Genomic DNA, 115,343 nt, shown 5'->3' with positions numbered 1-115,343 from the left:
AACAATCCGAGTAATCACTACATTAGCAATTCCCGGATGGACATCTTATCTAGTTGCGTTATTTCTCATAATTATCATACAATTTATTATGTTATCGATATTTTTTATATTCACAATTTTAAGTGGCAGGAATAGTTCTAGTTTTATTCCGAAGCGGGATTATCACTACTTCGTTTTGGGCGTTCAACAAGTTTTTCCTCAATTATGAAAAATCAAGTTTATGTAGGTTCAGAGCTTGAGTTATTTAGTCAGGCTTATCACTGGAAAGCTTACTACAGTAAGATAATCCAACGTTACTTAGGTAGCAATGTCCTAGAAGTAGGAGCAGGAATTGGCGGAACAACCCGCTGCCTTTGTAGAGGAAAGTCAAGTCAATGGATTTGTCTTGAACCCGATTCAATGTTAGCGGATAAAATACAGGCATCTATTATTAGAGGGGAGCTACCAAAATGTTGTGAAGTTAGACTAGGAACTTTAGCAGATTTAAGTCTACATGAAACTTTTGATACTATTATCTATATAGATGTCCTAGAACATATTAAAGATGACGTAGCGGAAGTAAAGCTCATAGATAAGCACCTGAGATATGGTGCAAATTTGATTGTGTTGGCTCCAGCTTACCAATGGCTGTTTACTCCTTTTGATCGCGCCATAGGTCATCATCGTAGATATAACAAAAATTCATTATCAGCCGTAATTCCCAAAAACTTCAAATGCATTAGGATGAGCTATCTAGACAGCGTTGGATTAATTGCTTCTTTAGGAAACCGTTTTGTTCTCAAGAGCAAAATGCCAAGCAAAAAACAAATCCGGGTCTGGGATAAAGTTATGGTTCCTCTTTCTAAGATGATAGATCCATTAATTGGATATTCAATTGGCAAGTCAATAATTGGCATATGGAAGAAATATTAAGTCAAAATTAGTTATGAGATTAACTCTAGTTTTAAGTAGTAAAAAATGAAATTGTCTTTTCTTAAACCAAAATTATTACATCCGCTTTTTTTATTGCTAATAATTAGCCCTTCTTTTATCATAGGAACATTAATTCTGGAAAATGCTGTTAATATCCCTTATTGGGATCAGTGGGAAGTTGTTACTGTCTTGGAAAATTTTTACAAAAGTCAACTTTCTTTTCAAAATTTAATTTATCAACAGAATGAAAGCAGGCTGTTCTTTCCAAGACTAATTTTTCTTGGTTTAGCGCAACTGACACGTTGGGATGTTAGATATGAAATGCTAGTGAGTTTCTTGCTAGCCTGTCTGACCTCTTTTAACATTTATCGCTTAAATCGATGGACACTCAGAGGAAGCAAGATAAAAGGATTATTAATATTTTTTCTATCAAATCTGCTAATTTTTGCCCCTATTCAGCATGAAAACTGGCTTTGGGGAATACAGCTTATTGTTTTTGTTCCTATTGAATGTGTCACAACATGTATAGTAGTTTCTTACTCAAAGCTTAGTTCAATTGCTAAATTTATTATCTGTGCATTTCTATGTACTATTAGTACCTTTTCCTATGCCAACGGAATAGTAGCTTGGGTAATCGTTTTTCCGGTTTTGGCTATTTCTAAATCATGGAAATGGAAGGATTTATTTAATCAAAAACTATTATTAGCAGGATGGATTGCCTGTTTCATTGGCAATTTCGTACTTTACTTCCACAATTATCAAAAACCTACCCATCATCCTAGCTTTATATATGCAGCAGAACATCCGTTAAAAGCATTGAATTTCTTTACTTCCTTTATTGGTTCTCCATTTAGATTTGGTATCCAGAAAGGGGACTTGCTTCTTGCTACTACTGTCGGTTTAATTTTACTAGTTTTGTTTATAGCTTCTAATATTTACATATTCCTTTTAACAAGGACTAACCTTGTTTATGAAACGATTGGATGGCAAGTCATTGGATCTTATACAGGAATTAGTGCTTTAATAACTACCCTGGGAAGAGTTGGGTTTGGTGTTGAACAGTCTCTTGCTTCAAGATATACAACTTTTTCTCTATACATGACTATTTCAGTAGCGCACTTAATAGCAATTATTCTGAATGATATTAACAACAGAGGCGCTTTAAAAGAACAAAGATTGTGGATTGACAGGGCGCTATCGGCTTTATTGGGAATATTTCTCCTGATGCATCTAATAACCTCTGTTTTGTCAGCCCAACACATGAATGCTATCAAACAAGAGCGTTTAAGAGCCAAAGCCTGCTTATTATTGATGAACGTTGCACCAGCGGAGTGCTTGACAACAAAAGTTTATCCCAGCCTGGAAGAACTGAAGCGTCGGGCAACTTTTCTCAACAGTATAGGGTTTCTCCAGCCTAGCTTAGTCGAGGAAAATAAGATTGACGATATTGGAATTGCTCAAGTCAATTCTAAATACGGATGGTTTGATACCCTTAGCCAAGCCAATGGAAATGTATATTCTGCTGCGGGTTGGGCAATTTTACCGGATAGAGGAGAGTCTGCTGATGCAGTAATTCTAACCTATGAAAATAAAGAGGGAGAATCGCTCTCCTTTACACTGGGTGAGCTAGAAAAGCCAAGACCTGATGTGGCGAAAGCTTTTAAAAAAGATGCCTACGTTAATTCAGGTTGGCAAAAAGATTTTTCTAGGGAAGGGTTAGTCGGTCAATCGATTAAAATCAATGCCTGGGCATTCGACTCCAGAAAGGGAAAAGCTTTTAAGCTTAATGGAACTCATTCAGTCCAAGAATAAATTTTTCCCTAGAACATCAGCCCAGTAACCAGAATGCTGAGGGGGGCGTCGAGACGCCCCCCTATTATTAACTACACAAAACTTAGTACAATATTGGATGCGGAGAGCAAGATAGCCGCCGCAGAGTCTGCCACCACAGCAAGTCTATCGCCCTGGAAGAGAATTTCGGTATCGAGGCGAGGTCTGCACTTCCAGCCCCAATGTCACCGATTCGGAGACCGTATTGATTCACATTTCTACTAACTTGAATGGTATCCTCTCCAAATACCCAATCTGTATTGAACTGATGTGATTTATCTCCTTACTGTTAATTACTATTCAACCTACCTGATTGCTCGATTAATTAAATCAATTCCTGCAACTCAAGACATTCCTCATCAAATTATTGTTGTTAATAACTCTGCTGATGATAAGAAGCTTAAAAACATTCACACCAAATCCCTGCAAATTTTAAACGCCGAAACAAACCTGGGCTTCGGTAATGCCTGCAATCTAGGATTGAACTGGATCTACGACCGAAATCCCAATGCTATCGTCTGGATTATCAATCCCGATACTTATCTGCCAGAAAACACTCTAGAAAAAGTTCCTTCCTTGTTTAATGTCCATCCAGAACTCTCGATTATTGGTACCTTGATCTGTACACTTGCTGGTGATATCTGGTTCGCTGGCGGTCACTTTATCCCTCAACTCGGTGCTATCCTCTCCACAGACCTACTTTCCTCTCATCCAGAAGCCACCTATATCCCCTGTGACTGGGTTAGTGGCTGTAGCTTACTCCTTAACCTGCACCACTTCCAAACTTGCCCCCAGTTCGACCCAGCTTACTTCCTCTACTACGAAGACTTCGACTTTTGTCGCCGTTACGCGATGGAGGGTCATCAGATTGCAATTACCAGTCAGCTCGCGGTAATTCACCAACCCTCCTCTATTACAAATAGAAATATCACTCAAAAATTCAAGCACAGCACCTATAGCTACTTACTCACCCTAGAACGATACACCAGTCAAGCAGTCTTATTCTTGCGATTTTGGCGACTCTTTCTCCACGCCCTCATCTTACTGATGATAAAACCTCAAACTGCTCTTGGTAAACTGGCTGGCATATCCAGTTATCTCAGACGAGCCATTTGAAATTGTCCAATTCCCTTTTAATCAACCTCTCCATTCTTTTCTCTCAACCCACCGGCATCGCCACCTATGCCGCCAATCTCTTCCCCTACCTAAAGCCTCTCAACCCCACCCTCCTGATTTCACCCACCGCCTCAAAATGCTACCCCCTCGCCTCTGACTTTACCGACTACCCCATCCCTGCTAACTTAACCCCCGCCCAAGGAACTAAAGGCCACCTCCGTCGCCTCCTGTGGACTCAACTCCAACTCTCCCGCATTTACCAGAACCTCAACTCATCCCTCCTCTTCTCCCCGATTCCCGAAGCCCCTCTCTACACCAACTGCCGCTACGTGGTGATGGTTCACGACCTCATCCCCCTGCGCTTTCCCAGACGTTACTCTCCTCTCACCCCCTACTTTCGCTATTACATTCCCCAAGTTCTCAACCAAGCCCAACATATCCTTTGTCATGCCACCACTACCGCCAGAGATATTACTGACTTCTTTAATATTCCAGCCACCAAAACTACTCCTATCCCCCTCGCTTGTGATACCAGCCACTTTCGGTGTCTACCCAATCGGGAGGAATCTACCTTAGAAGCCGACCTAACCCCCCCTACCCCCGAGTTAGACTCCCTTCTCCTAGCAGGAGAGGGGCTAGGGGAGAGGTTAACCAAACCCTATTGGCAGCAGGATATACCTTACTTCCTCTACATTGGACGCCATGACCCCCATAAAAACCTGCACCGCCTAATTGATGCCTTCGCCACCCTCCCCAATTGCCGCGACTACCAACTCTGGATTACTGGTTCCTCCGACCCCCGCTATACCCCCATTCTCCAAGCGAAAGCTGATCAACTTGGTCTCAGCCATCAAGTAAAATTCCTCGACTACGTTCCCTACAACCAGTTACCTTTAATCATTAACCGAGCGATCGCTCTTGTCTTCCCCAGCCTCTGGGAAGGCTTTGGTATCCCTGTTCTAGAAGCCATGGCGTGCGGCACTCCTGTCATTACCTCTAATATTTCCTCCCTTCCTGAAGTGGCTGGAGATGCAGCTATCTTAGTTGACCCCTACAACACCAGCGAAATTGCCGATGCCATGCAATCTATAGTTACCGACTCAAACTTGCGATCGCACCTGCACACCCTCGGACTCCACCGCGCCAGTCAATTTAGTTGGGCAAAAACCGGAAAAGCTACCGTCGAAGTCCTCCAACAATATCTCTAAAACCGTTTACCGCTGCCAAAGCACTAGCATCACTCCACAAATAATAAAGCCTAAACCCGCGAGGCGACTCACGGGAATCGTCTCCTGAAACGCGAAGTAACCCAGCAGCACTGAAAACACGTATATTAACGCCGCTGAAGGACCAACCACACTCAGCTTGACACGAGTCAGCAATAAAATATAAGCGATCGCGCCCAGTCCATAACAGACTAAACCCGCGATCAACTCCGGCGTCATCGCGATACCCAACACATGACTAAATAAATTGCCAGTATTTACCCTTCCTAACTTCAAGGCTCCTAGCTTTAGCAAAAATTGTCCTGATACACTAACCAAAATTGAAATCAGCAACAAACCAAATTCTGGTGGAGTCAAAACTAAAAATCCTTATACTAAGTCACTCTATATGAATTATGAATTATGAATTATGAGAGGATTCATCACACTCAGCCCTCAACACTGAACACTTACAATTTCTTTACTCAGCCTCGCTACAATAAAAGATTGGAGCATTAAACACCCTATCAGTTAGGGGTATAGCGATTATGGTCTTGCCAATTGTTGCAGTAATAGGACGCCCGAATGTGGGCAAATCAACCCTTGTCAATCGTTTGGCAAGCGTCACCGATGCGATTGTTCACGACGAACCGGGAGTAACCCGCGATCGCACTTATCGTTCTGCCTTCTGGCAAGACCGCGAATACTCAGTCGTCGATACCGGTGGCTTGCTCTTCGACGACGATACCGAATTCTTTCCCCTGATTCGGGAACAGGCAATGGCAGCCCTCGCTGAAGCCAGCGCCGCTATACTGGTCGTCGATGGTCAGGCAGGTCCGACAGCCTCTGATGAAGCGATCGCTAATTGGTTACGGCAACAATCTGTCCCCGTTGTCCTCGCCGTCAATAAATGCGAGTCACCCCAGCAGGGACTTATCCAATCATCCCAGTTTTGGGAATTAGGTTTAGGCGAACCCTTCCCTGTCTCCGCCATTCACGGTGGTGGTACAGGCGAACTCCTTGACGAACTCATTACCCACCTACCCGTCGTCGATGCCATCCCCGAAACCCCAGAAATTAAAGTTGCTATTGTGGGACGTCCCAACGTTGGTAAGTCGAGCTTGTTGAACATCCTTACTGGCGAAAAGCGCTCCATTGTCAGCCCCATCTCCGGCACTACCCGTGATGCCATTGATATGGTTGTAGAACGACCAGGCGACCCAGAAAAAGGTACTGAGGGCAAAACCTATCGCCTAATCGACACCGCCGGTATTCGCAAAAAGAAAAACGTGGACTACGGTCCAGAATTCTTTGGCATTAACCGCGCCTTCAAAGCCATTCGCCGTTCCGATGTCGTTTTGCTTGTTATTGATGCCCTTGATGGCGTCACCGAACAAGACCAAAAACTGGCAGGACGCATTGCCGAAGAAGGACGCGCCGCTGTCATCGTCGTTAATAAATGGGATGCGGTAGAAAAAGACTCCTACACCATTTACGAATACGAACAAATCGCCAAAAACCGCCTGCATTTTATTGAATGGGCTGAACTGGTTTTTGTCAGCGCCTTAACGGGCAAACGGATTGAAAATATTCTGGATTTAGTTGATACGGCTGCCGCACAGCACCAGCGCCGCGTTACCACTTCCGTGATTAATGAAGTCCTCGAAGAAGCCGTTGGCTGGCACTCACCTCCCACTAATCGCCAGGGGCGGCAGGGTAAAATTTACTACGGCACCCAAGTCAAAAGCCATCCACCCACTATTGCCCTATTCGTCAACGAACCCAAACGCTTCAACGAAAACTACCGCCGCTACATCGAACGTCAGTTCCGCCAGCAGTTAGGTTTTACGGGTACTCCCTTACGCCTGTTGTGGCGCGGCAAAAAAGTTCGCGAGGTTGAGAGCAATAGTGCCAATCGTGCTATTCGAGTTTAATTGTTTTGGTTCTTTGTCAATTGTCATTTGTCCTTTGTAACATCAAGAGGCTAATGAGATCGGGAATACAATTTTTTAACGCAGAGGTGCGCAGAGGATAACGCAGAGGTTTTGGAGGTACTGTGTTATTTAATCGGATGTAAGCGGAAGCGATATAACGAATGACCAATGACAAAGGACTAATGACCAAACATGGATTTACTGCGATCGCTCCCCCTAGGGCTATACCTGGAACAACCTATCACTTGGCTGCATTATCTAGACTCCAGAGTGAAGTTCATCTGGCTAATGAGCTTTCTAGCGGCTCCCCTGCTGGCAAATCCTTTCAGCCGTCTGGCTCTGGTGGTGCTGTTAATTCTACTTACCCTCTCAGCCAGAATCCCGTTGCGTGTCTGGCGTCAGCAGATGGGTTGGCTCCTAACTCTGTCCTTTTTCGTCTTCGTTCTCACTGCGATCGCTCCAGACGGACTCGCCCTTAACCACCAATCACGACTTCCCCCGAACGAACTCACCTTTTCCGAACAATCTCCCACCCAAACTGCTCCAGCTCCTAATCCCTGGTACAATCCCTTTGGTTGGCGATCGCACTCTTCCGACTCTTCCCTAACCCAGCCACCCAGTCTTAGACCTCAACCCACCGATTATCGCTATGTACTGTTCAGTGCTGGACCCGTTACCATCACTCGTCGGTCCTTAGATCTTGCCGTTCGCGTCAGCACTGTCCTCTTTACCCTGATTTACAGCACCAATCTATTCTTACTCACTACCGCTCCCGAAGAAATCACGGCTGGGTTAGAAAGTTTGATGCGCCCCTTGCGGCGTTTGAAGGTTCCTGTTACTGAAATTACCCTCACCTTGACCCTATCACTGCGGTTCATTCCCCTAGTTCTAGAAGAAGTACAAAATTTATTTCGTTCAGTACGCACTCGCGCTATTAACTGGAAAAAGTTAGGGGTTCGCAGAAGCTTACAAGTCTGGCTGATCGTTTCAGAACGGCTGTTAGAAAATCTCCTCCTCAGAGCCGAGCAAATTGCTAAAGCCATGACCGTGCGAGGCTTTACCAGTCCAAACGAACATCGGGTACAGTGGCATCAGCTACGCCTACGTCGATGTGATTGGCTAGCGATAGCCAGTTTGATTGTATTCTGGGGAGCTAGACTGGCTTGGGGATGATGAAGCTTAATTGATAGTTCAGACTCTATAAAAATACCAATTTACGTTGTTTCAGCCCAATTTGACAGCAGAGGGATGGACTAACCCCTGTAATAGTTGAATCAGTTTTTGCCAGATTGAGGGCTTCTGAGTTCCCAAAACTTGGTTATAGGTAGTGTAGGCATATTTGTAGCGACCTAGATGATGTAACGCCAGTCCTTTGAAGAGTAATGCCGTTTTGTCATCCGGTTGAATTTTCAGGGCTTTTTCAAAACTGGTAAGCGCTTGGGGGTAACAATTGAGATGAGTCAGCGCGCTTCCTCGCAAGACCCAAGCGGTGTAATGGTCAGGTTGAATCGTTAAAGTTTCGTTACATTTGGCAAGGGCTTCTTCGTAGCAACCTAAGTTAAAGAGTATTTCGGCTTGGGAATACCAGCTCTTGGGGTTGTCAAGTTCATTTTCTATGTAGTTCTTCACGGTGAGACTCTCCTAATAACTGTTAATATTTGTATGTATAACGCACCATAATGGAAGTATGTTAAACTTTTAATATAATTTAACTTGATGCAACCAATCAACATAACTAGTGTGTGGTTTAGGTAAGTTCTATGGACATTGACGTAGCATTGAAACTGGTTGATGCCACTGCTATGGCTAGGGCAGCAAGACACCTGAGCGCTCCCGAAGAGAGAATACTTCAGGGAACCTGGCAAGGTATGACCTATGAGCAGATGGCTGACACGTCTGAATACAGCACCAATTACCTCATGCGAGATATTGGTCCCAAGTTATGGAAATTGCTGTCAGAAGCCTTGGGCGAGGAGGTTAGTAAAACGAATTTTCGGGTTGTACTGGAACGGAGATTTCCTGAACCCTTATCTGAGATACAGCGACATCAAGAAGCTGTGTTATTTGATCCAGGAAGACACAGAAACCTTAAAGAAAGCCAGCCCTGTTCAGATTTGGTTGAAGCTCCCGATATATCGGGTTTCTTGGGTCGTACCGCAGAGTTAGCCACGCTCAAGCAATGGATTGTGGAACAAGGTTGCCGACTAGTCGTGCTACGGGGTATGAGAGGTATTGGCAAAACGGTTCTGTGTAAAAAACTGGTAGAACTGATTCAAGAGGACTTTGACTATGTGATTTGGCGATCGCTCACTCAAGCTCCACCCCTCACAGAACTGTTAGGAAAACTGCTAACGAGCTGGCGCAACTCACGCTGTCTGATAGTCCTAGATGGTGCAGATGCTATTCTCCAAAATGATCAATTAAGCGGACGTTATCGAGAAGGTTATAAGCATTATGGTGAGTTTTTTCGGCGTATGGGTGAAGAATCCCATGATAGCTGTGTGATCATAACGAGTCGGGAAAATCCGCGAGAAGTGACGTTACTATCGGGTGAAACCACACCGGTGCGCTCATTCATCTTATCTGGCTTAAAGGAGGACGAGGCACAGGAAATTTTAGAGACAGAGGGACTGATTGGTCAAGAAAGGTGGTCTGAATTAATAACCCTGTATCGGGGTCATCCATCGGCTCTCAAAATGGTTGCCAAAATTATTCGAGAGTTGTTCCATGGTAATGTTGCGGAGTTTCTGGAGCAAGAAACCCTGGTTTTCGGGGAGATCGATGAGTTGTTAGGGCAATCGTTTAACCGTTTATCAGATTTAGAAAAGGAAGTACTCTACTGGCTGGCAATTGAAAACAAACCCGTTGACTTCTCAACTCTACAGACGAGTCTAAATTTATCCTTGTCTCAAGCCGAACTTTTAGAAATTCTGGCATCTCTAAGACAGCGATCGCTCCTTGAAACCACTGAAGCAGGCGCTAAGTCGTACTTCGCTCTCCAGCCAATGATGATGGAGTACATCACCAACCAACTCGTTGCCCAAATTAGCGGCAATGTTTCAACCGCAGAATCACCCCATTACCCATTGCCAGAGATTGAAGAATCGATTGAGTTAACACCCTCAACGAAATTGCCTGTTAACCTCAGCCAATGGTTTGATAACAACATTGAGACAGGTTGGCAACCTGTAGAAGTTCTCTTAGGTGCCAAACCTCAAAAATCATCCCCAAGACTGCGAAGTACTTACCATCTCAGACAAGAAGGTTTGGTGAAACGGTTTAAACCGATTCAGATAGGAAAACGATTTCAGAATCAAGTTGTGGCTTTGTTAGTGGCAATTGCAGCAGAGGCTGACCAAAAAGTTGGGATTCGTGTTCAGGTTCAACCCATGGGAGAAGAAACCTCCCTACCTGCTAACCTGAAGCTGGGTTTACTCAATGAGTCAGGGCAAATCTTACGGGAAGTACAATCCCAAACTCAGGATAACTTCATTCAACTGCCCCGCTTCCGAGGTGAGCGAACAGAGCATTTTACTATCCAGGTCGCTTTTGATGCGTTTAGCATGACAGAAGAGTTTGTGATCTGATTGCCCCTCGGCAGACAGCTATGAAACGAGTCATCTTAAAACTAGGCAGTGGGAATTTAGGAAGCGGCTGTCATTCGATCGCCGCTCAACTTTATGATGTCGATGGACGTTTACAGGGACAACGACAAGGCGGTTTAACTGCAAACCCCCAGTTAAAAGAACTTCACCAAAACTGGCAATCACTCTACAGGAACCGCTCCAAAGACTTAGGTTTGTCTGAACGCATTCAAATCTTAGACTCAGAGGAGTGTGAAAGTCGATTTTCTGAAGTTAATTTCTGGAACACTTGCCAGCAACTCCCAAAACAACTGAATGACTGGTTAGACTCTAACTCCTTTCGTCCCATTGAGCGGTTTTTGCGGACGCACCTTCATCCCTCCGAAGAAATACAGGTGATTGTTGAAACTGAAGATACACAACTGCGACAACTCCCCTGGCATCTTTGGAGTTTCTTTGAAGATTACCGTCAAGCTGAAGTCTCGTTAAGTATCCCAGAATGGCAAGTAGAACGGCACTCTTCTACTCCCCCTGGTCAAGTTAGAATTTTAGCTGTTCTGGGGAATAGTGATGGGATTGATATCGAGGCAGATCGCCAATTACTCGAAACGTTACCCAGTGTTAATCTGGTCTTGCTAGAACAGCCAAAACGTCAGGATTTAAATGAGTGCCTTTGGGACGAAAAAGGTTGGGACATTCTATTTTTTGCAGGTCACAGTCAAACCCAGGGAGAAACGGGGCTTTTTCAGATCAACCCCAGTGAAAGTTTAACGATTTTCCAGTTAGAGAATGCCCTGAAATATGCGATCGCAGGAGGGTTGCAGGTAGCTATTTTTAACTCCTGTGATGGGTTAGGATTAGCACGGCAGCTAGCGGCTTTACAGATTCCCCAAATTATTGTCATGCGGGAATCCGTATCAGACCAGGTAGCACAGGAATTTCTCAAATATTTTCTGCGGTCATTTGCCGATGGCGAGTCGTTCTATAAAGCGGTTCGGAAAGCACGAGAACGGCTAGAAAGTTTAGAAGACGAATTTCCCTGTGCTAGATGGTTGCCAGTCATTTGTCAGAATCCAACCGCAATCCCTCCCAGATGGCAAGAGTTGCTCAAAACACCAGAACGGCAAACAGACTCCACCCAGTCGCCAGAAAAGAAATTAACTCCAACTCGACGGTGGTGGCGTGGTTGGCAGAGTGTGTTGCTGTCAAGTTTTGCCGTTACTAGTTTGGTGATGGGAGGGCGATTATTGGGTTTGTTGCAGTCATGGGAACTCAAAGCCTATGACCAGTTAATGCAACTGCGACCCAATGAAGAACGAGATGAGCGCTTGTTAATCGTTAAAGTCACCAAAGAGGATATTGAACAGTTGGCGGATGACTATCCCTTAACTGACGCGATGCTCCTGAGGCTGTTGAAAAAGCTAGATGAGTATAAACCCCAAGGTATTGGGTTAGATATTTATCGAGATATTCCAGAAGGAAAGGGTAGAGCTGATTTAATTCAATACTTGCAACAAAATCAGCATATAATTCCGATTTGTCTCCACAGTAGTGCTAAAAATCCTGGCATTCAAACTCCTCCTGGTGTCTCAGGAAAGCATATTGGTTTTACGGATGTGGTTAAAGACCCCGATGGCATTATTCGTCGTCATCTGTTGGCATTAGAGCCAGCCGATAATTCTCCCTGTTCTGCACACTATGCCCTCAGTTCTCAACTGGCACTCAATTACTTAGAGTCTAAAGATTACTCTGTTAATTTTCCGACGACAGACTCCTGGGAAATTAGTCCGATTGAATTTAAAATATTGAAAGTTCACAGAGGATTTTATCAACAACCAGAACTCATTAATGGACATCAAATACTGCTAAATTATCGTTCTTATAGCTCCCTTGCAGATATTGCGAAACAAGTCACCCTCAAAGAAGTGATGACGAATCAAGTGGATGCTTCCCTAGTCAAAAATCGCATTATTATAATTGGAGTCACCGACCCAACTCTCGCTAAAGATGATTTAACTACGCCGTATAACCAGGAAATACGAGGCTTACTACTTCATGCTCAACTGGTGAGCCAATTCGTCAGTGCTATTGAAGATCAACGCCTTATTTTGAAGTTCTGGTCGCTTTGGGGTGATACAGTTTGGGTTGGAAGTTGGTCTTTGGTGGGAGGTATACTGATCTGGCGATTTAGATCACGACTAAATCGAGGACTAGTGGTGGTCGCCTTACTTATTTTTCTTTATGGAAGTTGCTTTATTTTGTTATTAAAAAAAGGTGTTGTGGTACCGCTTATTCCATCAGGATTAGCTTTAGTGATGACTAGCTCGATAGTGGCAAAAGATACTACATTTAGACGCGATAAAGATAGAGCTAAATTATGATTCATTTGAAGCCGACTTTTCCAGTAATGGCATTAGTTGTGCTGGTTAATATGACTAGTTATCTGATACCAGCACAGGCACAGTTAAACCCCAGCAGAACCATTATTTCTGACCGACCTAACCCACCACCAAAACCGCCGCCTGAAGGACGAGAACCAGCAGGCACCCGTGGTTCGTGTGAGAATACGGAGATTCCTTTTACACCCTTATTGCCTCTTACTGACTCGGGTTTTTCTGGATTTACACTGACTGGACATCCAACGTTTTGGTTTTATATTCCCTATAAAACCAGTACGATTAGCTCCGTAAAATTTTCCCTAGAAGATTCACAGAAGCAATTTGTCTATGAAACTCGTTTTCAGCTTTCTGAAACACCCAGTTTCGTTAGCGTTAGTATTCCAAGCGCTGCTGAACCTCTAGAGAAAAACAAGCAGTATCGCTGGACTTTTATGCTGTATTGTGACTCTCAAGAATCATTAGAACCTGATCGCATTTGGCATCAAGGATTGATACAACGAGTAGATAGAGCTGGTCTAGAAACCCAGTTACAGGCAGCGACATTTGATGAGAAACTCAGACTTTATGTTAATAATGAAATTTGGTACGATGCCTCAACTGATTTAGCCCAGATTCGTTCTCGACCTGAAGCTTGGGCTAACCTATTAAAAGCAATGGGTTTAGAAGAGCTTGAGCAAGAGTAAATAACGGGTTCAGTTGTACCGATGGCAGAGTAAGCGGAGGAGCGGGGGAGACTTCTTCCTCCCCATTACCCCAGCTCCCTCAGCTCACCAGGGACTACCAATCATCGTAAAACCAGCCCAGTAATAAGGATGAGACAAATCTTGATTAACCCGTGCGGCCATTTCTGGCGGTAAGGGAATACTGCTGAGTTGACCTAGCCCTTTGAGTTGACCTTCTTCCAGACGCACTTGTCCTTTCAGCATCGCCACTTGTGCTCGTCGTAGCGCCTCAGCTTTAATTTTCACGTCCGGTTGACTCAGTTGTCGATAAAACTCACTCATCAGCGCCAGTGTCCCTTCGTCGTTGACATACAATAAACTAGCCAAGACTGATTTCACTCCGGTTTGCACGGCTAATCCGGCAAATCCCAACTCATTTTCTACATCGCCTACAGCAGTGCGACAAGCACTTAATACTAATAACTCCACGGGCGGGTCATGCCAACCGAGCTGTCGCAGTTGAGCAAGGGGCAGCTTGGTGTCCCATAATTGGATGTAAGAGTTACTCGGTTGAGCGGGGACAAATTCCCCATGAGTAGCGAGATGAATAATGCCAAAAGACTTTTTAGTGCGAGCTTGCTTGAGATTATCTAGGGTGAAACTCTCGTTAAGAAAAGATTTGCCTGACCGAAGCTGGTTTGTAATGATAGACAACTCCAATGGCACAGCAGGTAAGGCTTTTTGCTCCCGAAATTGAGAGACTCCCATCGCCAAGACGGGTAAATTCTTTACGTCTACATAACGATTATCCGTAAGGCTGAGGCTAGGCATTAACCCAACACTATAGTTTTCGACGATAAACTGTTGTCCATCATGAAGTGCAGCCAAGGGAATTGAGCGCAGACCTTTGTCTAAAATGAAGGTAAGATTATTGATTTCTTTGGCTTGTAAAGCATCTTCTAAGGGAGACACAAGCCATTGATAAAGCTGCTGGGAAGTTGGCAAGTAACCCTGAGAGTCTCCGACATCAGTAACATCACTGCGGAATTGTTGAGCGACTTGGAGAACTTGTTGGCGTGTCACTCCAACCCGCTGTCGAATGGGTTGACCTTGGGAGGTAATAAGCAACAATTCTAATTGGTCGTTGCCTAGATTCGGTCGATTTTTCTCGAATAGTGTGGACTTCTGTGTGGAGGTTAATTCTTGAGAAGTGAACTCCCAACTAGTAGTAGAGGATTGCTGTTTATCCGGTTCAGGTAGGGCGGCAGAATTGTCTGAGTTCTCCTCTGGAGGAAAGGTTGTTGGCACAAAAAAGGCATAAATGATTGCAGGTTTAACCCCAATGGCTTGTTCAATCTCTTGGTTTAGAGTAGTGCGGACTTGTTCGAGGGTGACGATAGAGGTATCGCTGATGCCGAGAGCGTTTTCAAATAGACTGGTGAAGAATTCCTCAAGTTGGTCGAAGGTGTAAGGTTGCTGGGTAGCGATTTCTATAAAATTTGGAGGTGCAGGGCGATGTTCTGAGGGTTGGCTCAGATCAAGAGAATTGATCAATGGCTCAGTGGCAGGAGTGGCTAGATCAACATTAATCCTGGTAGGAATTTTTGGGTCAACAGAATAAGTGGGAATCGGTTTTGGGGGTTGGTTGATAGGAACAGGAACAGAATCAGAAATGGGTTTGGGCGAATTAATCGGTGGTTCAACACTGACTATCTGAATCGTCCCTTCTCTGTGGGTAAAGGGAAAGGATTGGAATGGGGCAATACTGAAATTTCCATTGGTGATACTTCCCACTGTTCCATTCGTCGTGGCATCTCCCACATCAAAGGGAATGACGCCCTTGCCCCCATGTTGGATGGTGATGTCACCCCCCCTAGTGTTGCCTATTGCGGAAATGCTAGTCGTTAAGCCATTGGCAGCGGTGAAGGTGTCAGTAGCTTGGAAAAAACCTTCAGTTATGATATCCACACTACCGCCAGTCCTTATGCCTTCAGTGTTAATCCAACTCACTTGGATATCCCCGTTAGATTCAAGGGTGATATTGCCGCCATTACCGTTGCTAGAACTAGAGTCAATTGCCCCAGTTGTAATTCCTTGGTGGGCTGAAATCGTTATAGTTCCACCATCACCGTTTGTAGAGCTAGTGTCAACTGTACCTACACTCGTATCAATTTGACCGAGTTGACTGGTTAGGGTAATCTCCCCACCTGAATTGATAATGTTGCCAGTGGTAATGTTTTGGTTGGCGAGTAGGGTAATGGAGGCGTTGTCTGCTCCGGTAAGGTTAAACCCGCTGGTGTTGATTGAGCCTAAACCGAAGGGCGATCGCAAAGTAACTGGGTCATTGAAAATGATATCGCCAGTTAGAGTAATGGCACCACTGCCGTTTTCGCCGCCGATGAAGATGTGTTCAAACCCATTGGTTAACCAATTAAGTTCGCTGCTATCCAGATTCAACTGATTATCGTCGGTAGCGCCACCGATAGTGATACCCACACTAGAGTCAAGGGGCTGTAACTGGAGGATACCTGTGCCGCTGATTTGCGGGGTGTGAGAAAATTCTGAGTCATCTGTAACATTAATTTCATCGGCTTTGAGGGTAATCGTGCCACTGCCTACCCCTGTAGGATTAATCAAGCCGTCTCGCAAATTAATCCCTGCTGCACCATTAGCACCAGTACCCTCAAGGGTAATTGTCCCAGTGCCAAGTGCTTCCACCGCACCCCCTTTAAAAAGCTCAATGCCATAGTTTTCGCTGCCGATTCCGTCACCGATGCCCATCAGCCGGATATCGCCATCCCTGGAACTGACGCGAGAGTTTTTATCTCGAATCCTAATCCCGTGATTCTGATCCCTATCCCCGCCAGCAATACCCTCAATACGAATACTCCCTGTTCCGGTTGCTTCTACTACCCCGCCACCAATCAGCTCAACACCATGATTGAACGTGTCAGGCTCAGTTCCCCCCCTACCCATCAGGTGGATATCCCCATTGACAGAACTCACCCTTGAGCCGTTTCTGTCAATTCGTATCCCCTGACTTCCTCTATTGGTATTCTCTCCTCCAGATCCGCCGATACCTGTCAGGGTAATCAGCCCTGTTCCAGTTGACTCCACAACCCCACCCCGGAACAGGAAAATGCCATGGTTTGATCCCTCCGCCCCAGATCCGCCGTTGCCTTCCAGAGAAATCGTTCCCATTCCAGTAGTTTTTACTATGCCACCGTTGAAAAGCTGAATGCCATCGTTACCAATTCCAGATCCAGCCCCGCCAGTTCCCTTCAGATTGACATTGCCATCAAATGAAGACACGCTTGCGTTATCAATTCTTATCCCCTCATTTTCATCAGTTCCGATTCCGCCAGTGCCATCTATAGTAATGCTCCCCTTTCCGGTTGCTTCTACAGCACTATTGTCAAAAAGCGAAATACCCTGACTCTTGATTCCAGTTCCAGCGCTTGTGCCAATCAGGATGATAGTTCCATCCACTGCAAAAATGCCGGAGCCTTCGCCCACAACCCTTATACCATCCTGGTCACTTCTCCCAGCACCGCCACTACCTGTTAGGATAATCGTCCCTATTCCAGTCGATTCCACTACACCACCTTCAAGAAGCGAAATGCCGTTATTCAACGTTCCACTCCCGATCACGGCTCTGCTCGTGCCTGTCAGACTGATATTTCCATTCACCGAAGAAATTAGGGAGCCTTGACCCTGAATCCTTATCCCATCGTTGTCTCTTGTTGTCCCAAAACCGCTGATCCCTTCTAAGGTTATGGTTCCATTGCCGATCGCTTCCACCACACTACCATTGCGAACCAAAATGCCAGGATTGCTGTTACTACCTACGCCTCCCGTACCTCTAATCTGAATATTGCCCGTACCAGAATTAATAGTCGCTCCATCTAAACGCACCTCTCCAACTCCATTGCCACCAAATATTCCAGGCTCAATTGTCACGTTACCGCCGTTGGTGACAATCTGTGAACCGGGAGTCATTACAAACTGGGCGGTTCCGGGTTCTCGTTGAAGTGCGATCGCATTCTCATCATTAATCTTGGCACTAAAGTTGCCACCGTCTAGTTCAATAGTGCCATTGAGGATAATACTCCGACCTGCCAAAAATTCTAGGCCATCAATGTTCTCAGAAACAATATTGTCATTAACCGTGATGTCATTATTGGCTTGCAAAGCTATCTTGCCATTGATATTGGCATCCAATAGTCCAACGACTTTCCCAAAAATATTGACATTAGCCTCAATTAATTGATTTGGGATTGAAGCCTTAATAGATCCCGAAACAATAGCTGTTCCTGCCTCATTTGATAGAGTTGTACCCGAGTTAGCGAGCTGCACAATGTTATCAGGATTGGAAATTAATCCAGTCTCCACAGTTCCCACAGTTCCCGTTAGCAAACCGGGTAAATCTAGAGGCGTAACTGGCAGGAGCTGCCCCTCGTTGTCCCTTGGCAGTTCAATTTCCAGACTTAGTAAATTTCCAGGTTGATTAATCCGCACCAACGTTTCACCAGGTACAGCAGCAAGCAGGATATTCCCTCCTGGGGCGCTCAATTGTCCAGTATTAATAACATTGCCACCCAGTAAGGTTAAATTCTGCCCTTGGGATACCGCGAGATTACCGGCATTGATAATGCTTCCTACTTGAGCTACATCAAAAGCAAACTGAGTGGGAGTGCCGAGTAAGTTTTGATAATCATTCTCACCCAAGGCATTGAACCAATGATTATCGCCAAAACCAATACCCGTGGCAGTCGTAGCCATAAAAGAAGCAGGCACATTGAGTTGGGCATTAGAGCCAAAGACGATGCCTGCTGGGTTGAGTAAAAATAAGTTAGAGTTACCCCCAGTAACTTGTATGAGACCATCAATAATGGAGGGGCTACCCCCAACAACCCGTCCCAGAATATTGCGAACTTGAGGATTTGAGATAAAATTGGCAATCTGACCTGAATTTAGTCCAAATTGCTCAAAACTGTGAAAAAGATTAGCCGCGTCTCCAGACAGGGTGTCACCATTGATGTCGTAGCGGTTGCCATCAGCGGTGATAGTCGTACCAGCACCATCGGATGCAGGTATAATCAGTTGTGCTTGCAGAGGCTTTGAGGTAATGGTGACGATGCAGCCAATAGCGACCAGTGATTGAGTAACTTTTTTCACGTTAAATCCTAGCGATTGAGCTGAAGCGTTATATTTCCCTTTTGCTTATCCTCATACAGTTTTGGCACGAATTTTGAGGTGTGCCATTCTATTAAACTATGACAAAGCTGCAACCGTGGCATTGGCGATCGCTTCCCCTAGAAAATCGCACGGGTTCTGAGATATTTGAAAAGCTATTTTTGAATTCTGGCGCGATCGCGACTCTGCTCGAAAGTCCCTATCCAACACCTCAAGATCAACCCCAACTCGCTCAATACTCTATCTGTGCTGGAATGCCCCGCCTTCTCCAGGGACACCCTCGGATTTGGACACCACCCGTGGGCAAAATTATGCCTCTATTGCGCCGTCTCCTTTCTTCTCAAGCCGATCAAGAGCCGTTGAACCCACCCCTTCACCTGCCATTCACGGGAGGTTGGCTGGGTTGGCTAGGCTACGATTTAGCGTGGGAGATCGAGCGGTTGCCTTACACTAAACCCGATCCCCTACCCTTCCCCGTCGCCTTCTGGTACGAACCCGCAGCCTTTGCCGTCCTCGATCACTGCCAGCAAGTCTTGTGGTTAGCCGCTACTAGCGACGCTCAACTCAACCAACTTCACCAACATCTAGAAGCTCCATCCCCTTCTTTTCATCTCCCCAGCGTTCGACTGAGCGTCTCCGCCCTGAGCTTGCCGAAGGGTCACGCCGAAGTCTCCCCCTCTCCCCATCCCCCTCTCACATTCCTTACCTCCCAAGCTGACTACGAAGCTGCCGTTGTCCAAGCTAAAAAGTATATTCAAGCTGGCGATATTTTTCAAGCAAATCTTTCCTTGAGGTTTGAAGCCACTACCTCAGCGAATAGTTGGGCGATTTACCGCACGTTGCAACAAATTAATCCCTCTCCCTTTGCCAGTTACTGGCATACCCCTTGGGGTGATGTAATAAGCTGTTCTCCCGAACGACTAGTACAGCTACAAGGGCGCACGGCGCAAACCCGACCGATTGCTGGGACGCGATCGCGCAGTGCTACCCCTGAAACCGACAGGCAACTGGCGCAAGACTTGCTGGCTAATGCCAAGGAAAGAGCCGAACATATCATGCTCGTCGATTTAGAGCGCAACGACTTAGGACGGGTATGCGAGTGGGGATCAGTTCGTGTTAGCGAACTGTTGGCGATCGAGCGCTACAGTCATGTTATGCACCTAGTCAGCAACATTACTGGCACCCTGCGTGCTGAGTGTGATGCCGTTGAGCTAATTCGCGCCCTGTTTCCTGGTGGCACGATTACAGGTTGCCCGAAGGTGCGCTGTTTAGAGATTATTGAAGAACTTGAACCTATGCGTCGCAGCTTGTTCTACGGCTCCTGCGGCTATCTTGACTGGCGCGGCAACTTGGACTTGAATATTTTAATTCGCACCCTCTTGTTTAAAATAGATGAGGCAGTCCTAAACAGCCGCAATCACCCCCTCAACAGTTCCCCGTCAGCGATCAATAGTGTGTGGGGACAAGTGGGGGCAGGCATTGTTGCCGACAGCGAACCTGAAAAGGAATGGTATGAGTCTCTCTATAAAGCTCAAGCTCAGTTAGCTGCAATTCAAGCTGTGAGTTATTGAAACTCCCCGCTCTTGCATAGACGGGGGTTCTTTCATGATGGGGAGGGCTACCACACCTAATGGTATTCTTACCTAAATCAGGATTTATCATACATTCCGACTTGTAATCAGTCGTTTAACAAGTTGCTTAACAACTCTAGTGCAGGGTTTTAATGGAAACCTACCTGAATCACCCAACATTTGGTCTGCTTTTTCGAGTTTGCATGGTTGAAGAGAGCCGGGAATTGTTCACTACCCTTTATGCTCAACGCCTGTTTTTTCTGGTGACAACGGGTTCCAATGGACTCGCCTTTGAACCAATTACTCGTTCAGATGCTCGCCATTTAGTAGAAAATCGCCTCCGCTTGCTCCGTCGTATGGGTTTATCCAAAGACTACGAGCAGCTTCAGCTTATTCATCGGCAAACCTTCCAATGACCCTTCGCACTAGCAATGTGGGAAGATATCTCTTAAAGCAGGACACTTGTGATAATGGGTAATGGGGAATGAGCTAAAATCAGAAATCTAAAATCTAACCTCCCATGACTGGCTCTATTGCAGAACGCATTGCCACTATTTACCAACAGCTTCCACCACAAGTCCGGTTGATTGCCGTTACCAAACGGGTATCGGTGGGTGCTATGCGTGAAGCTTATGCGGCTGGCATTCGAGATTTTGGCGAGAGTCAAGTTCAAGAAGCGGCAGCGAAAGTTGCCCAACTCCAAGATTTGCCAGATATCAACTGGCATTTTATCGGGCATCTCCAGAGCAATAAAGCGAAAAAAATCCTAGAACTATTTCGGTGGATTCATGCTTGTGACAACTTAAAACTAGCCCAAAGGCTGAATAGATTGGCGACAGAGCTATCCTTCAAGCCGCAAGTTTGCCTGCAAGTGAAAGTCTTGCCAGATCCCAACAAATACGGTTGGACAGTATCAGAACTGCTAGCGGATTTATCCGAAGTCAATCAGTGTGAAGCGCTGGGCATTCGGGGATTGATGACCATTTTGCCCCTTGGACTGTCAGAATCACAGAGTCTGGCTGCTTTTGAGCAAACTCGCAACCTAGCCCTAAAAATAGGGCAGCAAAACTGGTCAAATCTCCAAATGCAGGAACTTTCAATGGGTATGTCTGGCGATTACCCCTTCGCTGTACAAGCGGGTGCTACTATGGTGCGGCTGGGGCAAATTATTTTCGGCGAACGAATGCCTTCAGCTCTCATTTCACCAGTGCAACAGGAATAGGGAACAATCGGATAAGTAGGGAAAGTCTTGCTCCCTTGCTCCCCTAACCCCCCTCTTGTTTAGTCAGACCATGGGCTAATATATTGCCAAGACAACTTTACACTGAGGGTATTGTTTTCTTTTGCCTCCCCATCCCTACCAGGAACGGGGTTTCCAGTGAGTTTTTCTAGGACTACCTGTTTTGAGGATACTAATGTATACTTTAAGGCTTACTTTTGAGAGGCTCTAGCCCTAATGTTAGGGAATTGAGGATAAGCTAACCCTATTTATAGTTTTTGCTGTCCTAAACCAAAATCCCTTAAAGACAGGTGCCTCAAACAGGGTCGATTAGTCAATTATTAGATTTCTCATGTCAAACTAAAGTTGTGATGGAGAGTTCACTATGAATAACCTGTTCAATAAGCTACGAGATTTTGTTGGTCTTAACGATCCACCCGAATACGAATATGAGTACGAGGATATGGATGGAGACGCTTACCAAAATCTCTATCAGCAAGAGCAGCCAGTTCAAGCATCCCCGGAAGAAGAACGTCCTACTCGACGCCGCGTCCGGGAAAGACCCGTTGTAGGAGCAGAAACAGGAATGGGACCGACTTCAATAAATAACGTGATTGGAATGCCTGGTGTTAACGGTATTTCAGAAGTAGCTGTGATTGAGCCGCGTTCGTTTGAAGAAATGCCACAGGTTATTCAGGCACTGCGAGAGCGCAAATCGGTGGTCTTAAATCTGACCATTATGGACCCCGACCAAGCCCAACGAGCCGTAGACTTTGTAGCGGGTGGCACCTACGCCATTGATGGTCATCAAGAACGAATTGGCGAAAGCATCTTCTTGTTTACACCAAGCTGCGTTCAAGTGAGCACTCAGTCCGGTGTGGTTCATGAAATACCAACATCTCAAGCCCGGACTGCCCGTCCATCTACGCCACCTCCGGTTTGGGGGACTGAACCAGAACGGATGGTTCAGTAAGGATTTTAGATTCGAGATTTTGGACAGTTGACTCGGTCTAAAATCCAAGATCTCAGATCGAAGGTTCCATCAAAGAGGAAGCTGGAGTGTCTGTCAAGGTTGGTATGATTGGTGGTGGGGTAATGGGAGAAGCCATTTTATCCCGCCTAGTTGCCCAGCAGCTCTATCGCGCTGATCACATCCTCGTTAGCGAACCCAACTCGCACCGACGAGAGGTTTTAACTCAAAAGTATGGGGTTAATGTTACTTTCGATAACCGAGCCGCAGCATCGGCATCGGAAATTTTATTGTTGGCAATAAAACCTCAGGTGTTTGAGACAGTGGCGACAGAGTTGGTGCCAAAGCAGGACATTGCTGACCAAGCACCAGAAGAACTAGCTGTGGTGGTTTCGATTTTAGCGGGTGTATCCTTAGGTCAACTAGAAGCCGTTTTTGGATGTCAACCCGTAATTCGGGCGATGCCCAACACTCCGGCAACAGTAGGGGCAGGAATCACAGCCCTAGCACCAAGCCAAAACGTCACAGCCAGTCAGATGGAGCGGGTAACGGCACTCTTTAGCGCTGTGGGCGACGTGGTAGAAGTGCCGGACTCCCTAATGGATGCCGTGACCGGTCTATCCGGCTCTGGACCGGCATACGTGGCAATTTTGATTGAAGCTCTTGCCGATGGTGGCGTAGCGGCGGGATTACCGAGAGCGATCGCTTCTAAGTTAGCTCTCTCTACAGTCTGGGGTACAGCTCAACTGTTGCAGGAGACGCAACTGCATCCGGCTCAACTCAAAGATCGTGTAACTAGCCCTGGCGGTACTACAATTGCTGGAATTGCCGAGTTAGAGCGTGCTGGTTTCCGTTCAGCACTAATTGAAGCCGTGCAAGCGGCTTACCGACGCTCTCAAGAGCTAGGTCAATAATGAATTAGGGGACAAGGAGACTGGGACGCTAGAAGAAGCGCCTTGTTTCCTAATTACTCTCGATTTCTTGCTGTAGAGGTTGCCCTAGCTGCGGTTCAGTTCCAGTAAGCAACCGCTGAATGTTGCTGCTATGACGCAGTATGACATACAAGCCAGCAGTTCCAGCGAACAACAGGTAGGGCAGGGGTTGATCAAAGAGTACCATCAGGGCAGAAACAGCGATCGCACTCGCAATGGAACCGAGGGAGACAATGCGGGAAATCGCCAGCACGGTGACAAAGACTCCTAGAGTCCCCAACCCAACCGGAAAGCACATGGCGAATAAAATCCCACAGCCCGTAGCAGCGGATTTACCGCCACTAAAGTTAATCCAGATAGATTTACTATGCCCTAATATGGCAGCCAAGGCGACGACAGCCACTAACCAGGGTTGCCAAGCCTCCGGCATAACGGATGCTCCCGTTAGAGCATAGAATTCCTTGACGAGAGCGATCGCACCAACCCCTTTGGCAGCATCAATGAGCAAAACTGCCAGTGCTGGTCCTTTTCCTAGAGTTCTCAACACGTTAGTGGCACCGATTGAACCTGATCCTTGTTCACGAATGTCAATACCCTTCAGCAGACGTCCTGCCAAATAACCCGTGGGGATCGAGCCTAGCAAATAACCAACAGTAATTAGCAACCCACACCAAATTAACTCAAGCATCATAAGTTTTTGACTCCTCAATTCGTTCTGAACGATTAGCTTGAGCGCTCAGGGGGTTTTGGGGGCTTGTTACTTAGACTCGCTAACTCCCACAAGTCAGATCTCGCTAATCATTAATACTGATAGGTAGACATTTGCTGGGGATCGGCAGCAAAAGCCAACCAGAGGGGAAATTGCAGAATTGACAGACTGATCTGATCTTCTGTCTCATCAATAATAATTAAAGGTAACTGCTTTTGAGTGATTAAACGATCCGCTTTTTGGACTAGGGGTGCTGCCTCCTCAAACAAAACCACACCCCGTTCCGGTCCAAAATCGCTGCGAGAGATGCCCAGACAATCCTGCAAACCCCTCCGCCATTCTCCCAATCGTTCGGGGGTATTAGCAAGTACTAGGGGGCGTAAGCGATCGCCATAGAGCATACGCAATACAGAAATAACTGCCGAGCCTACTAATATATTTTGTAAGCGGCTGCCCATTGTACGGACAGCACCCCGACCGCCTTGGGTAAAAAACCAGGTGGAAACTCGTTCGGCGTGAATCGGCTCAAATGTGCGACGTAATTGCCAGGGCGGACCGTAATAATCTGGCATCTTACGGTATTGGTCGAGAATGCTGCGAATTTGCCGGATTTGTTCTTGAAATGCTTGTTCGGCAAATTTGGGTGTAGTCGGTGTTTCCGGTGGCTGGGAGTTCTCCACGATTAGGGGAGATTCATCGGTTGGGGATAGTTCGAGTTCTTCTGCGGCAGCAACCAAGTCTTGCAAACTTCCCACCAAATAATCCTTAAAACCCTGCACTCGAATTGCCAACTCTTGGGAAACTCCGGCAAATGTGGTGCGCATTTCCGTCCGGATGCGTTCCCGGCGGCGTTCAAGTTGCTCAACAGAAATTAAGAGCGCCTGTTTTCGTTGTTCTAGCTCGCTCAAACCCTCTTGTATCATGGTGCCGATCGCAGCTTGGGTTTGGGATAACTGATCAGATAGCCGCTGAGTCTGGGTGGTTTGCAAATTAGCAATTTTCTGCCTCAACTCCTTTTCCTGATGCTCAAGATCTGCGATAGTTCGAGCTAATTCGGCAATTCTCTGTTCTGGGTCTGGCGGTTGAAACACTGCCAATTTTGGATGGGATTCTTCTAGACGGTTTGAGTCCTCTGTTTGTTGGGGTTCCGCAGACATCCCTGTCATTGCTTCTGGTTTCTCTAAGGGTTGTTCGTCCCCTGCCTCAATAGCTGGCTGTTGTTCTTGCTCGGGTTTCTGGATTTGCGATTCGTCTGAATTCATCGAGTAACTAAACTAAAAATTAACAACTAACAAAGATTCAGCAATAGTTGAGCCGATGGCACCCAATTCTGATTAGGAGTTCAGGTCAATTGCCACGCTCAACAACTGACCTCTAACACTGTCAAGCTGCCACTAGATTTAAAGTCTGGGGCAGTATTGTTCCAGAGAAATTTTTAGCTGCTTTGGGTCAAACAGAATCGGGAGAAAGTGAATGCTATTGACTTCTTTGAAATAAAACAGAATTGGTACCGAATACCAATAAATATGCCAATTTTGCCAGTCTTGATAGGGAAAGCGCCGGATTAGACTCTGAGAGCGGTAAACATCCAGTGCTGTTTCTGTAAATTTTAGGCGGATTGTTGCTGCTTGAACCATTAAAAATAACCCGAAAAGAGCGATTGCCAAGCTTACCCAAATTTGGATCAGCAATATCGGTAGAGCAATAAGAAGCAAAGCTAACGGCAGGGTATAGCTTGGAGAAAGCTCAACGATTTGCGTCGATGTAGAAGAAGAGGCAGCAGAAGTCACTTTATTTAAATCCCTTTATTATCAACGCCAACAAATATACTTTAATGATAAGGTGTCTCTACACCACGCTCCCCAGTCAACCCCTCAAGGTTCTGCAGGTTGCCCGTATCCTCAAATCACGGCACTGCCAGTCCCTTGGAACATCAACAAAGATAAGAAAAAGTTGACAATAAAGATTGCCAGTAGAGCTGTAACAACAGCGGTGGTAGTTGATTGACCCACTCCTTTGGCTCCACCGGTGGTTGTTAATCCCCAGCTACAACCGATAACCGCGATCAGCATACCAAAGCAAGCCGCTTTAATAGCTGCACTGCACAAGTCCCAGACTCCTAAGAACTTGCGAGCTGAATCGAGAAATACCGAATGAGGAATATTGTACATATTCTCGGCAATCAGCATTCCTCCAGTCATGCCGAGAATAATTGCTAGAATCGTTAACAGTGGCAGCATGAGACAGCAAGCCAAGACGCGAGGAATCACCAGGTAATCAATGGGGTCTGTTTTAAGCATATAAAGTGCGTCAATTTGCTCAGTCACTCGCATCGTGCCGATTTCAGCGGCGAAAGCCGAACCCACTCTCCCCGCCAAAATCACTGCTGTCAGTACGGGCGCAAGTTCTCGGCTCAATGCTAGTGCTAAAACACCTCCAATTGCACTCGTGGCACCAAAATTGATAAACTCCCGTGTCACCTGTATTGTAAAAACTGCCCCTATAAAACCAGCAGTAATCATGGCGATAGTGAGCGATTCAGGTCCCACCGCTGCCATTTGATCGAGGGTGTTGCGTCGGTGGATTTTTCCAGCCAGTAGGTGCAAGACCACTTGTCCTCCCAAGAACATCGCTGCCAGCAAGCGTTCGAGCCACGACCTCAAGCTGGAATTGGAATTTGTCATGTGTCCTTTGTCATTTGTCCTTTGTTTTTAGAATTAAGCTACCGTACTAATGACCAATGACTAGTGACTAATGACCAATGACCCTATCTGCTATCATTGGATTCTACACGAAAGCGTTCCACAGAGGTTAGTAGGTCTCGCGCCACACCAACAAGGTTTTGCAACGCACTGGATACTCGCTGGGCTTCTTGGGAGGTTTCTTGAGCCGTTAGCTCTACCGATTGCATGACTTGGGCAACGGCACGAGAGGTTTCTGTTTGCTCCACGGTATCGGCTTTAATTGAGCGCACAAGGGCGTCAATGCGATTGGAGACTTGAATGATATCTTCCAGTGCTCGCTTGGCTTGTTCTGCCCGTTTGGTGCCATCAATGACCTGCTGGGTTCCTTCTTCCATAGCAGTCATGACTGAACCGGTTTCGCTCTGAATTTGCATCACGATTTGTTCGATTTCTTTCAGAGCTTTTGCCGCTCGGTCGGCTAACTGTCGCACTTCATCAGCAACCACCGCAAAGCCTCGACCCGCTTCTCCGGCTCTTGCCGCCTCAATACTGGCATTGAGAGCCAATAAGTTGGTACGGGAAGCAATGGTAGAAATCACTGCCACGATTTTAGAGATTTCCTGGGATGATTCGGCAAGACGCTTGACTTTTCGGGTCGTTTCTGCTACTGTTTCTCGGATTTGCAAAATCCCTGCCACGGTGCGTTCTACAGCTTCACCGCCTCGCTGCGCCGTCTCCGATGCTGAATGAGCCACTTCCTCAGCTTCTCGCGCTGCCTCAGCTACCCGCTGAATCGAGTCGGTCATCACTTGCACGGAGTTGAGGGTAACGGCTAGTTCCTCAGCTTGGCGCAAGGCATCGGAAGAGAGGGCGCGGGCAAAGGATTCACTATCTGTAGAACCCTTCGTCACCTTACGTGCTGCGTCCTTCACCTGTTGGACAATTTCCCGCAGGTTTTGAATGGTCAGGTTAAAGGAGTCGGCAACAGCACCCAAAACGTCGGCAGTCACTTCAGCTTGCACAGTCAGATCGCCGCGTGCGGCTCCTTCTACGTCATCCAGCAACCGAATCACCTGGCGTTGCAAATCTTCTTTTGCCTGTTCTTGCTCTTCCGCCTTCCGTTGCGCTTCGCTGGTGGTAGTCAAGATCACCCGTGCCATCTGGTTGAAACCCGATGCAAGCTGACCGAGTTCGCCTTCTGAGTAAACGGGGACGCTGACGTTAAGATTGCCTTGAGCAACTGCATCAAACTGGCTTTGCAGGTCAGCAGTCACCCGTTGAATCTGGCGGGTTGTGAGTCGCGTTAGAAAAAGAGTGGTTGCAAAACTGCCAATTCCCGCCGCTAGGGTCATGAAACCGCCTGTCTTGCGCAGATGGTTGACGACACTCGGTTTTTCGTCTGTTGCCGTACTCGCGGCTACGAAGCTCACCACCGCCACCATAACCATCGAAACTACGCCAGCAGCAAGAGCCGTAATCCACTGTTTTTGTTTGAGAGAAGCATTTTCAAAGGGAGCTAACCAACCCTGTTCAACGCTGACGATCGGTTCATGATCGGTTTCTTTCGGTTGGTTGAATACGGGAACTTGCTCTAAAGAGTTCCCAGTGATACTAAAGACTTCTTCATCGTTACTGGTGTTTGAAGGATAGCTCTGAGTGGCAGCTGGGCGATCGCCATTTTCACTTAATCCAATGGCACCAGTCGAACCCGCGACCATCCCACTATTGCTCAACACATCGAAATCCGATTCACTCGCACCTGGGTGAGACATCTCTTCTCGTTCCTCAAGGGAGAAATCAGGAATAGAACCGAGATCGTCGTCAAAGACATCAAACGCATCCAAAAAACCCTCTGTGGCGCTGCGATCGCCCTCCATTCCCGAATAGCTGGCGGTATCGGCTTCAGCTACTTCGTCCATGGCAAAGGAATCGCTGCCAAAGGTATCGTCAAAGTTATCAAAGTCAAAGTGTTCCTGAGAATTAAACCCATTGCGATCAAAGCTTTGATCCTCTTGGGTATAATCACCTTCAGGAAATGATTCCCTTGAAACTTCCGGTTCTTCACCGCTATAGTCAAAGTCCTCGGTATCAGTTGGAAAGCTTTCTTCAAGCTCCCCTGAACTCATTAACAGTGTTTCGTCCTCAAAAACAGGGTAGCCTGAATCGTAAGACTCGCCTTCTAAGTCTTCCTCGAAGCCAACCGTCCCTGTTCCTGGTTCTGATAAATCATCATCTAATGGGAAGGCTGAGTCAAATGGCTCTGAGTCTTCTTCATAGACTGCTTCCAGTTCAAAGTCTTCGCTGGTAGAAGGCATCATAAAGGTAGCGGCTGTCGGCTCATCTGACACATTTGGGAAGAAATTGCCTGTTGCATCATCTAGAGCGGCATTCTCAAAATTGTCAGCATCCAGATCGAATTCAGTGGATGTTTCCTCCAAGATATAAGGCTCGTCACCCTCTGCCTCCTCTGTCAAGGCAAAGGGATATATATCATCTTCAGATAAGCCATCGACAGTCTGCTCCGTCGTCTCTTGCTCGAAGTCTGAATCGCCAAAGGGATCGGCAAAGGGTTGATCTGCCGTTTGGGGAAAATCATCTCCCATCGCGTCATCGAAATCCAGAGCACCCAAGTCAAAAGCGTCTGACTGATCTGAGGTGTCCAACTCTTGCCAGGTTTCAAATGTTGGAGTATCACTCAGATCATCGGTTTTGCCAATATCCGGATAACTTTCATCAAATTCTTGGGTTGATGCTGCCGAATCTGCGGTATCTGCTTGATGCGGTAAATGATTGGCATCTTCTAGACCTCTATTGGCATATTCGATAAAATCGGGTTCAGACGTTAGGTTAAGTACCAACTCATACTGTTCCCTCGCTACATCGTATTGCTGCAATCCATAGCAATAGATATGACCTCGCAATAAAAGCGCACTAGGATCGTCTGGAAAATCTTCGATTAACCGATTGACGATCTCGGCAGCTTCTTCATAACTGCCTTGCATATAGGCTTTTTGCGCTTGTCCGTATTCCTGCACGTAATCTGTACTTGATGCCATTTGCCTCCTCCCGCTGCTCATCAGGAAAAAGTAATTGATTATTGGTTGTTAGTTAGGGTTTATCTGTTACCAGACTCATCCCACGCTGAACAAAAAATTACCAATCTCAATCTTTTCCCTTTTACCTTAGTTTTGTGTTCATGCTGCCCACCGTGCCGATCGTAGAATTGCCACCTGATTTAAAAGTCGTAACACTTTATTAGACCCTGGGTCTAACAACCACTCTCCGTGCAAAAAAGGAGCCATAGTATCCGGCACGTTCGTCGGCATCTGCAACTGCTCAATATCGAGCCAGTCCATATCCACAATCCGATCAACCGCTAAACCCACCATTGTGTCTTGGTCTTCGACAGCAATGACCGGAATTTCTGGACGGTCTGTATTGATAGGGGTCGCGTCTCCTAGAAACTGACCCAAATCAGATACCCAAATGACTCGCCCTCGCATATTAAGCGTCCCTAACAGTAAGGAAGAAGCATTGGGAATGGTTGTGATTTGGTTAGGTGATGGTTCAAGCACTTCTCTAATACCCGTAGCAGGTAGGGCAAATTCATTACCAGACGGTACATAAAATCGCAAATATAGCTCACCTTCAGGACTTTCTAGTTCCTGAAATTCCGGGGATTGATCTTGACCAGTGGCAGTTAAAAAATCCGGATTGCCAATCATTATCTTTAATAAATACCTCTATAACTTATCCCCTCAGTAGTTGTTTCACCGTGCCAATCAACTCAGTAGGCTGAAAGGGCTTGGCAATGTAAGCATCTGCACCTTGTTTCATACCCCAATAGCGATCAAATTCTTCACCTTTTGAAGAACACATCACAACTGGCACATTCTGCGTTTTCGGGTCAGCTTTCAGACGACGGCACACTTCATAACCGTTCATGCGAGGCATAACGATATCTAACACCACGACATCTGGACAAGACTGCAAAATATGCTCTAACGCTTCCACGCCATCACTTGCCACAGTGACCGTCAACCCACTTCCTTTAAGGAGGTCTGAGATCATCTGCCGTTGTGCCAGACTATCTTCTACAACCAGAACTGTACTCATAACTCCCTACCTGACTCACCAACGATCCGGTGAACTCCGAACATGACCAAGACTTTACACTTAAACATAAACTCAGTAATGATTAAAGTATCACTCATGATGGCTCGATCGCGATTGACCCCTCCTCCATAATTTGGCAAGCTGGAGCGCCGATTGATGCAGCATGGATGGGTATAGAAGTTCCCTGAGGTGATTGTAACGCGAACAATCCCCTCTACTCTCTCTTGCTTGGAGTCAAGCTGGATTTAGGTTCAATTCCTACAAGTATACGTCCGGCTTTTGTCCCAGTTCTGTTAGGCAACGGTAGCCCTGCCCTTCAAGCCGAGGCTGGCTTAGTGATATCAGCGTCTTCTGTGTCTTGATCTAATCCTTCAGTAGAAGAATTATCTAAGCTAGTTTTTTCTTGATTGCCTAGACCGACATATTTCTCTAATAACATCAACAGCTCACTTGCTCCAAAGGGCTTGGTCAAGTAGTCTGTTGCCCCTACCATGCGAGCTCTCACTCGGTCGATAAAGCCATCTTTACCCGTCAGCATGATAATGGGGGTCTGTCGAAACGCCGTGGACTGTCGCAGCATTCCGCACAGTTCGTATCCATCCAGCTTTGGCATAACTAAATCGCACAGGATAAGATTAGGTTTGAGCTGAAAAACCAGGCTCAGTGCTTTTAAAGGATTCTGTATAGCTCTGACTTCATACCCTTGAGCTTGCAGTATATACTCCACCGTTTTGCCAACTGCCAGATCATCATCCACGCAAATGACACGAGGCGCATGGGTCGCACTGGCGAATTCCCATTGCTGTTGCATCGGGGGTATCTCGTGGGCTGTTGAAACCAGTAATTGAATCCAATTTTGTTGAATATAGGGGTATATTGCCCTAGCTACCGTTAGAATATCGCGATTTAAATAGCGAGCCATCTGGCGCAGAGATGTTTTGCCATCTGCCCAACGCTCTAGGGTTCTAAAGGCTTTTTCCGGCAGCACTGCCCCTAACTGGTGCTTATCGGCAATCATCGGACATTGATTAGGGGATTGAATATGAGGATGAAATTGCTTCCACTCCTGCACTTGTTTCATTATTTTTGTCACCAGTGGGGCAATTTCGAGAGTTGTCAGTTGGGGGGCTAGTGCAGGACCCAGCTCAAAGACAAAGTACCCATTGTGGAGGCTTAACAGGTCAAAGAGGGTTTCATGTACCATGCTTTGCAGAATGCTGCGTCCTTGGGCTGGTGTGATAATATGCTTTTCAAGCAATGCCCACAAATAAGCGTATTCTGGTGCATTCGTTGCCTCAAGTGACGGACGTTCCAACTCATCCAGAGCCGCATCTGCTTTATAGCGGCGCAAATAATCGTGCAGGCGCGATAGGCTACCATCACTGTTGGCAGCGTAGGCAATTTGTCCGTTGAGGAAGAAAACAAACCAAAACGGTCCCGGTTTTCGAGCGTTGGTTTCTGAGTAGGGACGACCAAAGGTGAAACCTTTGCTATTGACATCGTTACCCGTACTACTGGCATGGGAACTGTGCGCCTCCACCAAAAGTTCGCCTGTTCGCTGACCTAATTCGATCAGTTGCAGGATGCTACGGATATCAATTTCATTTAACGATCCCTGCATTTATCTTTAAATGTACTCCTAAAAACCTGGTCGATGCTGAAACTTAACTACAACCACCCATCGCTGCTTCCAGAGTGTCCGCAAGGGTTACAACATGTGAAGCCTGTCCCTACTACTGTGTCCCATCAATGAAGCTCTCTCTCCCTCCTGCCTCTCGGCTTAGAGCATCTATCTGCACCCTTGCTGTTCAACTGGGACTGGCGCAGATGGGCTCTTTCTAGACAATTAAACTCTACATCAGTAAAAAAATGCAGTTGGACAATTCTTCGTTTTGGGCTGGCTTGGAATGCACTAGCAAAAAAAAGCCAGGATTTTACGGCTGCATTACAGCATTACAACAGAGTAATGCTATCCTGGAATTCTAACTAAATTCAATAGTTCAATTGAAATTTCCAGGCTTTGAGTTGGAAAAATTGTGAGCAAATGCCCCGAAAGCCCTCACCCTTGGGGAGAGGGAACAACAGGAATACCAGGAACCTCCCACGAAAACGGTAATAAAGCTTGAATCTGATAGGGAAGCAGCTCTATGATAAAGGAGCTGTTTTTGACATCGCTTCTTTGTACCACCGAGTACGGCTATAAGGGAAGACTGGTTTCCGTCAAAATCCAAAAATTATAATTTTTTTTTGTAGCAAATTATAATTAATTGTAATACTGCCAGAGTGGTAACTAGAGAGTTGCTTCGTGACATGGGAATAGTTCTGGTCAAGGGGTTTACCCAAACAGGGTTAACCGCAGCCGTCTAAGAGTCTTAGCGAATTTTTACCTTAGGCTGATAAATTCTATGAAGATCTCAAATAGCAAACAAAACTGCTCGATCTACAGGTTTCGGTCGGTCATGATGACCTAAGAACAGCTTCGCTCAGATTGACTAAGCTTCAGTTCGCGTTAGCCTGGTCAAGGATTGGGCACAAGATTATGTAAAGAGGACGATCGGTGTGCTGTATCTAGCAGAAGTAAAAAAGCAGAAAACGGGACCCTTTGGCAGTAAGACCGAACTCAAACTGCTGGCTTGTCAGCGGAATGATCAGAGTTGGAGTGCCGTACCGGGTGAAGAAACGATTCCTGGTGACGAAGCCAGTAGTTTGGGTGATGGTGCTTTGGTAATCCTCAACCTGGGTAGCAGCCGACAGATACAGGGAGAGGTAGAAGCAGCAGGACTGCGATTAGCGGGGATCTTGCAAAATTTTTCTCGCCTGTTGGAAAAGTCGAAAAGCCAGGAAGAAGAAATCGAACAGTGGAAGCAGTCTTTGACTTATCAAAGTCAGGAACTGAATCGCCGCGAGATGGAAATCGAAGCTCGGGCTGAACAAGTGCAAGCCTTGGAAGAAGAAATTGAACAAATCGATCAGCAACGCCAAGAGGTTGAAACTTCTAAGGCAGAAGCAGAAAGACTCAGAGAGGAGTTTGAACGCAATCGTCAGGAGTTGGAGGGAGCATGGGAACACCTGCGGGGCGAACAGCGGCGTTTCGAGGAACAGGAAGCTGAACGGGGCGGTGCAGTTGGCTTAGACGAAGAGCAAGCTGCCGTCATTCAGGAATTGCTCGATCGCCTATCGGGAGCTGTTGCTCCCACCGATGAGGTACGGGAACAATTGAATCGGGCATTTGAAGTAGTTGAGCGCCAGCAATCAGCGCTGGAGCAGGATTGGCAACAGCTCGAACAAGAACAACAACAAGCTCAACAACAACATACCGACGTCGATGCTCAAGGCGAAGAGATTCAAAACCGCAAGCAGGAGTTGCAGCAAGTCCAAAGCTCTGTTGAGCAAGCTAAGGGTGAATTGAAGGTACAGCAAAATGCTCTGGAAATGAAGCAAGAGTCGGTGCATATGCTCAGCCTCCAGCTACGAACTCAGCAGGAATTACATCAGCAATTAGCTCGTTTGGCAACGACATCAGCCGATGTCAAAATCAGCCAGCAAGTGGATATCGAAGCGCTGGAAAATATGCCCCTCGGTGAGCTTCAGAACGTCGTGCAAAACCTAGAACAGGATTTGGAAAAAGTCAAGCGTTTTGTTAACGATCAGGAAGAGGAGCTGACGTTCCAACGCCAAACGATAGAGGAAGTACAAGTCAAGATTAATCAAGCGAGTGAATATGACCGTATTACTCTAGGGGATGAACTAATCGACGAACAAGACCGTTACCAATTGCTTGATGAATCGTTGGTGGGTTCGCGCCGAAATCTGCGGGAACGAGAAGAGATTCTTAACCAGCACCAGCGGGTATTGCGGCGTCGGCAAGGAGTTGTAACGGATAATGGTGCAGACGGTCAGAAAATTGATTTAGGGCCGGTTTTGAATCAATTAGAAGCCCAGCGAAATCAACAGGAAGCCGAACTCCAAAAACTGGAAAGCCAAGTTGAGCAAATGCGCCAGAGCCTCAGTCAAGCTGAAGAGATGGTTGCTCAACAAGCTCGGGAACAAGAGGTAAAACAAGCTGAACTCCAAAACTTGGAGGAATACTGGCAGTCTCTGAAAGTTTCGCTAGCACAGATTGAGAGTCAAGTCAAGTTTTACCAAGAGACATTACAACCAAGACAGGAGGCTCTTAACGAAATCCGGCAGACGCTAGAGGCGATCGCAACTGCACTCAATCAAATTCAGGAAGTTGGTGATTACCAACTGCAAGCGATCGCTCAAATGCAGCAAACGATTGATAACTTACTCGATTCACCAGAACTAGCCGCTTCATGAGAGGTTAATTTGGAGTTGTCCGAAAGATAATCCAATTCCTTTCGACTTGGGCAACTGCGCCTCCAGGAAAAGAGGATGTTCGAGAGCGGTTAGGGGCGTTAATGAGGGCGGTAATGGCTTCAATTTGCTCGAAGCTCGGAGCCGTGGGTTGGGCAGTGACGAGAAACTGTCGGATCGCACGGCGTTGCAATGCCAGAGGTGCCTGCCGCAATACGAGGCGATTCAGCTTGAGTAGGGTATCCGGATCATCTTTACTGACGGATGCCATAGCTTGCTGTCGTAGCTGTTGGGCAGCACTTTCCAAATAATCAACCTCTGCCCGCAGGAGTTCGGCTGTATGAGCTAAAGCCCTTTCAACTTGAGGATTGAAATGAGTTTTGAGGTAGGGCAGTAACTCTTGGCGGATGCGGTTGCGGGTATAGTTAAGGTCTTGATTGTAGGCATCTTCCCAAATTGGTAGGTGCTGCTGCTGGCAAAATTGAAATGTTTCAGCACGAGTGACGTTCAATAGGGGACGCACAAGCTGTACTCCAGGTGCCAAGGGACGTTGCCAGGTGAGGGATTGTAAACCGTCACCCCCCGTTCCCCGAATCAGGTTGTAGAGAACCGTTTCGGCGCGATCGCTCTGGGTATGTCCTGTTACCACATCCGGGTAGCCTTGCGATAGAGCAACCTCACTGAGTGCTTGATAGCGCCACTGCCGCGCCGCCGATTCACTCTGAGTCACCTCAGGAGCAGTTTCCAGATAAAAAGGAACACTCCAGCCCTGAGCCAGTTGTTGAACATGAAAGGCAAGTCCGGTATCTTTGGGCCAGCGATGATCGCAGTGAGCGATCGCTAAGTGCCATTCCCACTTCGGTTGCAAATCCAGCAGCAGTTTCATCAAGCACAGGGAATCTTGTCCACCAGATACAGCCACCAAGACGCGCCGATGCCGATTCAATAACCGCCTCTGGCGTAAGGTTTGGTGAAGCCGTGCGTGAAGATACGTCCAGCTCGGGTTTTCAGCCATTTTCGCGGGGTGGCTTGATTATAGTGTTGCTCTAGAAAACCTGACTCAAAAAGTATGAAGTGTGAAGAATAAAGAATTAAAAAACAAATTTATTTATGAAATTTTACTTCAGACTTCATACTTTAGTCTTAATTTAACCTACTCATTATTCTGCCAACTGCTCTGATTCATATCTTGCCAAACATCATCAAGAAGCGAATCCGTTTCGTCTTCTTCTAACTCATTATCCGAGGCAAAGTCTCCAAATTGAAATTCATCCTCATTGCTTTCGGGCATTTCGTCAAAATCTAAGTCGTCCTCATTCTCTACAGAAATCTCGCCCAGATCGATAAATTCATCCTCACTGGTCGTTGGAGCTTCTTCTTGCTCTAACTCTTGCTCAATACTTTGGGAAATTTCATCAAATTCGTCATCTAGACTAATTGAAATCTCATCCCTATCTATTTCAGCGTCTTCAAACGTTACCGATTCTTCCTCCATCTCGTCATACATTGCCGCCAGCTCTTCGGACTGCTCCCCTGGCAGCCTATCACTAACTGGTGAGGTGCCTAGCTCAAATTCGTAGTCATCCATGGTAGTGAACGACTCATCCATGTCCACCTCATCCTCCATCACAGTGGAAGGTTCGCCAAACTCTAGCTCCTCCTCAGTCTCTGGTTCTGCTAGTACTAACTCGTCCTCTGTACTAGCAGATGCCCCATTATCTTCATCCTCAAATTCCTGAGGACAAAATTCCAAATTAATTCTGACCTTGCCTTTCTGCCAGCCACGGGAACTAAATCTCAACACTTCGCAGGGGATGCCCTCTGCACTAAACCAAGCATTCTTTTCTGGAGACCATCCACCTAGCCCATATTCAAGCTGCATCCGGATAGCCTCTGCAAATTCGCCGACTCTAAAGGTGCAGTGTCCAATTAAAATTTGATCCGATTCGTCAACGGATAAGACTTCACCGGTAGCAAGCGGCTCGAACTGATTATCCACGCCCATTTTCCCCGATTAACCGTATAGTTTTCTTTTTGATCATGGCTTCTGACTGGGTCAATAGCTGGTGTAAGTAGAAGCAATGCTTTTGAGGCTTGCTCCCACAACAATCTTCGTTTATTGAAGGCTTAGAAGAACCAGCCGTAGGAATGCAATCCTTTACCCAGTAGATTCACCCCAAGATAGCAAATCCAGACCACAATAAATCCAGTTGCAGCCAAAATTGCGGGTCGGCGTCCCTGCCAGCCGCGAGTAATGCGAGCATGAAGGTATGCTGCAAAAACTAGCCAGGTGATTAACGCCCAGGTTTCTTTCGGGTCCCAACTCCAGTAAGAACCCCACGCCTCATTCGCCCAAACTGCTCCCGCAATAATACCAATTGTCAGCAAGGGGAACCCCAATCCGATAATCCGATAGCTAATGTTATCGAGGGTGTCAGCAAGGCTCAGGCGCTGAGGTGAGAGGGTTTTGGAACTGGACAATTCCGATACAGAGGTGACTGGGGGGGTGAGAAGGGCAGTATTAGCAGAACCATTATTCTCAAGTACGCTAACTGTAGTTACGGAATTACCGGGTGCCCCTTGAGGCTGTAACTGAGATTCTTCGCCGTTTCGCAGCAGCCGATAGGAGGAATTCGCTGTAAACCCATTCTGGCTACGATATCCACCAGTCCCGACTGAACTCCCCCGTAGTTCGATGTTTTGCCCACGAGTGACGACTAAAAACGCGATCGCCAACAGCGCACCCACCATCAGTGCCGAATAACTCAGCATCATCACGCTAACGTGCATCATCAACCAATTCGATTTCAGGGCAGGAACCAACGGTTCCGATTGCTGCATCTCTGCTGGCAGTGAAAGAGCTGCAAATGCCGTAATTCCCATTGCTACAGGTGCTGTGACAGTACCCACCAATCGGCTACGGCTCATGTTTTCGGCAACTAGATGAATGGTCGTTATTCCCCAAGTTAGAAAGAATAGAGATTCATAGAGATTGCTCAAGGGAAAGTAACCAGCATTTAACCATCTGGCACCGAGCAAAGCGGCAATGCAGAGGTTAGCGATCGCCATGCCTGCTGTTCCTAAGGCTGGCAGGTAGGGAATGCTTTTGAAAGCAGCTCCTATCCAGTAAAGCAGCATGGTCGCAAAAAGGACAGCAAAGGAAATATTATCCAAGCTGTTTTGGAGTGCAACTAAATCCATAAAGTTTTTTCTCTACTCAATTTTTGAAGCTTCAACTTATATTGGCTTAGATATACTCCAAGCTTGTTTCAAGCCGATGCAGTACCCCTAATAAGGCTATCGTATGCCAATATATCAGCTTAACTCCATTCATAATCATTCTAGGATTGAGCAACGCTGTAGAGGCAGCGCTCAGGGTGATGGACTGGGAGAAATTTCAATTTCAGAGGGGCTAGGAGAGGGGCTTGCTTCAGCGCCCTTAGGAGTTTCAGAGACGCTGGGGGTCAGCGTTTTTTTGAGCTGAACGAACAAATCAAAGCGAGTGCTGCGTTCGTCGTTAATTGCCGCAGTCACTCCAATGGTACGAATCGCCTTGAGCCACATTTTCCAGGTTGGGGAAAGTTGCAGATTCAGATTACCCTGGTTGATGGTACGCTCGACATCCAGGAAAAACTGACCATTATTGGGTTTGGGTTGAGTGGGTACGGTTTGCTGGAAGAGCGGGGTTTGGGTTAGTGTCCCTTGGGGTTGGGGTACGATCGCATCAGCAATCGGCGCTCCAAAGGTGAGAAAGGCAACATTGCCCTCTAGCCAACCGTGGGTAGCGCTTACCCCTCCTAAGGGCGATATCCAGTTAACAACGGTTTGATTGTTGAGCTGGGTTGCTTCTACCCCAAATTGATAGCGACTTTCGATCATATGATCGAGTTGCTCAAAGGATTTTTCAGCAGAGGTGCGATCGCTCGAAAGCACCATCAATACCACACCTGCTCCTAAGGTTGGTGCTGGTTGACTTTCTGGCAGTGCCAGCAAATCCTTTGATGCAGGCATCAGTGCTAAGGCAAATTCGCCTTCCATCCAGGGCAATAAATTTTCTTCCACGTCCAAACCTGAAATTGCCTGCAAACCAGCACTGAGATTGGCGGGTGAAAGCAGGGTTGAGTTCAGCAGATTTGTTTCGGCTCCTCGGGCATAATCACGCCATAACTGAGCTAAATTGCCTCCCGATATTGCCAATAACGTATTAGCAGGCAGGCGTCTGGGTAAGCGGCTCGTTGGGTTTTGAACTCGGTACTTTTGCTCACTATTGGGTTTGAGCCAAGAAATCGATTCAAAACGGAGTCCTTCCGGTTCTAGAATGACCGTTGTGGCAATGCCCTGCCGTTGTTGTTTGGCTGCCAAGTCTTCGGGAGAACGCGATCGCTTCGAGTGGGTGGCAGCGACTGCCGCGACAACTGGCACGTTTAGATAGACTCGAGCGAAGGGGTTTGAAGCATTAATTTTGCCCAACTTCTCAACATAGCCGGGCGTGGCGGCAACGGATGCCTCGCCCTTGTAGGTATCAATTACCTGCTCTATGGTTTTGGGATTGTTGGTGATGACAAAGAAATTACCCAATACGGTAGCAGAATAATTCTGACCTTCACTTTTTTGAGTTTCGCGAATCTGAATTCCCTTGTAGGTTCTTTCGGCAAACTGTGTTACTTTTTGAGATTCAGTTTTTTCTAATAGTTCCTTTGCCTGTTCTGAGTTCTCAATGGGTAGCACGAGCAAGTCTGGCAGCTTCCAAAAGGGTAGCTCTGAAGAGGATTTTTTCTCCTGAGTTGCTCCTGTTGTCAATTGTCCCGATTGTAGATAGGCAACCGTCACAGTTTCGCCCAACCACGGCTGGATATCTTCCTCATAGTCGTAGCCATTATCACTTAAGAGTTCTTCGTACAGTTGGGCAAGCTGTTTATTCAAAGCCGCTTTCGTTTCTGGTGTCCCGTACTGGCGCAACTGCTTCCACTGGGCTGAATTTGTGGAGATTGACGCCGTTACTAAGGCGTCTTGTGGCACCAGTTGAGTCCCCACTGGGGCATTTCCGGGGACAGGGCGGCGCTGTATCAGTAGCGCGTAAGCGGCTATACCACCGCCAATCACCAATACAGCCGCTCCCAAGGCTAGCAGCCGGAAGGATTTGTTTTTCTTAGGCATGAAGTAGAAAGGGAGTAGGGAGACAAGGGGACAAGGGGACAAGGGGATTTTTGAGGTGTTACTCCTCTCGCGATCACTCTATACCCCCTACCACACGGCAGTTAACAAGCCAGGGGTTTAAACTGGCTAAAAGCTCAAGTCGTCTAAAGACGACTGGATAAGACTTCAAGTCCATTTTAATGGACTTGATCTATTAGCCCGGAGTTTGAACTCCGGGCTGGTTTTTGGGCTTATTGAGAGGGGTTTGCAGATGTTGATACAGTGTATCTCGCTGCTGATAGGGACGCCCTAGAGAAGTGATTGCTCCCTGCAACGTCTCTACTTCCATACAAGTGCCGCCTTTAGCCCCTGCCATTGTGGTGATGTGTTCCTCCATCAAGGTGCCACCAATGTCGTTACAGCCCCATCTGAGAGCTTCTGTGGCACCGTCTAAACCCAGTTTTACCCAGCTTGGTTGGTGATTGGGAATCCAATTGCCCAGGAAAATTCGCGCTACGGCTGTGAGCAAAAGGGCGTCTTCCAAGACGGGTTGATCGTGTCCGACGCGACGGCGTAGAGGTTTGGGGGCATCTTGACCGATGAAGGGCAGTAGGATAAATTCGGTGATGTAACCTGGGTATCCCCGATCAAGAGCCGTTTGTTGGAGCGATCGCAATTTTTCCAAATGCCCCATCTGTTGCTCTGGGGTTTCAATATGCCCCGATAGCATTGTGCTAGTCGTTGGCATTCCCAGTTGATGTGCCGTTTCCACAATTTCTAACCACGTTGCCGTATTTGTTTTTTCCGGACAGAGAATTCGCCGCACATTATCATCTAAGACTTCTGCTGCTGTTCCCGGCATTGAACCAACGCCAGTATCCCGTAAAGCGACAATTACATCGGCATAACTCTGTCCGTCTTGTTGGGCAATAAACTGCACTTCTTGGGGAGAGAAGGCATGGAGGTGAAGCTGGGGAAATTCCTGTTTTATCGTTTTTACTAATTGCAGGTAATAGGGTAGAGCCCCACCGTTAAGTTTTGCTTCTGGGTTAAGTCCCCCCTGCATACAAATTTCCGTAGCCCTTCGTTGTACCGCGTCCGCTGTTTTTTCTACAATTTGCCCCCAATCCAGCCAGTAGGCACCCTCTGTACCCGCATCGCGGCGAAAGGCACAAAAACTACAGTGCTGCTCACAGATATTAGTAAAGTTTATATTGCGGTTAATAATATAGGTTACGGTGTCGCCAGCTTGTTTGTGGCGCAGTTGGTCGGCTGTTTCTTGAATGGCTGCTACAGCAGCAGGTTCAGTTTGCGTGAGGAGAGTAACACCGTCTTCTGGGGAAATGTCTTTACCCGCAAGGGCGCGGTTGAGAATGGTATTAACGGAGCTAAGAATCACAGGGCGAAAATCAGGGACTACTCATCCTGATGGTACTATGCTAAGTCACTGGTTAGTAAACTTTGCCAGATATTTCATCGCTGATTTTTATAAAATTTCAGGTGGCTATCAAATCCACCCACTTCGGCTAATGTGTAAAGCGGTCTGCCTTTTACTTCTTCATAAATTCGCCCAATGTATTCACCTAATATACCGATGCTAATAAGCTGCACTGAACCTAGAAAGAAAATAGCCATCGCAATCGTTGCAAATCCTGTTAAGGGGGAATCCGGTTCAGTCAAGCGCCAATACAATACTAACACCGACATAAATAACGCTAATGCAGCCGATAGCAACCCAATATAAGTGGAAAGTCGTAACGGTACTTTCGAGAACGAGACTAAACTGTTCACCGCTAATCCTAAGGATTTGCCGAATGTGTACTTTACTTCTCCCGCAAAGCGCGAGTCACGTTCAAATCGAATAGCTGTCTGCTGAAAGCCAACCCATGACCGCAGTCCTCGAATATAGCGGTTACACTCTGGCATGGAGTTAAGCACATCAACCACTTGCCGATCCATTAAACAAAAATCCCCTGTATCTGTGGGAATGTCCACCTCAGCTAGGTACTTGAGGATGCGATAAAATGAATAGGCAGTGAAGCGCTTGAACCAACTCTCTTTCCGACGTTTGATTCGCTGCGCATAGACCACTTGATACCCTTGCCGCCACTTTTCAACCATATCTGGGATTAACTCCGGTGGATCTTGTAAATCGGCATCAAGGACGACAATAACCTGACCCCGCACAAAATTTAGACCCGCCGTCACAGCAATTTGATGACCAAAGTTGCGTGCAAAACTGAGGTAGCACACTCGCTGATCCTGCTGATGAAATTCTCGGATTATTTTTAAAGATTGGTCTTGACTACCATCATTGATTAAAATAATTTCGACTAAATCATCCATGCGATCCGCTATAGCACTGACCCGACGATACAGTTCAAGGAGTGTTTCTTCTTCGTTGTAGATGGGAATGATAAAGGAATATTTTGGCTGCATAATTGATCGGTTGCAAGATGTCAGCTAACATTACTCTCTGAGGTGATCGCTCAATTGCACAAATAACATCATAGCCTTGACGCTATTTTGTTGTAAGTAGTCCAAAACACCGCTCATACTACTTAACATCCTCACCAGAATTTGAAGAACGCGATCGCTCAATTTCTTCTAAAGCCTTCTGAGGAGACTGGCGGTGGCGTCGATACCAGGTAGCGCCGCCAACTAGCATTCCCGTCAACGCCAAAGCGAACATTAAAGGCATAACATCACCGCTTTTGAGTGCCTGTAACCCCGAACCCATCATGACAAAGGGCAGGATTCCCGGAACAGTGCCGAGAAGCGTACCCACTAGGTAATCTCGGAAACGAATCGAAGTCAAACCCGCTGCAAAATTGACGATTCCATAGGGAATAATCGGCAGCAGACGGATGGCAAACATATAAAATAAGCCCCCCTGACGCATCTCGGCATCAATGGCTTCCCAGCGTCCGGCTAATTTTCTCGCCATCACCTCCCGTCCCACCGTGCGGGTAAAGGCAAATGCTACTATCGCGGCAATTACCGCAGCAATACTCGTCCAAAGCGTCCCCCACCCAGCACCAAAAATTGCACCACCGCTGAGGTTGAGTGGCGTTGAAGGCAATATTAATATTGTTCCTACTGTATAGAGGACGATATAAATAATGGGTGCCCAGATACCCGCTTGTTTCAGCCAAACTTGCAATTGTTCTTGGTCGATACCTCCTAACAGGTAAACTCCTATACCTGTGGCAATAATACAGATAATGGTGAGAAGAAAAATACCATTTTTAAAATTGAACACTAAGCAAGTCTCCTAGCTTTAAAATAGGGAATGGGGGAAGTAGAGTTTTACGTTTCCTCATCAGCCGGCTGCTTCTTCTCAAAACCGTAGTAATCTCGAACTAAATAAAGAGGTCGTCCCTTAACTTCCTCATAGACACGACCCAAATATTCCCCAATAATACCCAAAGTTAGAAGCTGAATCCCTCCCAAAAAGAGAACAGCCACCATAATAGAGGCATAACCAGGAACATCAATCCCTGAAATCAGCGTGCGAATGACTAAAAAAGTGGCATAAATTAAGGAAAATAACGATATTATAATGCCAACGTAACCCCAAATTTTCAGCGGGACAAAGCTAAAGGAGGTAATTCCATCAATCGCAAAATTCCAAAGCTTCCAATAGTTCCACGCCGTCACCCCTTTGAGGCGGGGTTCCCGGTCAAAGAGAATAGACGTTTGATTGAAACCCACCCAAGCAAACATCCCCTTCATAAACCGCGTCCGTTCTGGCATTTGCTTGAGGACTTCCACTACACGGCGGTCTAGCAAGCGAAAGTCACCAGTATCGCGGGGAATGGGTACGCGACTCATCTGACCGATAGTGCGGTAGAAGGCGTTCGCTGTCCAGCGTTTGAACCAACTTTCACCTTGGCGCGATCGCCTTGTACCATAAACCACATCATAGCCTTCGCGCCATTTTGCCACCAATTCCTTGATTAATTCTGGCGGGTCTTGGAGGTCAGCATCAATAGGGATGACAGCAGCCCCCCTAGCGTAGTCAATTCCAGCAGTCAGGGCAACTTCCTTGCCAAAGTTGCGGGACAAGTTGACGACCTTAATCGCTGGGTTACGATGATGGTATTCAACTAAACGCTGTAGTGTGTTGTCTTTAGAGCCATCATTGACACAAACAATCTCGTAACTGATGTTCATTCCATCCAGCACGGAAAGGAGTCGCTCAAACAGGTAATCAATGTTGAGTTCCTCATTGTAAAGTGGTACAACTACCGAGAGTTCTACAGGATTTAAATCAATGGGCATCGTCAAACGTCTATATTGAGTTACTAATCCTCTTTCTGAGATAGGGTACTCCCTCAAGGTGTTTTCTTTTTAAAACGTTTCACCAGACCATGACAATCAAATCATACAGCCTTCCTTTAATTGTTATCTTGTGTGGTGTTTTATTTTCTTTATATTTACAAGGGCAAATTCCCGATGGAGTTTTCTTTAGTGGTGATGCCGGTCTGAAAGCCTTATTAGCCCAACAGTTGAGTAGTGGTCAGTTTCGAGTTGACTTAGTTCCACCTCCCCAAAGTTGGGTGCGTAGCCTTTGGGAAAATGGCTTGTACCCTTTTGAAGAACCCTTTGTCTATCACTTAGAAAATCGACATTACATAACGTTTCCTTATACATTTCCTTTGATTACTGCACCATTTCATGCCCTTTTTGGCTACCGAGGTCTTTATATCATTCCTCTGGTTTCTACCTGGGCAATTTGGTTAAATTTTTTCTTCGCGTGTCGCCGTTTAAAATTCTCCCCAATTAGTACATCACTTGCTCTATTTATTCTCATCTTTGCTTCACCCTTGTCGATGTACAGTGCCATGTATTGGGAACACACTTTAGCCGTAGCACTTTCGTTCTATGGGCTATCGCTACTGCTAATTCCCAAACAGTCAGAGGGTTTATCAAAAAGAGAGGCTGTATTCAGTGGAGTTTCAATTGGGTTGTCTGTTTGGTTGCGACCTGAGTTTCTTTGTCTGAGTGCAATTGTCTTTGTAATCGTTGCTGGTATAGCTTTAGCCAATACTCCTCAATTCAATTGGGCAGACAAACCCCTTCATTTAAATCAGTTAACTTTTTTGGCTAACCATAAGTTCATTTTTCTAGCTAGCCTAATTGTAACGGTTGTACTATTTTTTGTATCTAATCAAGTTATTTATAGTCATCCTCTAGGAATTCATGCTATTCAAATCGTCGAAGATTTATCCTTAATTGATAAATTAAAAGATGCTTGGGAAAACTTTAAAGGATTAGGTTATGCATTTTTTGAGTATTTTCAAGTTGCCTTTTTCCCGGTTTTATATTTAGGGCTAGCTCTAGTGATGAGAACGGTAAAATTAACACCAAGACTCATCCTCATTTATCTCATCTGTTTAGTTTTTGTTGTGGGTGTCTCTGTGATCGTTCCAGTTGGTACAGCGGGTCTGATTGCTGGTGGAAAGCAATGGGGAGCGAGATTCTTGTTAATCCTCATTCCAATTGTTGTCTTGATGAGTGTTAACGAGTTGCAATTAATCTGGCAAACTCAGCGCTCTAGTTTAAAATATGGAACTCTAGGTGTTCTGTCTATGTTGTTGATTCTTGTAACTTACAAAAACACCTATGCTGGAACCGTTTACTTACAGCAAAATCACCAAGGGATTTTACCTGCTATCCAATTCTTGCAAAAGCAGCCCGTTAATACAATTGCTATGTCTCATCAATTTGTGGCTCAGGCTTTAGAACCTGGGTTGAGCCAAAATAAGGTATTCTTTTTAGCAGAAAACAGTCAGGATTTGGTTAAATTAGGTACAGCTTTAATAGAACAGGGGCAGCCAAAGTTTATTTACGTGTGCTATCCCTATCGTAAGTGCCAACCTCCTGAAGAAGGTGTGGAAACACGAAAATTTAATCGTGGCAATCAACAATTCCAAATTGAGTTATTAAAATTAGGGGAGTATGGCAAATATCCTATTTATGAAGCCTCGATAAATAAGGGAGCTTAAGTGTACTGCCATACCAAATCTTGACAGAACCCAACTAAATCTCTCCCTACATAGTTTTTGTCAAGATTGGTGTAGCTCTGTCCAGTTCTCTGCGAGCGATCGATTAAACTGACAAAGAAACTTTTAAAGCCTTTCCCATGAGCCGGAGTTTCCCGATCTCGAAACTATCCCTGCGCTTTTCTTCAGTACTGTTGATTGTGATTGCGATCGCAGTTCTGTTAAGAGTTGTTAACTTAAGTCGCCGGGAATTTTGGTACGACGAAGTTTTGTCCCTTCTGTTGATTACCGGTCAAAAAACAGCCTATGAAACTCCTCAAGATACACCCGTCGTCTTAGCCAACTACACGCCGTTGCTGAGTTTACCCCTTGAAAAGGGGATCGACGATATTTTAGACACCGTGCAAAATATGCTCAGGGGTTTGGCTGGAGAACCCCATCCCCCCCTATTTTTTCTGAGTCAACATTTGTGGCTGCGGCTTTTCGGCAATGGACAGGCAGCAATGCGCGGTTTGGGAGCCTTATTGAGTATTGGAACCATTGGCAGTGCGTTTGGTTTGGGTCGTCGTCTGCTAGGCTATCGCGGTGGCTTGTTACTCGCTGCCCTGTTGGGAACGAATGCCTACTATCTGTTCCACTCGTTAAACGTGCGGATGTACGGACTGCTCGTGCTTTGGGTAATTCTGAGTGCTTGGGCGTTGCTAGAACTAATTGATGCTCCAAAACTGGGACTCAAAGAGGCAGAGGTTCCTAGCAAAATGACTCGACTTCTTTGGAGTCTCATTTTTATTGGATCGGTGGCAGCAGGGCTGCTAACGTTTTATTACTATGCCTATTTTCTACTGGCTTTAGTCATCCTGGTGTTGTGGTTAGACAGGCAGCGATGGTGGCAACATGGACTGCGCTTTGGTGCGGGAGTATTGCTAACGGTTCCTTGGGTACTGTGGGGAACTAGGCAGCAACTGCGGAATGCTGACTTCGAGAGGTTTGGAGCGTCTGATAGCTTAATTGAAACGGCATTGAAGCACGTAGAAGGTGTAACCCAAACCCTAGGTATTCATTTGGTAGTGGGGGACTGGGTTAGCCGTTTACCTCCTGTAAGTGTAACGGTAGCCGGTATCGCTGCGATCGCTCTACTGGTTGCCTGTAGTATTAATCTGTGGCGTCAGAATCGGCGTCAAATTTTAGGCATAGCACTGCTGTTAGGAATTTTTCCCCTGTTAGTGGCGTTAACTTTAGATGTTGTCAAAGGTCAGTTTACCGTCGGCTTTGGTTGGGGACGGTCAATGATTTTTATTTTACCCGGATGCCTGCTCCTGATTGCCGCTTGCCTCGAACGAGCAACATCAGTATGGCGACCTACAGCCGCTGCTGTTTTGTTGCTGTTGTATTTGAGCATTAGCGTCGCGGACTTTAGCACTCGTCCTCGCTGGATGTTTCACCGAGTGGCAGCCATCCTTCAGCAGGAACCGACAACGCCGACTTTAATCGCTATTAGCTCCAATGCTTGGGGTCATGTGCTGCGTTTGGCTTACTACATTCCTCCCCAATTACCCATAATGTTACTGGCTCAAAAATCGGCTCAACTGGCACCCGCTTTAGAAAAAACCCTGGCATCTGAACCTACTCAGTATCAGCGCATTCTCTGGCTAGATAGCGCTCGACCCGTCTGGGGTTCTGCCGCTACACCCAGCGAACGAGAGCAAGTTCGGCAAATCCTAGAACCTCAGTTCCAGTTAGAGGCAAAGCAGCAACTGTCGGGAACGATGGAGTTAGACCAGTTCACCGCCTACCTTTATAAGCGTTCCGCTTCTACCCCTTAGGAAAAGCCCATGAGTTTAATTCAACCGAATTCCCTTTTACCCATTCCTTCAGGGACTTTAGACATTCCTAATTTACCCACCGATGAGCCTCCCCTCCGTTTTTCCCTAGTCATTCCCACCTACAAAGAGGCACAGAACATCCCCAAGATTGTCCAGCAACTCAGCCAGCTATTGGATGCCGAGATACCGGGAGAATACGAACTGATTGTAGTAGATGACAACAGCCCCGATGGAACTTGGAAAATCGCCCAGGAACTCATGTGCGACTATCCTCAACTACGGGTCATGCGGCGGGTTGAGGAACGGGGACTCTCTACCGCAGTAATTCGCGGCTGGCAAGCAGCGCGGGGAGAGGTATTGGGCGTGATTGATGCCGACCTCCAACACCCTCCAGAGTTGCTATTAAAATTGTGGGGTGAAATCCGGCGGGGGGCAGATTTGGCAGCCGCTAGTCGCCATGTAGAAGGTGGTGGTGTTAGTGACTGGAGTGTGGTGCGCCGATTTTTATCCCGTGGTGCTCAACTTGTCGGGTTAGTTTTACTGCCAGGGGTGATTGGTCGCGTCTCTGACCCTATGAGTGGATATTTTATGGTACGCCGCGAATGTCTGGTGGGTCGCCCTCTGAGTCCTCTGGGGTACAAAATCCTTATTGAAGTCCTCGCTCGGGGAAAAGTAGCCTGGATTGGCGAAGTGGGCTATGTCTTTCAAGAGCGTATTGAGGGTGAGAGTAAGGTTACTTGGAAGCAGTATGTGGAGTACTTACAGCACTTGCTTCGCTTGCGCCTCTCATTGGGACACATCGGGCGGTTGCTCCGGTTTGGTATCGTGGGTTTGACAGGTGTCGTAGTGGATATGGGAATGCTTTACCTGCTCAGTGACCCCAACACCCTAGGTTTGCCGCTAACTCGCAGTAAAATCATTGCCTCAGAGTTAGCGATTATCAACAACTTCTTGTGGAATGATTGTTGGACATTTGGAGATATTGCCCGTAGGCAGCCAGGACTACGCCAGCGCTTGAAACGCCTGCTAAAGTTCAATACAATCTGTCTGGCTGGATTAGTCCTGAATGTTTTGCTGTTGAATTTGCTCTTTAATGTTTTTGGCATTAACCGATACGTCGCCAACTTGATTGCGATCGCGGCTGTCACCTTATGGAACTTCTGGCTCAACTTGAAACTAAGCTGGCGAGTGACAGATGTGCAGGGGTGAGATTCTCTTTCATCAAAGTAGAGACGTAGTATGGGACGTCTCTACTAATGACTCCCCAACTTATCATTTTTGGAAAAATCGCACGCTTAAATCCCATTTACGAGTTGGCGGTGAAGGAAATAACTCAGGCATATCTGGAATTTTTGCATACCGAGTGACAGTCTTATAAAGACAGGTTAAACTCATAGTTAAACCCCTGATTGACTGACAAAAGTCTAGCGCCCTCACCCCAAGGAAGTGATACGGCATAGTATCTCGTATCTGTATTCGTTATCAGCCAGTGGCGTGAATTTAAGGAGAGAGCGATCGCTCGACTTCAGCTCACGATTCAATGAGTGGGAGAGTTATTCCCCAGAGGAAGATGAAAGGCATGAGTGCGATCGACTTTACTGTCGCGATTTGTACCTATAACGGCGCGAATCGTTTATCAGAGGTTCTGGATAAGTTGCGATCGCAGGAAGGGACAGAGGATATTTCTTGGGAAATTATTATCGTTGATAATAATAGCACTGACGATACGGCTCAGGTCGTTAAGGAGTACCAAGGGAACTGGTCTGAACCTTATCCCATTCATTATTACTTTGAACCTCAACAAGGATTAGCATTTGCTAGGCGATGTGCCATTCGAGAAGCCAAGGGGTATTTAATTGGTTTTCTGGATGACGATAATTTACCCGACTCGAATTGGGTGGAACAAGCCTATCATTTTGGACAATCTCATCCGCAAGCGGGGGCTTATGGAGGACAAATCCATGGCAAATTTGAAGTAGAACCCCCGCCAGGATTTGAGAGAATTGCTCGGTATTTTGCTATTCTAGAAGGAACGAAAACGTATTGTTACAACACAAGGTATAACAATACACGGAAGAAATTGTTTCCGCCTGGAGCTGGAGTCGTTATTCGCAAGGAAGCTTGGCTAAAAAGTGTTCCCGAACGTCAGAGTATTAGTGGGGTATCTGGAACTTCTCTATCAACAAAATGTGAAGATGTAGAGATGTTATCTTATCTTTTTTATGATGGTTGGGAACTTTGGTTCAATAAGGATATGCATATTTATCATAAAATTCCTCAATCTCGTTTTGAGAAAGATTATTTAATCCGTTTCTTCAGAGGAGTTGGTTTAAGTCGGTATCAGACGCGGATGATCGCCTACAAACCTTGGCAAAAAAACTTGATTATTCCCGTTTATATGATAAACGATATACGGAAAATTATCGGTCACTTCATTAAGTATCGAAGCGTCCTTAAAACTGATATAGTTGTTGCGGGAGAGATGGAATTACTTGTTAGCATTTTATTGAGTCATTTTAATTTCTATAAATAATATTCGCAATGCTTATTTTTAACTGTTTCAATTGTCTTCCCACAAAATCAGTTTAAAAATCATGTTTATTTGTACAAAATAGGTGATCTTTTAAGTTTTTTCGTATCAAAAAAAAGTTAATGATTAAAGTTGCAGCACTCACTTCTGGTCAGCTAGTACCATCAACTCGCTTTCGTGTGCGTCAGTACATCAACCCCTTGCAAAGTATTGGGATTCAAGTGCAGGAATATATTCCTAACATCGATAAAAATAAATTGATCCCGGATTTTGGAAAAGGGTTAGCTTCTCAATACCAAAAACCGTTAAGGGCTATGATGATAGGGGCAAAGTTAGCTAGTCGGATACCTGGAATTCTAGGTAGCTGGAATAGTCAAATTACTTGGATAGGGCGTGAATTAGTTCCTGGGCGTTGTCTTCTTGAACCCCTACTCAAAAAACCCTTAGTTTTTGACATAGATGATGCTATCTGGCTAGCAAGTGCCTCAGAATACTCTTCGGAAAGGTTATACGCAAAACGTGTATCTCAATCCATTAGTTCAATCGCAAAGCTGGCTGAAGTAGTTATTGCTGGCAACCGTTACTTAGCAGATTGGTTTGCAGATTATGCCCGCGATATCCGCATAATCCCTACAGCAATTGACACAGAAAGATTCCATCCCGAATTAACAGAAGTAAGACAGAAATCAACCCGGTTTGTGATTGGTTGGACTGGAAGCGCCGGAAATCTTAGATACTTGAAAACTATTGAAGCCCCCTTACGGGAGTTTATGAATAAATTTGCTGAATCAGAGCTTTTAATTATGGCGGATAAACCACCATTTTTTAAATCTTTACCTAGTGATAGAGTCCGATATATCCCTTGGTTTCCAGCTACAGAAGCGGACGTCGTAAAACAAATGGATGTGGGTCTAATGCCTTTGCCAGATAACGAATGGACTAAGGGAAAATGCAGTTTCAAAATGCTTCAATATATGGCGTGTGGTATACCCGTTATTGTTTCTCCTGTGGGTATGAATGCAGAAGTACTTGCTTTAGGAAACTTAGGGATAGAGGCGATGAACAACTCGGATTGGTATGAAGCTCTTGTCCTGTTTTTTAAAAATAGAGAATTAGCTGATGAATACGGCAAACAAGGACGAACTGTTGCAGAGAAATATTTTAGTCAGAGAGTGGTCGTAGAGGAAATTGCAAAAGTATTTAGAGAATTGAGTTAAAATCATGTATAAATGTTTAAGATATATTCATTTATTTTGCTCATGCAATTAATGCATCCGGGACTCAAAGACCTTCTTCTAATTGACCAATACGTTAAAAACAAAACTATCGGTTTTTTGTCTATCGAAACTCCTATACCACCTTTAGTAAAAAAAGTTACCCAATCAATTCAAAATTACTCAATAGGACTCCAGCTACGACGCGAGTATCGCCACATTTCTATGGGGGTAAGAGCCTTTAAATTAAAAGACATTGATATGATTTTTGTATTTGAAATATATAACCAGCATCTATTTAGTGTTTTGCCTTTACTAGCATTATGTGGTAAAGAGGTATTGATTAGCTTACATGGCAATCAACAATTTGCAATGAACAGCCGAATAAAATTTTGGGGTTTACTCTATTTAAAAAAATATTTGCGGTTTTTCAGTAAATTAAAAGTTATTCTATTTGAAATCGATGATGATGTGATTCCAGAAAAATTTAGACTACCTGATTCATCAAAAGTAATCATCCCTCATCCAATCATCAGCGAAGCAACTCCTAAGCTCATGCCAGGAGAAAGATTAACAACAACCGCCAAAACTAAAATAGGTGTAGTGGGCATGATCCGACAGGATAAACCCATATCCAAACTGATTGAAAAATTACAAGATTACATCGCCTCAAATAAAGACAGATGCGAGCTAATCATTGGCACTCCTTTTGGACAAAAACCTGATTACTTAGACAAACTGGGAGTAAAACTCTACGACACGACGAAGGAAGATGATTATATTAACGTCTTAAGGAAAATCGATATTTTAGTAATTCACTATGACAAAGACCGTTATTACTACCGAACCAGTGGTGTCATTAGTGATGCTGGGTCTTGTGGATGCTATATAATTGCCTCTGACTATCCAGTTATCAACCATCAAGTAAATTGCCCCATCCCAATTGGTGCAACCTTTTCAACATTTGACGAAATCGGCTCTCTCATTGACCAAGGTGTCACTCACATCCGCGACAAGGGACAGGATAATCACTGGATTTGGCGAGAACAACGAACCGCAGAAGCGATCGCAAAACTCATTTTTCCAGAAAATTAAGAATCAAAGCTTTAAGTAGGTAGGAACAATTAAACTTAACGGTTGAGCTCATCATTGGCTCGTTAAAAAAAACAGCCAATTCTAACATCATTCTTAAATTGCTCTAGTCTTGCTTCAAGTTCATGGGTGAGACGTTCAACGATTAACTCATCGCTTAAAAAGGGTTGTGCCGTTTTTGCAATATCCATAAGTTGTCTGGCAACTCGCTGGTTTGGATCACCTCCAATTTTATTAAACACATTTAATTGCTCCTGTTTTAACCAATCTATCCAATAATTAATTTCTGGGCGAATACGCAAGCGAGTCGAAGGAGCTTCAGGAAACACTGGATAGAAATCCCAGAGGGGCATAACATATCGAGGTTGGTATTCAATTCCTAGAGAAAGACACCAATCCTGCCATTTAAAGGAGTTAATATTGGCACTGGTTTTGATCGGAATCCAAGGCACTCTCAAAGCATCTGCAATGATAGCACCATGCATGGCTTCAGCAATTAATATCTCGGTTTCGCTAATCGCTGATAAAACTTTTTCGATTGACCAACACGGATCAATATATGCGAATCCGAGTTGTTCACAAATGGAAGCCCAGGCTGAACTTGCAGAAATGGCGTGCTTAAAATGAGGCATGAAAGCAAACTGCTGGGTTTTAGAATAATTAGCCGGAAATAATCGCCTTACGAGTAAGCCCGCATCTGTAACAGCTAAGTCTTCTGGAACACCGAGCGCTTGAGCAGAAAGGGGTCCCCTGACACAGTATATAGTCCAAGAATCATTAATTTTAGGTACAGTTCCATACCCATATCCCACACCTGTGCCAAATACAACGGTTTTCTCTGCTTTGGGTAATTTTCTGTTGAGTAAAGTTCCAATACCCACAAACAGGGTTCGTTTATCTTCATCCAAAATGTGGGGAATGAGTTGTTTCCAGATCCAAGGGTTGAGTTCATCACCAAAATTGGCGTGTTTATCAAATTTGTAGTAGTAGAGCTTCATTTTTATGCCGATAGTCTGCACACCTGTGTCACACTAAAACTCCTCTTCCTCCTCATTTGCATCATCCGCCAAATTCTGACGTAATCCTCCCGGTAAAGCGGCAATAATCGCATCCAGAACCCTCGAAACCGGAATCACCTCAATATCCATATCCGGTAACACTTGACCTTTTGGAACAATTGCCCGCTTAAATCCTAACTTGGCGGCTTCCTTCAACCGTAGCTCCATCTGGGACACCAGACGCACCTGTCCCCCTAATCCCACTTCGCCAATCATCACCGTGCGTGGATCAACCATGCGATCGCGAAATGAAGCCACCACCGCAATGGCAATCCCCAAATCAGCCGCTGGTTCTTCGACTCCCAATCCACCTGCCGTTGCCACATAAGCATCTAATTTCGACAGGGGAATCCCCACCCGTTTTTCCAATACCGCCAAAATTTGCTGTAATCGACTGTAATCTACACCCGTAGTTGAGCGACGCGGCGCACCATAGCTGGCGGGGGAAACCAATGCCTGTAACTCGACTAAAATCGGACGAGTCCCCTCACAAGCCACCACCGTAGCCGTACCGGGGCCCATTTCATCCCGGTTGCCCAAAAACAGCTCAGATGGATTCAAGACTTCCTGCAAGCCCTTGTCTACCATTTCAAAAATGCCGATTTCGTGGGTAGCACCGAAACGGTTTTTCACAGAGCGCAGCAAGCGGTGGGAGGCAAAGCGATCGCCTTCAAAGTACAATACCGTATCCACCAAATGTTCCAGCACCCTGGGTCCGGCGATCGCCCCTTCTTTGGTGACATGCCCTACGATGAACAAGGTAATATTTGCCCGTTTTGCCACCTGCATCAGGGCTGAGGTACATTCCCGTACCTGCGCAACTGAACCCGGAGCCGAAGTCAACGCGGCAAAATAAAGGGTTTGGATACTGTCAATAACTGCTACTTGGGGTTTGAGAGACTCCAACTCCCGCAATACCTCTTCTAGATCTGTCTCTGCCAGCACGTAAAGGTTTGGTTCCTTAGCAGAAAGCCTTTTACTCCCATTGTCTGTTTTCGAGTCTGAGGACTTCCGGTGCTTTTTTGCCGTACCATTGTTAGGGGCATCCTCAACTGGCACCTCGCCCACACCCAAGCGAGCTGCCCGCAATTTCACCTGTTGTCCCGACTCTTCGGCACTAACATAGAGAATGCGGTAGTTTTGAGCCAGTTGGTTGGCAACCTGCAACAGCAGGGTTGATTTGCCAATCCCCGGATCGCCACCAATGAGTACCAAAGAACCCGGAACGATTCCACCTCCCAATACCCGGTCGAGTTCACCATAACCTGAAGCAAACCGTTCTTGGGCGTTGTTGGAAATTTCTGAGAACTTAAGTGAAGTTCTCGGTTGAGCTGCTCCAGTAGGAGCTGACTGAGGAGAGGAGCGGGTATTTGATTGCCAACCCCCTCGGCTTAAGTTGGTAGAGCTTTGCAGAACGCTCTCTTCGAGAGAGTTGTAGGTGCCGCAGGACGCACACCTGCCAAACCACTGTGGAAACTCTGCCGCACATTCGTTACAAACATAGATAGACTTAGACTTTGGCATCCCAATATCGAGAGTGTTAACAATTTTCAATAATTAAATCGATGTTAAAAACCTGTAAGGGATGGCGAGACCGAACCTTTACGCCTTAAAAAACCTTTGTATAACGTTATATCTTAGAGATAAGCTACTGATAAATTAACAATTCAGTGACCGCATTTCAGGAGTATTCAGTCAATTGGAAACCCATAAGGAAAAAATTCTGGTTGTCGATGATGAAGCAAGTATCCGCCGCATCTTGGAAACTCGTCTTTCCATGATTGGCTACGATGTCGTCACCGCTGCCGATGGAGAAGAAGCCCTAGAAACCTTTCGCAGTGCTGAACCCGACTTGGTGGTGCTAGATGTAATGATGCCCAAGCTTGATGGCTACGGCGTCTGTCAAGAACTGCGCAAGGAGTCGGACATTCCCATCATCATGCTAACTGCCTTGGGTGACGTTGCTGACAGAATTACTGGACTGGAGTTGGGTGCAGATGACTATGTTGTCAAGCCTTTTTCTCCCAAAGAGCTGGAAGCCCGCATTCGCTCGGTACTACGACGAGTTGACAAAGTTGGCGCTTCGGGCATTCCCAGTTCTGGCGTTATCCACGTTAGCAGTATCAAAATCGACACCAACAAGCGGCAAGTCTACAAAGGAGACGAACGTATCCGGCTCACGGGTATGGAGTTCAGTCTCCTAGAGCTATTAGTCAGCCGTTCTGGTGAACCCTTCTCCCGTTCGGAGATTTTGCAGGAGGTGTGGGGCTACACCCCAGAGCGTCACGTCGATACTCGCGTGGTGGATGTTCACATCTCCCGCTTAAGAGCCAAGTTGGAAGACGATCCTAGCAATCCAGAGTTGATTCTGACAGCACGGGGAACGGGCTATTTATTCCAACGGATTATCGAACCTGGGGAGGAGTAATCGTTAGTCCTACCTTTCGGGAAGCCGCTTGCGCGTCTATGTCATTAGTCCTTTGTTCTTTGCTAACCACTAATAACCAATGACTAAATAACCCATGACAAATGACCAAAACTACGTGCTGCGGCAGCTACCATTTGTTGTTGGGGGATTAGGCGGTACGCTGCTGTTGGTGAACCGCTTGCTAACACCTCAGCTCACTGCTTCTCAAGCTCGTTCTGATGCACTGGGGGTGATTCTGAGTGCGATGTTGATTTTGACGGGTTTGCTATGGCAGCAAGTGCAATCGCGATCGCCTGATGCAGTAGAGTTGGTTGGGGAAGAGGGTTTTGAACTCGCACCCGAACTACCGGATGAAGTGAAAACAGAACTGGCTTGGGCATCGCACTTATTGCTAACTAATACGGTAACGCGATCGCTCGTAGTTTTCTATCAAGGTCAAGTCCTGCTGCGTCGGGGGATTTTGGTCAACAACTCAGAGGTAAAGCCGGGACCTATATTAACGCGGGTACTGGAGAAGCAAAAAGCGATTTATCTGGTTAACTTGAAGCTATATCCAGGGCGAATTGAGTTTGACTACTTGCCAGAAAATACCCAAGGGCTAATCTGTCAACCCCTTGACGCTCAGGGTGCCTTAATTTTGGCAGCCAATGCCCCGCGCAGTTACACCAAACAGGATGAAAATTGGATTGAGGGGATTGCCCAAAAACTAGCAAATACCCTGAGTCACCATCAAGCAAAAACAAAAAAATGATTGCATCGACTAAGTTGTAAATGTCTTTAACTCTTCTCTACTGGATACTCATCGCTGTCATGGCAGTTGGCGTCGTCGGCTCTGTCGTTCCTGCTATGCCCGGTTCTAGTTTAATTTTGGCGGCAATTTTCATTTGGGGATTAGTCAACGGTTTGAATACGGTTAGCTGGGCATTGATTGTTGCCGTTTTAGTCTTGCTTGCCAGTGTAGGCATTGATTTTTTAGCCGCTTCTTGGGGGGCAAAACGTGCAGGTGCTAGTAAATGGGGGCAGATTGGTGCGATTGTGGGTTTAGTGCTGGGAATTGTAGGACTGCTGCCAGCTTTACCCGTGGGGGGTCCTTTATTAGGAATCTTATTGGGTCCCTTCGCGGGAGCATTTATCGGTGAGTTTCTTTATCGGCAGGAATTGGCGCTAGAACCCCGATTGAAGTTGGCGTTGAAAGCGAGTCTAGGGATTGTGGTGGGTTCGTTGATCGGAAATTTAATTCAAGGATTGCTGTCAGTGGCAGCGGTTATCGTTTTTCTGGTTACGACTTGGCATCTAGTAGCTGCGGGCTAGAAAAACAAGATATGACAAAGTTTTCTGACTAGCCGATCAAATTCCTAGAACTTTGATCTGTCATTTTCAGTCGTTTCTAACCTAAATGTATCTCGTTTGAAAGTTGCGCAAGTTCTAATCTTGTGTTAATAAAACAGTTTAAAGATGTGGTGGAAAGTGAGGTATTGAGGCTATGAGTTACACTGACGCTCAACCTGCATCCCCATTAGACCAAGCCCTTGCTCTCTATGCCGCTAGGATAAGCCAGCTCGAATCAGCAGCTCTAGAACCCTCCTGTGAGCAAATTGTGGAAGTGCTAGTTGCTCGCGATGCCGTTGAACAAAATAGAGTGGCAGACCCGAATCCAGCCGTAACTAGTATCGTTAGGCTCATCCAATTAGATAGCCGATTAAAAGGACAGGCGCAAGCGATCGCTAATGATGATCGCTTAGTGGAATGGAAAGAGACGTTGAACATTCCAGAAAAATACTGGTGGTGGCATCTCGAATACCCCTTACCACCATTACCGAAGCAGGCGATCGCTCGTTACGAGCAAGCTTTGGTTGCTATTGAGGCTGCTGAGGGGAAGCCAACATCGGCACAGGTGCAAGAAGTCCTGCTGGCTCGCAATGCCATTGAAGTTATCCGGAATAATAAGCCGTTTCTAGAACGGATGGCTAAAGCTCTAATCGAGTTGGATGAGCGATTAAAGGCACAGGCAAAAGCGATCATCAGCGGCGATCGCTTGGAGGGTTGGAGAACCAGTTTGAATCCCCCAGCAACTTCTTGGTGGTGGCATCTAACCTATCCCTTATCGTTCAATCAAGGGATTCAGGACTATAGGAGAGCCCTAGGGGAAATAGAAAAATCAACTCCCAGTCCCTCTGCTAATGTTGTGCTGGAGCTGCTGTTAGTTCGTGATGCGGTTGAGAGAGTGCGGACGGCGCAAAAGTATCCTTCACCAGAGGGGATCTCTCAAATGCTTGAGTTAGACAAGTGCTGGCGGACTCAAGCTAGTGCGATCGCCAATAATGATAATCTGCACGAGAGCCTGCAAGAATGGAAAGATAATTTCAACCCTCTACCAACCTATTGGTGGTGGAGAACGCTGGAAGAGTCCTGCTATCCGACCCATAAAATCAAGCGCAACGAGCAAGCCTTAAAGCAATACGAGCAAGCCTTAGATAAGATAAAAAGCCACTCAGACCCGTCTTCAGAGCAAGTTCGAGAATTGCTTCGGACTCGCGATAGGGTGGAGAAAGCTATCAGCAATCAGGCTTTACCAGAGTCGGTCTGTAAACAGCTCATCGATTTAGATAGCCGCTTGAAGGAAAAGCGGTTAGCACTCGCAAAAGGCAACCAATTAGCGGACTGGAAAAAGAGTTTGAATCCACCCGAAACTCATTGGTGGTGGAATTTTAAACCGACCTTCCTGGGTGCGGAAGACGAATTCATGTCGTGGTCGGATCGGCTGTGGACGGGTGGAGCTGTACTATGTTTGGGTCTTGCGGCTGGGTTCGTGGTTAGTACAAGTCAGACGTTCCAGACCTTTGGCACCAAAGAAGGCAGTACTGGGTCAGATACTTTGCAAAACCTGCTCGTGATTGCTCAGGCTGGGGGGCTACTGAGCCTGACAGTCGGTGCTGCGACTCAGAAAGGACAAAAAGCCCTCGAAGACATACTCACCAGTATTCCGTTTATTCGCCCAAATTGGCAAGCTCCGGCAACCTTTGGGCTATCGGCGATCGCTCTGGGAGTTGCTTGGACTATCAACGAGTCCTTACCCCAACTGGGGACATGGTACTACGATAGGGGTCAACAGTTGGCACAAGAAGGTCAACTGTTTCAAGCCCAGGATAAATTTCTTCAGGGGAAGAAACTCATCCAGGATGCAGAACAACAAGCCAAACTCAGTCTCAGTCTAGGTGATGTTTACGAACGCCAAGGCAACCTTGAAGATGCTATCACAGCCTATCAAACGGGTTTGGCAACGGATAATCCCGCAGTTTTCAGTGCTTTGGGTAGGGCACAGCTATTGCAGGAATGGCAAAAGGGGGGATGGACAAAGCCAATTGCTGATCAAGAGAAGCTCCAACAACCTGAGATTAACTTCCAGCTTGCTACCAGTCAGATGAAAGACGGGCAAAAGACCGGACAGAACCAGATACACTCCCAACAACTCCTTAAGAACATTTATATTAACCAAGGTCTTTGGAATTGGAGTCAAGTGGACTTGATGAAACCCCCAGATGAAAATAAGGGCTTGTTAACGGAGGCTAAAGAAAAATTTAACGACGCCTATAAGCTAGAGGAAAAATTACCCACAACCCTAAGGGGACGGCTTGCTCGCTGTTACTCACAATTAGCTGAGGCACTCATCAATCGGCAAATTAAGCCGACCTACTGCGAACAAATCCTTAATAAAGGCATAGATGATAATTATGATGCCGCCATCATTCGAGCCAGATTGGATACAATTCAATGATGGAAAAATTTTAAAACCGACAGGGATATCTTCAAAGATATAGGAGTAGCTAATGCAACAGATAACGTGGATCAGGAAACTCCCACTAATTCCCAAAATTGCAAAACTCTTTAGAAAAATTAGAGGACAACTTCACCAACTTTCTAAATCAGAATCGGGTAGATTATTACAAGAGAGATTATTAATTTTCACTCTGGTGACAGTACTAGGAGTTGCGGGATGGGTTCAGTATAACTATGTTTCCCTCACTAGTAAGAAGGTGGTTGTGCCAATTACTCCGAACACTGTTTCAGATATTCAAGAAAACCTTGATATTGAAGTCATGCATCATTCTGGTGAAGTTATTTCTGTCGCCTATAGCAACTATAGCGATATATTTGCTAGTGCCAGTGTGAATGGGATTATTAAGCTATGGGAGTTGAATGACTCGAAAAAAACTTACGCTCACAAGCAAACCCTGAATATCGGTGATAAACAAGTTAAGGCTATGGCATTTGGCTCCTATGAGGGTGATACTTCCTATGATGGTTATACTATAGCTGTTGGTAGGGAGGATGGGACAATTGAACTGTGGAATATCTCTTCGGAAGGTGAAGCTCACTCTATGACGCGCCCTCTCACAAGTCAGACAAAGGAAGTGACTTCTATTGCCTTTCACCCCACAACGAAGATCTTAGCTAGTGCCAGTAAGGACAAGACAATTAAGCTGTGGAAGATTGAGGATGGCAAAGAAATTAAAACCCTTAAAAATGATGAAGGTGAGATTAGTTCTGTCGCATTTAACCCTAGGGGAAATATTTTAGCAATTGGTACTGGTAGTACTAATAACGGTAAAATCAAGCTATGGAGTTTGAATCCAGAGAAGCCAGCAGATTTGAAAGACTCCCCTGATCAAACTCTAGAGCATGGCAGTCCAGTTAAATGTATTGCCTTTAACCCAGTAGGGTTTTCCTCTAACCTACTTAAGTATATATTAGGTCAAGATCAGTTAGCTAGTGGTGGTACTGACGGCAACATTAAGCTGTGGACAATCGAGAATAACCTTAAAAAAATGAATACAGATCTGATGAGAAGCCTAGCGCCTCATGATCAAATTTTGTCCCTTGCCTTTAGCGGTGATGGTAAAATTTTAGCCAGTGGGGGTGCAGACGGCACTATCAAGCTCTGGAGCATCTCTAACGGTAAAGAACTTCGTATTCTCAAAAGTCATCCCTACGCTGTTAATTCTCTAGCTTTTAATTCTCTTGAGAGTGATACTCCCGAAAGTGATACTTTAGCCACTGGCAGTTGGGATGAAACTATCAAACTGTGGCAGGTTACTGATAAACTCCGTATCGGTTGGGAATCTCCACCCTTGATCGGCTTTTAATCAACTTTGAAATTAGTGTTATACAAAGAACACTTAATAATTCTTCTCTTTTATCGAAACAATGCAGAATAAACCACAATCCCCACAGATACTATCCCTACTAGAAAAACACTTATCTCTACAAGCAAACGCTGAATCCAATACAGTTTTCTTATTTTTTCAATAGCATTCATGAGGTGTTTAATATCATTGCTTTCTGTCTCAATAATTCGTCGAAAAGACTTAGCAGCTCTAGCTGTAAAACGACTTATGAAGAAATACAAAACTGCATTAAAAATATGAAAACCTTTGTAGAACCATTGAGGATTTTCATCTGGATCGAAAGCAAAGGTTATCATCAAAGGTATCACCAACCAGAGTAAAAATCTGCTAACCCAGAGCATCTTATTTGCTAGCTCTTGAAATAGTAGATTCTGCTGATCATTAAATTCATATTGAGTCCGTTCTAGTACAGTCAGTTGTGATTCATCCATATTTTCTAATTGCATTTTCTTCTTTGTTAAATTGGATGTTAACTAATTTAAAAATATAGTAATTATACCTCTATAAGTGAAAATTAACAATAGCATTAGCCAGATAACGTTCACCTGAGTTCGACAGCTATCAATTCAGTCTATTGGTTGCTCCCCTGCGATGAAAGCGAGTGCCAATTATTTCTCAGAGATTTACTTTTAGTAAAAATTATCAATATTGACTTAGTTATGTGTAATATCATTTTGTCGAGATGTTACACATGGACAGGTTATACTAAAGATCTTTGTGTTTATTGGATAACATGACCAACGCCAAAATTACCTTTGCCAAAGGAATTGGGTTCAGAAAAGAACTGAATCGCAGAGTTGCTGCTTACTTTGAATCTGAAAACATTTCCCCACGAGATAATCCGGCGATGTACCTGAAAACAACTATTCTATTGGGCTGGATTGTGTCGGCTTGGATGTTGGTTGTTTTTGCCCCGTTGTCCGGGTGGATGAGATTAGTAGGTTGTGTATTCCTAGCCTTTGGGATGGCTGGATTTGTCTTTAATGTCGGACATGATGCTAATCATGGAGGTTATTCCAATCATAACTATATCAATCGTGTATTGGGTTTGACTTACGACTTCATGGGACTTTCTAGTTACTTATGGCGATATCGTCATAACGTTTTGCATCATACCTATACCAATATCTCAGGTCATGATGTTGAAATTGATGGGGATGGCTGGTTGAGAATGTATCCTCATCAAGACTATCATTGGTATCACCGTTTTCAGCATCTTTATATTTGGTTCGTCTACTGTTTTGTCCCCCTCTACTGGTCTTATTGCGATGTTGATTTGGTGTTAAGAAAGGGTAAATATCACGAACATAATATCCCAAAACTCAACCGTTTAGAAAAGATAACCCTGTTCGGATTTAAGCTCGTGTGGGTTGGCTATGTCATTGGTATCCCGTTAGCCATTGGCTTTACCCCATTACAGGTACTCCTAGGAGTTTTAGTTACCTTTATGACTTACGGGTTGGTCATCAATGTCGTCTTTATGATGGCTCATGTGGTAGATTCAGCCGAGTTTTTAACTCCTACGACTCAAACAGAAAGAATTGAGGATGAATGGGCGATTTGGCAAGTCCGAAGCACTGTTGACTTTGCTCCAACCAATCAGTTTATCAACTGGTATGTTGGGGGGTTAAATTACCAAGTTATTCACCATCTTTTTCCCCAGGTTTGTCATATTCATTACCCAAAAATGGCAAAAGTTGTGGCAGAGGTTTGCCAAGAATTTGGGGTGGAGTACAAGGTATACGGAACCTTTGCAGACGTACTTAGTGCGAACTATTACTGGTTGAAAACCTTGGGACGTGCGCCTGAGCCGGTTAAGCTGGCTAGAAGCTAGCACTGATGTAGAGACGCGATATATCGCGTCTCTACACGTTTAGATGAGAGGCTTAAGGCGAATGTCACTGAAATAAGTTCCATTGGTTAGCTTTGTAGGTTGGGTTTCGACTTCGCTCAACCCAACACAAGGATGGATTTGTTGGGTTTCGCTATCTCTTAACCCAACCTACGGTTTCCTTAAGTCAGTGCCATTCGGCTCAAGGCTCGACCCTATACTCAGACGGAATCGCTTCTGCCTTCCCTGCTTCAACCAATGCTTGATAAATCAAAGCGGCAACCTCTGCGCGAGTGGCATCCTGATTCGGATTGAGGGACTGAGCATTGGGGTAATTAATAACAATCCCTGCATCTGTGGCAGCCGCAACCTTTTGGGTGGCGTAGTTCGGAATTTGCTCGGCATCTTGGTAGGCTTGCAGTACTTCCGGAACCGATGAAGGAGTTTCTAAGCCCAATCCACTTGCTAGGGCTACTAAAACTTGCACTTTAGGAATTGGTTGCTCCGGTCGAAAGGTTTTATCAGGATACCCTCGTAAAAAGTTAGTTTTGGTTGTTTCTTGAATAGCCGACCATCCCCAAAAATCAGATGTTATATCCTGAAAGTTTGGGGTCTGCAAGGTTGGTTCTTGGTCGAATGCTTTCCTCAATAAGGCAGCAAATTCTGCCCGATTGATCGTGCTGTTGGGTCTGAAGGTGCCATCAGTATAGCCACTCATGATATCCCGCCTCACCAAAGCAGCAATGTAGGAACTCGCCCAAAACTCTTCGGGCACATCTGTAAAGTTTACGGTTTCAGCCGGCGTCTCAGTGGGTGTTGCTGGTGTTTCTGCACGAGGAGTTAAGGGAACGGGAACGAGGGGGAGTATTCTCGCTTGTTCGGGTTCTTCTGTAGGTAAAGGCTGCTCAGGCGGTAATAGGGTGGAAGGAGATGCAGGTGTTTGGCGCACCCTTACCCTTGGTTGGCGAACAGGTGTTTCTTCGGGTAAGGGTAAGGGAGTTGCCTCTTTTACTGCCTCTGATGTGCTATCAGGAGCTGATCCTATCCATCGTCTCAAGTTAAAGCCCCTATCCCTGTACATTAACGTCCCAATCAGGATAGTACCGATAGTGGTGAAGGCAACAATTATAGCGATCCATTCATCAAGCCCGAGTCGAGATGAGTTGGGATCGGACGGCGGTAAATTTCTCATTTGCACCTCACCTTACTAGCAATGATGCTCTCTCAACTGCATCCAGAATCGGAGAACGTTGAGTATTGGATGGCTCCAGTACTCTTTGTTGCTTTCTCCTCAATCCTTAAATTTTCCCGTTAGACGCAGAGAGTCGAGCTTTACGTTCTTCTGGTTTTAGTTTAGCGGCAAAGTGCTTCTCTACTAACATCGACATCTTGTTAGGGTCAACTCGGGTATAACGAGCTTTGTCTGGCATTACGACCATACACGGTCCTTGCTTGCACTGTTTCATGCAACCCGTTTCCTTAATAGCCACTTGATCGTCTAAGCCACGATCACGCAACGCTCCAGTGGCAGCTTGACAAACCTCAGCCGCACCTCGCTTGCGACAAGAGGATTTTTGACAAACCATAATACTGGCTTTAGTTCTAGGAGCTACACCGGGAGGGGGTAAGACTGGCGGTTGTTCATGCCGCTGTGGGGAAGTCTTAAGTTTCACACGTTGAGCTTTTAGCTTCAGTTCCCCAGTTTTGGGCTTATACTTCTGCTTGCCAGATATCTCTATCCAATCTCCGGGTTGAAGTACTTCTCGTAATGGACTACGTAGCTCTTTTGAGAGTTTAAGGTAGCGATCGCCTTCAGCGGTGTCAATCCATAGGAGTTTTGGTTTTTCCTCAACTTTTCCTAGAAAACCAACGAACCGCCCTTCCAGAGTGAAAGTTGAGACTTTGGCTTCCTTATACGATTTACCCACGCCTTTCCTCCTGCGTATCTACACTTTAACAATAACTCTAATTGACAAAGAGTTGCATCTATCGGAGTTCGTAAAAGTCTACAGGGGCGGGAATCATGCTTTTTGTAATTGTCTGGTTTTACTTCTCGGTCGCTTTGATAGGCAGTTTCGCTATGGCTTCGAGTTGTTGTTCTACCCCTTTTAGTCGTTGTTTGAGTGCGGGTAATCCTTCCATTGTCAGGGAATAGCGGCAGGAGCGATCGCGAATTTCATTTAACTTGCGCTGTAGCTGTTCGGCTAGATTCAGCGCTTCTTGACTGAGCCGTTCCAACTTTTGGCGTTGATAAAATTTCAAGGCAACACCCCGCAGCACCTGAAGCGTTGCCTCTTCGCCGTAAGTACCCGGCATGACTCGCAAACGCAGTAATAGGCATTCTTGTCGGTAAACTCTTTCAATTTCTACCTGTTGGGGCTGGTTCACGGGCAGCAGAGGGAAGGTAACAACCTGCTTGAGTTCGATAATGACGCTTTCAAAGACTGACAAGCTCAATCTTTCTAAGATGGATTGTAAAACACCATCTTGACTCCAAAGGATACGACCAGCATCTGACTGTCGCTCGAAATAAAGCCGCCCAATGCCACGCTCTAAAACTCGACCTAACAACTCTTGCAATAGCTCCTGAGGGGCTAGGGTGGCGATAAATTCAATGGGATGATCCCGATAAAGAGCTTCTACCTCTAGGGGTGCTGGACTCTCACCTAAGGGTAACGGTTTCGAGAAGGGGGGTGCTTTATCGGCTGGTGTGTCCTGGCTGCTTGAATGGGAGGAAACGAACGGCAAGTTCTTTGGCAATGGCAGTGGTGGCTTTGGTATGGCAGTCGAGGGTGTTGTGGTGTTGGATGAACTGGGGGGGGGATTTAAATTTTCGTCTGCTAGGGATGGCTCCTCTAAAATAAAAGTCGGTTGTTCAGACCGAGGCGTATTATTTTTGGGATTTTTTTTTAGGGAGGGTGACTCTTCAGCAGAGGACGTGGTGTGGACGTGATTTAAGTACGCCGAAAGCATCGACTGATGAGTCTTTGCCGCAATCCGTTCGGTCTTGAATGAGCAGTGTAGGTAAGCTAAGATGTGACGCACGTAGTCGAGGGCAGAGGCGTCTTGAGGATCTACTATACCCAACTTGAGGTATTTGCCTTCCAGAGCTAAGGGCAGAAATTGATAGTACAAGCAAGCTTCAAACGGCAAAATTGTGTCAATCAACCGAAACATTTGCTCAGTATCCACCTCACTGAGCTCGGATGCTTGTGAGGGAGAGGGCGTAGACTGAGCAGAGGTGTCGGCTCGTTCGGGGTCCCTGGGCGAGGGCAACATAGAAATTTCTCCAACCTGAGTATCGACTGATCGAGATGCCCCAGGAGTCTAATGGCTTGAATTTTTCAGTTCGGGAAAAGAGATGAACTCTTAACTCCCCTTTACTTAATTTTGAGTGACAGCTCCGGGGAGAGCAACTGAAAAGTTACCTGACCATCCAGCCCCGGTTTATGACGATCCGCGTATCGCTTGAGCTTCCAAATACAGTTTGCTCCATTCGCCCACTGCTTGGTTGTATTTCAAGTTTAAGTCTTTGGCGATGGATTCCAATGCTCTACCGGTTTTCAACTGTTCGATTAATTGCTGCTGCTGGGGGGTGAGGTTTTGCCAGTATTCCTGCCACTGCATCGGGGTTAGCCCCAAATTATGCTCGTGTAAGGAGATTTCTAGCCAAGTCGTCACTAATTCCGGTTTGGCTTTAATCGAAAAAATCCGAATGGCATGGTAGCTGATTTTTTCTCGCAATCGATAGACTTTCTGGATCGGCAACCCTAAGGCGCTAGCGATCGCTTCTTGGGACTGCCCTTGGAGATAAAGCCGCAGCCATTGGGCAGCTTCAGAACCCAAGTTTTCTTCCAGATAGGCTTCAAACTCCCGCCGTACAGACACGCGCAATGTCTGTTGCTCCTCCCAGATTTGGGCATCTTGATAATCGGCAATGGCTTGGCGATCTAAGAGGCTAACAGAGGTTTCCACATCCTCTGGGGTAACAGACTCTGAAACCAGCCGTACCATCTCACCTTCAGGAACGTGAGTCATACCCCCCCGTCCTGATCGTCGCAGATAGTTGACAAATCGATAGACAAGCAGAGGCTGGTTGCGAATCGGGCGCAAACAATACTCCTCAATTGTCGTGAGCAAGAGGGAATTGCGCAGGTGGGTATCTGAAGTACATTGGGCAATCCGGGCGATTTGCTTTTGAATATAGCGATCGCTGTTTAATAATTCCTGAATGACTTCTTGCAGAACATCGACAACTGCACGCTGGCGATCGCGACTCAGGGACACCCAAGTACGGATTTTGTTGCGCAATATCACCAAACTCCCTAGCCTCGTTGTTAGATTACGGTAGGCTTGTTCTGGACCTACTCCTAGGTAACGCTGTTGTAAAATCCGATAGCGATAATCCATCGCTTGGCGTGCAATCCCTAGCTGGTTGGGTAGGAGAGTGTCATAGCGCTCAACGTTATCTCCCAGCAACCAGCGGGTAATGCTGTTTCGGGTCGCTATACTCTGATGGGGGCAGTCATTCAACAGACGCGATTGCCACTTTTGCTCCAGTTGGTCTGCCACCTTGTCCATGAGATTGCACTCCTCAAACCCCAGTTTGAATGTTTGCATGACAACCCTCTTCCTCTTGCTGCACTGACACTACCGACTATTTCCTATTTGACCATTTCTATCATTGGGAAGAAGCGATCGCTGTCCTATAACCCTTATGACACAGTTAGGCTGGCAGTTTGATGTCTAACACGTCCTAACTGAGATTCCGATCTGAACCCGACGTGTTCTAGATCACAGAAACTAGGGTATTTCCTCACCTCCAGCGATTGTTACATTTTGTAAACTACCGGGAGTAGCAGTTATGCAGTTGCTTATTGACGATCAACTTCACTCTTGCCAATGACCACTGACCCGTGACTGTTAATGATGAAATCCATCCACTCTGAGCCAATTGAGCAACGTCTACAGCAGTTAAAGGAGGAGCAACAACTAATTTTCAACCAGGTGGATAATGCGATCGCCCTGTTTAATTCGTCTCACCAGTTGGTGTTATTCAATCAAAGATTTACCCAAGTTTGGGAGGTTTCAGTCGATTGGTTACAGGAACAACCCCCTTTACAAGACGTTTGGGAGCGGGTTGTTGCCCGAGGCTACTGGTCGGCTGCCCAAGCAGAACATCTTCTTTCGTCCTTACCCACTGCGCCTGCCGAAACCGTTTCGTTCCCCTTGGAACAAGCGGATGGAATCCATCTTAACGTTAAAGTCACGCTCACTTCAGACGGCGGATATTTATTTACATTTCACGATATCACCGCCAAAGCACAAGCCCAACGGGAGGCTATCTTAATGCAGACGAGTTTGAATTCTGAAGTCAAGCGTCTGAGATTTTTGCAGGGTTTGACAGAACGACTGCAACCGGCTGGAGAGTTGTGGGAAATTGGTCAATTTGCCCTCACTTACCTGGTACAAACCACAGGAGCAGCCTTTGGGGATGTCAAGGTGATCGCAGGTGAAGGAAAAGAGGCTCGTGCGGGTGTAGTCACCAATAAAGTTTCTACTCAGTTCATTGCCACCTATGGCACGATGGCAGTGAGCGAGATGGAAGCCGTTCTCAAGCAAGGAATTCCCTACGGACAGGGGTTGCTCTGGCAGGTTGTGGAAACCGGAGAACCCTTATTTGTTGAAGATTATAAAAACCACCCTCAGGCAGTCGCCGCCTTTCGTCACGCGGGTGTCTCTCAATTAGGAATCTTTCCTATTCCCGGTGCAACGGGCAAGATTATCGGTGTCTTAACGTTGGAATCCCGAGATGGGAAAACCCTTCAGGAACTTCCCCAACAAGATATGCTATTAGCTGCTTGTCGCACCCTAGGCGTTGCCATCGAACGCGCCCAAGCTCAGGAACGGCTACGTCAAGCGAATGAAGATTTAGAACGAGCGTCTCAGCTCAAATCCGAATTTTTGGCATCGATGTCCCATGAACTGCGTACCCCCCTGAACAGCATTCTGGGTTTTTCTGACTTGCTACAGCGGCAAACGGGCGGTTCGATGACATCTCGCCAACTGAGTCACGTTCAGGCGATTAAGAGCAGTGGCGAACACCTACTGGCACTCATTAACGATATTCTCGATTTGTCGAAGATTGAAGCGGGTAAAGTTGACTTAGAACTAACACCCGTCTCTATTCCAGCCTTGTGCAACCACTGTCTGAAAATGATTCAGCCCCGTGCTGACAAAAAACGGCTGGCACTATTACTAGAACTTGATTATCGGTTGCAAGAGGTATTTTTAGATGAGCGTCGCGTTCGTCAAATCTTGGTGAATCTTCTCTCCAATGCCGTCAAGTTTACACCAGAGGCAGGAACGGTTAAACTTACGGGACGGCTAGCATACGGTTGCGAACTGCAACAGGCATTTCGTCCGGATCACAGTCCAGTCAATTGCAGTACTCCATACCTATGCCTGGAGATCATAGACAGTGGCATCGGCATTCCTGATAACAAGCTAAACTTGCTGTTTCGACCGTTCCAACAGGTAGATTCTTCCCTAACCAGGCGGCATGAAGGCACTGGTTTGGGTTTGGCTCTTACAAAGCGGCTGGCAGAACTTCACGGCGGTACTGTTTCTGTGGAATCGAAAGAAAACCAGGGGAGTACCTTTCGCGTCTGGTTGCCCCTGACAGAAATGCGATCAAGTCTAGCGGCAAAGAATACGGTATCTGATTCTGAATCGTCAAGACGTTCCTTTCTCAAGAATGAATTACCCGTCGGAGACTCTAAACGCATCTTAGTCGTTGAAGATCAACCGTTGAACCAAGCGCTCATTTTGGAGGTACTGGAACTGGAAGGGCATTTGGTAGAACTACTCTACGATGGTCAAACTATGTTGGAGACGCTACACTCTCCTCTAGTCAAACCGCAGTCGCTGCCGCATTTGATTTTAATGGATATTCAACTTCCTCAGGTCGATGGCTTTGAATTGATTCGCCAACTGAAAGCTCATCCAACCTGGCAGAATGTACCTGTGATTGCACTGACGGCGATGGCTATGGCAGGCGATCGCGATCGCTGTCTGGAAGCGGGTGCTGATGACTACTTGAGTAAGCCGTTAGACTTAGAAAAAGTAATTACTACCGTGCGATCGTGGCTCGATACTTCAACTGAGGCTCCTAGAATCACGAACTGAGTACTTTAGCTCTTATTTTTTGTTTAAGTTCGGTTAGCCTGCACTTTAATTCAGGGCGGATTTTGCCAAGGCAACTTGACAAGGCAACTTGACAAGCCATGTGGCAGATGGTAGATTGTCACGCCTACCCCCACGAAACGACTTGAGAGCGGATAGAACAGAGAGTAGACAGTTGTGTATGTCATACTCAACCGACTAGACAAACTTAGTCATCAGTGGTAATAGGAGGGTCAAAATCTATGCTGAGGTTATTTAGAAGTCCAGCTTTCATCGGTTTGCTAGCAGCCCTGAGTGCTACGCCAGTGTTAGCCCGAGATGCAAATTTTGGGCAAGTGACGCTATCACCGGGTTTCCCCAGAGGGGCAGGGATGGTAGCAGGCAATACAGGGGGTTCTTATTCCTTGCCGTCCCTAGTCAACCGCGATCGCAATAATACCCCATGTCTCGGTTATGGTGACGAAACCCCCGATCATATTATGGTCTTGCAGGACGACTTCTCCCAGCTCAACATCAGAGTTGATAGTGGTGGAAAAGATACAACCTTAGTGATTAAAGGACCCGATAATTTTGCACTCTGTGGCGATGATACGGGTTCAAGCAAAGATGCTAGCGTAGAAGCATCGAATTTGAAACCAGGAGAGTACAGCATTTGGGTGGGTTCCCTAGAACCCAATAAAAACTGGCAATACACTCTCCGTGTCCAAGAGTAACGAGGAACGATAAGATAGTCAGTGAGTTGTTTACCGTTCATTGGGTAACTCGCCTGTGCTATCTACCTTTATTACTGATTTCCGCATCATCTTCGAGCGCGATCCAGCCGCCCGTAACTGGTTGGAAGTTTTATTCTGCTACCCCGGTTTACAGGCACTGCTCTTTCACCGCTTTTCTCATTGGCTCCACAATGTAGGCATTCCTTTCATTCCCCGCTTACTTTCCCAGTTTTCTCGCTTTGTGACGGGTATTGAAATCCATCCCGGTGCCACGATTGGAAAGGGCGTCTTTATTGACCACGGCATGGGTGTTGTCGTCGGAGAGACTGCCATTGTGGGAGACTACTGCCTCATCTATCAAGGCGTCACCCTCGGCGGTACAGGTAAGGAGTGCGGCAAGCGGCACCCAACCCTTGGCGAAAATGCTGTTATTGGTGCTGGTGCCAAAGTTTTAGGTAATATCCAAATCGGCAACAACGTCCGCATCGGTGCTGGGTCAGTTGTGTTGCGCGATGTTCCCTCCGATTGTACGGTAGTGGGCGTTCCCGGTCGGGTTGTCTACCGTTCTGGCGTTAGAGTTAACCCATTAGAACACGCGAGTCTGCCCGATTCAGAAGCAACCGTAATTCGGGCATTAGTAGACCGGATTGAATCACTCGAGCAACAAGTGCAAGATTTATCCAATCAGCAGTCTTCCACCCACTCTCTGGTTCATGCTATCTCTTCAGAATGCGATTCCCTAGAGGCTGCTGCTTTCCCAAGCAAAAGTTGCCGCATTCGAGATAAAGATATTCAGCAATTTTTAGATGGCGCTGGTATTTAGGGGGGAGATGGGGAAGATGGAGAGATGAGTAACACTTCAAAAATTCCCTGTGTCTCCGCGTCCCCATTCCCCACTCCCTATTCCCCATTCCCTCTCTTCTCTACGGATTAACAGCTTGCTTCAACCATTCCCCATTACTCTTTTGGGAATAAAGCCATCGGTCTTGGGGATTGCCGCGCAATTGTAGATGATCAACTTGTATCGGTTTGAGTAATAATAGACAAAAATTCGGTAAGGGTTGTTTTGGGTCTGGTAGGGGTGGCGAAAAACCATCTTGGTCTTCTGTTCTCACTTCTCCTGGATGAGGTTGCCAAGCGAATTGCAAACGAGCTGAGTCAGAAAGGTCTTGCCAAGCAGTTTGACGGGCGTTTTTGAGTTCCGGTTCGGGATAATCTGCTCGGACAAGGGTTAGCTCACCCGCGAGACGAAATTGTTCGCGGCTTTTGGGGAAGTACCAGCAAGCTTCTCCCCAAGACTGGTGTTCGATTTGGTTAACTTTCTGGCTTCGGGCATCGGTGATGATTTTCAGTTGGTTGGTATCGCCGAAAAATCCGCGAAAAACAACGGTACGGTTTGCCGGACGCCCATCTGAGCGAACGGTTGCCAGTTGGAAGTAACGCGCATAAGGTAGGCTGCTGTTTTGGTGAAGGGCGCGAGATAGAAGCGATCGCCAAGGAGTAAGAACCATTGAATTTTAGCTCTTTAAAGCCCTATATTTAGCGCAACCGCTTTAATTTTTCAAGATTTGCCACTACATCTCAATCGAGGAATCGCGTATAGTGAAGGTTTGTCATAATCCAACAGACTTTATCTATGGTTCGAGAACTTGAGCGAAAACACCTCAACGGCGATTTTCCAGAAACAGCACCAGCCGCCAATCCAGTATTTTTCAGAACCTACAGCCGCAGAACAACAACGGGTCGTGAGAGTTGGGCAGAGGTCTGCGATCGCACCAGCCGTGGCTTTGTTGCTGCGGTTTTTTTTGAATCTGCACAGTAACCACCTAGATTTCTATTAGACTAGAGGGTTTTGTCCCGTCAATTACCAGTAGAAAGCCCGAATCCAGCAGAAGATCCAGCCGAACTCAGGCACATAAAGTAGACTTCCATCATTGCATATGTTGGCTTTAATGCCACAGCAGAAACTATATATTGGGTCTTGTGCTGGATTTTGGTCTTCATCAGCCCCTAATCCCAAGATGTATGAAAAATAAAAACATTCTTCAAGACCATAGCGGTCGCGATTTGAGCCATGAAGATCTAAGTCACTGTAATCTAAGAGGTATTAGATTTAATGGCTGCAATTTGAGCCACACTAAGCTAAATGGAGCTAAATTGCAGGAGGCTCAACTATATGGAGCCAACCTAAAAGAAGCTAAGTTATGTGGCACTCAGTTGCCAAATTCCCAATTAAGTGGTGCTGACTTAAGCGGTGCTGACTTAAGCGGTGCTGACTTAAGCGGTGCTGACTTGCGTAGAGCGGATTTGAGGAACGCGAACTTAAGCGGAACCAACTTGAGTAGTGCAAATGTGCAAGGTTCTCAATTTGAAGGTTCTACGGGACTCTCACGAGATACCAGACGTGACCTGAAAAAACGAGGCGCAATCTTTAAGGGTTCAACGTTGGAGTTTCCGAATATCCGATGGTGGATACAGTATGTAATCGTACCGCTCACGATTGCTACTCTAGGGGGGAGTGGCATCGTCATTGTTATCAATGTCCTACAGCTACACAATGAAGATCCTTCACCGCAAATACCTGCACCTGCTACTCAACAATCTCCGACTCCATAGGCTCTATCACCAAAATCCATGCCCTCGTCTCAACAAATGCCTAAGTAACTAAGCAATTAATAGGGATTCCCAAAATTCCAGTGACTAAGGGTTAGACACCTCTGGAGAATAGATCTCTAGAGATGTTTATTATAGTTGTGATCACGGGAACATCTGGTTAATTACTTGATTACAGTTCCCTCTAGACCCCCCACACATTACCTGAAGAAAATTTCAGAGGGCTTACAAACGAATCTCGTGGGAGGTCTGAGAGGGTGATCGCCAAGGAGCAAGAACCATTGAATTTTAGCTCTTTAAAGCCCTATATTTAGCGCAACTGCTTTAATGTTTCAAGATTTGCCACTACATCTCAATCGAGGAATCGCGTATAGTGAAGGTTTGTCATAATCCAACAGACTTTATCTATGGTTCGAGAACTTGAGCGAAAACACCTCAACGGCGATTTTCCAGAAACTGCACCAGCCGCCAATCCAGTATTTTTCAGAACCTACAGCCGCAGAACAACAACGGGTCGTGAGAGTTGGGCAGAGGTCTGCGATCGCACAATTCGCGGCTTGAGCGAACTGGGTAAGCTAACACCGGAAGAAACTGCCCTACTTGACCAAATGATGCGCCAACTTAAAAGTTTACCCTCCGGTCGCTGGATGTGGGTAGGCGGTACAGACTGGATTGAACGCCCAGAAAACTTCTCCGGGGCATACAATTGCACCTCTACCAACGTTGTAGACTGGCGTTCCTTCGGTCTGATGATGGATTTGGCGATGATGGGGTGCGGTACAGGAGCTGTCCTCGAACCGAAATATATCAACCAATTACCCTCCATTCGCAATCGCCTCAATGTAGTGGTGCAAGGTGAGCTTGGCTCAACTCCACCCGAAAACCGTCGTGAAAAAACCGAAGTTAAGATAGAGGGCAATCAAGTCACGATTTATGTAGGAGACTCTCGCCAAGGCTGGGTCAAATCTTATCAAACCCTACTAGAATTATCCACTAACGAGCATTTCTCTGGAGAGGTTCAAGTCTCGGTAGACATTAACGATGTCCGCGCTGCGGGAGAACCGTTAAAAGGTTTTGGGGGTGTTGCTAATCCTGTTAAGTTGCCGGAACTTTATCAGAATTGTGCTGCTATTTTGAATAAAGCCGTAGGGCGGCAATTAAATTCTGTTGAATGTTGCATATTAATTGATGAAGCAGCCGTAGTGGTTGTAGCAGGCAACGTGCGTCGTTCTGCAGGGATGCGTCAGGGTACTAGTAGCGATGAAGTATTTGCTAATGCCAAAGACAATCTATGGCAGCAAAATGAAGCGGGTAACTGGCGCATCGATCCCGAACGCGATGCTCTCAGAATGGCAAATCATACCCGAGTTTTTCACCACAAACCCTCCCTGCAAGATTGTATTGATGCAGTACGCAAGCAATACTACTCTGGAGAAGGTGCAATTCAATGGGCTGGAGAAGCTATAGCTAGAGCCAATTACGATCTGCTACCCACTTTAGAGTTGAAACGTGACTTTTTAAAAGCTTATGAGCAAAAAAATGCTAAAGAGTGGTTACACCTCCATTATCCTAACCTTCCTACTGATGAGCTAGATCATCGGTTAGCTCGTTTAGGTTTAAATCCCTGCGTGACTGGTGATACTTGGGTACATACGGAGTTTGGTCCGCGTCAAGTCAAAGACTTAATCGGTCAGCAACATGGAACCTACGTCAACGGCGAACTCTTTAGCACAACGGCTGAAGGCTTTTTTTACACAGGCGATCGCCCTGTTTTCACCCTATCAACAAAAGAAGGTTTCTCGCTACGTTTGACCGGAAACCATCAAATTTTACGAGTCAGCGCTCAAACCCAAAAGCATCAATACACCGAATGGGTAGCGGCTGAACATTTGAAACCGGGCGATCGCATTTGCTTGCACAATCACCGAGAAATTCAGCCTTGGCATGGTGTGGGAACCTTTGAAGAAGGGTGGCTACTCGGCAGTCTTGTCGGTGACGGGACTCTAGCGGAAACGGCATGGAAAGACCAGACAATATTGCGATTTTGGGGTTGCTGGTGCCCGGAGTTTACCTCCGGGCAAGGAAGCAACCCGAAGGGTGACTCTCAAACAGAGATAGCTGAGTATGCAATAGCGACTCTCCAGAAAAATGTAAGTTGCGGCGCTAATTTAGGAGGTCACTATCATCGCCAACACAATTTACATCAAGTTGCTTCCAGTGGGCTGGCAAAACTAGCAGCACAGTTCAATATTCATCGCGGTCAAAAAGTAGTTACACCCGAAGTTGAGCAAGCCAGCTATGAGTTTTATCGCGGATTATTACAAGGTTTGTTCGATGCTGATGGTAGCGTGCAAGGAACGCAGAATAAAGGCATTAGTGTGCGTCTAGCCCAAAGTAATCTCGAATTACTGCAAGCTGTTCAGCGGATGCTGCTTCGCTTAGGAATTGTTTCGACGGTTTATCAAAATCGTCGGATGGCAGGCTATCGTTTGATGCCTGATACCAATCGCGATATGGCTCCTTACTTCTGTAAAGCGCAGCACGAATTGGTCATTGCTAACGATAATTTGACCTACTTCCGGGATATCGTTGATTTCCGTCAGCCTGAGAAACACCAAAAGTTAGGCAATTTATTAAATGGATACAAACGTAAGCTCAACCGTGAACGTTTTGTTGTAACAGTTCAGTCTGTTTCACCTGGTAGTATCGAATCCGTTTACGATTGCACGGTTCCTGGTCCATCTCGCTTCGATGCGAATGGCATTGTGGCGCACAACTGCGGTGAAATTATTGGCTCAGATTTTCATTGCAATTTAGCAGAAATCCACCTCAACCAAATCGATCCACACAATTACCAAGAACAAGAAAACGCCTTCAGTGCCGGAGCGCTTTCTGTAGCCGCACTGCTCAACCATAAATTTCTTGAGCCTCGCTACCAGTACAGCCGCGAACTTGATCCAATTGTTGGCGTATCCTTTACAGGTTTATTTGACTTTTTTGTTAATGCCTTTGGCGTTGATTGGTTGCGTTGGTGGGAAGAGGGACGCCCTGAAACTTTACAGGGATTGCAGTTTAAGGAACAGGAGAAAGACTACCTGACTCGTTGGCGAGACATTGTGCATCGAGTCGTGTGGGAGTATTGCGATCGCCAAGGTATCAAACGTCCCAACCGTTGTACAACCGTTCAACCCTCGGGTACAAAATCCCTCCTTACTAGTGCATCTCCCGGATGGCATCCCCCGAAAGCCCAACGGTTTATCCGGCGGATCACCTTCAGAAAAAATGATCCGGTTGCCCTCGCTTGTCTCGACTACGGTTACAACGTCACTCCTTCTCAATCCGATAAGGATGAAAACGGACATCTTTTGAATGATCCCTTTTTAGAGGCTTGTTCAGAATGGCTGGTGGAAATCCCTGTTGCCGTACCTTGGGCGGACTTACCAGGAGCGGATGAGATTGATATCAGCCAGTTTTCGGCGTTAGCACAAATGGACTTTTCGCTGCAAGTTCAGCGCTGGTATGTCACTCACAATACCTCCTCAACTTGGGAATTGCGATCGCATGAAGTCGAACCTTTGGCTCAACGTATCTACGAAGCTATTCAGAATGACGAAGGATACATCTCAGCCGCTCTGTTAGCTCGGTTTGATGATCATCAATCCTTCCCACGTTTGCCCTTTGAGCCCGTCGATAAACTTACCTACGAGCAACTCATGCAAGACGTTCAAGTCCGGCGCAAAACGGAGGATTTTCGTGCAGCACTGAGTAAATATGACTCTGGTGAATTGATAGAGGCAGGTCCATCTGGCTGTGATTCTGACAAATGTATGCTTCCAGAGCAGCAACCCACCTCCTAGCTGAGTTTTCACAAGAAGTCTTGGTAGGGGAGCAGAGGAGCTGGGGAGACAAGGTAGTAATTTTTCTTCCTCATTTTCCTCATCTTCCCCACCTCGATTGAGCCAGAAAAGTAAGACCTCTTGGGAAGTAAAATTGCCGATTGGGTTAACAGACACGCTACGATCCCAGAGTAAGCAGCTCACAGATCCTTCAAAAGCACTAAGGAGATTGTCCGATGTTCCTCGATGAACTAACTCCCGTTTTCAAAGAACTCCTCCAACAGCCTGTGGCTTTTCTTGGTGGATTTTGCTCTGGGGCGTTTCGACTCAATCTCTCGGACGATCCAGTAAAAAGTTGGCTGGAGCAGCAAAGTGGCTCTACTGTCTACCCAACCACTAGTTTTGACAGTGACAACGGCAAAACAGGCGGTCCCCAATCCATTTCGATCGAATAAACCCAATTAACTCTGTACTCAAAGGCACACTGCGAGCGCGGTGTGCCTCTTTGTTGACTGGAAGTATTTCTAATGGATGGTTGTTAGCTTTAGCCTGACTTATCTTTTTTTATGATATAGGGTCTGCTGAATAAGTCGGAGAAACACAACTGATGGATTAAGTAGTTATATAAGACAACAGTAAGCATAAACGTTTATTCTTAAAACGTTCACTTTCAGGTAATTTGAGTAACAAAAAATACATTTTTTTTTCTTTTAGTGGTATATGCGTGTCATGCTGTTTATATCCATGTGATAGCGAATCAAGGAGATAAGAGCTTGAAAAAGATACAAGCCATTATCCGACCCTTAAAACTCGATGAAGTGAAAGTAGCCTTAGTCAATGCAGGAATTGTCGGTATGACAGTTTCAGAGGTAAAGGGGTTCGGGCGGCAGAAAGGGAAGAAAGAACAGTATCGCGGAACAGAGTACGTTGTCGATTTCATTAAAAAAGTCAAGGTAGAAGTTGTGGTTGAGGATTACCTGGTTGAGAGGGTAGTAGACAAAATCATCACCGCTGCTCGCACGGGTGCAGTTGGCGATGGGAAAATTTTCGTGTTACCCATCGAGCAGGTAGTGCGCATTCGGACTGGAGAAAAAAGTCAAGAGGCTATTGGCAATCCCAGTCTGTCAGTGAGCTAGTACAGTATGTTCATGGTTCATTTGCTCAAAAACCGGCCATTCCGGAGGAGGTTTGAGAGGGGGTGATGGGGAGATGTTCCCCCTTGTCCCCTTGTTACGGCTTAGAATGCAACTTGCCATCAGCTATCCTGAACAGCAGTTAAAGTGTCTGCTTTTGGAGTAATGTAGTAACTCGCAATAATTGCCACCATCAACCACCACAGTGTACTGACTTGGGGACGATACCAAACTGTATCAACTAACCCGTGAGTCAGGATTCCAGCCATTGCCGCGATCGCTGCGATTAACCAAAATCCTTGAGGATTGCCTAAATTTCGCAGACGACTCAATTGCTTGATGCCTTGGTTAAAAGTAACTACCAGCAACCACAGAAAGCAGGACAAACCAATGAAACCCGTTTCAACAGCCAGCTCCAAGAAAATTGAATAGGCACTCAGCGCCGTATATTTGGGGTGCTGGTAGAGGGGATAGATTTTGTTGAAAGCATTGTTCCCCGGACCAATACCGATAATAGGGCGATCGCGAATCATATCGATAACCGCTGCCCAAACATTCATCCGGAAGTTATTGCTGCTATCTTCCCGACCTGCAAAAATACTGGCAACGCGATTCCGCACAGGTTCTACAAACACTACCGCCAGAATAACCACTCCAGCACAACTGCCAAGCAGCACCGGCATTGCTAACGGACGCCAACTAAGAGGCAACTGGATACTGTACCAGTAAACCAACAAAACCAAAGCGATAAACAGACACACAACAAACCCAATCCAACCCCCGCGACTGAAGGTTAGGACTAAACAGGCGGAATTCACAACAAACATAGTCACAGCCAACGCTTTCGGAAGCCACCGCTGCCAAGCAAAAACCGCTGCCAAGCTCAATGTCACGGCTGGCAGTAAATAGGCGGCTAATAAATTCGGGTTGCCCAGATAGCTGTAAACTCGTGTCACACCCGCAGAATCCGAGCTTGGGTCAGTCCAAGTTGCCAATGCTTCGGCACCAAAAAACCACTGCCGCAGTCCGTAAATACTGACTATCAGCGAAATATGCAAAAAAATACCAATAATCCAGGAACGAAGGCGGGGCGATCGCAACACCCGTGCCATTAGGGCAAAGAGCAACAAGTAAAGGGTTAGCTTCACCAAACCCGTAGCCGCTGACTCCTTAACGGGAGAAAGGGCGGTTGCTGCTGTTGCAATGCCCCAATACAGCAACACCAATAGATGAATCGGTGTCACCTGCGGGTATGCTGTCTCATCCGACAGAGTTAACAACGCCCAAAAACCACTACTGGCAATTAATAAAATACCAATTAGGCTCGTTGAGACAAAAGGAGCCACAGCAAAGATAAGAGCCACTAATAAAGCTCCCATCGGTTCAGCCCACTGGAGGAGCCAACTGCCCCGACGCCAAGATTGCAGCAATCCCACCAGCCGATACAAATAGCTAGCGGTTCGCCACCGATACAGGTGTAAGGTTGAGAGAGTAAATTGTTGCCACACTGAATTCATAAAGGAGTAGTGTAAAGGCTAATGAAGACTAAGAAATAGATTACAAAATAATCCCCCCTGTTTCAGGGAGGAAAAGGGGCAAGGTTCTAATTTTATCCGCTAAATCCGTTAAAAAATTTGTTGCTAACCAAGCCGTTCTAGGAGTAAAGCTTGAGTGTCTCGCAATTCAAACGATCGCAAATCACTCACCTCAAGCCCCGGCGATGCTATTGCTACTTGCCACTCATCAAGATCCAATTGCAGCCAATCACCGATAGTCACCGTCAGTGGCTCACCCCCCATGTGGGACACCATCACGATTTGCTTGGGTGTTTTCCCAGACTCATTCAGGGGTTCACTCCGCCAGCCGTAGAAGATAGTATAATCATCATCGCTGATGCGATTAAAGCGATCAACTCCCGATAAGTTTTCTCGCAGCCAAGGATGAGCGAGGCGGAAGCGGCGCAGGGCTAAATTAAATGCCGTTAATTCTGGCACTAAATACTCTTCGTAGTTCCAGACATTACACGCCTCATGCATATCTTCCATAAATGCTTGGGCAAAAATCTTGAGCTTACCCACATCCAACTCCGTCAGCACCTGGGATTTATCAGGAACATTCAATTTCTGCAATTGAGCCGCCGATTTCCGCTGAGTTGCTTCTTGCTTCACATCCTCTTTCTCAGACTCCTCCCCCAGATAACGCTGACATAGATTTACTACTGCTTCTAAGTCATAGTTCGTTTCTTCGATCGCATCATACAGCCCACGCATGAACTGACGTAACTCATCTATTTTACGAAAACCCATTTGCTTGAGGCGGGGGAAAATGTCTGTTTGGTTATAGACGTCCTTTTCCACCTGCCAGTCCAAAAATCCGGCTTCTTCGGCTGCCACTTTCACACCGTAACGGTCATCGGTATTGCGGAAAAAACCCCAAGCCGATTCCATCGTACAGTTAATAAAATCCATCGGCAGACCTGGACTAAAGCCGTAAATAGATAGAGTTACGGCTGGATTGTTATAGGCGGTATTGAGAACTTCCGGTAAGGTTTTGCCTAAATTCCAGTTAATTGGCAAGTCCGGATCAACCTGGGTGCCTCGACGCAAGGTATCATGGTTGCCACACCCCGTAATCCAGTTGGCACCCACCTGCATCACTTCGCAAACCCGATGCCATTTCTTATCCCAAAACTTTTTCAAGCCTGGAGTATTGTGGGCAAAGATTAAAGGTCCCCACTGAAAGGCTTCTGGCAGATACTCAATGATATCACGATAGGTAGAAATTTCCTCCCACCCTTCAGCGGGCCAAGGTCGCCCATCTTCAAAAATGGCAAACAGCAGCCGCTGATGAGAGTCAATCTCTTGCAGCACTTGCGCCATATCTTTCAGGTAAATATCATCGTACTCCACCCGACCGGAAAAGGGGTTGAAGAATTTAAAGTCCTGAGCACCATCGACGCGAATGCCATCGACGCCCATATTGTTTTTGCGCCCCTGCATTTCCAGCAAAATTGCCCGCACGGTTGGGTTTTGGTGATTGATATCCTGACCGTACATATTCGGTCCTTTGAGGAATCGTCCGTTGAGCAAATCTAAAGCCTGGTTGTCAGCGTGACCATAAACGATATCAAAGATGACCTGAATTGGTCGAGTGGGAAAAGTATGAAGCGTGGCAATAAACTCGACTAACTCATCAGGGCGTAGGGTTTCTAAAACAGAAGGATTGGTGGCAGAAGAGGCAAAAATTACGATATCATAACCCCAATTTTGGGTATCGGGCTTTTTGAGAGCGATCGTGATATCTTCAGTTTCGTACTCAATGCCTTCTGTCTCCGGGTTCATCTCATACCTATCATCCTCCCGGAAGATAAAAAATCCTTGTCCGAGTTCATGTTCTGCCCGATATTCGACAGTCGGCTCAATTGGCAGTAATTGCACGGCATCGTAACCGATATAGTTTTGTTCGGCAGGAGTTAACGGCTCATTGGCTGACAACTTCTCAGCAATTCGGCGGTAGATTCGGGTTAACCCTGCTAGAGAGCCTTCTTTGGAGGCTGTTGTAATGTGCAGTTGCAAAATGTTGTGCGGTGGATGAACGCGGACTATTCCCTCATCGTTGGTATCACCTTGCCCAAAATAGTCTAAGTCTGCCCGATTCTGTTGCAAGCTATTAATATCGTAGAGTTCAGCCGGAGCGTAAACACCATAGGGCAAAGAATAGGCTAAAACATCTCCAATGATTCGCACCTCATTATCAAAATCTAGGTAGCAGAGCCAGTAAAAAGAACCCATCTGGTCTTTGGTTCCGGGTCGCATACCCGACAGTACGCCCCAGAAATATTCACCTTGTTTCTCTAGCTGTAAATGCTCCCGATGAAATTTCACCTTTTGTAGAGGCGCGGTCGGGTCAATTTTATGGATGGGAGTGAGTACCTCTAAATAAATGTTCTTGGGCTGGATCATATCCGCTCCCAACTCCGGTGCCCAGAAACCTATGTCGGTTAAGCCATCGGCACGGTAATGGGCACCGAGTCGTGTTGCCAGGATTTGGGCTTTTCGGAAAATCGTCTCATCTGACTGATTTACCTGTTCAGCCCAAGCGAGTAATTTTTGAGTCTCGTCTTCGACTAATGAAATCGGAGTTCTAGTTTTAACCGTTGCAGTCATTATGTCCAACAGAAACGACTAACATCATTAATACGGAACTCGTAAGCCCGCTACTCTAATGTCTAACTATAAGGGGTTTCCTTCCCTGGATTAATATTACTCACCATTGCCCGATTACCCAAATCGAACCCGGAAATCAGACTTTCCGGTCAGACGGTACTGGTGAATGTGTGACTCCCCTATTTGGGTCAACACCAAACTCTAATTGGGGTAAAGTGATAACGTAGCGGCTTCCAGAATCGGATAAACCTTGAATAGAAATTTTCCCTCGGTGCAGTTCTGCCAAATGACAGCTCAGTAATAGCCCCAGATGTTCGCGGGATTCGCCACTCCCCGATGCCTTAGTAGATTCGGTGATAGATATTACGGCTTTGACAAGAGAGATGCTAGAAAGTGGCTGGTTGTTAGGGGGTAGATAAGAGACTGACACCGATTCGCTGCTCTCAACGCCTTCGTTGGTTTCTACTGATATACCCGTGGCAATGATTGGCGGGGGCAAGAGTGAGTCGGTCATTCCCCCGTATACTACAGGTAGACCATCTCCTAACCAAGGGTGAGAAACCCAAACGGCGATATTGAGGTAGTTAGTTTTGCGAGAAACGTGAATGCGAATCTCACTTCCCGCCTCAGCCGAGTGAAGCACGCTAAAGAGTAGGTAATACAGCATCTGCCGCACTTTTTCTTTGTCCAACAGCCAGATGCGATTTCCTGGCTCTACAGATAAACGTAGTTGTTGCTGCCTCTGGTTCGCTGACTCTAGCAAACTGTTGATGGCTTGCTGACAGAGCATTTCAATATCGACAGAGTTGAGGTGAAGTTTCTCGCTAGCTTCATCTAAAAAACCGAGGGTGACTATTTCCTCAACCAACGACACCAGATGCTGACCGCTTTGATGGATTATTTCCAAGTATTCTTGTTGTTTGCTCGTCAGAGAACCGTATATTTGGCGATTGAGTACGCTTGCCATGCCCATAATCGAGGTTAGGGGTGTTCGCAGTTCCTGTGTTAGCTGAGAGAGCAGCTTCAGTTTGATAGAACTTGTGGAGAATAGGGGGGCTGGCAAATTCTGTAAATTGTTCTGACTGGTGGGGGTTGCCTCAGATATCTGTCCCGTCTCATAGCGATTGGCTATTGGAGAGTTCAGCCACCAAGAGTTAGAATTGGCGTGTTTCACAAGTTGATTTCGCTGAAATTCGCTCAGACTCCAGCGAGCGGTCATTGCCAAGAACTCACTGTCTCTACTCGAAAAGGAGCGAGGCTCTAAATCCATCACCGCTAAGGTGCCTAAGCACTGCCCCTCTGTAGTTAATAGCGGTGCGCCTAAGTAAGCTCGGATGCCGTAGTGACCTACTAATAAACTACTGGCAAACAAGGAGTTTGCTGCCGTATCGTGAATCGCTAGAACCTGATGGCTGTCCACAACATAAGTACAAAAGCTTTCACTGCGTGGCAACTGGCGCGACTGCGCGAGCTGATTCATCAGCCCAATTCTGGATAAACCCACGGCTGATTTAATAAGCTGCCAATCGGGTGTCATTATACTCAAGATGCAGATAGGGGCATCCAAGAATTCGGCAGCAGTCTGAGTGGCTTCGTCAAAAACTGCGACTGCTTCGGCTTCAAGTAAACCTAGCGATTTAAGAACCACGAGCCGTTTTTGTTCTCGTGCTGCTGGTGTCAAGCAATCCAGACGACAAAATAATCTATTTTCCGGCTCTGCCATAATAATCCTTATTTCCAACAAGTACAGTAGGTATCAATGTAAGTGGGCAAGTAAAGTGCGTATTTTCCGTCTTCCCTGTTACCCTTCATACATAACGTTCCCCTACAAAGTCGGAAAATAACTGATAACTTGCACCAGTAGCAACAACCCGCCAGTGGTTAAAACCACGTGAAAGGGAGTGGGGAGTAGGGAGATGTTACTCGAAAGCCCCATCACCTCATTCGTACACAGGCAAAGCTTTGGCGAGAGCTAAAACGCCCGTCCATTAAAGATAGTTGACAAATTAACTTTTATTTGATAGTAAAGAATGCCTAAAGCTCTTTATCTTCCCCATCTCCCTTATCTCCCTACCGACAACTTGCTCAATTGCTCCAGGCTGGATGAGACAGTAATGAAGCAATCACCCGCACTCCTCGTAGTTGATTGGAAAGAGGCAGATGACCTTTAGGAGCGCTGAGTTCCCAGGTGAACTCTTTGGGGTATCGAGTCCAGTTATTTCCTGTCTTCCAGCCAATTTTCGACCAGAGCTTCTCCCAATTTTTGCCGAGTGATAGCCAAATCTCTCGCTGAACGGAGTAGCCAAATTTGCCTTGGGAATGAATGAACCACAGGCTATTAATCGTTTGTAGGTCAGTAATGGGAAATTTCTCAACTTCAGAGAAGTACAGCCATTTTCGTTGCATGGCAGTAGGTCCAGCTAACTGGCAGAGTTTTTCTAAGGTATGGTTGTCAGCGGCGAGAAAATCTTGTTTGACAAGTAGTTGTTGCAGGGGTGTATAGTCAATCCCCGCTTCGGAACCTAGGGGTACAATCCCCTTGGGGAAATGGGTTTTCAGAAAATCTTGGACTTTGGGTAGGTCAGTCTGATAGAGAATTTGATAGGCAAAACCTGTGCTGAGATTAGGAGGGGCTGAAGCTTGCTCTGTGAGAAAATCCATCAAGACGGCTAAACCACCAGTACCTGCGTTTGCCAGTTCTGGAATGAGCTGAAGTTGTTTTTTTTCAGAACCAGAATAGAGTTGAGCAGTCAACTCAGCAATCGGACTCGAAGCTTCTGGTACGGAGGCAGTCGTTTGGTCTGTCATGAAGCGGCTTGTTTGAAGTTGCGGCAATCGATCACAGTGTGGAGGTTAACCTAAGGCGTGTCCTTCCAGGTTGTTGGTCAGATGGGGGTTAACGGTTTGGTTGATAAAGTTTAATCCTCTATCCCTATCTTAAGAGCCACCTCAAGGGTGTTTGAGCTGACTCCTCAAACGGCTGAATATCAGCAACCAGCGCCAGTGTTCGTTCCATATCGTTGATTATCTCATGGATTGATCGGATCATTTACGCCTATCAAGACACAATACACTCTGCGATCGCATCAGATGAAACACACGTTACATTTAATCGTTAACAGTAAGAAGCCTTACCCCTCGTTAGGAGATTGGTATCCATTTTCATAAGCAAAGCGAATTAACTGAGCGCGATTCGGGAGCTTTAGTTTGTTGAGGATGCTGCTCAGATGAGTTTGAACAGTGCGGGGACTGATAAACAAGCGATTGCTGATTTGTTTATTGGTCAATCCCTGAATCACTTCCCAAAATACTCGCTCTTCTGCGGGTGTTAAGGGTAAAGGGGTGGGTGTTGCTGCTTCTTCAGGATTAGCAGCCGATACTCCGGCAGATTCCGACATTGTTAAGGAAGTGGGAATGGCTAACTCAGCTACCGTTGAACTGGAATTTAGCTGCATCAACTGGATGATTAGGGCATGGATGCGGCGCGTTCGTTCCAGTTGAGTTTCTATTTTGGCAGCTAATTCTCTAGGATCGACGGGTTTTGTTAAATAATCATCAGCTCCGATAGAATGACCGTGAATTCGGTCTTCAAGTTCTCCTTTACCGGACAAAAAGATAAACGGCATTAGTTGACCAGAAGGAGTAGCTCTCAGGCGGCGGCAAAATTCCAACCCATCCATCTCCGGCATCATCACATCAGAAACCACCAAGTCGGGTGGATTTTTGAGGCAAGTTTCCAAGGCTTCAACGCCAGAACTCACCTGTTCGACTTGATATCCCATATTTTCCAGAGCGCATGTCAGGGCGATTCGCAGAGTTCTATCATCATCAACCACTAAAATTTTTTTCATCGTTGGTCGTTAGTGATTCCTCAAAAGAGTTAAACGACGGAAAGTTCCCCTTAGGGGCTGATTCGTTGGCTGTAGTGTCACTAGCAGGTGCCAGCTCTAGGAGGAGCCGATGGAATAGCTGTTGGCGCAATAGACTGTCATACCTGACAAAAGCCTAGATTAAGTTAGGTTGGGCAGAGCACTTACAACTTTCCACTATTATTGTTTACGATTCATGGTTGCTCAGTCCTCAAAGTAGACGAACAATAGCTGCGGGACGACACACCAAACCGAACCAGCTCTTGGCTCCAACACAGCCATCTCAGTTCCCCAAAGCGTTCTCTGCTTCCGAAGTCTGGTACTCTACTAGTCAAGGGTTGGGCTTTGCGCCTCGTCACCCGACTAAGTGGAAGCTCAGACTACACCAAAGCTAATATCCTACTTGGGATACCCTACTCCAGCATAATGGCTGATTTAGTGAGAGTGCCTTAAAAGCAACACCAACTTAGCCAAGGCTTCAAACTTCAGCGTAGAAAACCATCTCTATCTACGCAAGCTCTAGAGTATCGAGATAAACAGTCTTACCCTGTTGTTGGTCTATGTCATCTGCAAAAAAGCTTAACGTCGCCGCCCTGCCTCAGGGGATCTGGTAATTTTCACAAGCGTAGACAATACTAACGCTAAGTTTGATTCAACTGAATTCTATGTACGAAAAAATCACACCTCCAGATACTGGCTCTCGCGTTACCTTCGACAAGGGTAAACCCATCGTTCCCGATAATCCGATTATTCCCTTCATTCGCGGGGACGGCACCGGCGTCGATATTTGGCCCGCCACCCAAAAAGTCATTGATACTGCCGTCCGCACTGCCTACAACAACCAGCGGCAAATTAGTTGGTTTAAAATTTATGCCGGAGACGAAGCCTGCGACAAGTACGGCACCTATCAATATTTACCCGAAGACACCCTCGAGGCGATTAAAGAGTACGGCATTGCCATCAAAGGTCCGCTAACGACTCCTGTAGGGGGAGGAATTCGTTCCCTGAATGTTGCCCTGCGACAAATTAACGACCTCTACGCCTGCGTGCGTCCCTGCAAATACTATCCGGGTACACCCTCTCCCCACAAACACCCAGAAAAACTAGATGTCATCATCTACCGGGAGAACACGGAAGACATTTATCTGGGCATTGAGTGGTCGATGGGTAGTGAAATTGCTGAAAAACTCATTGCTCTCCTGAATCAAGATTTGATCCCGGCAACGCCAGAACATGGCAACAAGCAGATTCGTCTTGACTCTGGAATTGGCATTAAACCCATCAGTAAAACAGGTTCTCAACGTTTGGTGCGCCGTGCTATTGAGCAAGCCCTACGGCTACCCAAAGCCAAGCAACAAGTTACCTTAGTGCATAAGGGCAACATTATGAAGTACACCGAAGGGGCTTTCCGGGACTGGGGTTATGAACTAGCCACGACAGAATTTCGGGCTGAGTGTATTACGGAACGGGAATCCTGGATTCTCAGCAACAAAGAACACAATGCCGATATTACCTTAGAAGAAAATGCCCGCAAGATTGAACCGGGTTACGATGCCTTAACTCCAGAAAAACGGGCTGAAGTTATCCACGAGGTCGAAGGTGTACTCAATGCAATTTGGGACACCCACGGTAACGGTCAGTGGAACGATAAAATAATGGTCAACGATCGCATTGCCGATAGCATTTTCCAACAAATCCAAACCCGCCCCGATGAATACTCAATTCTTGCCACCATGAACTTAAACGGCGATTACCTTTCTGACGCCGCTGCTGCCTTAGTGGGTGGCTTAGGAATGGGACCTGGAGCTAATATTGGTGACACCTGTGCTATTTTTGAGGCGACTCACGGCACCGCACCTAAACACGCGGGTTTAGACCGCATCAACCCAGGTTCGCTCATCCTATCAGGGGTGATGATGTTGGAATATATGGGTTGGCAGGAAGCTGCCGATTTGATCAAGCAGGGTATTGGGGCAGCGATTTCCAATCGGCAAGTCACCTATGACTTAGCCCGGATGATGACGCCTCCTGTGGAATCACCCCTGAAGTGTTCGGAATTTGCAGAAGCAATTATCCAACACTTTTCCTAGCCTGAAAAGTGGCAAGGGGGTATGGGGGTAATAGAATTTTCTTTGTCCCCTTGTCCCCTTATTTCCTAAACCCTACCCCTCTTTAAAAAACAACTTAACGATTCAGATTCGAGCCATTGAGCTGACTCGGCTGCAACCCTGGCGATATCGGTGTTGAGTTGACTCCTGATGAGTTGGGAAATCCGTTAGAAGGTTGATTCGAGTACTGCCCGACGTTATTAGGAGTTGTCGGATAAGTACCATAACCTGTTGCATTTGGTGCGGCAGCGGGTGGATAAGCCTGTTGTCCAGCACCGTTGTAACGGGGTGCGCTCGGTACGGGAGCAGTGGAATAATTCATCTGTCCAGCACCGTTATAGCTACTTGCTCCTGGTACAGTAGCAGGCGGATAGTTAACTTGCCCCGCACCACTGTAGGGAGTTATTGGCACAATAGTAGATGGAGCTATGTCTTGTCCACGATTGGTAGGAATTGGCAAAGTCTGAGTGCTACTGCTGCTGCTAGCAGAACCCGTTCCCCTGACTCCGGTGGGTGTGTTCGATGAGGGACTAGTGGATGCCTTACCTGAGTCGGTGTTTGAGATGTTGAGCAAATTTATGCTGCCGACATCGCCACCTGTTGAGGAAGAAGACTCTGTATCCGTAGAAGAAGAATTGGGATTGGCAAACAGGTTAGTGCCAGAGAAAATTCCAGCATTTAAAAAGTCTTGTGCAGATTTTGCGAAGGGATTGCTGGAGTTTGATTTAGCTTCAGATGTTTCCTTGAGAATTGAGGGAGCAGATTCTTGTTGGGTGTTTGCAGGTGCCAACTCACTCAGCAATCCTCCTGAGTCCTGTTTTTCAGCCGTTGAGTCTGGTAAATTCGTTAAAGCTAAAGCTTTTTCGGGGTTAAATTCTTCGAGCAGTACTGAGGAACTGTCGATCTCGGCAACGGTTGCGGCAAGTTCTTCAGAGGAGAGGGTTGGTTCAGCCGGAGCGAACAAATCATCGCTCGGACTTGTTTCTAGAAAACTGAACCACTCTGGATCATTCCAATACTCCCAGGCAAAAAGCAGAACTAGCAACAGCCCCATTGAGGAAATCCAAAATGCAGGTCGCTTAAAAGGCTGTAATCGGGCTTTTAAATAGCGGAAGTAGGCAGGAAGTTGATTAGGAGAAGACATGGTGCAATCGTGTAGCTGGACTTACGATTCTGTAGCAGCGACAAAGCTCCTAGCTTCTACTATAGCGGTTTTAATTTGAATGAAACACTTTAAGTCATTAACCAAGGGCATACCTGTGGTTTATTGCTTGCTCAAAGCGAAGGATGAACCTTTAACAGGGTGGAAGGTATGGGGTAGGAAAGGGCGCGACTTAATGAACTATTGAGCCGTTTTGACTAACAAAAATCCACCAACACTCAAACACAACAAGTTTGGCAACCAAGCTGCCACGATTGGCGGTAGGTAATTACTGAGTCCCAGAGCATCTCCTACAGCCATTAGCATATAGTAAATAAAAATCACTAACACACTGACCCCAAAGCCGGTGGCTTTGTTGGTGCGTTGGGGGCTATTTCCCAAAGCACTACCGACCAAGCCAAAGACCAAACAAGCGAAGGGTAGGGCAATTCTTTGGTGAATGCGGATTAGGATCTTGCGCACGTCATCTTCGTCACCGCTGGCTCTCTCTAACTTCAGACGCTCTCTAGATTCGGCGATATTCATCTCATCATAGTCTCGACCTTTGTTCGCCAAGTCTAGGGGAGTGCGCGGTAGTTGTAGCTGTTGGTGGGTAAACCGCAAGATGTTGCGGTAGGATGCATCAGGAGCGATTAAATAAATAGTGCCGTTGAAGAAATCCCAGGTACTTTGGGTGAAATTCCACACGGCCGATTCTGCTGTCACGATTTGGTTAAGACCTTGCTGCGACCAGTCAAGAATTGTTAAGCCTCTCATCCGTTCGCCATCAAACTGTTGAGCATAAAAGAGACGCTTCAGTATCGTTTCTTTATTTCCTTCTTGATCGACGCTATCGTATTCTCGATAAAAGATATTCCGTTCTTTGAAAGGTGGTTTTTCTTCGTTGAGTGCTCGCTCCATGGTAACAGTCGCTTGATAGTTAGCGGCTGGCACTATCTGTTCATTGAAGAGAAAAGTCAGACCGGTAACGAGCAAACTCAGGAGGATTCCTGGTAGTACGAGACGATAAATACTGACGCCGCAGCTTCGCAGGGCAGTCAGTTCACTGTCGCTAGAGAGACGGCTGTAGGTTAATAAAGTCGCCAGCAAGATTGATGTGGGAAAGGCATAGGCAATAAATTGCGGCAGGCTGAGTACTAGTACTTTCAGTACCAGCGTGGCAGGCAACCCCTCATCCACAGCTCGACGCATCAGGTCAAATAAGCTACCAATGGTGACTCCAACGGCTGAAAACATTCCCATGCCAAACAGAAATGGCGGAATGAGTTCGGTGATAATGTAGCGATCCATCACCGATAAACCGGGAATGAGTAAGAGTGGGGATTTGTATTTAGCGACAGTCATTCTTGAAGGTGAGGGCTAGAAAAGGTTGTGAATTTTACCCAATATCACTACTACTGAATGGAATTATCCTTTAAGTGTCGCACCTATGATGGAGCGCACCGATCACCATTTTCGGTATTTCATTCCACAGACTACCCATACTACCCTACTCTACACTGAGAGGGTAAGGCAGGGAGTAGGGAATGGGACTGTACCTCATGTAAGTGAAAACCGCTATATATCAAGCATCCACCACTTGAATTTCATCCAACTGCGCGATCGCAACATCAGCGCCTGCTAACCCAACATCCCCCCCATTGCCCCAACGAATACCAATACAACCCGCCGCACCCCCACGGCGTCCCATTTCTATATCCCCCGCCGAATCTCCAACCATCAGGGTTGAGGCAGGTTCAACGCCTAGGGTTTGGCAAGCTTGCAGAAATAATGCCGGATCAGGTTTGCTCAGTTCTGTATCCACGCCTTCCTGTAACTGAATATAGGAGTCAAGTTGGTGACGCTTGACAAATGCCTGTACTCCTGATGTAGAGTCAGCAGAAAGAATTCCCAGTTTCAAACCCGCATCTGAAAGAAATTTCAGCACTTCCAGACACCCAGCAAACAGGGGTGATGTTCCCGCAGCATCTTTAAGATATTGATCCGTTTCTTCAAAAGCACGGTGAGCGATCGCTAACGACTCTAACCAACCCCTCCCCGTCTCCGCAATATAAGCCGCCGCCGCAATTTCATTTTCTCGACGACTACCCACTGCCATTAACCCTGTCGGGTCAAGGGTGTCTTCATTGATACCAAATGCCATCAGTAGCGGCTCTCCGATTCCAGGGATTTGAGCATCAATCAGACGCGATCGCTTTTGCCCCAATTCTCGCAAAAAATCTTGGGAATCCTCTAGTGTGCCATCTTTATCAAAAATGACCGCTTGGATATTCGGGAACGTGACATCTCGACAGCGAAGGGTTGCCAAGGGCTAATACTCCTATTTGAGAACGCTGCACGTTAATTACAACCAATCATCCTCCCACATTGTCTGTCACTAATTGACGATTGCTTTAAAACCAAGGCAAAAACTAGCGCGAGCTTTGAAATAATTCTTTACATCAAAGTACTAGAATTTTGAACAATTTCGTTATTGCTGAAATTCATCACCCAGGTAATACTGCCGAACGAGTGGATTGCTGTAAAGTTCTTCAGCACTACCCGATGCTAAGATTTGTCCATCTCGCATAATGTAGGCGCGATCAGTAATTGCCAGGGTTTCCCGGACGTTGTGATCGGTAATCAAAATGCCCATTTGGCGATCGCGCAATTGGGCAATAATTTTTTGAATTTCTGACACAGCAATAGGGTCAACACCTGCAAACGGCTCATCTAAAAATAAAAATTTTGGTCCTTCTACACCAGAGGCTAAGGAACGTGCCAGTTCAGTTCGACGCCGCTCTCCTCCAGAGACTTGACGCCCCAAGGTGTAAGCCACTTTTTCCAGGCTGAACTCCTCTAGTAACTTGTGCAGCCGCCAGCGCCACTCCTGACGCGGGACGCCCGTTTGTTCGAGTATCAGTTGAATATTATCCCAGACAGTGAGGTTGCGGAAAATACTGGGTTCTTGAGCTAGATAGCCGATACCCAGATTCGCCCGTTTGTGTATGGGTAGATTGGTAATGTCGCGATCGTCTAGCCAGACTATACCCCGGTCAGGTTTTTCCAATCCGGTGGCAATATAAAACGTTGTCGTTTTGCCAGCACCATTAGGACCGAGTAGTCCCACGACTTCCCCTTGGGCTACGGAAAGATTGACGCGACTGACAATTGACCGTTTGTTATAAGACTTATGGATATTTTCTAATACAATTTTCAACCCGCACCTCAGTTATTGATGGTTCGTTGGGGGTTCGTCCCCAATTACCAATCACTGCCCAGACGCTGGATCGCTGACTGGCGTTTTGAATGCCGGTTTGGGATTAAATGGGGGAGTCACAGGCGGCGCTACAGGCTGTGTGGGCGCTTCTGGGTCAGAAACAATATAAATGGATTCTACCTGCTGCCCTTGGTCTTCAGGCAGGGCGATAAAGCGTCCTTCATCAATTAAATAAGTAATGGTTTCGCCCCGCAAGCTATTGCCTTGCTGCAAAACGTAGACATTGCCACTGAGAATAATGCGGCGTTCCTTGCTAAAATATTGGGCTTGAGCAGCAGTGGCTTGGATTTGTCGAGCAGGGTAGTCGATTTGTACGTTTCCGCGAGCTGTAACCACCCCGGTTAGGGAGTTAGCTTCCTGGACATCGGCACGAACGGTAATAGCACGTCCATCTCCTGTCTGAGCTTGGGCGTTTTGGAGATAAGCCGGAGTGGCGATCGCTCCGAGCAAGGTTATTGGCAGCATTAATACTAAACCCAGACCTTGCTTCAAGTTAGTAGTCATTGGTTTTATCGGTGACTAACGTCAAAGACTCTGATGTAGCTTTGCCTAGTTTACGCCAAATCCAGGTAGCCAGCTTATAGGCTCTAGTCCCTACGAGACAAGACAGATTTAGCGCACGGCAGACAGCTTGACGAGACAGCACTTCCGAAAGTTTCTTCAGAAGCTTTACCAAATGCAGCATCGATTAGGTATCTGCTTCTAAGCGCTCAATGTCCGTCTGCTGCCTGTCTATTTTGATCCTATCTCAAACGCAGTCCTTAACAAGGTAACTGTAGCGTTTTTAGCTCCGTTGCACCAAATCACCCTGTTGACTGAACTGACAAGGTGATGCGCTTTTGGCTAAATCACTTTTAAGTTTGATTAAAGAGCAGTGACAGTAGGTTTTGGGAAGTGTTTGCCACCCAAATGCCATTTAAACTGCGGAACTTCCTAGCGTTAGTTAAACGTCCCATTTTTCTGTGTACTTTTATACGTTTGCTGGAAATAACAGCAGCGTATTGCGTTAAAGGTAAGGTATTGACTATGAAACGCGATCGCCAAGCCCAACGAATTTTCGCCACTTTAGCTCTAACCAGCCTTTTGTCCCTAAGTGCTGGTATAGCCGTATTAGATGCTGCTACTGCTTCTGTAACGCAACCGTCTCAACATACTGAAGGCTTGAACCGTCGCCGTGAGGATGTTACTACTTCTCAGCAGTCTCGCCCTAACCGATTACCTCCTGCTGTTCTCAATGCTGTTCGTGAAGACCTAGCCAATCGTACTGGAAGCCCTCGCGGTCAGTGGAGAGTCGTTAGTTCTAGTCCAGAAACCTGGTCGAATACCTGTCTGGGACTGGCAAAACCCAACGAATTCTGCGGTGAAATGTTGGTAGAAGGTTGGCGCGTGGTGATGTCTAATGGACGCCAAACTTGGATTTACCGCACAGATAGTCAGGGCGACACGTTACGGATAGAACCCGAAAACGCGGGTAATCCTTCTGCTGATTTGCCGCGTTCCATTGCTGATGCCGTGTTGCAAGCCGCATCCCAGCGTACAAGGTTATCTACGTCTCAGCTCCGCATTGTTAAAGCCCAACAAATGGTAACGAACGGATGTCTGGGACTGCTGCAACCAGATGAAATTTGCACCGAGATTGCCCAAATGGGTTGGGAGGTAACTGTAGAAGGCGGACGGCAACGCTTGGTTTATCGCACGGATGCCAAAGGTTCCCTAGTCAGACTTAATGAAGATGCTAGTAATATCGGGGATGCTCCGTCTTCCGTTACCGATGCTGTTTTGCGGACAGCATCTCAGCGCACAGGTATACCAACCTATCGGCTAACAGTTGTCAAATCTAACCAGATTCGAGGGAGCAGTAGTTGTCTAGAGTTACCCCGTCCCGGTGAAGGCTGCACCAGGGATTTAGTCCCTATTTGGCAGGTAACTGTAGGGGCTGGTGAACAACGATTGATTTATCATGCTAGTTCTAATGGTTCTCAGGTGAGGTTCAATGAGTCAGCTAGCAACATCAGTGATGGCAATTTACCCAATTCCGCGACCAAAATTCCGGTGAGTGAACTGCCGTCACCGTTAGGACAGCGAGAAGTTTTTCGAGCAATTACAAGTGGTGGTATTGCGGGTATGACCTATCAAACCACTTTGATGAATAATGGGCAAGTTAGCCGAGTGCAACTGGGTCGGAATAATAACACCCCATCCAAACCGGAGATTCATCGGATTTCCCGGCGACAGTTACGGCAGTTTCAGCAATTGCTAGAGCGGCAGACGTTTTCTCAGTTCAATCAACTGGCATTTCCTGCACCTACGGGAGCTGCTGACTACTTCACCGTCACGCTCACAAGTAAAACAGGTACGACTCGCTACGCTGATATCGCTCAAAACCAACTGCCTGAATCGTTGCAGACGGTTGTTCAAGCTTGGAATCAGATGGCGAGGTAAGTTTTCACTTGATACTTGTACCTTTGTCGGTAAGCCCGAAAATCAGCCCGGAGTTTGAACTCCGGGCTAATAGTGAAAGTCCACTTGCTGTCTCATTAGTTTTACAAATCACTTCAAATTCCTGGAATCTACGGTTAAGCTATCGAGATTGTGTTGTATAAAAGAGATTCCTGTTATAATCCATACTTAAAATCAGAAATAGAATCTTCTAGAAATGAGCGTTCAGTCTAGCGATCGTCAAGGTTCACCGTCACCGTTTCCCAAAGATTCCCAGCTAGGTGCTAATGTATTACAGCTACCTCTAAAAGAGCCAACTTTCTACTATTTCGCATATGGCTCTTGTATGTGTCCGGTGGATTTAAAGCGATCGCTCGGCGAGAGTACCCACGATTTCGTCATGGGTTCAGGCTTACTCCATGGGTATCGACTTGCTTTTAATCGCAAATCCTTGCGGCGTAACTGTGGAGTACTCGATATTGTTCCAGATCCAACTGCGATCGTTGAAGGAGTCTTGTATTGCCTGCCTTGGCGGTGTAGCGATACCTTAGATGAACGCGAAGAAGTGCCTCGTGGTGGTTATCGGCGAGAAACAATAGAAGTTCACTGTCGCGGACACTTATATAAGGATGTCCGTACCTATGTGGTGGTGGATAAGTTGGCAGAAGAACTGGCTCCTGACGATTGGTATTTCAATGTTGTACTCCGGGGTGCAGTCACTTGTGGGCTGACAGAACCCTACTGCTGGAAGCTGTTTGACCATATGCATCAGTTACAGCAGCGTCAGTGGCAAACTCAGCCGCTGCGATCGGCGTAGATACTTTTACCGGACGGGGAGAGACTGCAACTTCGTATCAGTCTCTGGGAATGCTTCTGATAAAATCCCACAAATAATGAGCGAGCTGCAATTTGCTACAGGGTTCAATTTGCTGCTGGCGTCCTTGTTTGTCGATGAAAATCGCTTGATTGGAGTCGCTGCCAAACCCGACATTAGGTTGATCAATGGGATTAGCTGCGATCGCGTCCAACTTCTTCGCTTGCAACTTCTGTAACGCAGGCTTGACAATATCACCACTTTGTGCAGCAAAGCCGACTAAGCGTTGATGAGGTTGCTTGAGGCGTCCTAACTCAGCGATGATATCTGGCACGGGTTCTAAGGCTAAGGCAGTAGGCAGCTTATTTTTGGGTAACTTCTCCGGTACATACTCTACGGGTTTCACATCTGCCACTGCTGCTGCCATGACAGTTAAATCTGCTTCTGGGAAATAGGACACCATGGCATCTCGCATCTCAGCAGCACTCACAACTCGAATGGATTGAATGTCTGTAGGGATTTCCCAGGTAGCGGGTGCGTATACTAGCGTTACTTGTGCGCCCCGATCCCTAGCAGCTTGTGCTAAAGCCAATCCCATTTTTCCGGTGGAGGGATTGCCAATAAATCGTACTGGATCTAAATGCTCCCGCGTGCCACCTGCACTAACTAATACTCGCTTACCTGCTAAATCTCGCTTGCCCCCAGTATGCAATAAAGAGTGAATAGAGGTGAAAATTTCAGCAGGTTCTGCCATGCGTCCGGAACCAACGCGATCGCACGCCAGCAGTCCAGCACCAGGTCCAACACTATGATATCTCGAGTCACTCAGTAGCTGTTGCCAGTTGCGCTGCACAGACTGCTGTTCCCACATATCGGTATTCATCGCAGGTGTCAGCAAGACGGGACAACGAGATGCCAGTATTGTATTAGTTAGTAAATTATCGGCTAAACCGTGGGCTAACTTACCCAAGGTGTTAGCTGTCAAGGGAGCAATAACAAAAACCTCTGCCCATTCTCCCAATTCAATATGAACTGGGCAGTTGTGGGTTGGTTGCCAGAAAAGGCGATCGCTGTATGCTGGATGACGCGAAAGCGTGCTGACAGTAAGAGGAGTGATAAATTCTTGAGACGCAGATGTGAGAATGACCCTGACTTGTATTCCAACCTTAAATAAGGTAGAAATAAGCTCACAAACTTTATAGGCGGCAATGCCACCGCCTATACCTATTAAAACTCGTCTACCGTTGCTCACGCTTCATCGTAGCCTTCCAAATCCAGCAAGTAGAGGTAGGGTTCGGCTAATTCTGGACGCTGAAACGCCAGCGCTCTGAGCAAATGCCAATCATCTAAACTTTCAAAGGCATTGGTGTAATCATCTCGTTCTAGACGAGTAGCCAAATCAGCAACGTCTTCTACAGTGAGAGTGGAAAGATCGCGCTGGGAAATACTTAAAGTTGCCATTGCTCACGCCTCCCTTGAATAGCATCTGTCGTTAAGCCCTGTAGCACGCTACAGCCGCTTTTATATTATCGCTATTTGAGGACGGGACTGGGGAAGAGTTACGTTAAGGTATTGTAAGTTTTTTGGTGATTTGTCGTTTGTCCTTTCTTCTTTGGTCAGCAAGTGGCAACAGATTCAGTGTGGCAACAGATTTAGTAACCGATGTAACAGATAAGTTATCGGTTGGTATTCGCTAATGACCCATGACCCATGACCAATCCTCACGTATTGACTAAAATAAAATCTCGAACAACATCGATAACCTCTGGGACAATTTCATGTCCCATATCAAATTCTTTGTACTGTATCGGTGCTCCTAAGTTGAGTAAATAGTCCCGCAAGCGTTGAGCTGCACTCAAAGGAACAACATTATCTTGTCTACCATGGGCGATTAAGACCGGTGGTAAGGGAGGCTCGACATTTTGAGGAGTTCGATGCAGATAACCGCTCATGGAGACTAAACCAGCTACTGGTAAACTCAATCCCACATCCAGAATCATTGCCCCACCCTGAGAAAAGCCCGTCAAAACCGTGGAGGAGAGAGGAATGCCAGTGACACTTTCGATGGATTTAATCCAGTCTGTCAGCATTAGCTTGCTTTGGGTTAGTCCCTGATAATCTTCTCGTTCAAGGTCGTACCACATAGTACCCCCTGACACTTGGGGGTGAGCAAACGGAGCATTGGGGAACAAGAAATGGTAATTCGGTAGAGCCCATTCTGGCACCAAAGAGACCAAATCTTGGGCATTAGCCCCCCAACCGTGCAAGACTACAACCAAACCAGTTGGCTGTTGAGATGTTTGGGGTGGAATTGAAATAGCGTCGAGAGACAGGGGTCTACTCCTGTAACTACAACTGGTGACTACCTAATATATAAACGTATGATTTGTATTAAACTAACAATTGTATCACCAATTTCCAATATTTGTAAAGTATCCATCTTTAAGGATAATGTGGCGATCGCTCCCAAGGGTAATGGCTCCCTCCTTCTTCAGCTTACTGAGGAGTCGTGTGATCGTTACTCGTGTGGTGCCGATGGCATTCGCCAGATTCTGATGGGTCAAGCGTACACCTAAACGAGTTCCCTCTGCTATAGGTTGACCAATTTCCTGTTTCATCAACGATAGTAACCGTTGCAAGCGATCCTCGACCCGCCGCTGACCGGCTATGGCTAGCAGCGCTTCCGTCTGCCGCATCCGTCGCACCATCTGCGGTAACATCGCTGACGCTAGGCGGGGTGAAGCGTTGATTTCTGCTAAGGAAAACCAGATGAGATGAACGTCAGAGAGGGCGGTGGCTTGATAAGCAGTCAGCAAAGAAAACCAGTTACCAAAGAATGTTGAAGGTTCTGCCCAACCCAACCATATTTCTTCACCGTTTTGGCAAAGTGTACTTAGCTGCACTAAACCTTGGCAGACTTGCCATACCCCTTGAGACACTAATGGAATATTTTCCCCTTTGGCATAAAAATGCAATCGGCGTCCTTCTGTGGATTCCGCTCGCTCGCTCTCTAGAACAACTTTGGAAGCTTGGATCATGAGTTGCAACTTTTTCCAGCTTTCAAACACTGGTATAGGGAAGGCAGTCTCAACTATAAGCGACCAAGGTAAAGGCTTGGTAATCAAACGATTAAGCCATTCATAGCTTTAGAAATCAAACCGGAAATGGGTAAATTTGCCTCATGGCGCGAGGGTTCAAGTATTGAGTGTCTGCTAACTTTTAGATTCTGGCTTTGGCATCTTGCTGACTGGGTTGGAGTATAAGCTTATGCAAGTCTTTTCTGACTTTAGCATTGAGATATTGCTGCTGTAGGAACTGCCATTCCTGCCATATCTGGTAACGAGTTTCTTTCAACTGTTTGCCAAGGGTTGGTAATTCGACAGTAACGTCTGTGTTCAGGTTTTTACAAAGAAACTCTACCAATACAAAACTATCTTGAATTTGTCCTAAAAGACCCTGAATAGCTTTTACTGATTTAACGTGATCCTGATAGGTAGAATCGTAAAATTCAGTAAACAGTTCCATCTGATAACGCACTCGCTTGGCTTGCTTGCGCAAATCATGTACGGTTTCGGCGTGAGTACTTAGAAGCTGCATGACGTTTTCAGAACTCAAATCGCTCTTAACCTCAATCTCTCCAGATTGAAGTTTGACTCCCACCAACCAAGCTGGATGCAGGAAAAAGTTGCTTACGAGTGGCAGAAGCAACTCGGGCAAGATATCGTCAATTGCAAATTCGGCAAACGTGCTGTAATTGGGCTGTACTAACCAAGTTTCCAATGCCTGCTTGAGGTTTTGGTAGCGTTGCTGGCTGAGGGTTGCCTGTACCTGCTTTAAGGTATGCTTGCGCTCTTTTCCAAGGGTTTCTAAAACTTTCTTAAGGATTTTTTGCTCTGACTTTGGTAGTCCTGGCAAATAATGGTTGTGCAGGGCGTCTTGCAAAATATCGATATCCCGCAGTTGTCCAAGTTGTCGGGCAACGTTGGCAATTTTTTTTTCGCGTGCGGCTTTTGGCAGTGAAAGGGCTGGTGCAAAACCCGTAACGGCTGTACGCAGACGCCGCATACCGACGCGCATCTGATGAAGCGCTTCGGGATCTTTGTCTTTAAGAACGTCCGTTTCGTGCTTAATTACTTTTCGGAAATGTTTTTCAATTGCCTGATAAGCCCAATAACCGACGACTTTGGGGTCTGATAGAGAAGTTTCTGTCATCAAAAATTGCTATTTGGTAAAACTCCAGCCTTGGGAGCTGGACAAGGAAGGAGCAAGGGAATCATTGCTTTTCCTTGATGAAGATAAAAATTTAATGTGGTGATCTAGTATAACACATCTTTAAAGGACACTAGGATTATAGGATTCATGGGTGTCAATCCATGAACCCTGAGCAATGAACATCCTGCCTCAGATTAGACGCCTGCGGCTCTACTGCTAACCCTACCTTGCACAATCTGACCTCGAACCATTATCTTTAAAGAATAAAGTTTTTTAGATGTGGCTTCTCGTCGTTTTTCTGGCATATCAAACTCAGACTATCTGCAACCAGTAGTTTTAGGATGCTTGTAGTCAGATGAAAGCAGATGGCGGCTGACCAGCGAAGCGCTATCTATAAAATAAGTTCATGTCTAGCGATTAACAACTGGGCGATCGCTCACGAATTACAAACCTACACGATCTCGATCTAACTGTATGACGCCTAGCCAAGACTTGGGAGCAGCAGTAGAGTTCACTAGGGCATTGAATACAAGAGACTTTTCTAGTTTAATGCCGAGACCTGGTTGGAATAAAAACCCATCCTTGGGAAAAGGCTTTTTGTAGCTGTTGCCGTTACTGGTAGATTGGTAAACCCAAGCGGCGAACGACGATTCTCCACAGATTCTAGTTTATTAAAGTCGTGCAGTAGTAGGGGAGGTGACACCGGCTGAGTCGTCCGAGAACAGTATTTAAGTATTCACTCTAGAAAAGTGAATACTTAAATACTGCCTCGATTGAGAGTCACTGTTACTGTCGTAGGTGGTGCTCGCTCAGTCTCACTCAAGTCTAACGATGAGAGAGTAATTTTTTCTCCTCACCTGTTAGCTTACAGCTACCCAGATAGCTTTTAAAATTTACTCATTGTGTTAATTTTCCCAAGAAGGATTAGCAAAGCCGTTCTATGGAGTTTCTTTTTACAAATTTAGGGAGAGCCTGTCGCTGAACAACAGCAAAACAACCAGGCAATTTTTATGAAAGCAAGTGAATTTTTAAGTAAAGCCGAACTTTTGAATCGGCACGAAACAGGAGAACGTAATTTTTCTGGAGCCAACCTTATTGGAGCCGATTTAAGTGAAGCTAATCTGAATCGGATCAATTTAAGTGCCGCTCATCTGAAGGGGGCAAATTTAACAAAAGCTAAACTCATTGGCGCTTATCTTAAGGATGCAGATTTGAGGGTTGCCAATCTCAAAAGCGCCCAATTAATCGAAACCACTCTCTCCCAAGCTGATCTGACGGGGGCAATCTTGATTGAAGCCAATTTGAGTGGAGCTATCCTCAGCGGTGCTACTTTATCAGAGGCAGATCTAAAGGTTGCTGTTTTGATTGGCAGCAGTCTGATTGGTGCTCGGGTAAAAGGGGCAAAATTGAGCAAGGCGAACTTGACTGGGGCAACCTTGAGTCGAGCAATTTTCAAGGATGCTGACTTGAGAAAGGCAACACTGAATCGTACAATTTGCAGTGAAGCAGATTTAAGGAGAGCCAACCTGAGTGGAGCTAGTTTGATCCGAGCCTATTTGCATCGAGTAGACTTGCGGGATGCTAACTTAGAGAGTGCCGACTTGAGTGAAGCTATCTTGAAAGAAGCAGACTTTAGTAATGCTAATCTCAGTGATGCTAACCTTAATGGCGCAGATCTTAGTAATGCTAATCTCAGTGGTGCCAACCTTAATAGCGCAGACCTTAGTAATGCTAATCTCAGTGGTGCCAACCTGAAGGGAGCGTTCTTGAAAAAGGCTAACCTGCGGGGAAGTAACTTGAGCAAAGCTAATCTTTACAAGGTTAACTTGTACAAAGCCAATTTAATCGGTGCCAATCTGCTGGAGGCAAACTTGCAGGATGCGAACCTAAGTCAAGCTAATCTGCTACGAACGGGCTTGCTCCTCACTTATCTCACTGGAGCTAATCTCAACGAGGCTAATTTAAGTGAAGCTAACTTGATTGGAGCCAACTTGACAGGAGCCAATTTGACAGAGGCTTCTTTAAAAGGGGCAATTATGCCGAATGGTACAACCTATGAGTGAACGAGCCTAGAAATTCCGGGAAAAGGGATTTGTCTTTTCCCTTTTCAGGGGTTTACTCAACTGTCGATTGCCCAATTATTATGACGAATAGGATTGCTGTTGAGGATTTAGCGCGTGTGTTTGATCGCTTTTGGTGTTCAGACATGAAACAGAATAGTGTCGAGCCATCGCTGTTTATCCCACCCTGTAGCCAGGATTAGAAAGTGACCTGAATCTATATTACAAACAGGATAGAGTTTGATCGCCTATAGCCGGGGTTGATTAACGGTTGCCGCCTGTACTGTTTGCTTAAGAATGTCTGCGTAACTTATCTGTTACCATCAAGGCAGTGAATTTGAAGCTGCTCATGACTTTGGCAATTGTGGCTGAACCTGCTCCTTTACAAGCGAATGAGGATGGCGTAATTTTAGTCGGAAAAACTCGCGTGACATTGGATACTGTGGTCGCTGTCTTTGGGCAAGGCGCGACAGCAGAGGAAATTGCGTATCGGTATCCGTCCCTGAATCTAGCCGACGTTTATGCCACAATTGCCTTCTATCTCAAGCACCAGTCAAAAGTAGAAGCCTACTTACAACAGCGACAGCAGCAAGCACAAGAGATTCGTGAAATGAATCAAGCGAGATTTGATCCGCAAGGCTTGCGCGATCGCCTGCTTGCCCGTAAAGCAAAGCAGCAAGCGTGTTGAAACTTCTGGTTGATGAGAACTTTGATAACACGATCGTTCGAGGATTATTTCGCCGTAATCCAATGCTTGACATGGTTCGTGTGCAAGATATTGGGTTGTCAGGCGAGGACGATCCAACCATTTTAGAGTGGGCAGCCCAAGAAGGACGTGTTTTACTGACTCATGATGTCGCTACGATTACTCGTTATGCCTACGATCGTGTGAGGCAGGGACAGCCCATGCCAGGAGTGCAGGATTGTTGTTCTAACTCAGCTTCTACCAGAGATAGGGGGATTGTGGAGCGTTGTCGGCGATCGCGAATCATTATTTGTTTCTAAGATATTATGAAGGGGTACAAACAGATGGCATATTGACCAGGAGCCAGTGTATGCAAGCAATTCTGTTAAGTCGTGAGGAAGTTGCGCATCGGGCAAAGCAACTGTACGAGGGCGGAATTCGTCAAAAAGTTGAGACCGAGGAAAACATTGGCAAGATGGTCATTATCGACATTGAAACAGGTGATTATGAAGTTGATAAAACTGGACTGCAAGCATCACGTAACCTCAGTAAGAAGCACCTAAATGCTCGACTCTTTGGTATTCGCATTGGATACAACGTTGCCGTCTCATTTGGTGGGGTCATGGAGCGTGTCTCCAAGTGATTTCTGGAATCGTGACGGATAGATATGCAACTGTCGCACTAACATTTTTGCTGCCAAACGGCTCAACCATCCCTATTGAGTTTGTTATAGATACAGGGTTCACAGGAGAACTATGTCTTCCTTCAGAAGCGGTTTCTTTGATGGGCTTGACCTTCAGACACGATACTCCCGCGAATTTGGCAGATAACAGCGAAGTCTTGCTACCAATTTACGAGGCGATTGTCCTTTGGAATGGTGAAGAGCGAGAAGTCCTTGTTATTGCTACAGGACGGCGACCTTTACTGGGAACTGCCTTGCTAGAAGAGCAAGAACTTGTGATTCAGTTTACAGAAGGCGGGTTGGTGACAATTGATAAATTGTAAACCCCAATCTGACGTAGTGCAACGCAGGCTAACAGCTCAGTGGAGTGGACGGTAGAGAGTCTTTGCACTTCGTTTCAGTCATATTCGCCGCCGCTCACTTTAGCCGTTACAACAGACCCTGAAAGTGCATAAGAGGATAGATTTGTAGAACCGCACGACCAACGATTGTTTGCTCCGGCACGAATCCCCATAGTTTGGATGGCGCTTATAATGTGAAATAGGATGTAGCAGCGAATCCACTGCACATAGGTTTCTTCAGTGCGGTAGGCGTAGTGTTTGAGACGAATAGCATCCCGTACCTGATCCAGCAATTTCTTAGGAGGTGGCTGCATAGAGATAAGTAGATGTACTGTGCATCTAATAGTACACCTGCTCGCCTCCGTAAGGAATCTGAAAATATGTGGAAAGATTCTGGCTATTCAGCTTAAGCCGCGTATTATGCAGAAATAATCTGCTACCTAAAAAATAGTTTTTGCTTAGTCTAAGATTCAATTTAATAGGAGCATCCTTTCCCTATACTGCTAATGGAGTGTCCTCGCTTTACTGCCAAAGAACTCTATCATCGCTACCGTCAAGGAGAACGTAGCTTTGTGGGTGCAAACCTTAGCTATGAGTCTTTACGTGGGATGAGACTGCGCGGCATTGATCTGAGTGGATCTGACCTCAGCCTCAGCGACCTCCGGGGAACAAACTTTACAGATGCCCGACTGGTTGGCGTTGATCTCTGCGGAGCCAAAACTGGAACATTGCGGCGATGGGCTATTCCAAAATTAATGGTGGCTTCAGTTTTTATAGCAATACCGACTTTGTTTGCAGCAATGTTCTGGGCTGTTTGTGCAATTCTGATATTTGATCCTAACGGGTCAACTGAAGCCACAAAAACAGTCTGGGGAGATATCACTTGTGGTGTAAGTGGGTTATTTGTCTTGATGATTTTCCCCCTATTGATTTATAGACGAGGTACTTTAGGTTCTCTGGGGATTACGACTGCAATTATTGCTAATAGTGGTATTATTGCCATCATTATCTTTGTTGCTTACCCTGGCGTTTCTAGTAATTCTGATGCACCTATAGTTGCCTATATCGTTGCTTATACAGCCCTGATTAGTGGTGTGTATAGCTTCTTGGCATTCTTGTTTACTTTTCCCACTATTGTTGCAAGTACAATTGCTGTTGCTGTTGCTAGCACTACGGCATTGATTTTCACAAGTGCAAGCCTTATTGTTTTTGCTCTTATTTTCGCCTCTGTTGTTGCTATTCTCTTGTACATTATTGATGGCTCTAGCGCTTTTACCGGTGCTGGAATTGCTGCAATCATCTTCGCTTTTGCTGGTGCTGGTATAATCCTGTCAGTCAGCTATTTAATTAGTTGCAGAACGATAAGATGTGATCCTCGTGAACGCCTCGTTTTCACTGTAGCCTCATGGATTGTAGGACTAGGTGGCACTCAGTTTAAGGGAGCAGACTTAACTAATGCCGATTGCTCTAAAGCAACCTTGAAAAGCGCTCATTTTCACCACAGCACAAACTTGACACATACAAGATTTCATCTCGCTCAAAAGGTCAATCTAGCGCGTCTGGACAAAACTATCTTGTCTGACTTTACTGTGCAAAACCTACTGATCACGCTGAAATGATGTTTCTCAACCAACAAGCGATATGAAGAGCGATCGCACTTTAGGCTGTGACCGTGGACGTGATTGCTCAAGCTAGAATGACAGGGCGTATCGTTTCCTTTCACCAACCCTCAGACGAGGAGATTCTTAGCTGGCTTCGTTCCTGGATTGGGACTGCACAACGAGGCTGCCGATTGGGGGTAGATGCTAGACTTAACCCAAAAACATCGGGAGAGCGATCGCTGTGGCTTCTATTACCCTTGACCTTTCAGACACCCAATTCCAAAAGCTACAAGATTTGGCAGCAGTGCATGGGATTGCACTCGAAGTGTTATTGAAGGCAAGCTTGGAGGATTGGCTCAACTCTCAAAAGAGCGAGTTTGTTGAAGCAGCCAATTATGTGTTGACAAAGAATGGTGAGTTGTATCAGCGTTTAGCATAATGCGCTTTCTGACATTTGTGTGCCGTCCAGTGCGATCGCCCATCGCCGTAATTCGATACCTTACTAGAGATGATGAGCAACAATGGCAACAGACCGTTAGTGTTATTCAAGAGAATCAGCCTTGCTTTATCACCAATATCGTTTTGTGTGAGCTAGTTTGGGTGCTGAGGGGAGCAAGCTATATGCCCTAAGCAAGATGACACTAATCTGACAACGGTGACAAATAATTTAGCAATCGACATCAACGTGCGAATTGAGTTTGCCGCAGCAGTGTTTCGTAGAGAATAACGCGATCGCATCCTTGTACTTTTGCTTGATAGAGTGCTTGAGCCGCAGCAGTGAGCAACAGGGTTGGAGAGTAGTCGCGGCTGGGAATCACGCTAGCCACTCCCAAACTAGCGGTGAGGGATTGGCGAAATTGGCAATGGGCTGAATCAATCTCAATGGCTTTAATCTGAAAGCGAATCTCTTCTGCTAAACAGACAGCGCCTTCTGCCTGAGTATTCGATAAAATGACGGCAAATCTACCACTCCCATAATGAGCGACTAAATCCGCCGGACACTTTACAGCCGTAGCGATGGTTTGGACAACGTGTTGCCAAAAGCGGTTATTCGCTGAATCGTTACAGATATCGTTATTAACGGGTAAATTTATTCTTATATTTTCCTTTATTTTATATACAAATAACTGCTGCATTCGTCGATTAAATCAGGCTATGGGAATCAACCCTTATTCAACGAGTTTGAGCAACCCATGCCGTACCCCATAGAATATGCGGTCAATTAAAGTTTTCTCCTGTTCATTCAGCTCTTCTTTATAAAGCAGTGTATACTTCAAAATAAACTGCTCGGTACGGGTGACTCTACGATACATTAAAATTTGGGCGACCAATTCTTCAATATTAGTCTGAACGACAACTACTTCAGCAGACATTGTAACTATACAAAAAGTTGTTTCTATTAATATGAACGGTTTTACCCGATTTTTATGTGATTTTCAAATAAAAGCAATCGTGACAATAACGGTATAGTTTTAGTGATATCTGTCACTGCAACGGACAAACGGTGAAGAGAAGTTCTGTGGAAGTCTCTACGACTATGACTCAGGTACAGCCTACCTCAATAGAAGGCATCTATGAAGTGTGTATCGGAACTCAGGATGCCCTATCACAAATTCAATACTGGCAGCAGTTTGGCTATCGAATTGGGCAGATGGGTGAATTGTCAGCCACAGCCGCCAACCAGTTGTACAGCGTGAACTCGGCTTTGCACTCGATTCGACTTTATCACCAAGATGCCGATCACGGGCTGATTCGCTTGATGGTTTGGGAAAACCCTACCAATGAAGGGTTGCAGATGAGTTCAATGAAAGGAAAAGGCAACCGTTGGGCAACTGCATTAACTGCTGATTTGTTGACTATCCTAAATCATGCCCAAGAAGCAACAGCAGCAGGATTGCCCGTCAACTATACCCATCTTCACTGGGAAATTATCTATAACAAAGAGAGAAAAAGTCGTCCGTTTCTTGAGACGGCAGTGGGGGTGCGAGAAATGATGCTGCTGCAACCGCTGACTCGGCAAGTATTGTTCCAGCGCTTCGGCTACAGTCTACCGAATTATGGACAGATTAATGAAAGTGCTTTTTTCAAAACCAGCCAGATTACTCATATGGGCATGGTTATTCAGGATGATAGCAAGGAAACCCTGTGCTTTTATGAAGACATTTTAGGATTATTGCGGACACGAGATGATGTAGAAACAACTTATGAATCCTCAGACGCTGCTCGACAGATGTTTGATCTTCAACCAGGAGAACGGTTTTTGGTGACAGCATTTGACGATCCACGGTCATCAAAATCTGACTTACAGGCAGTACGTTCGGGTCGGTTGTACATTCTCCGGTTTCCTGAGGCGATGCAATTAGCAGACTGTTTTGAAAAAGCCAAACCTGGGTGTTTGGGGATGTCGTTATATACCTATCGGGTAAAGGAGTTAGAAGAGTATTTTAATCGGGTAAAGGTCAGTGCAGCTCGAAGCGTAACAGAAATAACGGGCAATGAGTTTGGAGAAACCAGTTTCTCGTTTGTTGCACCCGATGGGTATTTTTGGACGTTGATAGGATTTAAGGGGGTGTGGGGTGTAGGGTGATAGGCGAGAAGAGTAACACTTCAGGACTTACGCAAATTTACCGATCAACCTCTAATTGTAGGGGTACGATATCTCATACCCCTACCAGATGTAGCGTCTGTGCGTAAGTCCTGACTTCAAAAATCTCCTTGTCCCCTTGTCCCCGTGTCCCCTTGTCTCCCTACAGTCGGCGGCAAAGATACGATACCCTTAACTAGAATAGACTCCCTTGCGAAGACTTGCCCTCATCGCCTCAGCTAGCCATGACTCAAACCACCGACTTTCTGACGCACCTCAACTCCTCCCAACGTCGCGCCGTCGAACACTTCTGCGGTCCTCTGCTAGTTGTCGCTGGTGCGGGTTCCGGCAAAACTAGGGCGCTAACTTATCGAATTGCCAATTTAATTCTTACCCACAAGGTTGATCCAGAGAACATCCTGGCAGTCACCTTCACCAATAAAGCGGCAAGGGAGATGAAATCCCGGATTGAAATGATATTTGCCCAGCAGCTAGCCGCACACAAGCACAGTCAACGCTTAGAGTTACTGCCAGAGGCGGAACAAACCCAGTTGCGATCGCAAGTTTATAAAAAATACATCAAACCCCTGTGGATTGGCACCTTTCACAGCCTCTTTGCCCGAATCCTCCGCTACGATATTAATAAATATCAAGATGAACAAGGACGCCAGTGGAATCGAAACTTTTCCATCTTTGATGATTCCGATGCCCAAACCCTCGTTAAAACTATTGTCACCAAACAACTCAATCTGGATGACAAAAAATTTGACCCCCGAAAAATCCGCTACGCTATTAGCAACGCCAAAAACTTAGGGTTATCTCCCCAAGAATTTGAAAAAGAGCAATCCGGGTACAAAGGACGAGTCTATGGGGAAGTTTACAGCCATTACCAAGAGCAACTAGCGGCTAACAATGCTCTGGACTTTGACGACTTGATTTTAGTCCCCGTTAAACTCTTTCAGCAGAATGAATCCGTCTTGGGTTACTGGCATAAACAATTTCGCCATATTTTGGTCGATGAATATCAAGATACTAACCGGATTCAATATGATCTGATTCGCTTGTTAGCGACTAACGACGAAACCCGAAAAAACCAATGGGATTGGCGCGATCGCTCGGTGTTTGTTGTGGGTGACGCTGACCAGTCTATCTACTCCTTCAGAATGGCAGACTTTACCATATTATTGGGATTTCAAGCCGACTTTGGTGATGGATTGCCCGATGAAGCTACCCGTACTATGGTAAAATTAGAGGAAAACTATCGCTCTAGAGAAAACATTCTTCAAGCGGCTAATTACTTAATCGAAAAAAATACCCAACGCATTGATAAAATTCTCCGAGCCACACGGGGATTGGGAGAACAAATTTACTGCCACAAAGCAGAAGATGAGTTAGAAGAAGCTCAATTTGTGGTAGGTCAAATTCTCAAGCTGACGCAAGAAAACCCCGAATTAGACTGGGGCAGCTTTGCCATTCTGTACCGCACTAACGCCCAATCTCGTCCCATTGAGGATGCACTGCGGGGGAAAGTTCCTTATATCATTGTCGGTGGGTTGAAGTTCTACGATCGCAAAGAAATTAAAGACGCCCTCGCTTATCTGAGAGCGATCGCTAATCCCTCTGATACGGTCAGTCTTCTGCGAATTATCAATACTCCCCGACGCGGTATCGGTCAAGCTACAATCGATCATCTTGTGGTTGCTTCCCGAGAATTAGGGGTTCCCCTGTGGGAAATCATCAGCGATGAAACCTCCGTTAATACCCTTGCCGGACGTTCGGCTAAAGCCGTTAATAAGTTTGGTCAAGTGATTCGGCAATGCCAAGAGCAAATTGAAACCCTGCAAGCGGCTGAAATCGTTAAGTCTGTAATGGAAGAGTCCGGCTATATTGATGACTTAAAAAAGCAAGGCACGGATGAAGCCGAAAACCGATTAGAAAATATTTCCGAACTCTATAACGCCGTCTTGCAATTTCAGGAAGAAAATGAAGATACTAGCTTAGAAGGATTTCTAGCAAATGCCTCCCTTGCTTCTGATTTAGATAACCTTGAAGAAGGGCAAAAAGCCGTCTCTCTGATGACTCTACATTCTGCTAAAGGGTTAGAGTTTCCGGTTGTATTCCTCGTCGGTTTAGAACAAGGATTGCTTCCCCACTCCCGCACCCTAAATGACCCCATTGCCTTGGAAGAAGAACGCCGTCTCTGTTATGTTGGCATTACCCGCGCCCAAGAACAGTTATTCCTCTCCCACGCCCGCGAACGTCGTCTTTATGGGTATCGGGAACCGGCAGTTCGTTCTCAGTTTTTAGAAGAGTTGCCCGCAGATCTAATCAGTAGCACGTTGGTGAAAGTTAAATCCGCACATCAACTCTCTAAGGTTGCAGCAGCTAAAGGGTCAAAATCTAAAGGCTCGAAATCTCAAACCTGGAAAAAGGGTGATTTGTTGATTCACGAAGCCTTTGGAACGGGTGAAGTTACCCATGTCTTTGGATCAGGAAATAAAATCAGTATTGCGGTTAAATTTTCTGGTTTGGGACAGAAAATTATTGATCCGAAGCAAACGAGTCTGCAACGGGTGGAGTAGGGAGTAGGGAGTGGGGAAGTTGCATCCCGTTGAACACAACAGAGCAGTTGTTCTCTCAAATCAGGCATAACCAGACGTTGCTTAAGTGCATGATGCAATTGGGGGGGGAAATCAGCTATCGCCGGAATCCCGATGGCACAGAAAGTCCCTATGAAGTGAATATTTATTTAAGTTAGTTTACGGTATAATCGAATTTCGACAAGATGGAGACTGGACTTTAGCCATCACCTCGATCATCTCTTTGAGTTCGGCATTTCGGTGGCGGTAATCGGCAATCCACTCATCCAAATTACCGACTCCTTCAAGCTGTTCTCGATAGTTTTCTTCAATGGCTTGGAGAGCTAGTTTGTACTGCTGTTTAAAAGATTTTTCAAGTTCTGTCTTGTCCTCTTCTGGTGCAACGCTAATCCGAACCACAAAAGAGCCATTCTTATTCTCAAGCCCTTGAATCGACAGCTCCGATTTGTTGCGCTCAATCTCTAACTGTTGAAATGCCATCAGAAAAGCTTGCCAATCAATACCGTTACGGAAAATCAGGTCAACAGTTTCTAACGTTTTTTGGAATAGTCGGGTGAACTCTCCCAGCTCAAACGTTCCAGTATACGGACGGCGTTCTTGCAGAACATACCGTTTTTCTTGAGGGGAATACTTAGACTTGAGGTAAACATAGTCACAGATTGCACCTTCAAGGTTCGTACCACTATCGACATTCCAATCTTCTAGGCAAGTGCCAGTAAATTTTGCCCCCTTAAAATTTGTCTCTAATGTCTGAGTTCGGATCAGCCTTGCCTCCGACAGATCAGCTCCAGTTAAGTTCGCTTTCTTAAGATCAGCTCCAGTTAAGTCAGCTTTTCTAAGATCAGCTCCAGTTAAATCGGCTTCAATAAGATCGGTGCCGAAGAGGTTAGCCCCCTGGATTTTGGCTTCCCTGAGATTAAATCCGCTCAAGTCTAGTAAATTGAGGTTAGCTCCCTCAAGCATAGGAATGACATCGGGCTTTTTTGCCCTCCAGTTATTCCAATGAGATAAGCCGAGTTTAATGAGATAGGAGTGGGGTTCGTTGTATACCATCTACCACCAAACCGAAGGGTTAGGTGTTCCCAACCAATCCGAGAGCGAAAACCAATATCTATTTTACCATTTTCAGGAGTCAGGAGTCAGGAGTCAGGAGTCAGCAGATGAACCCTGGACAAACTGAACAAGCGAGTGGACATCCTGAGGCAAACGACTACAATGGAGTTTAGAGTTTCTACTGGGACGTTGGTGACTGCCAATAAAGTTTGTTGATCTATGTCCGTTTATATAAGGGAACCCAGTGTTCTCGTGGCAGTAGACCGGGCTTGTACCCGGAAACTTAAAAACGAGAGTCTACGGTACCCACCTGGTTCAGCCAGGTCATAAACTGAGGTAAGACGGCGTCCTGGGGAACTTCATATCTCTGAAATCCCCTGTCTTGAGAGACTGGGGATTTTGGTGTTTAGAGACTTGGTGGAAATCCTCAGAATAATGCTGACTCTAAATAGGATTTGTGTAGTAAAATTTTCTGAATTTTCAACCCTCAGGCGTTACTATGAGACTAAATTTAACTCATAAGCTGAAAGTTGAGATTAGAAAAATTGCTATCTGATCCGCTGATTACTACAAACTTTTCCGCTAATATCTTCAAACTTCCAAATGGATTGAGTGTCATTCACCAATGTCTACCCGCGACACCCGTCGTTGTTGTGGATGTTTGGGTGCGTGCAGGTGCGATCGCAGAACCCCAGGAATGGACTGGTATGGCTCATTTCCTGGAACACATGATTTTCAAAGGCACTCAGAAATTAGCTCCGGGTGTGTTTGACTCGGTGATTGAAAGTCACGGCGGACTCACGAATGCCGCGACTAGCCATGACTACGCTCATTTTTTCCTGACTACAGCCAATCGTTATTTAGAAGATACCCTGCCTCCCCTAGCCGATTTACTCTTACACGCCGCTATCCCTGACGACGAATTCGAGCGGGAACGGGATGTGGTGTTAGAAGAAATTCGCGCCTGCTTTGACAATCCCGATTGGATAGGGTTTCAGGCACTCTCAGAAAACATTTATCAGCGTCATCCCTACGGACGTTCGGTGCTGGGAACGGAAATGCAACTGATGGCGCAATCCCCCCAGCAGATGCGCAGTTTTCACGCCACTCACTACCAACCGGAAAACATGACGGTGGTAATTACTGGGGGAGTTGAGCAAGCCTCAGCGTTGGAGTTGGTGAACAAGTCCTTTGAAAACTTCTGCAATCCCAGCTATTGTCCAATCTTGCAATCTGAGGCAGAACCACCGATTACCGAAATTCGGCGTCAGGAACTGTATTTGCCTCGCATCGAACAGGCACGCCTGTTGATGGCTTGGATTGGACCGGGTGTCGAAGGACTTAGAGATGCCTATGGTTTAGATTTACTCTCGGTGTTACTAGCCGATGGACGCTCGTCACGGTTGGTACGAGAGTTGCGAGAAGAGCTGCGATGGGTTCAAGGGATTAGCAGTGGTTTCTCACTCCAGCGCGATTCGAGTTTGTTCACGATTAGCGCCTACTTAGAACCCCAGTACTTAGAGCAAGTAGAAGCACATATTTGCGATCGCCTCCTGCAACTCCAAACAACGCCTGTATCTCAAAAAGAACTCAGCCGCTGTCAGCGCTTACTATGTAATGATTACATCTTTTCGACGGAGGCTGCCGGTCAACTCGCAGGTCTGTACGGATATTACAATACTATTGCGACAGCAGAACTTGCTGTCACTTATCCCCGTCAGATTCAAGGACTAACACCGTCTGACTTGATGGTGTTAGCACAGCAGTATCTTTCTCCCCATCATTACGCGGTGACAGTTCTCAAACCGATCGCTGGAGATTGGTGATTGATAACTCAGGCATCCGTATCTTGTACCTAACTGGTCACTATTTTAAACTTCATGCTTCAAAATGCCACAACGTCACAATCCCAGCAACTTATCCACCCCATGGTTCTGGATAATGGCATCGTTGTGATTGCCATTGAAAATTCAGCGGCAGATATTATTGCAACTCGCATCTTTATGAGGACAGGTAGCCAGTGGGAACCCCGCGAAAAATCTGGACTCTCTCACCTGCTTGCCGCCGTCCTCACTAAAGGAACCCAAAGTCTCTCGTCGATTGAAATTGCCGAACGGGTTGAGTCTGTCGGCGCTCAACTGAGTGCTGATGCGGCAACAGATTACTTTTTGCTCTCGCTGAAAACGGTTTCTACAGATTGGCTCAATATGTTGGAACTAGCGGGGCAATTATTGCGATCGCCTAGTTTCCCAGAAACAGAGGTGGAACTGGAGCGATACTTAACCCTTCAAGATATTCGTTCTCAAAAGGAGCAGCCTTTTAGTGTAGCCTTTGAGCAGTTGCGAAAGGCAATGTATCAAGACCATCCCTATGCTCTTTCCGTTTTGGGAACGGAAGCTACGGTATCGGGACTGCTGCGAAGTGATTTGGAGCGTTATCACCAGACTTATTTCCGTCCCGATAATATGGTCATTAGTCTCGCCGGTCGCCTCACGCCAGAAGAAGCAGTTGAGCAGGTAAAGCGAGTTTTCGGTGATTGGCAACCTCCCCAGACACCCCTCATCCC

98 protein-coding genes, 1 other RNA gene and 3 pseudogenes (1 of these 102 running past the window's edge) are annotated in these 115,343 nt (G+C 46.2%); 54 read left to right on the top strand and 48 right to left on the bottom strand.

Annotated features, from left to right (window positions below):
• The 5 genes from IQ257_RS00500 to IQ257_RS00480 form a co-directional block, all read left to right on the top strand.
• A protein-coding gene (locus IQ257_RS00500; protein ID WP_193872896.1) for a glycosyltransferase crosses the window boundary here: on the top strand, positions 1 to 208 show its final stretch. It extends 809 nt beyond the left edge of the window; 208 of the gene's 1,017 nt are visible here — the last part of the coding sequence; its start codon lies off the left edge, out of view; the stop codon is at positions 206 to 208.
• Positions 205 to 912 carry a class I SAM-dependent methyltransferase gene (locus IQ257_RS00495; RefSeq protein ID WP_193872895.1) on the top strand — a complete coding sequence of 236 codons (708 nt, stop codon included), beginning with the start codon at positions 205 to 207 and terminating at the stop codon, positions 910 to 912. Before IQ257_RS00500 ends, IQ257_RS00495 begins: the two co-directional genes overlap by 4 nt.
• A gap of 45 nt (positions 913 to 957) precedes the next feature.
• A complete protein-coding gene (locus tag IQ257_RS00490; protein WP_193872894.1) occupies positions 958 to 2,724 on the top strand; it encodes a hypothetical protein in 1,767 nt (588 codons plus the stop codon).
• Positions 2,725 to 3,012: 288 nt separating this feature from the next.
• Positions 3,013 to 3,858, top strand: a complete 846-nt coding sequence (locus tag IQ257_RS00485) for a glycosyltransferase family 2 protein (RefSeq protein WP_193872893.1) — start codon at positions 3,013 to 3,015, stop codon at positions 3,856 to 3,858.
• 2 nt (positions 3,859 to 3,860) lie between these two features.
• Complete coding sequence (locus IQ257_RS00480; protein ID WP_193932879.1) at positions 3,861 to 5,066, top strand: glycosyltransferase family 4 protein; 1,206 nt, start codon at positions 3,861 to 3,863, stop codon at positions 5,064 to 5,066.
• A 6-nt stretch (positions 5,067 to 5,072) separates the two neighbouring features.
• Here IQ257_RS00480 and IQ257_RS00475 read toward each other — a convergent pair whose 3' ends face one another.
• Positions 5,073 to 5,441 (bottom strand): EamA family transporter, encoded by a 369-nt coding sequence (locus IQ257_RS00475; protein ID WP_193872272.1) that lies wholly within the window; start codon positions 5,439 to 5,441, stop codon positions 5,073 to 5,075.
• A 170-nt stretch (positions 5,442 to 5,611) separates the two neighbouring features.
• Here IQ257_RS00475 and der point away from each other — a divergent pair, with 170 nt between their 5' ends.
• Both der and IQ257_RS00465 read left to right on the top strand, forming a co-directional pair.
• A complete protein-coding gene (der, locus tag IQ257_RS00470) occupies positions 5,612 to 6,997 on the top strand; it encodes a ribosome biogenesis GTPase Der (RefSeq protein ID WP_193872270.1) in 1,386 nt (461 codons plus the stop codon).
• A 192-nt stretch (positions 6,998 to 7,189) separates the two neighbouring features.
• Complete coding sequence (locus IQ257_RS00465) at positions 7,190 to 8,170, top strand: energy-coupling factor transporter transmembrane component T family protein (RefSeq protein WP_193872268.1); 981 nt, start codon at positions 7,190 to 7,192, stop codon at positions 8,168 to 8,170.
• A gap of 51 nt (positions 8,171 to 8,221) precedes the next feature.
• Here the strand turns inward: IQ257_RS00465 and IQ257_RS00460 are convergent, their stop codons facing one another.
• Positions 8,222 to 8,626: a tetratricopeptide repeat protein gene (locus IQ257_RS00460; protein WP_193872266.1), complete on the bottom strand. Its 405-nt coding sequence runs from the start codon at positions 8,624 to 8,626 to the stop codon at positions 8,222 to 8,224.
• 131 nt (positions 8,627 to 8,757) lie between these two features.
• Here IQ257_RS00460 and IQ257_RS00455 point away from each other — a divergent pair, with 131 nt between their 5' ends.
• From IQ257_RS00455 to IQ257_RS00445, 3 genes are read left to right on the top strand one after another with little or no spacing between them, the layout of a single operon-like run.
• A complete protein-coding gene (locus tag IQ257_RS00455) occupies positions 8,758 to 10,584 on the top strand; it encodes a DUF1822 family protein (RefSeq protein ID WP_193872264.1) in 1,827 nt (608 codons plus the stop codon).
• Between the two features lie 20 nt (positions 10,585 to 10,604).
• Entirely contained in the window at positions 10,605 to 12,962 is a 2,358-nt protein-coding gene (locus IQ257_RS00450) for a CHASE2 domain-containing protein (RefSeq protein ID WP_193872262.1), read from the top strand.
• Entirely contained in the window at positions 12,959 to 13,663 is a 705-nt protein-coding gene (locus IQ257_RS00445; RefSeq protein WP_193872260.1) for a DUF928 domain-containing protein, read from the top strand. Before IQ257_RS00450 ends, IQ257_RS00445 begins: the two co-directional genes overlap by 4 nt.
• 84 nt (positions 13,664 to 13,747) lie before the next feature.
• Here IQ257_RS00445 and IQ257_RS00440 read toward each other — a convergent pair whose 3' ends face one another.
• Positions 13,748 to 18,820, bottom strand: coding sequence for a CHAT domain-containing protein (locus tag IQ257_RS00440; RefSeq protein ID WP_193872258.1), 5,073 nt, complete (start codon positions 18,818 to 18,820; stop codon positions 13,748 to 13,750).
• Between the two features lie 98 nt (positions 18,821 to 18,918).
• Here IQ257_RS00440 and IQ257_RS00435 point away from each other — a divergent pair, with 98 nt between their 5' ends.
• The 5 genes from IQ257_RS00435 to proC all read left to right on the top strand — a co-directional run bounded on the left by IQ257_RS00435 (position 18,919) and on the right by proC (position 23,512).
• A complete protein-coding gene (locus tag IQ257_RS00435) occupies positions 18,919 to 20,409 on the top strand; it encodes an anthranilate synthase component I (RefSeq protein ID WP_193872256.1) in 1,491 nt (496 codons plus the stop codon).
• Positions 20,410 to 20,561: 152 nt separating this feature from the next.
• Positions 20,562 to 20,825: a transcriptional coactivator PipX gene (gene pipX / locus IQ257_RS00430; RefSeq protein WP_193872254.1), complete on the top strand. Its 264-nt coding sequence runs from the start codon at positions 20,562 to 20,564 to the stop codon at positions 20,823 to 20,825.
• A gap of 104 nt (positions 20,826 to 20,929) precedes the next feature.
• Positions 20,930 to 21,631 (top strand): YggS family pyridoxal phosphate-dependent enzyme, encoded by a 702-nt coding sequence (locus tag IQ257_RS00425; RefSeq protein ID WP_193872251.1) that lies wholly within the window; start codon positions 20,930 to 20,932, stop codon positions 21,629 to 21,631.
• A gap of 382 nt (positions 21,632 to 22,013) precedes the next feature.
• The gene (locus tag IQ257_RS00420; RefSeq protein WP_193872249.1) at positions 22,014 to 22,601 is read left to right on the top strand and encodes a cell division protein SepF; all 588 of its coding nucleotides are present in this window, start codon (positions 22,014 to 22,016) and stop codon (positions 22,599 to 22,601) included.
• Between the two features lie 86 nt (positions 22,602 to 22,687).
• A complete protein-coding gene (proC, locus tag IQ257_RS00415; protein ID WP_322744115.1) occupies positions 22,688 to 23,512 on the top strand; it encodes a pyrroline-5-carboxylate reductase in 825 nt (274 codons plus the stop codon).
• A gap of 49 nt (positions 23,513 to 23,561) precedes the next feature.
• On the opposite strand, the gene plsY is transcribed toward proC, so the two are convergent.
• From plsY to IQ257_RS00375, 8 genes are all read right to left on the bottom strand, one after another.
• Entirely contained in the window at positions 23,562 to 24,221 is a 660-nt protein-coding gene (gene plsY, locus IQ257_RS00410; protein ID WP_193872247.1) for a glycerol-3-phosphate 1-O-acyltransferase PlsY, read from the bottom strand.
• A gap of 110 nt (positions 24,222 to 24,331) precedes the next feature.
• Entirely contained in the window at positions 24,332 to 25,501 is a 1,170-nt protein-coding gene (locus tag IQ257_RS00405; RefSeq protein WP_193872245.1) for a DUF3086 domain-containing protein, read from the bottom strand.
• A gap of 138 nt (positions 25,502 to 25,639) precedes the next feature.
• Positions 25,640 to 26,029, bottom strand: coding sequence for a DUF3119 family protein (locus IQ257_RS00400; protein WP_193872243.1), 390 nt, complete (start codon positions 26,027 to 26,029; stop codon positions 25,640 to 25,642).
• 111 nt (positions 26,030 to 26,140) lie between these two features.
• Positions 26,141 to 26,923: an MlaE family lipid ABC transporter permease subunit gene (locus IQ257_RS00395; RefSeq protein WP_193872241.1), complete on the bottom strand. Its 783-nt coding sequence runs from the start codon at positions 26,921 to 26,923 to the stop codon at positions 26,141 to 26,143.
• An 83-nt stretch (positions 26,924 to 27,006) separates the two neighbouring features.
• Positions 27,007 to 29,979 carry a HAMP domain-containing methyl-accepting chemotaxis protein gene (locus IQ257_RS00390; protein ID WP_193872240.1) on the bottom strand — a complete coding sequence of 991 codons (2,973 nt, stop codon included), beginning with the start codon at positions 29,977 to 29,979 and terminating at the stop codon, positions 27,007 to 27,009.
• Between the two features lie 138 nt (positions 29,980 to 30,117).
• The gene (locus IQ257_RS00385) at positions 30,118 to 30,648 is read right to left on the bottom strand and encodes a chemotaxis protein CheW (protein WP_193872237.1); all 531 of its coding nucleotides are present in this window, start codon (positions 30,646 to 30,648) and stop codon (positions 30,118 to 30,120) included.
• Between the two features lie 25 nt (positions 30,649 to 30,673).
• The gene (locus IQ257_RS00380) at positions 30,674 to 31,039 is read right to left on the bottom strand and encodes a response regulator transcription factor (protein ID WP_193872235.1); all 366 of its coding nucleotides are present in this window, start codon (positions 31,037 to 31,039) and stop codon (positions 30,674 to 30,676) included.
• 316 nt (positions 31,040 to 31,355) lie between these two features.
• Complete coding sequence (locus IQ257_RS00375) at positions 31,356 to 32,660, bottom strand: response regulator (RefSeq protein WP_193872233.1); 1,305 nt, start codon at positions 32,658 to 32,660, stop codon at positions 31,356 to 31,358.
• A 938-nt stretch (positions 32,661 to 33,598) separates the two neighbouring features.
• On the opposite strand from IQ257_RS00375, the gene hmpF reads away from it, so the two are divergent.
• Positions 33,599 to 35,359 (top strand): pilus motility taxis protein HmpF, encoded by a 1,761-nt coding sequence (gene hmpF, locus IQ257_RS00370; RefSeq protein WP_193872231.1) that lies wholly within the window; start codon positions 33,599 to 33,601, stop codon positions 35,357 to 35,359.
• Between the two features lie 4 nt (positions 35,360 to 35,363).
• On the opposite strand, the gene tilS is transcribed toward hmpF, so the two are convergent.
• The 8 genes from tilS to IQ257_RS00330 form a co-directional block, all read right to left on the bottom strand.
• The gene (gene tilS, locus IQ257_RS00365) at positions 35,364 to 36,371 is read right to left on the bottom strand and encodes a tRNA lysidine(34) synthetase TilS (RefSeq protein ID WP_193872229.1); all 1,008 of its coding nucleotides are present in this window, start codon (positions 36,369 to 36,371) and stop codon (positions 35,364 to 35,366) included.
• Positions 36,372 to 36,509: 138 nt separating this feature from the next.
• Positions 36,510 to 37,355 carry a KGK domain-containing protein gene (locus IQ257_RS00360; protein WP_193872226.1) on the bottom strand — a complete coding sequence of 282 codons (846 nt, stop codon included), beginning with the start codon at positions 37,353 to 37,355 and terminating at the stop codon, positions 36,510 to 36,512.
• Positions 37,356 to 37,483: 128 nt separating this feature from the next.
• Entirely contained in the window at positions 37,484 to 38,557 is a 1,074-nt protein-coding gene (ccsB, locus tag IQ257_RS00355) for a c-type cytochrome biogenesis protein CcsB (protein WP_193872225.1), read from the bottom strand.
• A gap of 171 nt (positions 38,558 to 38,728) precedes the next feature.
• Complete coding sequence (locus IQ257_RS00350) at positions 38,729 to 40,513, bottom strand: DUF3352 domain-containing protein (RefSeq protein WP_193872224.1); 1,785 nt, start codon at positions 40,511 to 40,513, stop codon at positions 38,729 to 38,731.
• Between the two features lie 193 nt (positions 40,514 to 40,706).
• Positions 40,707 to 41,891: a 7,8-didemethyl-8-hydroxy-5-deazariboflavin synthase subunit CofH gene (cofH, locus tag IQ257_RS00345; protein ID WP_193872223.1), complete on the bottom strand. Its 1,185-nt coding sequence runs from the start codon at positions 41,889 to 41,891 to the stop codon at positions 40,707 to 40,709.
• Positions 41,892 to 41,965: 74 nt separating this feature from the next.
• A complete protein-coding gene (locus IQ257_RS00340) occupies positions 41,966 to 42,931 on the bottom strand; it encodes a glycosyltransferase family 2 protein (protein ID WP_193872221.1) in 966 nt (321 codons plus the stop codon).
• Between the two features lie 118 nt (positions 42,932 to 43,049).
• The gene (locus IQ257_RS00335) at positions 43,050 to 43,754 is read right to left on the bottom strand and encodes a TVP38/TMEM64 family protein (protein WP_193872219.1); all 705 of its coding nucleotides are present in this window, start codon (positions 43,752 to 43,754) and stop codon (positions 43,050 to 43,052) included.
• Between the two features lie 47 nt (positions 43,755 to 43,801).
• Positions 43,802 to 44,776 (bottom strand): glycosyltransferase family 2 protein, encoded by a 975-nt coding sequence (locus IQ257_RS00330; RefSeq protein ID WP_193872217.1) that lies wholly within the window; start codon positions 44,774 to 44,776, stop codon positions 43,802 to 43,804.
• Between the two features lie 89 nt (positions 44,777 to 44,865).
• Here IQ257_RS00330 and IQ257_RS00325 point away from each other — a divergent pair, with 89 nt between their 5' ends.
• The 6 genes from IQ257_RS00325 to IQ257_RS00300 all read left to right on the top strand — a co-directional run bounded on the left by IQ257_RS00325 (position 44,866) and on the right by IQ257_RS00300 (position 53,162).
• On the top strand, positions 44,866 to 46,503 hold the full coding sequence (locus tag IQ257_RS00325) for an LA_3751/LA_3752 family putative glycosyltransferase (protein WP_193872215.1): 1,638 nt from the start codon (positions 44,866 to 44,868) through the stop codon (positions 46,501 to 46,503).
• A 137-nt stretch (positions 46,504 to 46,640) separates the two neighbouring features.
• The gene (locus IQ257_RS00320) at positions 46,641 to 48,323 is read left to right on the top strand and encodes a glycosyltransferase family 39 protein (RefSeq protein ID WP_193872213.1); all 1,683 of its coding nucleotides are present in this window, start codon (positions 46,641 to 46,643) and stop codon (positions 48,321 to 48,323) included.
• A 9-nt stretch (positions 48,324 to 48,332) separates the two neighbouring features.
• A complete protein-coding gene (locus IQ257_RS00315) occupies positions 48,333 to 49,532 on the top strand; it encodes a glycosyltransferase (protein WP_193872212.1) in 1,200 nt (399 codons plus the stop codon).
• 331 nt (positions 49,533 to 49,863) lie between these two features.
• Positions 49,864 to 50,856, top strand: a complete 993-nt coding sequence (hpsE, locus tag IQ257_RS00310; RefSeq protein WP_228060300.1) for a hormogonium polysaccharide biosynthesis glycosyltransferase HpsE — start codon at positions 49,864 to 49,866, stop codon at positions 50,854 to 50,856.
• A 119-nt stretch (positions 50,857 to 50,975) separates the two neighbouring features.
• Positions 50,976 to 52,070 carry a glycosyltransferase family 4 protein gene (locus tag IQ257_RS00305; protein ID WP_193872210.1) on the top strand — a complete coding sequence of 365 codons (1,095 nt, stop codon included), beginning with the start codon at positions 50,976 to 50,978 and terminating at the stop codon, positions 52,068 to 52,070.
• Positions 52,071 to 52,112: 42 nt separating this feature from the next.
• A complete protein-coding gene (locus tag IQ257_RS00300; protein ID WP_193872208.1) occupies positions 52,113 to 53,162 on the top strand; it encodes a glycosyltransferase family 1 protein in 1,050 nt (349 codons plus the stop codon).
• Between the two features lie 62 nt (positions 53,163 to 53,224).
• Here IQ257_RS00300 and IQ257_RS00295 read toward each other — a convergent pair whose 3' ends face one another.
• Positions 53,225 to 54,157 (bottom strand): polysaccharide pyruvyl transferase family protein, encoded by a 933-nt coding sequence (locus IQ257_RS00295; RefSeq protein WP_193872206.1) that lies wholly within the window; start codon positions 54,155 to 54,157, stop codon positions 53,225 to 53,227.
• Positions 54,158 to 54,190: 33 nt separating this feature from the next.
• Positions 54,191 to 55,741 carry a DNA repair protein RadA gene (gene radA, locus IQ257_RS00290; protein WP_193872277.1) on the bottom strand — a complete coding sequence of 517 codons (1,551 nt, stop codon included), beginning with the start codon at positions 55,739 to 55,741 and terminating at the stop codon, positions 54,191 to 54,193.
• Between the two features lie 175 nt (positions 55,742 to 55,916).
• On the opposite strand from radA, the gene rpaB reads away from it, so the two are divergent.
• The 5 genes from rpaB to IQ257_RS00265 all read left to right on the top strand — a co-directional run bounded on the left by rpaB (position 55,917) and on the right by IQ257_RS00265 (position 61,789).
• Positions 55,917 to 56,645, top strand: a complete 729-nt coding sequence (gene rpaB, locus IQ257_RS00285) for a response regulator transcription factor RpaB (RefSeq protein WP_193872204.1) — start codon at positions 55,917 to 55,919, stop codon at positions 56,643 to 56,645.
• Positions 56,646 to 56,739: 94 nt separating this feature from the next.
• On the top strand, positions 56,740 to 57,396 hold the full coding sequence (locus IQ257_RS00280; RefSeq protein WP_193872202.1) for a cofactor assembly of complex C subunit B: 657 nt from the start codon (positions 56,740 to 56,742) through the stop codon (positions 57,394 to 57,396).
• Positions 57,397 to 57,416: 20 nt separating this feature from the next.
• The gene (locus IQ257_RS00275) at positions 57,417 to 57,956 is read left to right on the top strand and encodes a DUF456 domain-containing protein (protein ID WP_193872200.1); all 540 of its coding nucleotides are present in this window, start codon (positions 57,417 to 57,419) and stop codon (positions 57,954 to 57,956) included.
• Positions 57,957 to 58,128: 172 nt separating this feature from the next.
• Positions 58,129 to 60,420: a tetratricopeptide repeat protein gene (locus IQ257_RS00270; RefSeq protein WP_193872198.1), complete on the top strand. Its 2,292-nt coding sequence runs from the start codon at positions 58,129 to 58,131 to the stop codon at positions 60,418 to 60,420.
• A gap of 52 nt (positions 60,421 to 60,472) precedes the next feature.
• Positions 60,473 to 61,789, top strand: coding sequence for a WD40 repeat domain-containing protein (locus IQ257_RS00265; RefSeq protein WP_193872196.1), 1,317 nt, complete (start codon positions 60,473 to 60,475; stop codon positions 61,787 to 61,789).
• Between the two features lie 50 nt (positions 61,790 to 61,839).
• Here the strand turns inward: IQ257_RS00265 and IQ257_RS00260 are convergent, their stop codons facing one another.
• Complete coding sequence (locus IQ257_RS00260) at positions 61,840 to 62,277, bottom strand: hypothetical protein (protein WP_193872194.1); 438 nt, start codon at positions 62,275 to 62,277, stop codon at positions 61,840 to 61,842.
• A gap of 287 nt (positions 62,278 to 62,564) precedes the next feature.
• Between IQ257_RS00260 and IQ257_RS00255 the strand changes: the two genes are divergently transcribed.
• On the top strand, positions 62,565 to 63,665 hold the full coding sequence (locus tag IQ257_RS00255) for a fatty acid desaturase family protein (protein WP_193872192.1): 1,101 nt from the start codon (positions 62,565 to 62,567) through the stop codon (positions 63,663 to 63,665).
• 199 nt (positions 63,666 to 63,864) lie between these two features.
• Here IQ257_RS00255 and IQ257_RS00250 read toward each other — a convergent pair whose 3' ends face one another.
• The 4 genes from IQ257_RS00250 to IQ257_RS00235 all read right to left on the bottom strand — a co-directional run bounded on the left by IQ257_RS00250 (position 63,865) and on the right by IQ257_RS00235 (position 68,282).
• A complete protein-coding gene (locus tag IQ257_RS00250; protein WP_193872189.1) occupies positions 63,865 to 64,854 on the bottom strand; it encodes an S-layer homology domain-containing protein in 990 nt (329 codons plus the stop codon).
• Between the two features lie 106 nt (positions 64,855 to 64,960).
• Positions 64,961 to 65,590, bottom strand: coding sequence for a (2Fe-2S) ferredoxin domain-containing protein (locus IQ257_RS00245; RefSeq protein ID WP_193872187.1), 630 nt, complete (start codon positions 65,588 to 65,590; stop codon positions 64,961 to 64,963).
• Positions 65,591 to 65,708: 118 nt separating this feature from the next.
• Positions 65,709 to 66,941: a hypothetical protein gene (locus IQ257_RS00240; protein WP_193872185.1), complete on the bottom strand. Its 1,233-nt coding sequence runs from the start codon at positions 66,939 to 66,941 to the stop codon at positions 65,709 to 65,711.
• A 168-nt stretch (positions 66,942 to 67,109) separates the two neighbouring features.
• Positions 67,110 to 68,282: a HetZ-related protein 2 gene (locus IQ257_RS00235; RefSeq protein WP_193872183.1), complete on the bottom strand. Its 1,173-nt coding sequence runs from the start codon at positions 68,280 to 68,282 to the stop codon at positions 67,110 to 67,112.
• Between the two features lie 306 nt (positions 68,283 to 68,588).
• Here IQ257_RS00235 and IQ257_RS00230 point away from each other — a divergent pair, with 306 nt between their 5' ends.
• The 3 genes from IQ257_RS00230 (at position 68,589) to cysE (ending at position 72,383) form a co-directional block, all read left to right on the top strand.
• Positions 68,589 to 70,850 carry an ATP-binding protein gene (locus IQ257_RS00230; protein ID WP_228060299.1) on the top strand — a complete coding sequence of 754 codons (2,262 nt, stop codon included), beginning with the start codon at positions 68,589 to 68,591 and terminating at the stop codon, positions 70,848 to 70,850.
• A 239-nt stretch (positions 70,851 to 71,089) separates the two neighbouring features.
• Entirely contained in the window at positions 71,090 to 71,560 is a 471-nt protein-coding gene (locus IQ257_RS00225; protein WP_193872181.1) for a hypothetical protein, read from the top strand.
• A gap of 55 nt (positions 71,561 to 71,615) precedes the next feature.
• Complete coding sequence (gene cysE, locus IQ257_RS00220; RefSeq protein ID WP_193872179.1) at positions 71,616 to 72,383, top strand: serine O-acetyltransferase; 768 nt, start codon at positions 71,616 to 71,618, stop codon at positions 72,381 to 72,383.
• Positions 72,384 to 72,483: 100 nt separating this feature from the next.
• Here the strand turns inward: cysE and IQ257_RS00215 are convergent, their stop codons facing one another.
• Positions 72,484 to 73,071, bottom strand: a complete 588-nt coding sequence (locus tag IQ257_RS00215; RefSeq protein WP_193872177.1) for an Npun_F5749 family FMN-dependent PPOX-type flavoprotein — start codon at positions 73,069 to 73,071, stop codon at positions 72,484 to 72,486.
• A 125-nt stretch (positions 73,072 to 73,196) separates the two neighbouring features.
• Between IQ257_RS00215 and IQ257_RS00210 the strand changes: the two genes are divergently transcribed.
• The 5 genes from IQ257_RS00210 to IQ257_RS00190 all read left to right on the top strand — a co-directional run bounded on the left by IQ257_RS00210 (position 73,197) and on the right by IQ257_RS00190 (position 79,145).
• Positions 73,197 to 73,382, top strand: a complete 186-nt coding sequence (locus tag IQ257_RS00210) for a hypothetical protein (RefSeq protein ID WP_193872176.1) — start codon at positions 73,197 to 73,199, stop codon at positions 73,380 to 73,382.
• A gap of 203 nt (positions 73,383 to 73,585) precedes the next feature.
• The gene (locus IQ257_RS30600; RefSeq protein WP_193872174.1) at positions 73,586 to 74,176 is read left to right on the top strand and encodes a pentapeptide repeat-containing protein; all 591 of its coding nucleotides are present in this window, start codon (positions 73,586 to 73,588) and stop codon (positions 74,174 to 74,176) included.
• Positions 74,177 to 74,580: 404 nt separating this feature from the next.
• The gene (nrdJ, locus tag IQ257_RS00200) at positions 74,581 to 78,030 is read left to right on the top strand and encodes a ribonucleoside-triphosphate reductase, adenosylcobalamin-dependent (RefSeq protein ID WP_193872171.1); all 3,450 of its coding nucleotides are present in this window, start codon (positions 74,581 to 74,583) and stop codon (positions 78,028 to 78,030) included.
• A gap of 215 nt (positions 78,031 to 78,245) precedes the next feature.
• Complete coding sequence (locus IQ257_RS00195; protein ID WP_193872169.1) at positions 78,246 to 78,464, top strand: hypothetical protein; 219 nt, start codon at positions 78,246 to 78,248, stop codon at positions 78,462 to 78,464.
• A gap of 318 nt (positions 78,465 to 78,782) precedes the next feature.
• Complete coding sequence (locus IQ257_RS00190; protein ID WP_193872167.1) at positions 78,783 to 79,145, top strand: P-II family nitrogen regulator; 363 nt, start codon at positions 78,783 to 78,785, stop codon at positions 79,143 to 79,145.
• 119 nt (positions 79,146 to 79,264) lie between these two features.
• On the opposite strand, the gene IQ257_RS00185 is transcribed toward IQ257_RS00190, so the two are convergent.
• The 5 genes from IQ257_RS00185 to IQ257_RS00165 form a co-directional block, all read right to left on the bottom strand.
• Positions 79,265 to 80,659 (bottom strand): IctB family putative bicarbonate transporter, encoded by a 1,395-nt coding sequence (locus tag IQ257_RS00185; protein ID WP_193872165.1) that lies wholly within the window; start codon positions 80,657 to 80,659, stop codon positions 79,265 to 79,267.
• Positions 80,660 to 80,782: 123 nt separating this feature from the next.
• Positions 80,783 to 83,308: a glucosylglycerol hydrolase gene (gene gghA, locus IQ257_RS00180; protein WP_193872163.1), complete on the bottom strand. Its 2,526-nt coding sequence runs from the start codon at positions 83,306 to 83,308 to the stop codon at positions 80,783 to 80,785.
• Positions 83,309 to 83,444: 136 nt separating this feature from the next.
• The gene (locus IQ257_RS00175; protein ID WP_193872161.1) at positions 83,445 to 85,031 is read right to left on the bottom strand and encodes a GAF domain-containing sensor histidine kinase; all 1,587 of its coding nucleotides are present in this window, start codon (positions 85,029 to 85,031) and stop codon (positions 83,445 to 83,447) included.
• Positions 85,032 to 85,393: 362 nt separating this feature from the next.
• Positions 85,394 to 86,116, bottom strand: a complete 723-nt coding sequence (locus IQ257_RS00170) for a GUN4 domain-containing protein (protein WP_193872159.1) — start codon at positions 86,114 to 86,116, stop codon at positions 85,394 to 85,396.
• 323 nt (positions 86,117 to 86,439) lie between these two features.
• Entirely contained in the window at positions 86,440 to 87,159 is a 720-nt protein-coding gene (locus IQ257_RS00165; RefSeq protein ID WP_193872157.1) for a response regulator transcription factor, read from the bottom strand.
• Between the two features lie 683 nt (positions 87,160 to 87,842).
• Between IQ257_RS00165 and IQ257_RS00160 the strand changes: the two genes are divergently transcribed.
• Entirely contained in the window at positions 87,843 to 89,267 is a 1,425-nt protein-coding gene (locus tag IQ257_RS00160; protein ID WP_193872155.1) for an NADP-dependent isocitrate dehydrogenase, read from the top strand.
• A gap of 94 nt (positions 89,268 to 89,361) precedes the next feature.
• Here IQ257_RS00160 and IQ257_RS00155 read toward each other — a convergent pair whose 3' ends face one another.
• Together IQ257_RS00155 and IQ257_RS00150 are read right to left on the bottom strand one after the other, a co-directional pair.
• Positions 89,362 to 90,429, bottom strand: coding sequence for a hypothetical protein (locus IQ257_RS00155; RefSeq protein WP_193872153.1), 1,068 nt, complete (start codon positions 90,427 to 90,429; stop codon positions 89,362 to 89,364).
• A 198-nt stretch (positions 90,430 to 90,627) separates the two neighbouring features.
• On the bottom strand, positions 90,628 to 91,791 hold the full coding sequence (locus IQ257_RS00150) for an LptF/LptG family permease (RefSeq protein ID WP_193872151.1): 1,164 nt from the start codon (positions 91,789 to 91,791) through the stop codon (positions 90,628 to 90,630).
• Between the two features lie 31 nt (positions 91,792 to 91,822).
• On the opposite strand from IQ257_RS00150, the pseudogene IQ257_RS31315 reads away from it, so the two are divergent.
• A pseudogene (locus IQ257_RS31315) lies at positions 91,823 to 91,957 on the top strand (tRNA-dihydrouridine synthase); the annotation flags it as partial.
• A gap of 54 nt (positions 91,958 to 92,011) precedes the next feature.
• Here IQ257_RS31315 and IQ257_RS00145 read toward each other — a convergent pair.
• The 4 genes from IQ257_RS00145 to IQ257_RS00130 form a co-directional block, all read right to left on the bottom strand.
• Positions 92,012 to 92,755, bottom strand: coding sequence for an HAD family hydrolase (locus IQ257_RS00145; RefSeq protein WP_193932878.1), 744 nt, complete (start codon positions 92,753 to 92,755; stop codon positions 92,012 to 92,014).
• 162 nt (positions 92,756 to 92,917) lie between these two features.
• Complete coding sequence (gene lptB, locus IQ257_RS00140; protein ID WP_193877241.1) at positions 92,918 to 93,646, bottom strand: LPS export ABC transporter ATP-binding protein; 729 nt, start codon at positions 93,644 to 93,646, stop codon at positions 92,918 to 92,920.
• 51 nt (positions 93,647 to 93,697) lie between these two features.
• The gene (locus IQ257_RS00135) at positions 93,698 to 94,210 is read right to left on the bottom strand and encodes an LptA/OstA family protein (RefSeq protein WP_193877239.1); all 513 of its coding nucleotides are present in this window, start codon (positions 94,208 to 94,210) and stop codon (positions 93,698 to 93,700) included.
• Positions 94,200 to 94,391, bottom strand: coding sequence for a hypothetical protein (locus IQ257_RS00130; protein WP_193877237.1), 192 nt, complete (start codon positions 94,389 to 94,391; stop codon positions 94,200 to 94,202). The genes IQ257_RS00135 and IQ257_RS00130 overlap by 11 nt, the downstream gene beginning before the upstream one ends.
• 341 nt (positions 94,392 to 94,732) lie before the next feature.
• On the opposite strand from IQ257_RS00130, the gene IQ257_RS00125 reads away from it, so the two are divergent.
• The gene (locus tag IQ257_RS00125) at positions 94,733 to 96,148 is read left to right on the top strand and encodes a hypothetical protein (RefSeq protein ID WP_193877235.1); all 1,416 of its coding nucleotides are present in this window, start codon (positions 94,733 to 94,735) and stop codon (positions 96,146 to 96,148) included.
• Between the two features lie 214 nt (positions 96,149 to 96,362).
• Positions 96,363 to 96,962, top strand: a complete 600-nt coding sequence (locus IQ257_RS00120; RefSeq protein WP_193877233.1) for a gamma-glutamylcyclotransferase — start codon at positions 96,363 to 96,365, stop codon at positions 96,960 to 96,962.
• A 37-nt stretch (positions 96,963 to 96,999) separates the two neighbouring features.
• Here the strand turns inward: IQ257_RS00120 and coaBC are convergent, their stop codons facing one another.
• The 5 genes from coaBC to IQ257_RS00095 form a co-directional block, all read right to left on the bottom strand.
• Complete coding sequence (gene coaBC, locus IQ257_RS00115) at positions 97,000 to 98,211, bottom strand: bifunctional phosphopantothenoylcysteine decarboxylase/phosphopantothenate--cysteine ligase CoaBC (RefSeq protein ID WP_193877231.1); 1,212 nt, start codon at positions 98,209 to 98,211, stop codon at positions 97,000 to 97,002.
• A complete protein-coding gene (locus IQ257_RS00110) occupies positions 98,208 to 98,420 on the bottom strand; it encodes a DUF2555 domain-containing protein (RefSeq protein WP_193877229.1) in 213 nt (70 codons plus the stop codon). Before IQ257_RS00110 ends, coaBC begins: the two co-directional genes overlap by 4 nt.
• Before the next feature lie 260 nt (positions 98,421 to 98,680).
• Positions 98,681 to 99,292, bottom strand: a complete 612-nt coding sequence (locus IQ257_RS00105) for an alpha/beta hydrolase (protein ID WP_193877247.1) — start codon at positions 99,290 to 99,292, stop codon at positions 98,681 to 98,683.
• Between the two features lie 75 nt (positions 99,293 to 99,367).
• The gene (locus IQ257_RS00100) at positions 99,368 to 99,997 is read right to left on the bottom strand and encodes a Crp/Fnr family transcriptional regulator (RefSeq protein WP_193877227.1); all 630 of its coding nucleotides are present in this window, start codon (positions 99,995 to 99,997) and stop codon (positions 99,368 to 99,370) included.
• 181 nt (positions 99,998 to 100,178) lie between these two features.
• Positions 100,179 to 101,171 carry a CHAD domain-containing protein gene (locus IQ257_RS00095; RefSeq protein WP_193877225.1) on the bottom strand — a complete coding sequence of 331 codons (993 nt, stop codon included), beginning with the start codon at positions 101,169 to 101,171 and terminating at the stop codon, positions 100,179 to 100,181.
• 1,010 nt (positions 101,172 to 102,181) lie between these two features.
• On the opposite strand from IQ257_RS00095, the gene IQ257_RS00090 reads away from it, so the two are divergent.
• Positions 102,182 to 103,234: a pentapeptide repeat-containing protein gene (locus tag IQ257_RS00090; RefSeq protein ID WP_193877222.1), complete on the top strand. Its 1,053-nt coding sequence runs from the start codon at positions 102,182 to 102,184 to the stop codon at positions 103,232 to 103,234.
• Positions 103,235 to 103,377: 143 nt separating this feature from the next.
• On the opposite strand, the pseudogene IQ257_RS31310 reads toward IQ257_RS00090, so the two are convergent.
• A pseudogene (locus tag IQ257_RS31310) lies at positions 103,378 to 103,545 on the bottom strand (XisI protein); the annotation flags it as partial.
• A gap of 35 nt (positions 103,546 to 103,580) precedes the next feature.
• Between IQ257_RS31310 and IQ257_RS00085 the strand changes: the two are divergent.
• The 4 genes from IQ257_RS00085 to IQ257_RS00070 are packed head-to-tail and all read left to right on the top strand — an operon-like array spanning position 103,581 to position 104,921.
• Entirely contained in the window at positions 103,581 to 103,919 is a 339-nt protein-coding gene (locus tag IQ257_RS00085) for a DUF433 domain-containing protein (RefSeq protein ID WP_193877220.1), read from the top strand.
• Positions 103,913 to 104,236 carry a DUF5615 family PIN-like protein gene (locus IQ257_RS00080; RefSeq protein ID WP_193877218.1) on the top strand — a complete coding sequence of 108 codons (324 nt, stop codon included), beginning with the start codon at positions 103,913 to 103,915 and terminating at the stop codon, positions 104,234 to 104,236. Before IQ257_RS00085 ends, IQ257_RS00080 begins: the two co-directional genes overlap by 7 nt.
• Before the next feature lie 50 nt (positions 104,237 to 104,286).
• Positions 104,287 to 104,559: a hypothetical protein gene (locus IQ257_RS00075; protein WP_193877216.1), complete on the top strand. Its 273-nt coding sequence runs from the start codon at positions 104,287 to 104,289 to the stop codon at positions 104,557 to 104,559.
• The gene (locus tag IQ257_RS00070) at positions 104,556 to 104,921 is read left to right on the top strand and encodes a clan AA aspartic protease (protein WP_193877214.1); all 366 of its coding nucleotides are present in this window, start codon (positions 104,556 to 104,558) and stop codon (positions 104,919 to 104,921) included. The genes IQ257_RS00075 and IQ257_RS00070 overlap by 4 nt, the downstream gene beginning before the upstream one ends.
• A 212-nt stretch (positions 104,922 to 105,133) precedes the next feature.
• Here IQ257_RS00070 and IQ257_RS31305 read toward each other — a convergent pair.
• A pseudogene (locus IQ257_RS31305) lies at positions 105,134 to 105,253 on the bottom strand (phage integrase N-terminal SAM-like domain-containing protein); the annotation flags it as partial.
• Positions 105,254 to 105,511: 258 nt separating this feature from the next.
• Between IQ257_RS31305 and IQ257_RS00060 the strand changes: the two are divergent.
• The 3 genes from IQ257_RS00060 (at position 105,512) to IQ257_RS00050 (ending at position 107,170) form a co-directional block, all read left to right on the top strand.
• Positions 105,512 to 106,558: a pentapeptide repeat-containing protein gene (locus tag IQ257_RS00060; protein WP_193877210.1), complete on the top strand. Its 1,047-nt coding sequence runs from the start codon at positions 105,512 to 105,514 to the stop codon at positions 106,556 to 106,558.
• Positions 106,559 to 106,781: 223 nt separating this feature from the next.
• Positions 106,782 to 106,979, top strand: coding sequence for a DNA-binding protein (locus IQ257_RS00055; protein ID WP_193877208.1), 198 nt, complete (start codon positions 106,782 to 106,784; stop codon positions 106,977 to 106,979).
• Complete coding sequence (locus IQ257_RS00050) at positions 106,979 to 107,170, top strand: hypothetical protein (protein ID WP_193877206.1); 192 nt, start codon at positions 106,979 to 106,981, stop codon at positions 107,168 to 107,170. The genes IQ257_RS00055 and IQ257_RS00050 overlap by 1 nt, the downstream gene beginning before the upstream one ends.
• Positions 107,171 to 107,220: 50 nt before the next feature.
• Here IQ257_RS00050 and IQ257_RS00045 read toward each other — a convergent pair whose 3' ends face one another.
• Positions 107,221 to 107,676 carry a GGDEF domain-containing protein gene (locus IQ257_RS00045; protein WP_193877204.1) on the bottom strand — a complete coding sequence of 152 codons (456 nt, stop codon included), beginning with the start codon at positions 107,674 to 107,676 and terminating at the stop codon, positions 107,221 to 107,223.
• A gap of 33 nt (positions 107,677 to 107,709) precedes the next feature.
• On the bottom strand, positions 107,710 to 107,913 hold the full coding sequence (locus tag IQ257_RS00040) for a hypothetical protein (protein WP_193877195.1): 204 nt from the start codon (positions 107,911 to 107,913) through the stop codon (positions 107,710 to 107,712).
• A 164-nt stretch (positions 107,914 to 108,077) separates the two neighbouring features.
• Here IQ257_RS00040 and IQ257_RS00035 point away from each other — a divergent pair, with 164 nt between their 5' ends.
• Positions 108,078 to 109,127, top strand: coding sequence for a VOC family protein (locus tag IQ257_RS00035; protein ID WP_193877193.1), 1,050 nt, complete (start codon positions 108,078 to 108,080; stop codon positions 109,125 to 109,127).
• Between the two features lie 242 nt (positions 109,128 to 109,369).
• Positions 109,370 to 111,706, top strand: a complete 2,337-nt coding sequence (pcrA, locus tag IQ257_RS00030) for a DNA helicase PcrA (protein WP_193877190.1) — start codon at positions 109,370 to 109,372, stop codon at positions 111,704 to 111,706.
• 177 nt (positions 111,707 to 111,883) lie between these two features.
• On the opposite strand, the gene IQ257_RS00025 is transcribed toward pcrA, so the two are convergent.
• Positions 111,884 to 112,777, bottom strand: a complete 894-nt coding sequence (locus tag IQ257_RS00025; protein WP_193877188.1) for a pentapeptide repeat-containing protein — start codon at positions 112,775 to 112,777, stop codon at positions 111,884 to 111,886.
• On the opposite strand from IQ257_RS00025, the gene IQ257_RS00020 reads away from it, so the two are divergent.
• From IQ257_RS00020 to IQ257_RS00005, 4 genes are all read left to right on the top strand, one after another.
• Positions 112,767 to 112,904: a hypothetical protein gene (locus tag IQ257_RS00020; protein ID WP_193877186.1), complete on the top strand. Its 138-nt coding sequence runs from the start codon at positions 112,767 to 112,769 to the stop codon at positions 112,902 to 112,904. The two genes, IQ257_RS00025 and IQ257_RS00020, sit on opposite strands and share 11 nt — an antisense overlap.
• Positions 112,905 to 112,952: 48 nt before the next feature.
• Positions 112,953 to 113,137, top strand: a non-coding RNA gene (gene ssrS, locus IQ257_RS00015) — 6S RNA.
• Positions 113,138 to 113,322: 185 nt separating this feature from the next.
• The gene (locus tag IQ257_RS00010; protein WP_193877245.1) at positions 113,323 to 114,603 is read left to right on the top strand and encodes a M16 family metallopeptidase; all 1,281 of its coding nucleotides are present in this window, start codon (positions 113,323 to 113,325) and stop codon (positions 114,601 to 114,603) included.
• 54 nt (positions 114,604 to 114,657) lie between these two features.
• Positions 114,658 to 115,343, top strand: a 686-nt coding sequence (locus tag IQ257_RS00005; protein WP_193932876.1) for a M16 family metallopeptidase, incomplete at its 3' end; no start/stop codon positions are given.

It is taken from the genome of Coleofasciculus sp. LEGE 07092, assembly GCF_015207375.1.
Taxonomy (GTDB): Bacteria; Cyanobacteriota; Cyanobacteriia; order Cyanobacteriales; family Coleofasciculaceae; genus LEGE-07092.
This window is presented reverse-complemented; position numbering and strand designations above follow the sequence as displayed.

Coding starts and splice junctions, on each gene's coding strand:
- IQ257_RS00495 (WP_193872895.1), top strand. CDS start 205: ATGAAAAATCAAGTTTATGTAGGTTCAGAGCTTGAGTTATTTAGTCAG.
- IQ257_RS00490 (WP_193872894.1), top strand. CDS start 958: ATGAAATTGTCTTTTCTTAAACCAAAATTATTACATCCGCTTTTTTTA.
- der (WP_193872270.1), top strand. CDS start 5,612: ATGGTCTTGCCAATTGTTGCAGTAATAGGACGCCCGAATGTGGGCAAA.
- IQ257_RS00465 (WP_193872268.1), top strand. CDS start 7,190: ATGGATTTACTGCGATCGCTCCCCCTAGGGCTATACCTGGAACAACCT.
- IQ257_RS00455 (WP_193872264.1), top strand. CDS start 8,758: ATGGACATTGACGTAGCATTGAAACTGGTTGATGCCACTGCTATGGCT.
- IQ257_RS00450 (WP_193872262.1), top strand. CDS start 10,605: ATGAAACGAGTCATCTTAAAACTAGGCAGTGGGAATTTAGGAAGCGGC.
- IQ257_RS00445 (WP_193872260.1), top strand. CDS start 12,959: ATGATTCATTTGAAGCCGACTTTTCCAGTAATGGCATTAGTTGTGCTG.
- IQ257_RS00435 (WP_193872256.1), top strand. CDS start 18,919: ATGACAAAGCTGCAACCGTGGCATTGGCGATCGCTTCCCCTAGAAAAT.
- pipX (WP_193872254.1), top strand. CDS start 20,562: ATGGAAACCTACCTGAATCACCCAACATTTGGTCTGCTTTTTCGAGTT.
- IQ257_RS00425 (WP_193872251.1), top strand. CDS start 20,930: ATGACTGGCTCTATTGCAGAACGCATTGCCACTATTTACCAACAGCTT.
- IQ257_RS00420 (WP_193872249.1), top strand. CDS start 22,014: ATGAATAACCTGTTCAATAAGCTACGAGATTTTGTTGGTCTTAACGAT.
- plsY (WP_193872247.1), bottom strand. CDS start 24,221: ATGATGCTTGAGTTAATTTGGTGTGGGTTGCTAATTACTGTTGGTTAT.
- IQ257_RS00405 (WP_193872245.1), bottom strand. CDS start 25,501: ATGAATTCAGACGAATCGCAAATCCAGAAACCCGAGCAAGAACAACAG.
- IQ257_RS00395 (WP_193872241.1), bottom strand. CDS start 26,923: ATGACAAATTCCAATTCCAGCTTGAGGTCGTGGCTCGAACGCTTGCTG.
- IQ257_RS00390 (WP_193872240.1), bottom strand. CDS start 29,979: ATGGCATCAAGTACAGATTACGTGCAGGAATACGGACAAGCGCAAAAA.
- IQ257_RS00385 (WP_193872237.1), bottom strand. CDS start 30,648: ATGATTGGCAATCCGGATTTTTTAACTGCCACTGGTCAAGATCAATCC.
- IQ257_RS00380 (WP_193872235.1), bottom strand. CDS start 31,039: ATGAGTACAGTTCTGGTTGTAGAAGATAGTCTGGCACAACGGCAGATG.
- IQ257_RS00375 (WP_193872233.1), bottom strand. CDS start 32,660: ATGCAGGGATCGTTAAATGAAATTGATATCCGTAGCATCCTGCAACTG.
- tilS (WP_193872229.1), bottom strand. CDS start 36,371: ATGGCTGAAAACCCGAGCTGGACGTATCTTCACGCACGGCTTCACCAA.
- ccsB (WP_193872225.1), bottom strand. CDS start 38,557: ATGGATTTAGTTGCACTCCAAAACAGCTTGGATAATATTTCCTTTGCT.
- IQ257_RS00350 (WP_193872224.1), bottom strand. CDS start 40,513: ATGCCTAAGAAAAACAAATCCTTCCGGCTGCTAGCCTTGGGAGCGGCT.
- IQ257_RS00340 (WP_193872221.1), bottom strand. CDS start 42,931: ATGCAGCCAAAATATTCCTTTATCATTCCCATCTACAACGAAGAAGAA.
- IQ257_RS00330 (WP_193872217.1), bottom strand. CDS start 44,776: ATGCCCATTGATTTAAATCCTGTAGAACTCTCGGTAGTTGTACCACTT.
- IQ257_RS00325 (WP_193872215.1), top strand. CDS start 44,866: ATGACAATCAAATCATACAGCCTTCCTTTAATTGTTATCTTGTGTGGT.
- IQ257_RS00320 (WP_193872213.1), top strand. CDS start 46,641: ATGAGCCGGAGTTTCCCGATCTCGAAACTATCCCTGCGCTTTTCTTCA.
- IQ257_RS00315 (WP_193872212.1), top strand. CDS start 48,333: ATGAGTTTAATTCAACCGAATTCCCTTTTACCCATTCCTTCAGGGACT.
- hpsE (WP_228060300.1), top strand. CDS start 49,864: ATGAGTGGGAGAGTTATTCCCCAGAGGAAGATGAAAGGCATGAGTGCG.
- IQ257_RS00305 (WP_193872210.1), top strand. CDS start 50,976: ATGATTAAAGTTGCAGCACTCACTTCTGGTCAGCTAGTACCATCAACT.
- IQ257_RS00300 (WP_193872208.1), top strand. CDS start 52,113: ATGCAATTAATGCATCCGGGACTCAAAGACCTTCTTCTAATTGACCAA.
- IQ257_RS00295 (WP_193872206.1), bottom strand. CDS start 54,157: ATGAAGCTCTACTACTACAAATTTGATAAACACGCCAATTTTGGTGAT.
- radA (WP_193872277.1), bottom strand. CDS start 55,741: ATGCCAAAGTCTAAGTCTATCTATGTTTGTAACGAATGTGCGGCAGAG.
- IQ257_RS00280 (WP_193872202.1), top strand. CDS start 56,740: ATGACAAATGACCAAAACTACGTGCTGCGGCAGCTACCATTTGTTGTT.
- IQ257_RS00275 (WP_193872200.1), top strand. CDS start 57,417: ATGTCTTTAACTCTTCTCTACTGGATACTCATCGCTGTCATGGCAGTT.
- IQ257_RS00270 (WP_193872198.1), top strand. CDS start 58,129: ATGAGTTACACTGACGCTCAACCTGCATCCCCATTAGACCAAGCCCTT.
- IQ257_RS00265 (WP_193872196.1), top strand. CDS start 60,473: ATGCAACAGATAACGTGGATCAGGAAACTCCCACTAATTCCCAAAATT.
- IQ257_RS00260 (WP_193872194.1), bottom strand. CDS start 62,277: ATGCAATTAGAAAATATGGATGAATCACAACTGACTGTACTAGAACGG.
- IQ257_RS00255 (WP_193872192.1), top strand. CDS start 62,565: ATGACCAACGCCAAAATTACCTTTGCCAAAGGAATTGGGTTCAGAAAA.
- IQ257_RS00250 (WP_193872189.1), bottom strand. CDS start 64,854: ATGAGAAATTTACCGCCGTCCGATCCCAACTCATCTCGACTCGGGCTT.
- IQ257_RS00240 (WP_193872185.1), bottom strand. CDS start 66,941: ATGTTGCCCTCGCCCAGGGACCCCGAACGAGCCGACACCTCTGCTCAG.
- IQ257_RS00235 (WP_193872183.1), bottom strand. CDS start 68,282: ATGCAAACATTCAAACTGGGGTTTGAGGAGTGCAATCTCATGGACAAG.
- IQ257_RS00230 (WP_228060299.1), top strand. CDS start 68,589: ATGATGAAATCCATCCACTCTGAGCCAATTGAGCAACGTCTACAGCAG.
- IQ257_RS00225 (WP_193872181.1), top strand. CDS start 71,090: ATGCTGAGGTTATTTAGAAGTCCAGCTTTCATCGGTTTGCTAGCAGCC.
- IQ257_RS00215 (WP_193872177.1), bottom strand. CDS start 73,071: ATGGTTCTTACTCCTTGGCGATCGCTTCTATCTCGCGCCCTTCACCAA.
- IQ257_RS00210 (WP_193872176.1), top strand. CDS start 73,197: ATGGTTCGAGAACTTGAGCGAAAACACCTCAACGGCGATTTTCCAGAA.
- IQ257_RS30600 (WP_193872174.1), top strand. CDS start 73,586: ATGAAAAATAAAAACATTCTTCAAGACCATAGCGGTCGCGATTTGAGC.
- nrdJ (WP_193872171.1), top strand. CDS start 74,581: ATGGTTCGAGAACTTGAGCGAAAACACCTCAACGGCGATTTTCCAGAA.
- IQ257_RS00195 (WP_193872169.1), top strand. CDS start 78,246: ATGTTCCTCGATGAACTAACTCCCGTTTTCAAAGAACTCCTCCAACAG.
- IQ257_RS00185 (WP_193872165.1), bottom strand. CDS start 80,659: ATGAATTCAGTGTGGCAACAATTTACTCTCTCAACCTTACACCTGTAT.
- gghA (WP_193872163.1), bottom strand. CDS start 83,308: ATGACTGCAACGGTTAAAACTAGAACTCCGATTTCATTAGTCGAAGAC.
- IQ257_RS00175 (WP_193872161.1), bottom strand. CDS start 85,031: ATGGCAGAGCCGGAAAATAGATTATTTTGTCGTCTGGATTGCTTGACA.
- IQ257_RS00170 (WP_193872159.1), bottom strand. CDS start 86,116: ATGACAGACCAAACGACTGCCTCCGTACCAGAAGCTTCGAGTCCGATT.
- IQ257_RS00165 (WP_193872157.1), bottom strand. CDS start 87,159: ATGAAAAAAATTTTAGTGGTTGATGATGATAGAACTCTGCGAATCGCC.
- IQ257_RS00160 (WP_193872155.1), top strand. CDS start 87,843: ATGTACGAAAAAATCACACCTCCAGATACTGGCTCTCGCGTTACCTTC.
- IQ257_RS00155 (WP_193872153.1), bottom strand. CDS start 90,429: ATGTCTTCTCCTAATCAACTTCCTGCCTACTTCCGCTATTTAAAAGCC.
- IQ257_RS00150 (WP_193872151.1), bottom strand. CDS start 91,791: ATGACTGTCGCTAAATACAAATCCCCACTCTTACTCATTCCCGGTTTA.
- IQ257_RS00135 (WP_193877239.1), bottom strand. CDS start 94,210: ATGACTACTAACTTGAAGCAAGGTCTGGGTTTAGTATTAATGCTGCCA.
- IQ257_RS00130 (WP_193877237.1), bottom strand. CDS start 94,391: ATGCTGCATTTGGTAAAGCTTCTGAAGAAACTTTCGGAAGTGCTGTCT.
- IQ257_RS00125 (WP_193877235.1), top strand. CDS start 94,733: ATGAAACGCGATCGCCAAGCCCAACGAATTTTCGCCACTTTAGCTCTA.
- IQ257_RS00120 (WP_193877233.1), top strand. CDS start 96,363: ATGAGCGTTCAGTCTAGCGATCGTCAAGGTTCACCGTCACCGTTTCCC.
- IQ257_RS00110 (WP_193877229.1), bottom strand. CDS start 98,420: ATGGCAACTTTAAGTATTTCCCAGCGCGATCTTTCCACTCTCACTGTA.
- IQ257_RS00100 (WP_193877227.1), bottom strand. CDS start 99,997: ATGATCCAAGCTTCCAAAGTTGTTCTAGAGAGCGAGCGAGCGGAATCC.
- IQ257_RS00095 (WP_193877225.1), bottom strand. CDS start 101,171: ATGACAGAAACTTCTCTATCAGACCCCAAAGTCGTCGGTTATTGGGCT.
- IQ257_RS00090 (WP_193877222.1), top strand. CDS start 102,182: ATGAAAGCAAGTGAATTTTTAAGTAAAGCCGAACTTTTGAATCGGCAC.
- IQ257_RS00085 (WP_193877220.1), top strand. CDS start 103,581: ATGACTTTGGCAATTGTGGCTGAACCTGCTCCTTTACAAGCGAATGAG.
- IQ257_RS00075 (WP_193877216.1), top strand. CDS start 104,287: ATGCAAGCAATTCTGTTAAGTCGTGAGGAAGTTGCGCATCGGGCAAAG.
- IQ257_RS00050 (WP_193877206.1), top strand. CDS start 106,979: ATGCGCTTTCTGACATTTGTGTGCCGTCCAGTGCGATCGCCCATCGCC.
- IQ257_RS00045 (WP_193877204.1), bottom strand. CDS start 107,676: ATGCAGCAGTTATTTGTATATAAAATAAAGGAAAATATAAGAATAAAT.
- IQ257_RS00040 (WP_193877195.1), bottom strand. CDS start 107,913: ATGTCTGCTGAAGTAGTTGTCGTTCAGACTAATATTGAAGAATTGGTC.
- IQ257_RS00035 (WP_193877193.1), top strand. CDS start 108,078: ATGACTCAGGTACAGCCTACCTCAATAGAAGGCATCTATGAAGTGTGT.
- pcrA (WP_193877190.1), top strand. CDS start 109,370: ATGACTCAAACCACCGACTTTCTGACGCACCTCAACTCCTCCCAACGT.
- IQ257_RS00025 (WP_193877188.1), bottom strand. CDS start 112,777: ATGGTATACAACGAACCCCACTCCTATCTCATTAAACTCGGCTTATCT.